This window comes from Clostridium ljungdahlii DSM 13528, from assembly GCF_000143685.1.
Lineage (GTDB): Bacteria > Bacillota > Clostridia > Clostridiales > Clostridiaceae > Clostridium_B > Clostridium_B ljungdahlii.
Genome location: NC_014328.1, coordinates 3,287,278 through 3,402,620, shown reverse-complemented (window position 1 = coordinate 3,402,620; position 115,343 = coordinate 3,287,278). Strand labels below are relative to the sequence as shown.

The 115,343-nt window shown below is 31.4% G+C and carries 93 protein-coding genes and 3 pseudogenes (2 of these 96 only partly in view); 64 read left to right on the top strand and 32 right to left on the bottom strand.

The window, feature by feature from the left end:
* Positions 1-980: the 3' portion of an iron-containing alcohol dehydrogenase gene (locus CLJU_RS15160; RefSeq protein ID WP_013239711.1), read on the top strand. It extends 190 nt beyond the left edge of the window; the window shows 980 of its 1,170 coding nt (coding positions 191-1,170); the start codon falls outside the window, past its left edge; it ends in the stop codon at positions 978-980.
* Between the two features lie 208 nt (positions 981-1,188).
* Here CLJU_RS15160 and CLJU_RS15155 read toward each other — a convergent pair whose 3' ends face one another.
* Positions 1,189-1,776, bottom strand: a complete 588-nt coding sequence (locus CLJU_RS15155; protein WP_013239710.1) for a hypothetical protein — start codon at positions 1,774-1,776, stop codon at positions 1,189-1,191.
* 117 nt (positions 1,777-1,893) lie between these two features.
* Between CLJU_RS15155 and CLJU_RS15150 the strand changes: the two genes are divergently transcribed.
* Entirely contained in the window at positions 1,894-2,556 is a 663-nt protein-coding gene (locus tag CLJU_RS15150; RefSeq protein ID WP_013239709.1) for a hypothetical protein, read from the top strand.
* 91 nt (positions 2,557-2,647) lie between these two features.
* On the opposite strand, the gene CLJU_RS15145 is transcribed toward CLJU_RS15150, so the two are convergent.
* On the bottom strand, positions 2,648-2,839 hold the full coding sequence (locus CLJU_RS15145; protein ID WP_041705164.1) for a hypothetical protein: 192 nt from the start codon (positions 2,837-2,839) through the stop codon (positions 2,648-2,650).
* A 344-nt stretch (positions 2,840-3,183) separates the two neighbouring features.
* Positions 3,184-3,846: a Type 1 glutamine amidotransferase-like domain-containing protein gene (locus CLJU_RS15140; RefSeq protein WP_013239707.1), complete on the bottom strand. Its 663-nt coding sequence runs from the start codon at positions 3,844-3,846 to the stop codon at positions 3,184-3,186.
* 291 nt (positions 3,847-4,137) lie between these two features.
* Between CLJU_RS15140 and polC the strand changes: the two genes are divergently transcribed.
* Positions 4,138-8,487 carry a DNA polymerase III subunit alpha gene (polC, locus tag CLJU_RS15135; protein ID WP_013239706.1) on the top strand — a complete coding sequence of 1,450 codons (4,350 nt, stop codon included), beginning with the start codon at positions 4,138-4,140 and terminating at the stop codon, positions 8,485-8,487.
* Positions 8,488-8,616: 129 nt separating this feature from the next.
* On the opposite strand, the gene CLJU_RS15130 is transcribed toward polC, so the two are convergent.
* The 7 genes and pseudogenes from CLJU_RS15130 to CLJU_RS15100 form a co-directional block, all read right to left on the bottom strand.
* Positions 8,617-9,525, bottom strand: coding sequence for a GGDEF domain-containing protein (locus CLJU_RS15130; protein WP_013239705.1), 909 nt, complete (start codon positions 9,523-9,525; stop codon positions 8,617-8,619).
* Positions 9,526-9,752: 227 nt separating this feature from the next.
* Entirely contained in the window at positions 9,753-10,037 is a 285-nt protein-coding gene (locus CLJU_RS15125; protein ID WP_013239704.1) for a GlcG/HbpS family heme-binding protein, read from the bottom strand.
* Between the two features lie 316 nt (positions 10,038-10,353).
* Positions 10,354-12,063, bottom strand: a complete 1,710-nt coding sequence (locus CLJU_RS23305; RefSeq protein WP_338032506.1) for a putative bifunctional diguanylate cyclase/phosphodiesterase — start codon at positions 12,061-12,063, stop codon at positions 10,354-10,356.
* A gap of 12 nt (positions 12,064-12,075) precedes the next feature.
* Positions 12,076-13,098: pseudogene (locus CLJU_RS23300) on the bottom strand (histidine kinase N-terminal 7TM domain-containing protein); the annotation flags it as partial.
* A 138-nt stretch (positions 13,099-13,236) separates the two neighbouring features.
* Positions 13,237-14,466 carry a sensor histidine kinase gene (locus tag CLJU_RS15110; RefSeq protein WP_013239701.1) on the bottom strand — a complete coding sequence of 410 codons (1,230 nt, stop codon included), beginning with the start codon at positions 14,464-14,466 and terminating at the stop codon, positions 13,237-13,239.
* Positions 14,463-15,137, bottom strand: coding sequence for a response regulator transcription factor (locus CLJU_RS15105; RefSeq protein ID WP_013239700.1), 675 nt, complete (start codon positions 15,135-15,137; stop codon positions 14,463-14,465). Before CLJU_RS15105 ends, CLJU_RS15110 begins: the two co-directional genes overlap by 4 nt.
* A 17-nt stretch (positions 15,138-15,154) precedes the next feature.
* Positions 15,155-15,805 (bottom strand): GTP pyrophosphokinase, encoded by a 651-nt coding sequence (locus tag CLJU_RS15100; protein WP_013239699.1) that lies wholly within the window; start codon positions 15,803-15,805, stop codon positions 15,155-15,157.
* Positions 15,806-16,317: 512 nt separating this feature from the next.
* On the opposite strand from CLJU_RS15100, the gene CLJU_RS15095 reads away from it, so the two are divergent.
* Positions 16,318-17,484: a phosphoglycerate dehydrogenase gene (locus CLJU_RS15095; RefSeq protein WP_013239698.1), complete on the top strand. Its 1,167-nt coding sequence runs from the start codon at positions 16,318-16,320 to the stop codon at positions 17,482-17,484.
* 265 nt (positions 17,485-17,749) lie between these two features.
* On the opposite strand, the gene CLJU_RS15090 is transcribed toward CLJU_RS15095, so the two are convergent.
* A complete protein-coding gene (locus CLJU_RS15090; RefSeq protein WP_013239697.1) occupies positions 17,750-18,583 on the bottom strand; it encodes a methyl-accepting chemotaxis protein in 834 nt (277 codons plus the stop codon).
* Between the two features lie 236 nt (positions 18,584-18,819).
* Between CLJU_RS15090 and CLJU_RS15085 the strand changes: the two genes are divergently transcribed.
* Positions 18,820-19,575 carry a YoaP domain-containing protein gene (locus CLJU_RS15085; RefSeq protein ID WP_013239696.1) on the top strand — a complete coding sequence of 252 codons (756 nt, stop codon included), beginning with the start codon at positions 18,820-18,822 and terminating at the stop codon, positions 19,573-19,575.
* Between the two features lie 159 nt (positions 19,576-19,734).
* Here the strand turns inward: CLJU_RS15085 and CLJU_RS23040 are convergent.
* A pseudogene (locus CLJU_RS23040) lies at positions 19,735-20,217 on the bottom strand (sulfide-dependent adenosine diphosphate thiazole synthase); the annotation flags it as partial.
* A 346-nt stretch (positions 20,218-20,563) separates the two neighbouring features.
* Here CLJU_RS23040 and CLJU_RS15075 point away from each other — a divergent pair.
* From CLJU_RS15075 to CLJU_RS15065, 3 genes are all read left to right on the top strand, one after another.
* Positions 20,564-22,279, top strand: a complete 1,716-nt coding sequence (locus tag CLJU_RS15075) for a methyl-accepting chemotaxis protein (protein ID WP_013239693.1) — start codon at positions 20,564-20,566, stop codon at positions 22,277-22,279.
* Between the two features lie 47 nt (positions 22,280-22,326).
* Positions 22,327-22,911 (top strand): GNAT family N-acetyltransferase, encoded by a 585-nt coding sequence (locus CLJU_RS15070; RefSeq protein WP_013239692.1) that lies wholly within the window; start codon positions 22,327-22,329, stop codon positions 22,909-22,911.
* A 134-nt stretch (positions 22,912-23,045) separates the two neighbouring features.
* Positions 23,046-24,053 (top strand): aldo/keto reductase, encoded by a 1,008-nt coding sequence (locus CLJU_RS15065; RefSeq protein WP_013239691.1) that lies wholly within the window; start codon positions 23,046-23,048, stop codon positions 24,051-24,053.
* A 197-nt stretch (positions 24,054-24,250) separates the two neighbouring features.
* Here the strand turns inward: CLJU_RS15065 and CLJU_RS15060 are convergent, their stop codons facing one another.
* The gene (locus CLJU_RS15060) at positions 24,251-25,621 is read right to left on the bottom strand and encodes an 8-oxoguanine deaminase (RefSeq protein ID WP_013239690.1); all 1,371 of its coding nucleotides are present in this window, start codon (positions 25,619-25,621) and stop codon (positions 24,251-24,253) included.
* A 145-nt stretch (positions 25,622-25,766) separates the two neighbouring features.
* Positions 25,767-26,579, bottom strand: coding sequence for an MFS transporter (locus CLJU_RS15055; RefSeq protein ID WP_278244776.1), 813 nt, complete (start codon positions 26,577-26,579; stop codon positions 25,767-25,769).
* A 462-nt stretch (positions 26,580-27,041) separates the two neighbouring features.
* On the opposite strand from CLJU_RS15055, the gene CLJU_RS15050 reads away from it, so the two are divergent.
* From CLJU_RS15050 to CLJU_RS15010, 9 genes are all read left to right on the top strand, one after another.
* Positions 27,042-27,716, top strand: coding sequence for a GntR family transcriptional regulator (locus tag CLJU_RS15050; RefSeq protein WP_013239688.1), 675 nt, complete (start codon positions 27,042-27,044; stop codon positions 27,714-27,716).
* 877 nt (positions 27,717-28,593) lie between these two features.
* Positions 28,594-29,757, top strand: coding sequence for an NAD(P)-dependent malic enzyme (locus CLJU_RS15045; protein WP_013239687.1), 1,164 nt, complete (start codon positions 28,594-28,596; stop codon positions 29,755-29,757).
* A 161-nt stretch (positions 29,758-29,918) separates the two neighbouring features.
* Positions 29,919-30,215 (top strand): citrate lyase acyl carrier protein, encoded by a 297-nt coding sequence (gene citD / locus CLJU_RS15040; RefSeq protein ID WP_013239182.1) that lies wholly within the window; start codon positions 29,919-29,921, stop codon positions 30,213-30,215.
* Positions 30,215-31,117 (top strand): citrate (pro-3S)-lyase subunit beta, encoded by a 903-nt coding sequence (gene citE, locus CLJU_RS15035; protein ID WP_013239686.1) that lies wholly within the window; start codon positions 30,215-30,217, stop codon positions 31,115-31,117. Before citD ends, citE begins: the two co-directional genes overlap by 1 nt.
* Positions 31,110-32,651 carry a citrate lyase subunit alpha gene (gene citF, locus CLJU_RS15030; protein ID WP_013239685.1) on the top strand — a complete coding sequence of 514 codons (1,542 nt, stop codon included), beginning with the start codon at positions 31,110-31,112 and terminating at the stop codon, positions 32,649-32,651. The genes citE and citF overlap by 8 nt, the downstream gene beginning before the upstream one ends.
* Before the next feature lie 89 nt (positions 32,652-32,740).
* Positions 32,741-34,678 (top strand): aconitate hydratase, encoded by a 1,938-nt coding sequence (locus CLJU_RS15025; RefSeq protein WP_013239684.1) that lies wholly within the window; start codon positions 32,741-32,743, stop codon positions 34,676-34,678.
* 84 nt (positions 34,679-34,762) lie between these two features.
* Complete coding sequence (locus CLJU_RS15020; protein WP_013239683.1) at positions 34,763-35,875, top strand: 2-methylaconitate cis-trans isomerase PrpF family protein; 1,113 nt, start codon at positions 34,763-34,765, stop codon at positions 35,873-35,875.
* Positions 35,876-35,978: 103 nt separating this feature from the next.
* The gene (locus CLJU_RS15015) at positions 35,979-37,349 is read left to right on the top strand and encodes an aspartate-alanine antiporter-like transporter (RefSeq protein WP_013239682.1); all 1,371 of its coding nucleotides are present in this window, start codon (positions 35,979-35,981) and stop codon (positions 37,347-37,349) included.
* A 652-nt stretch (positions 37,350-38,001) separates the two neighbouring features.
* On the top strand, positions 38,002-39,996 hold the full coding sequence (locus CLJU_RS15010; RefSeq protein ID WP_013239681.1) for a methyl-accepting chemotaxis protein: 1,995 nt from the start codon (positions 38,002-38,004) through the stop codon (positions 39,994-39,996).
* A 186-nt stretch (positions 39,997-40,182) separates the two neighbouring features.
* Here the strand turns inward: CLJU_RS15010 and CLJU_RS15005 are convergent, their stop codons facing one another.
* Positions 40,183-40,365, bottom strand: coding sequence for an amidohydrolase family protein (locus CLJU_RS15005; protein WP_029170214.1), 183 nt, complete (start codon positions 40,363-40,365; stop codon positions 40,183-40,185).
* Between the two features lie 229 nt (positions 40,366-40,594).
* Between CLJU_RS15005 and CLJU_RS15000 the strand changes: the two genes are divergently transcribed.
* From CLJU_RS15000 to CLJU_RS14995, 3 genes and pseudogenes are all read left to right on the top strand, one after another.
* Positions 40,595-41,290 carry a LysR family transcriptional regulator gene (locus CLJU_RS15000; RefSeq protein ID WP_013239680.1) on the top strand — a complete coding sequence of 232 codons (696 nt, stop codon included), beginning with the start codon at positions 40,595-40,597 and terminating at the stop codon, positions 41,288-41,290.
* 7 nt (positions 41,291-41,297) lie between these two features.
* A pseudogene (locus CLJU_RS23035) lies at positions 41,298-41,420 on the top strand (methylcobamide--CoM methyltransferase); the annotation flags it as partial.
* 177 nt (positions 41,421-41,597) lie between these two features.
* Positions 41,598-42,809 (top strand): methyl-accepting chemotaxis protein, encoded by a 1,212-nt coding sequence (locus CLJU_RS14995; RefSeq protein WP_013239678.1) that lies wholly within the window; start codon positions 41,598-41,600, stop codon positions 42,807-42,809.
* A gap of 119 nt (positions 42,810-42,928) precedes the next feature.
* Here the strand turns inward: CLJU_RS14995 and CLJU_RS14990 are convergent, their stop codons facing one another.
* The 3 genes from CLJU_RS14990 to CLJU_RS23390 all read right to left on the bottom strand — a co-directional run bounded on the left by CLJU_RS14990 (position 42,929) and on the right by CLJU_RS23390 (position 44,279).
* On the bottom strand, positions 42,929-43,663 hold the full coding sequence (locus tag CLJU_RS14990; protein ID WP_013239677.1) for a TIGR03915 family putative DNA repair protein: 735 nt from the start codon (positions 43,661-43,663) through the stop codon (positions 42,929-42,931).
* Between the two features lie 11 nt (positions 43,664-43,674).
* Positions 43,675-43,947 carry a hypothetical protein gene (locus tag CLJU_RS23395; RefSeq protein ID WP_013239676.1) on the bottom strand — a complete coding sequence of 91 codons (273 nt, stop codon included), beginning with the start codon at positions 43,945-43,947 and terminating at the stop codon, positions 43,675-43,677.
* A 62-nt stretch (positions 43,948-44,009) separates the two neighbouring features.
* A complete protein-coding gene (locus tag CLJU_RS23390) occupies positions 44,010-44,279 on the bottom strand; it encodes a hypothetical protein (protein WP_013239675.1) in 270 nt (89 codons plus the stop codon).
* A 575-nt stretch (positions 44,280-44,854) separates the two neighbouring features.
* Here CLJU_RS23390 and CLJU_RS14975 point away from each other — a divergent pair.
* The 6 genes from CLJU_RS14975 (at position 44,855) to CLJU_RS14950 (ending at position 52,794) form a co-directional block, all read left to right on the top strand.
* A complete protein-coding gene (locus CLJU_RS14975) occupies positions 44,855-45,868 on the top strand; it encodes an SAM-dependent methyltransferase (RefSeq protein ID WP_013239674.1) in 1,014 nt (337 codons plus the stop codon).
* 77 nt (positions 45,869-45,945) lie between these two features.
* Positions 45,946-46,443 carry a GNAT family N-acetyltransferase gene (locus CLJU_RS14970; protein ID WP_013239673.1) on the top strand — a complete coding sequence of 166 codons (498 nt, stop codon included), beginning with the start codon at positions 45,946-45,948 and terminating at the stop codon, positions 46,441-46,443.
* 80 nt (positions 46,444-46,523) lie between these two features.
* A complete protein-coding gene (locus tag CLJU_RS14965) occupies positions 46,524-47,195 on the top strand; it encodes a phage tail protein (RefSeq protein WP_013239672.1) in 672 nt (223 codons plus the stop codon).
* A gap of 29 nt (positions 47,196-47,224) precedes the next feature.
* Positions 47,225-47,524 (top strand): DUF6916 family protein, encoded by a 300-nt coding sequence (locus CLJU_RS14960; RefSeq protein WP_013239671.1) that lies wholly within the window; start codon positions 47,225-47,227, stop codon positions 47,522-47,524.
* A gap of 143 nt (positions 47,525-47,667) precedes the next feature.
* The gene (locus CLJU_RS14955) at positions 47,668-51,042 is read left to right on the top strand and encodes a lamin tail domain-containing protein (RefSeq protein WP_013239670.1); all 3,375 of its coding nucleotides are present in this window, start codon (positions 47,668-47,670) and stop codon (positions 51,040-51,042) included.
* A gap of 276 nt (positions 51,043-51,318) precedes the next feature.
* Entirely contained in the window at positions 51,319-52,794 is a 1,476-nt protein-coding gene (locus tag CLJU_RS14950) for a cell wall-binding repeat-containing protein (protein ID WP_013239669.1), read from the top strand.
* A gap of 39 nt (positions 52,795-52,833) precedes the next feature.
* Here CLJU_RS14950 and CLJU_RS23385 read toward each other — a convergent pair whose 3' ends face one another.
* Positions 52,834-53,088 carry a DUF4130 domain-containing protein gene (locus CLJU_RS23385; RefSeq protein ID WP_242825682.1) on the bottom strand — a complete coding sequence of 85 codons (255 nt, stop codon included), beginning with the start codon at positions 53,086-53,088 and terminating at the stop codon, positions 52,834-52,836.
* Positions 53,089-53,108: 20 nt separating this feature from the next.
* On the opposite strand from CLJU_RS23385, the gene CLJU_RS14945 reads away from it, so the two are divergent.
* Together CLJU_RS14945 and CLJU_RS14940 are read left to right on the top strand one after the other, a co-directional pair.
* Complete coding sequence (locus CLJU_RS14945) at positions 53,109-54,161, top strand: methylcobamide--CoM methyltransferase (RefSeq protein ID WP_041705162.1); 1,053 nt, start codon at positions 53,109-53,111, stop codon at positions 54,159-54,161.
* 95 nt (positions 54,162-54,256) lie between these two features.
* Positions 54,257-54,472, top strand: coding sequence for a hypothetical protein (locus tag CLJU_RS14940; RefSeq protein ID WP_035787820.1), 216 nt, complete (start codon positions 54,257-54,259; stop codon positions 54,470-54,472).
* Between the two features lie 36 nt (positions 54,473-54,508).
* Here the strand turns inward: CLJU_RS14940 and CLJU_RS14935 are convergent, their stop codons facing one another.
* Positions 54,509-55,243 (bottom strand): TIGR03915 family putative DNA repair protein, encoded by a 735-nt coding sequence (locus CLJU_RS14935; protein ID WP_013239666.1) that lies wholly within the window; start codon positions 55,241-55,243, stop codon positions 54,509-54,511.
* Positions 55,244-55,254: 11 nt separating this feature from the next.
* Complete coding sequence (locus CLJU_RS14930) at positions 55,255-56,592, bottom strand: putative DNA modification/repair radical SAM protein (RefSeq protein ID WP_013239665.1); 1,338 nt, start codon at positions 56,590-56,592, stop codon at positions 55,255-55,257.
* 292 nt (positions 56,593-56,884) lie between these two features.
* Between CLJU_RS14930 and CLJU_RS14925 the strand changes: the two genes are divergently transcribed.
* From CLJU_RS14925 to CLJU_RS14905, 5 genes are read left to right on the top strand one after another with little or no spacing between them, the layout of a single operon-like run.
* Positions 56,885-59,017, top strand: a complete 2,133-nt coding sequence (locus CLJU_RS14925) for an FAD-dependent oxidoreductase (RefSeq protein WP_013239664.1) — start codon at positions 56,885-56,887, stop codon at positions 59,015-59,017.
* Positions 59,007-61,787: an FAD-binding protein gene (locus CLJU_RS23295; RefSeq protein WP_013239663.1), complete on the top strand. Its 2,781-nt coding sequence runs from the start codon at positions 59,007-59,009 to the stop codon at positions 61,785-61,787. The genes CLJU_RS14925 and CLJU_RS23295 overlap by 11 nt, the downstream gene beginning before the upstream one ends.
* A gap of 17 nt (positions 61,788-61,804) precedes the next feature.
* Positions 61,805-62,593: a DAPG hydrolase family protein gene (locus CLJU_RS22065; RefSeq protein ID WP_013239662.1), complete on the top strand. Its 789-nt coding sequence runs from the start codon at positions 61,805-61,807 to the stop codon at positions 62,591-62,593.
* 3 nt (positions 62,594-62,596) lie between these two features.
* Positions 62,597-63,115 (top strand): DUF1097 domain-containing protein, encoded by a 519-nt coding sequence (locus CLJU_RS22060; RefSeq protein ID WP_013239661.1) that lies wholly within the window; start codon positions 62,597-62,599, stop codon positions 63,113-63,115.
* The gene (locus CLJU_RS14905) at positions 63,108-64,052 is read left to right on the top strand and encodes a flavodoxin family protein (RefSeq protein ID WP_013239660.1); all 945 of its coding nucleotides are present in this window, start codon (positions 63,108-63,110) and stop codon (positions 64,050-64,052) included. The genes CLJU_RS22060 and CLJU_RS14905 overlap by 8 nt, the downstream gene beginning before the upstream one ends.
* 136 nt (positions 64,053-64,188) lie before the next feature.
* Here CLJU_RS14905 and CLJU_RS14900 read toward each other — a convergent pair whose 3' ends face one another.
* Entirely contained in the window at positions 64,189-65,466 is a 1,278-nt protein-coding gene (locus CLJU_RS14900) for a PucR family transcriptional regulator (protein ID WP_029169995.1), read from the bottom strand.
* A gap of 262 nt (positions 65,467-65,728) precedes the next feature.
* Positions 65,729-66,451 (bottom strand): alpha/beta hydrolase, encoded by a 723-nt coding sequence (locus CLJU_RS14895; RefSeq protein WP_013239658.1) that lies wholly within the window; start codon positions 66,449-66,451, stop codon positions 65,729-65,731.
* A gap of 632 nt (positions 66,452-67,083) precedes the next feature.
* On the opposite strand from CLJU_RS14895, the gene CLJU_RS14890 reads away from it, so the two are divergent.
* The 9 genes from CLJU_RS14890 (at position 67,084) to CLJU_RS14850 (ending at position 80,718) form a co-directional block, all read left to right on the top strand.
* A complete protein-coding gene (locus tag CLJU_RS14890) occupies positions 67,084-68,181 on the top strand; it encodes a hypothetical protein (protein ID WP_013239657.1) in 1,098 nt (365 codons plus the stop codon).
* Positions 68,182-68,649: 468 nt separating this feature from the next.
* A complete protein-coding gene (locus tag CLJU_RS14885; protein WP_013239656.1) occupies positions 68,650-70,716 on the top strand; it encodes an ATP-dependent nuclease in 2,067 nt (688 codons plus the stop codon).
* A 21-nt stretch (positions 70,717-70,737) separates the two neighbouring features.
* Positions 70,738-72,609, top strand: coding sequence for a UvrD-helicase domain-containing protein (locus CLJU_RS14880; protein ID WP_013239655.1), 1,872 nt, complete (start codon positions 70,738-70,740; stop codon positions 72,607-72,609).
* Positions 72,610-73,330: 721 nt separating this feature from the next.
* On the top strand, positions 73,331-74,098 hold the full coding sequence (locus CLJU_RS14875; RefSeq protein WP_013239654.1) for an ABC transporter ATP-binding protein: 768 nt from the start codon (positions 73,331-73,333) through the stop codon (positions 74,096-74,098).
* Positions 74,085-76,067 (top strand): FtsX-like permease family protein, encoded by a 1,983-nt coding sequence (locus CLJU_RS14870; protein ID WP_013239653.1) that lies wholly within the window; start codon positions 74,085-74,087, stop codon positions 76,065-76,067. The genes CLJU_RS14875 and CLJU_RS14870 overlap by 14 nt, the downstream gene beginning before the upstream one ends.
* A gap of 36 nt (positions 76,068-76,103) precedes the next feature.
* Positions 76,104-76,832 carry a response regulator transcription factor gene (locus CLJU_RS14865; RefSeq protein WP_013239652.1) on the top strand — a complete coding sequence of 243 codons (729 nt, stop codon included), beginning with the start codon at positions 76,104-76,106 and terminating at the stop codon, positions 76,830-76,832.
* Position 76,833: 1 nt separating this feature from the next.
* Complete coding sequence (locus CLJU_RS14860; protein WP_013239651.1) at positions 76,834-78,234, top strand: sensor histidine kinase; 1,401 nt, start codon at positions 76,834-76,836, stop codon at positions 78,232-78,234.
* A gap of 387 nt (positions 78,235-78,621) precedes the next feature.
* Complete coding sequence (locus CLJU_RS14855) at positions 78,622-79,590, top strand: D-2-hydroxyacid dehydrogenase (protein ID WP_013239650.1); 969 nt, start codon at positions 78,622-78,624, stop codon at positions 79,588-79,590.
* Positions 79,591-80,043: 453 nt separating this feature from the next.
* The gene (locus CLJU_RS14850; protein WP_013239649.1) at positions 80,044-80,718 is read left to right on the top strand and encodes a hypothetical protein; all 675 of its coding nucleotides are present in this window, start codon (positions 80,044-80,046) and stop codon (positions 80,716-80,718) included.
* Positions 80,719-80,898: 180 nt separating this feature from the next.
* Here the strand turns inward: CLJU_RS14850 and CLJU_RS14845 are convergent, their stop codons facing one another.
* The 3 genes from CLJU_RS14845 to CLJU_RS14835 all read right to left on the bottom strand — a co-directional run bounded on the left by CLJU_RS14845 (position 80,899) and on the right by CLJU_RS14835 (position 83,590).
* A complete protein-coding gene (locus tag CLJU_RS14845; protein WP_013239648.1) occupies positions 80,899-81,459 on the bottom strand; it encodes a hypothetical protein in 561 nt (186 codons plus the stop codon).
* Between the two features lie 39 nt (positions 81,460-81,498).
* Positions 81,499-82,221 carry an ATP-binding protein gene (locus CLJU_RS23015; protein ID WP_242825681.1) on the bottom strand — a complete coding sequence of 241 codons (723 nt, stop codon included), beginning with the start codon at positions 82,219-82,221 and terminating at the stop codon, positions 81,499-81,501.
* A gap of 661 nt (positions 82,222-82,882) precedes the next feature.
* Positions 82,883-83,590, bottom strand: coding sequence for a LytR/AlgR family response regulator transcription factor (locus tag CLJU_RS14835; protein ID WP_013239646.1), 708 nt, complete (start codon positions 83,588-83,590; stop codon positions 82,883-82,885).
* Between the two features lie 641 nt (positions 83,591-84,231).
* Between CLJU_RS14835 and CLJU_RS14830 the strand changes: the two genes are divergently transcribed.
* The 3 genes from CLJU_RS14830 to CLJU_RS14820 are packed head-to-tail and all read left to right on the top strand — an operon-like array spanning position 84,232 to position 88,572.
* Entirely contained in the window at positions 84,232-85,308 is a 1,077-nt protein-coding gene (locus CLJU_RS14830; RefSeq protein ID WP_013239644.1) for an HD-GYP domain-containing protein, read from the top strand.
* Positions 85,309-85,318: 10 nt separating this feature from the next.
* On the top strand, positions 85,319-88,168 hold the full coding sequence (locus CLJU_RS14825; RefSeq protein ID WP_013239643.1) for a response regulator: 2,850 nt from the start codon (positions 85,319-85,321) through the stop codon (positions 88,166-88,168).
* A gap of 41 nt (positions 88,169-88,209) precedes the next feature.
* Positions 88,210-88,572: a response regulator gene (locus CLJU_RS14820; RefSeq protein ID WP_013239642.1), complete on the top strand. Its 363-nt coding sequence runs from the start codon at positions 88,210-88,212 to the stop codon at positions 88,570-88,572.
* Between the two features lie 156 nt (positions 88,573-88,728).
* On the opposite strand, the gene CLJU_RS14815 is transcribed toward CLJU_RS14820, so the two are convergent.
* On the bottom strand, positions 88,729-89,898 hold the full coding sequence (locus tag CLJU_RS14815) for an amidohydrolase (protein ID WP_013239641.1): 1,170 nt from the start codon (positions 89,896-89,898) through the stop codon (positions 88,729-88,731).
* A 331-nt stretch (positions 89,899-90,229) separates the two neighbouring features.
* Here CLJU_RS14815 and CLJU_RS14810 point away from each other — a divergent pair, with 331 nt between their 5' ends.
* Positions 90,230-91,150 (top strand): GH25 family lysozyme, encoded by a 921-nt coding sequence (locus CLJU_RS14810; RefSeq protein WP_013239640.1) that lies wholly within the window; start codon positions 90,230-90,232, stop codon positions 91,148-91,150.
* A 70-nt stretch (positions 91,151-91,220) separates the two neighbouring features.
* Here the strand turns inward: CLJU_RS14810 and CLJU_RS14805 are convergent, their stop codons facing one another.
* Positions 91,221-91,880: a helix-turn-helix transcriptional regulator gene (locus CLJU_RS14805; protein WP_406540854.1), complete on the bottom strand. Its 660-nt coding sequence runs from the start codon at positions 91,878-91,880 to the stop codon at positions 91,221-91,223.
* Positions 91,881-92,475: 595 nt separating this feature from the next.
* Here CLJU_RS14805 and CLJU_RS14800 point away from each other — a divergent pair.
* The 11 genes from CLJU_RS14800 (at position 92,476) to ade (ending at position 105,729) form a co-directional block, all read left to right on the top strand.
* On the top strand, positions 92,476-93,603 hold the full coding sequence (locus tag CLJU_RS14800; RefSeq protein WP_013239638.1) for a BMP family ABC transporter substrate-binding protein: 1,128 nt from the start codon (positions 92,476-92,478) through the stop codon (positions 93,601-93,603).
* 17 nt (positions 93,604-93,620) lie between these two features.
* Complete coding sequence (locus tag CLJU_RS14795; protein ID WP_013239637.1) at positions 93,621-95,159, top strand: ABC transporter ATP-binding protein; 1,539 nt, start codon at positions 93,621-93,623, stop codon at positions 95,157-95,159.
* Positions 95,140-96,234, top strand: a complete 1,095-nt coding sequence (locus CLJU_RS14790) for an ABC transporter permease (protein WP_029169990.1) — start codon at positions 95,140-95,142, stop codon at positions 96,232-96,234. The genes CLJU_RS14795 and CLJU_RS14790 overlap by 20 nt, the downstream gene beginning before the upstream one ends.
* Positions 96,235-96,237: 3 nt before the next feature.
* Positions 96,238-97,167, top strand: coding sequence for an ABC transporter permease (locus CLJU_RS14785; protein WP_013239635.1), 930 nt, complete (start codon positions 96,238-96,240; stop codon positions 97,165-97,167).
* 42 nt (positions 97,168-97,209) lie between these two features.
* Complete coding sequence (locus CLJU_RS14780; protein ID WP_013239634.1) at positions 97,210-98,799, top strand: N-acyl-D-amino-acid deacylase family protein; 1,590 nt, start codon at positions 97,210-97,212, stop codon at positions 98,797-98,799.
* A gap of 18 nt (positions 98,800-98,817) precedes the next feature.
* Positions 98,818-100,002 (top strand): YgeY family selenium metabolism-linked hydrolase, encoded by a 1,185-nt coding sequence (locus CLJU_RS14775; protein ID WP_013239633.1) that lies wholly within the window; start codon positions 98,818-98,820, stop codon positions 100,000-100,002.
* Between the two features lie 75 nt (positions 100,003-100,077).
* Entirely contained in the window at positions 100,078-102,180 is a 2,103-nt protein-coding gene (locus tag CLJU_RS14770) for a xanthine dehydrogenase family protein molybdopterin-binding subunit (RefSeq protein WP_013239632.1), read from the top strand.
* On the top strand, positions 102,164-102,649 hold the full coding sequence (locus CLJU_RS14765) for a (2Fe-2S)-binding protein (protein WP_013239631.1): 486 nt from the start codon (positions 102,164-102,166) through the stop codon (positions 102,647-102,649). The genes CLJU_RS14770 and CLJU_RS14765 overlap by 17 nt, the downstream gene beginning before the upstream one ends.
* Positions 102,628-103,461 (top strand): FAD binding domain-containing protein, encoded by an 834-nt coding sequence (locus CLJU_RS14760; protein ID WP_013239630.1) that lies wholly within the window; start codon positions 102,628-102,630, stop codon positions 103,459-103,461. Before CLJU_RS14765 ends, CLJU_RS14760 begins: the two co-directional genes overlap by 22 nt.
* Positions 103,454-103,945 carry a nucleoside deaminase gene (locus tag CLJU_RS14755; RefSeq protein WP_013239629.1) on the top strand — a complete coding sequence of 164 codons (492 nt, stop codon included), beginning with the start codon at positions 103,454-103,456 and terminating at the stop codon, positions 103,943-103,945. Before CLJU_RS14760 ends, CLJU_RS14755 begins: the two co-directional genes overlap by 8 nt.
* Positions 103,942-105,729 carry an adenine deaminase gene (ade, locus tag CLJU_RS14750; protein WP_013239628.1) on the top strand — a complete coding sequence of 596 codons (1,788 nt, stop codon included), beginning with the start codon at positions 103,942-103,944 and terminating at the stop codon, positions 105,727-105,729. The genes CLJU_RS14755 and ade overlap by 4 nt, the downstream gene beginning before the upstream one ends.
* A 100-nt stretch (positions 105,730-105,829) precedes the next feature.
* Here ade and CLJU_RS14745 read toward each other — a convergent pair whose 3' ends face one another.
* Positions 105,830-106,864: a cell wall-binding repeat-containing protein gene (locus CLJU_RS14745; protein WP_013239627.1), complete on the bottom strand. Its 1,035-nt coding sequence runs from the start codon at positions 106,862-106,864 to the stop codon at positions 105,830-105,832.
* Between the two features lie 269 nt (positions 106,865-107,133).
* On the opposite strand from CLJU_RS14745, the gene CLJU_RS14740 reads away from it, so the two are divergent.
* The 3 genes from CLJU_RS14740 (at position 107,134) to CLJU_RS14730 (ending at position 109,729) form a co-directional block, all read left to right on the top strand.
* On the top strand, positions 107,134-107,649 hold the full coding sequence (locus CLJU_RS14740; RefSeq protein ID WP_013239626.1) for a sigma-70 family RNA polymerase sigma factor: 516 nt from the start codon (positions 107,134-107,136) through the stop codon (positions 107,647-107,649).
* The gene (locus tag CLJU_RS14735) at positions 107,639-108,535 is read left to right on the top strand and encodes a DUF4367 domain-containing protein (protein ID WP_013239625.1); all 897 of its coding nucleotides are present in this window, start codon (positions 107,639-107,641) and stop codon (positions 108,533-108,535) included. The genes CLJU_RS14740 and CLJU_RS14735 overlap by 11 nt, the downstream gene beginning before the upstream one ends.
* Before the next feature lie 72 nt (positions 108,536-108,607).
* Positions 108,608-109,729 carry a protease complex subunit PrcB family protein gene (locus tag CLJU_RS14730; RefSeq protein ID WP_013239624.1) on the top strand — a complete coding sequence of 374 codons (1,122 nt, stop codon included), beginning with the start codon at positions 108,608-108,610 and terminating at the stop codon, positions 109,727-109,729.
* Between the two features lie 163 nt (positions 109,730-109,892).
* Here CLJU_RS14730 and CLJU_RS14725 read toward each other — a convergent pair whose 3' ends face one another.
* Positions 109,893-110,444 carry a PadR family transcriptional regulator gene (locus CLJU_RS14725; protein ID WP_013239623.1) on the bottom strand — a complete coding sequence of 184 codons (552 nt, stop codon included), beginning with the start codon at positions 110,442-110,444 and terminating at the stop codon, positions 109,893-109,895.
* A gap of 212 nt (positions 110,445-110,656) precedes the next feature.
* On the opposite strand from CLJU_RS14725, the gene CLJU_RS14720 reads away from it, so the two are divergent.
* Positions 110,657-112,651: an FAD-dependent oxidoreductase gene (locus CLJU_RS14720; RefSeq protein ID WP_013239622.1), complete on the top strand. Its 1,995-nt coding sequence runs from the start codon at positions 110,657-110,659 to the stop codon at positions 112,649-112,651.
* 83 nt (positions 112,652-112,734) lie between these two features.
* Here CLJU_RS14720 and CLJU_RS14715 read toward each other — a convergent pair whose 3' ends face one another.
* Positions 112,735-113,634 (bottom strand): SDR family oxidoreductase, encoded by a 900-nt coding sequence (locus CLJU_RS14715; RefSeq protein ID WP_013239621.1) that lies wholly within the window; start codon positions 113,632-113,634, stop codon positions 112,735-112,737.
* 150 nt (positions 113,635-113,784) lie between these two features.
* Here CLJU_RS14715 and CLJU_RS14710 point away from each other — a divergent pair, with 150 nt between their 5' ends.
* Together CLJU_RS14710 and CLJU_RS14705 are read left to right on the top strand one after the other, a co-directional pair.
* Positions 113,785-114,009, top strand: coding sequence for a PF20097 family protein (locus CLJU_RS14710; RefSeq protein WP_013239620.1), 225 nt, complete (start codon positions 113,785-113,787; stop codon positions 114,007-114,009).
* A 340-nt stretch (positions 114,010-114,349) separates the two neighbouring features.
* Positions 114,350-114,526, top strand: a complete 177-nt coding sequence (locus tag CLJU_RS14705; protein WP_013239619.1) for an H-type small acid-soluble spore protein — start codon at positions 114,350-114,352, stop codon at positions 114,524-114,526.
* A gap of 77 nt (positions 114,527-114,603) precedes the next feature.
* On the opposite strand, the gene CLJU_RS21765 is transcribed toward CLJU_RS14705, so the two are convergent.
* A complete protein-coding gene (locus CLJU_RS21765; RefSeq protein ID WP_013239618.1) occupies positions 114,604-115,014 on the bottom strand; it encodes a hypothetical protein in 411 nt (136 codons plus the stop codon).
* A gap of 278 nt (positions 115,015-115,292) precedes the next feature.
* Between CLJU_RS21765 and CLJU_RS14695 the strand changes: the two genes are divergently transcribed.
* Positions 115,293-115,343: the 5' portion of a spore coat protein gene (locus tag CLJU_RS14695; protein WP_013239617.1), read on the top strand. The gene runs 513 nt beyond the window's last position; the window shows 51 of its 564 coding nt (coding positions 1-51); the start codon lies at positions 115,293-115,295; its stop codon lies off the right edge, out of view.

The following is a 115,343-nucleotide window of genomic DNA, read 5'->3' as shown; positions in this document are numbered from 1 at the left end:
TTATATGGGACGGTGTAGAAACGGATTGCCCTGATTATACAGTAACAGCGGCAGCAGCTATAGGTAGAGAAAAAGCAGTTGATGGTATTGTAGGACTTGGAGGCGGTAGCACGCTTGACAGCGCAAAAGCCATTGCAGCAGTAATTCCAAATGGTGATGAAGTATTACAGGAAATTGTACTTTATTTAACTGGTCAAAAGAATTATGCGGTAAAACCAATTACAATGCTATTAATTCCTACAACATCAGGAACAGGTTCAGAGAGCACTTTTGTATCAGTTATTTCTTCGGAAATAATGCAATGCAAAATTGGACTGCCATGTCCCCCTGATTATGCAATTGTAGATCCAGAACTTACAGTTGGATGTCCGGCATTTATTACAGCATTTACAGGAATGGACGCATTTTCACATGCCAACGAAGCATTAACGGAAGGAAAAAATACACCACATTCTGATTTGCTAGCTTATGAAGCTATTCGATTAATAACAAAATGGTTGCCGATTGCAGTAAAAGATATAAACAATGCAGAAGCAAGAGAAAATTTAGCCCTAGCAAGTAATTTTGCAGGTATTGCATTTAATGAGTCAGGAGTGCATATGGGACATTCAACAGCACATGCTTTAGGACATATGTACCATATTTCTCATGGTATATGCTGTGCGTTAGTAACTCCAGCTATTATAGAATTTGCTGCTAAAACATATCCTGAGAAAATGAAAAAAATTGGAGAAATAATGGGAGTTACTTTTTCATCAGAAGAACCAGAAGCAATTGGAAAAGCAGTAGGTAATGCAGTTAGAAAGTTGTGCAAAGAAATACAAATTCCTTCTTTTAGAGAGCAAGGATTTACAAAGGAACAGATATTAGCGGCAAAACCAATGATTTATAAAGAACCACTATGTATGTCATTTGGAGGAACAATTACGGAACAAGATGTAGTTACAACATTAGAAACTTTATATGACGGTTATCAATAAAAAACATTGCTTCCTTTAGATTTTACAAATATAGTAAAGAAATATATATTAAAGCCTATTGATGAAAGTAATATTATATTGAAAAACACTAAAAAATGGGGCTGTCGCACTAAAAATAAATTCTACAACATATTGTGTTAGCAAGTGACTTTCAAAACAATGTGTTGTATGTAAATTCCTTAGTGTGACAGTCCCATTTGCTATTATATTATAATTTATTTAAATATGAAGTATTTGGAACATAACTGTAATCAATATCGCTGTTTTTCTTATATAGATCTGAATTTAGAAGTAATTCAGGATTTTTTGCTAGTATAGGATTTTGTAATATTGATTTGGCTTGCTTTTGTAACTTATTGATATAAGAAGATTTTTTTGCAGATATAAAAGCTTCTTTTATGGAATTTTCTTGATCTTTAGTGATAGTACCATTTGATACTAGAGCATCTAAAGGAAATAGAGAATTATTTTTTGAAGTACCCGAGTATGATAAAGAAGAATTTTTTGCGGATATAAAAGCACTTTTAATAGAATTTTCCTGATCCGATGTAATGGTACCGTTTGATACTAAGGCATCTAATGCAGAGCTAAATGTATTGTTGCTAGAATTTTGTAAAGAGCTTAAAGCACTTAATGCTTTAGGACTAAGTTTAACTGAATCCGAACTTAAGTTAGAAATTAAATTATCTGAATTGTCAGAAGAATTATCTGAATCTAAAATTGGATTTTGTGAAACTTGATTACTTGTATTTATACTATTCAAGTAAGAAAGTAAAGAATTAATAGTATTAGACATAAATAGTACACTCCTTTATAAATTATTTCATTAATTTATCGAATTAATTTTATAAAATATAATATAATTTACAATATATTTTTCATTTGCTAATATTTTGGTAAGTAAGTATAATCTATGGAGTATAGAATTATCATTTTTTTATATAGTTACTGGTTAGTTCTAATAAAAGATGATAAACTTAGTATAGAATATATGAGTCAAGGAAGGATGAAAGGTAAAATAATGAAAATAGAAAATTTAAAAGTATATGATCTGGAAGAAAGCATAAAAGCAAGTAAATATCCTATGGCAGTAGATACAGATAAATGTAATTCTGATATTACAAATACAGTTAAAAGTCTAGCTAAATCACCTAAAGGAGAAGCTCATGATCAATTTTTGTCAGGAATACGTGTTGCCTTTGATTTAACATTTACTAATAAAGCATGGGTTGAATTAGAAAGATATAGATTTATTACTTTTGTAAGTAGTCAAAGTACAATGCATAGAATATCGAAATTTGATTTATCCAAGCAGTATAATGAATATGTAGATAAAAGAATTATTGATATTATCGAAGAATTAAAGGATACATACAATAAAACTCAGGATAAAGAAGATTACTTAAAGCTTTTATACTCTAATCCTGCAGGATTTGAACTTACTGCAAGGCTAACTACTAATTATAGATGCTTAAAGGGTGTATATAGCCAGAGAAGGAATCATAGATTACCAGAATGGCGAGAATTTTGTAAATGGATTGAAACTCTACCATACGCTAAAGAATTGATAATTTAAATTATATAAAAAGTGAGCACTGGCTGAAACCAGTGCCTATTTTTATATAAAAAATTTATAATGCAGATATTTAAATCGTAAATATTGGATGCTAATTAAAAAACGTAAATAATATAAGCAATATAGCCATAGGAATAACTGCAAACACAACTAATAATGCAGGTGGTATGTCATCTTCCTGTACAGGTTTATCATTAAGTTTATTTAATTCTTCAGTTGGTGGCTGCTGTACAGTACGATCTTTTTCTATTGATTTTTGTCCTAGAGAACCTAAGTTTGCCATCAATATACACCTCCTTATATTAATTTTATACTTAAACAAAAATTTTTTTTTCATTAATTCTTATTTAAGTATACGTTTACAGAATATCCACATTTTGGTTAAACAAGAAATAGTTTAATATATTTCTTACTTATATTATATACAATTGTTTCCGATTTGTGAACATTATTTAAATTATTTATAAAATTTAATTTCGCCAAATTTGGATTATATAAACAGAGTTCTAAGTTTTAGGTGGAGTTTTTTCTCCATCTGAAACTTAGAAATCGTTATCCAGGGACGTACCTGCTCTTTACTCCAACTTGGATAAGTGGGAGTATTAGAGCAGGTAGTCATCGGATAAATTATCTACTAAATGTCTGCGTGTCTCCCAATAATTTAATTGAATTATTATCAACAATTATTCCACCAGTATTTTTAATAGCATATACTGTATCTGTTTTTTCATTTAGCACTTTATTTATATAGTTTTTTTGTATTTCTGTTTCTTTATAATGAACTTCAATGTCAAAATTTTTAATGAAATTTAATCCTTCATTATATGAGAATGTGTCGTAATCTTCATCGGGAGTGATATGATACTCTTTTATCTGAATCATTGCTCCAGCACTACTGCCAATAATTGTTCCGGTAAAGTTTTCAACTTCATTTATTAAATCAAACTCCTTTAAACGGCACATCATTTTATCAGGCAGACCTCCAGTGAAAAATAGTATATCACTACTTGTTATTTTATTTTTTGCATTTTCCTTTGTATCTTCAAAATAATTTATGCAGTTTATATTTTTATTTTTGATTCCGTAGCTTAAAAAAGGTTTTATGATAGCTTTGTAATGATCCCCATTATCTTTGCCAAACTCATTCTGCCAATCCACATTGTTCTTTATGTTTTCACCAAAAGAAAATGGAATTATTAGAACCTTATTACTACAATTTATATATTTTGATACTGCATCTTTTGCCCAAGTATCATTAAAATTATATAAGCTAAATAACATATTTACCATTAGTATTTCTCCTCACTAATTTTTTTAATATAAACATAATTCTATTGTAGATATTATATCATATTGAAGATATTTTAAGCTTATCATAATTCTGAGGTAAGTTTATTTTGATGAAAGGAACAATAAAATTATGATAAATTCCTATTTAGATAGGATATAATATAATTGCAAGAAAGTAGTGAAAATGGATAAACGGTGTTATATACACTTTTTCTCTACATGACAATGCGTAATATTATCCTATATAATAGTAGCATACTAAAAATTTTGGGGAGAAGGTTAAAAAGTAGTATGAAGAGAATAAATGAAATTTTTAGTGATTATGAAACAGAAGGTAACATAAATGCTGCCATTGTAGAATCTGTAGCCTTAAGTAAAAAAACTAAAACTCTAGAAATGAAAATTAACTCAGATAAGTATATTGAAATAAAAGAAATCCAGCGTCTTAATAAATTTATAAGAGAAAGGTTTTCACTAAAGAATTCTAAAATTGATGTAAGGTATGCTGAAGATACAGATAAAAAACCCATAGAAGATGAATTGAAAAATATTATATTTTTGGTGGCAGATAAGCACCCTGCTTTAAGAGCAATACTCTTAAATAATAGTGAATATGAAGTAAATGGAAATACCATAAACTTCAATTTAAAAATTTCAGTATCAGAGTTTCTAAAATCTATGGATTATGATAAAAAAATTTCTAAGGCTATAAAAAGCATGTACGGTACAGAATATAAAATAAACTTTGTTGATAAATTAGGAAGTGAAGAATTAATAAAGTTTGAAGAGGATAAACGTGAAAGCGAAATGCTGTTTATTAAAAAGGAAATTAATAGTGCACGAAGCAATAATGTGTCTAAATTGCCAAATAAGCCTGTAGAAAAAAATCAGGAAACGAAAGTAGAAAATCATAGGAAAAAAACTAATAATCCATTCTTGATATTAGGTAGAAGTAATAGTATTAGAGAGCCTGTAGTAAAAATTACTGATATCACACCAGATGAAGGTAGGATAGCTATAGAAGGTGAAATATCCAACATGGAGACAAAGGAACTCCGAAGTGGAAAAATACTAATTTCCTTTGACTTGTATGATGGTTCAAGTTCCATGACCTGTAAGGTATTTTGCAAGCCCGGTGAAGACAGTGAGGTATTATCAAGACTTAAAAAGGCTAAGGGTATTAGGCTTTCTGGAAACTCAGGTTATAGCAAGTTTTCTCAGGAAATTGAGATTATTGCCAATACTATAATTGAAACAGAAGGCATGAAGAAAGTTCAAAGACAAGATAAATCTGAGGTGAAGAGGGTAGAACTTCACATGCATACGCAAATGAGCCAGATGGATGCTATGACTAGTGCTACTGATTTAATTAAAAGAGCTATGAGCTGGGGCATGAAATCAATTGCTATAACAGATCATGGAGTAGTTCAGGCTTTTCCTGAAGCACATAAACTTTTAGGAAGAGATAATCCAGATATGAAGATTATATATGGGGTCGAGGCTTATCTGGCACCAGATAAAAAGCCATCTGTAACAAATCCTAAAGGACAGAGTATTGATACCACTTATTGTGTATTGGATTTAGAAACCACAGGATTTTCGCCAGTAACAGAAAAAATTACTGAAATAGGAATCATGAAAATCAAGGATGGAAAGGTAATAGACACATTCAGCACTTTTGTAAACCCTGAAAAGCCAATTCCATTAAGAGTTGTAGAGGTTACAAATATAACTGATGATATGGTAAGAAATGCAGAAACCATAGAGCAGGTATTTCCTAAAATGCTAGATTTTATAAAGGATAGTGTTTTGGTTGCACATAATGCTGAATTTGATGTGGGATTTTTAAAGCATAATGCCAAAATTTTAGGGTGTGACTTTGATTTTACATATGTAGATACTTTGTCCTTAGCACAGGAGGTCTTCCCTGATTTTAAAACCTATAAATTAGGGAGAATTGCTAAAAACCTTGGTATAAAGGTGGAAGTTGCCCATAGAGCTTTGGATGATGTGGCAACTACTGTTAAGGTGTTTAATGTAATGCTTGAAAAGCTAAAAGAAAGGGGAGCAGAAAACCTTAAAGATATAGATATATATGGCCGTGATGAGGCAGCTAAAAAGGAAGAGTATAAAAAGCTTAAAACTTATCATGCAATAATACTAGCAAAGGATTATGTGGGATTAAAGAATTTATATAAGCTGGTATCTTATTCTCATTTGGATTATTTTTATAAAAAACCTCGTATATTAAAGAGTTTGTATAAAAAATATTCTGAGGGCTTAATTCTTGGTAGTGCCTGTAGTGAAGGTGAACTGTATCAAGCAATACTACTTGGAAAATCCGATGAGGAAATTGAAGAATTAGCAAAAGGATACGATTATTTGGAGATTCAGCCTCTAGGAAATAATGATTATTTAGTAAGGACAGAGCAGGTACCTGGTAAAGAATATCTAGAGGAAATTAATAAAAAAATTGTAGCCCTGGGAGAAAAGTTAAATAAACTTGTAGTTGCTACAGGAGATGTTCACTTCATGGACCCGGAGGATGAGATATACAGACGTATACTGGAAGCAGGACAGGGATTTAAGGATGCAGATAATCAGGCTCCATTGTATTTAAAAACTACAGAGGAGATGCTTGAGGAATTTTCTTATTTGGGAAAAGAAAAGGCCTATGAGGTGGTAGTTACAAATACCAATAAGATATCAGATATGTGTGAGCCAATTAGTCCTATTTCACCGGAGAAATGTCCACCACATATAGATGGCTGTGAACAGACTATTAAGGACATTGCTTATAAGAAGGCCCATGAACTGTATGGAGATCCACTGCCAGAAATTGTTCAGTCCAGATTGGATAGGGAGCTGGAATCTATTATAAAAAATGGATTTTCTGTAATGTATATTATTGCTCAAAAGCTAGTATGGAAATCAAATGAAGATGGCTATCTAGTAGGTTCTAGAGGATCTGTTGGTTCCTCTTTTGTAGCAAATATGACCGGTATAACGGAAGTAAATTCTCTGCCACCTCATTATAGGTGTCCTAAATGCAAGTATTCGGACTTTTCAGATTACGGTGTTAAAAATGGATTTGACTTACCGGATAAAGTGTGTCCTGTTTGTGGAGAAAAGCTAGCTAAGGATGGTATAGATATACCTTTTGAAACCTTTTTAGGCTTCAATGGAGATAAGGAGCCAGATATAGATTTAAACTTTTCAGGAGAATATCAGGCAAAGGCTCATAAATATACAGAGGTTATTTTTGGAAAAGGCACAACCTTTAAAGCTGGAACTATAGGTACTATAGCAGAAAAGACGGCTTTTGGATACGTAAAAAAGTACTTTGATGAAAAGAATATTCCAGTAAACAAGGCAGAAATAACAAGAATCTCAGCAGGTTGTACAGGTATAAAAAGAACCACTGGACAGCATCCGGGAGGAATTATAGTTGTGCCAAAGGGGCGTGAAATCTTTGAATTTTGCCCTGTACAGCATCCTGCAGACGATCCTAATTCAGATATTATAACCACACATTTTGATTATCACTCTATTGACCAGAACTTATTGAAGCTTGATATACTTGGACACGATGATCCAACAGTTATAAGAATGCTGCAGGATATAACTGGGGTGAATCCCCATGAGATACCGATGGATGATAAGGAGACTATGTCTATATTTTCATCTACAGAAGCTCTAGGAGTAACACCAGAACAGATAAATTCTAAGGTAGGAACCTTTGGTATTCCTGAATTTGGTACTAAGTTTGTAAGGGGAATGCTTGTAGATACAATGCCAAAAGCATTTTCTGATTTAATATGTATATCAGGACTTTCTCATGGTACCGATGTGTGGCTTGGAAATGCAAAGGACTTAATTGATGATGGAATAGTTACATTAAGTGAAGCAATATGTACCAGGGATGATATTATGATTTATCTTATCAAAAAAGGTCTGCCGCCAAATAGTGCATTTAAGATAATGGAGCTGGTACGTAAAGGAAAAGTATCGAAGCAGCCTGAAAAATGGGCAGAGTATGAAGCTTTAATGAGAGAACATAAAGTACCGGAATGGTACATAGATTCCTGTAAAAAGATAAAATATATGTTTCCTAAAGCTCATGCTGCAGCTTATGTAATGATGGCATTTAGAATAGCCTGGTTTAAGGTTCACATACCAAAGGCTTATTATGCAGCATACTTTACTATTAGAGCAAAGGCCTTTGACAGTGAATTTATGATATTTGGAAAAGAAAAGGTTATAGAAAAGATGAGAGAAATTCAAATCATGGGTAATCAAGCCACTCCTAAGGATAAGGATATGTATGATGACTTAGAGATAGTTCTGGAAATGTATGAGAGGGGATTTAAATTCTTACCAATTGATTTGTATAAATCTCATGCTACCAAATTTATAGTAGAGGAAGATGGTTTAAGACCACCTATAAATAGTATATCTGGCATGGGAAATATCGCAGCGGAAAGTATATTTAGTGCAGCACGAGAAGAGCAATTCAGCTCTATAGAGGATGTAAAGAAACGTGCTAAAATTGGAAATTCTGCTGTAGATTTACTTAAAAAGTTTGGCTGTTTAAAAGGTCTTCCAGAAAGTGATCAAATAAGCTTTTTTGATGTAATTTAAAAGATAATTAAAAAACCAGGGATTTAAAATATCCCTGGTAAAAAAATTAATCGAAGAAGGCTAATGTTGAATTCATACAATATTATGTGTAGAATAAAATTATTTATACATGACACACAAATTATCACATTATGCGATTACCTTGTTTCTTCCAGCATTTTTAGCTTCGTATAATTTTTTATCTACTTCTTTTATTAGATCTTCTTCATTAAGGTTCTCATTAAATAATGTTTTAACGCCAAAGCTTGCAGTGACTTTTATAGAGGCACCTTCATAATTAATTATAGTGTTTTCTATTGCTTTTCTCATTTTTTCAGCAACTTTTACGGCTGTATCTTCACTTGCATTTTTTAAACAAATTATAAATTCTTCTCCACCATAACGGGCTGTCCAATCTACATCTTTTCTAACAGAAGCACTAAGTATAGAAGCGATTACTTTAAGTACTTCATCTCCAGCTACATGTCCATAAATGTCATTTACTTTCTTAAAAAAATCTATATCTGCCATTATTAATGACAATGGTTTATTGTTTAATAAACTCTTTATTATGTCAGCTGGAAGTCTTTCGTATATAAATCGTTTATTAAAAACTTGTGTAAGAGGATCTAATACTATTAGTTCATTTATATGATTTACTGCATGGCGTATAGTGTCGCTATCTTTATTTTCTATATTTTCTATGACTCCACTTTTAGTTACATCCTTGAGAAGTTCAAGAACTACTGGTAAATCATCAACTTCAACTGGTATAGCAGTGATCATGTAGACTTTTGTGCCAGTGTACTCTATTTTTACAAAAGTTTCTTTTTCATTATAAGCTCTACCAGAAACGCAATTACTACATACTTTTCCCATCCTCCAAAGATTATAACAAGAAGATTCCAATTCATTAACCTTGTTTAACTTTAAATCTAATAATTGTTTTTTTACTGGGTTTACTACCCTAATTACGTCATATAACGTCTCAAATATTGACATGGTGTTAATTAATGTATTCATACTAATACTTTTATTACTTGTATTAACTTTTTCCATATTATTTCCTCCTAAAATAGAGTCCATTATTTTCAATCATATCATAAATATTATGTTTTCTGTAGTAAAAAAACTCCAGTAACTTTTTTAATTACAAAACTATCTATAATAGCAACTTACTTTATTACAATTATATACTTGCTAAACAAGAAGTTAATTGAAAGTGAAAAAGAAGATAGCTGGCTGCTACCTTCTTTTCTTGTATTTAAAAATTTTATTTTCTTTAACTATTTTTTCAATTCTGCATTGTATACATCCATAGCAGCTTGAGCTACTTGCATGTCTTGGTCAACAGAACCACCGCTTACACCAATAGAACCAATAACCTCACCATTTAGTAGTAGAGGGAAACCTCCACCCAAAATAATTATATTGCTATTATTTTGTATACCATATAGAGATGATCCTGGCTGAGCGAGAGATGTAAGTTTACTAGTTGGCATTTTTAGTGCAACGGCAATATATGCTTTACCCTGTGATATTTTTTCACTAGCTAAAATTGCGTCAGCCATTCTATTAATTCAAATTAAGTTTGCATCAGCATCGTCAATAGTAATATACATGGGAACCTTTATTTCATTTGCTTTTGCCTCGGCAGCAGTAGTAATTTGTATTGCATTGTAAAACTAGTATAATAAACTTTTAATTATTAAAAAATTAACAATACTTAAGCCTATTATTTATTAATATTGCAATAGACCTATATGTGGTGTATAATATTAATTGTCCTAAGTTAATATATAGATAGTTAACTGTAAAACTAAACTAGTTATGATATGGAATACAAGTTAAGTTATAGGGTTAACAATCTATATAACTTGGAGAAAATTAAATTTTATTATATTGCTTTATATATTTGATAAAATCACTGATAATAAGGGGCTTACTAAAATAATACCCTTGCAGTTCATCACAACCTTCATCTATCAATCTGTTAATTTGTTCTTGAGTTTCTACTCCTTCTGCAACGGTTTTTAAATTAAGAGTTTTTGCCATAGAAATAATACTTGGGGTAATGTTCTTGTGATTTATATTTGCAATATCGTCTATGAAGGATTTATCAATTTTTAAATAGTCGGCAGGCAAACGAGTTAAATAACTTAGAGAAGAAAACCCTGTGCCGAAATCATCTATTGAAATACCGATTCCTAATTCCTTTATTTTCTGCAAGTTTTGTATTGCTTTCTCAGTATTTTGCATCAAAAAACTCTCTGTTATTTCAATTACTAAATCAATATTTTGAGGACTATTCTCTTTGAAAATTTCTTTAATTTTTGAAACTAAATTGTTATTTTCAAATTGCTTTGAGGAAACATTAATGGATAATTTAATATTAATACCACTGCTTTTTAGTATTCTATCAATTTTAAAAATTTCTTCTAATATCCAATTACCAATAGGTATTATCATTCTATTGTTTTCAGATACAGGTATGAATTTATCAGGTGTAAATATTTTTCCATCTGCTGTTTCCCACCTAATAAGGGCTTCAGCGCCAACTATTTTAAATTCATTTCCATCAAATGCAGTTTGCGGCTGAAGATATAATATAAATTCCTTGTTATGAAGCGCTGCATTGAGCCTTATTTGCATTTCGAGAATTTCCTGGTTTCTCTTCTCAATTTCTTTTGAAGAAAAAGAATATTTTCCTTTTCCAGATTCCTTCGCATCGTACATTGCAGCATCTGCTTTTCTCATTAATCCTTCAACAGTAGATTCATCATAGGGTGCTAATGCTATTCCTATACTTACCCCTAAAGTTATTTCCCGATCAAGTATACTATAAGGAAGCAGTATTTTATCAATAATAACTTCTGATACAGCTTGTACATATTCATGGCTGTCTACATTTTCAAGTATTACAGTAAACTCATCCCCTCCTAACCTTGATACAGTGTCAGATTTACGGATACTAGATTTAATGCGAGCTGCAACTTCTTTGAGAAGCAAATCTCCAGCTGCATGACCTAAAGAATCATTTATAACTTTAAAACCATCTAAATCCATAAAAAGTAAAGCTACTGCTTTTTTGTTATCATTAGCCCTTATAAGTGATCTTTCAAGTCTTTCATAGAAGAGAGTTCTATTTGGTATTCCTGTTAATAAATCATAATAGGCAAGACTGTGAAGTTTATCTTCTGTCTTTTTTATTTTACTGATGTCTGTAGATATAGAAATATAATTTTCTACTGCTCCGTCTGATCCTTTTAAAGAGGTTATTGACATCCATTTAGGGTATATCTTGCCGTTTTTCTTTTTATTCCAGATTTCACCTTCCCAATAACCATTAGTACTTAAACTGTGCCACATATTTAAGTAGAAGGTTTTGTCATGACGCCCGGATTTTAGTATTCTAGGATTTTTTCCAATTAAATCATCTTTTTTATACCCAGATACTCTCTGAAAAGAATCATTTACTTTAATAATGTTTCCAGAAGCATCTGTCATCAATATACCTTCCATTGCAGTGCCGATTATTCTATATGAAATTAATAATTCATCATTTAGTTGTTTAAGGTTATTAGTGTATTCCTGCATTTTAGTTATATTGTGAAAGGTAAATAATCTGCCAATTTCAGATTTATCTGTATCAAAGATAGAAGATTTATATACTCTATAGTAAAAAGTTTTATTGTTGAAGTTAAAAGTAATTGTATATTCATTGCTTGTATCGCTTACTGTAGTAACATGTTTTATATCTGGTACAAATTTTAATAGATCATTAAATTTTATTCCTATGAAATTCATACCTTGTTTAATATTAAATTTTTTATTTTTGAAAGACATTATAAGCTTGATGCCTGCTGGATTGATATCTATTATTTTGTTAGAAGAATCTACTATAATAACAATGTCCTTAATATTTTCTATTAAAAGATCTCTGGCAATTGGCACTATTACTAACTTAGGCATATGAAACATTCCCAAGTATAACACAATCAATGTTAATAGCATGCAAATAGGAGTAACATCTATAAAGACTGACTTAAAATTAGCACTAATAAATAAAAAGTTAATTCCGATAGATACAATTGCACCTGTAAAAATAAATGTACTTTGCCTGCGGTATAATTTGGGAGACTTTATTGCTTTTATCATAAGAATGCAGCATCCTACTAAAATACTGCATTAGGTATAAATGAGATTAATGTAGAATCCAATATTTGGCGCGTACAACAATATGGGAATACCTTTAATATATGACATACTAACATGTGACATAAATTTGTAAGGTATGCTGTTGGAAGTTAAAGACAATAATGATAATGCTGGTATAATAAAAATTAATAAAATAAAGTAAAGATTTTTTCTATTTTTATTAGCATATTCATTTATTATTAGCAGGTAAAGTGGAGAAATAAATACTGTACTAATAAATTCTATTTTTTGGAATAAGATATCTGCTTTCTCTATTTCTGTATAATAGCTAAGTACCTCCATTAAAAGCCACAAAGAAACAAGTATAGTGTTTATGATTAATAATTTTCCCATGACAGTATTTCTTATTCTATACAGAAAAGCTAATAAAGTTATAGAAACTATAAAACTTATACCGAATAAAATTCCATACATTGATATGCTCCTCTAAAATGATTGATATATTATATACATAATTTTAAGGTATAATATACATAATTTCAAAGTTTTTTGTAGAAATTTTTATTTCTAAGCATTGACTTAAAGTTACAGAAGCAGTAATAGATACTTTAATTAGATTAGAACAGTAAAACAAATGGATTTTCCATCCTCACTTCTAACTGAAATCTTTCCATGATGAGCCTGTACAATGGATTTGGCAATGGAAAGCCCAATTCCATAACCTCCAGTTTCTCTGGATCTTGAGGAGTCCACTCGATAGAATCTGTCAAATAGCCTGTCTAAGTTATCTTTATCAATTTCGTCGGTTGTATTATATACTTCTAGTTTTGAGCATTTTTTTGCAGTAGACAAAGAAATTTTGATAGTTCCTTTCTCATTAGTATATTTTACAGCATTGTCCACAAGAGTAGAAACGAGTTGGTCGATACTATCTTCATCACCATGTAATTTTATTCCTGGCTTAATATCCATTAGAAACTTTTTATTCTGTGCCTCTGCAATAGTCCCAAATGGAGCTGTTGTTTCAAAAACTGAATCACTCAAATCAAAATCAGTAAACACCAATTTAACATTTCCTTCATCCATCTTTGAAAGTGTTAGTAAATTTTTTACAAGCTTGTCAAGACGGGAAATTTGATTTCGAGTGCTTGTAATCCATTCGCTTTTACCGTGAGTTAGCTCCAGCACATCTGCATTAGCTGAAATAATGGCAAGTGGCGTCTTGATCTCATGTCCTGCATCAGTAATAAATTGCTTTTGTTTCTCCATATTTTCAATAATAGGATTAATCGCTTTTTTAGAAAAAATAGACACAAGGATAAACACAAGCAAAAGGGTTATTAGTGCAACTCCACAAGAAGTTAGTAAAAATAAAGTAGCTATCTGGATCTGACTTCTACAATCCATGAATACAAGCATTAGACCATCCGGTTTATTTACTACTATATATTTATAGATATCACTATATCCACTAGTTTTACCACTGCCCAGTACCTTATTGGCATATCCTGCTGCATCGGCTGAAGAAACAGCAGCAATATGGTTTGTATCAATTTCCCGTATACTGCCGTCTTTATTGACATGTACTACAAAATATCGTGTTTCAAACTGGGTTTCTGCATTCATTTGAAAACCAAATCTTTGCTCATTAGGTGGCAGCTTCCCTTTTTTATATATTGGAAACTTTCCCTGATTTTCTGAAAGAATTTTAAGGGCACCATTCACTTTACGGTCTATCTGATAAAGATTAACTATATTAATGGAGCCAAGGAGAATGAATACAACCAAAGCCAGTGAACCCATTGTAATCATAATGAATTTTCTCTGTAATTTTTTAATCATTTAATCTCCTCCAATGTATAGCAGGCATCTCTCCTTGAATTAATTTTTACATTAGCACCTAAAGATGACAGCTTTTTACGCAGATAAGAAATGTATACCAATACCACATTGATTTCAGCTTCTTCATCATATCCCCAAATTCGTTCCATAAAATGTTCTGTGGAAATCAAACATTTTGGATTATTCATTAGCATCTCAAGCATCTGAAATTCCTTGTTGCCAAGTCTTAGAGAGGATTTTTTACTTGATAATTCATAGTTTTCTTTGTTGAGGCTAATATTTCCTACTTTAAGTAAACTTGGTGCAAATTCACTTTTCCGTCTGGTCATAGCATGAACTCTGGCCAGCAATTCCCCCATAGCAAAAGGTTTGCTCAAATAATCATCTGCTCCTGTATTTAGTCCAAGAATTCGGTCTTCAATCTCAGCCTTTGCAGTAAGCATCAAAATCGGTGTATGTATTCCTTCTTTCCTTAAATTTCCCAATGCTTCAAGTCCATTCATCTTTGGCATCATAATATCTAAGATAATCACATCATAACTTTTGTATAATCCACATTTTAAAGCGTCTGCTCCGTCATACACAGCATCCACTGAATAATTGTTATGTTTTAAAATGGCAGCCAATGCATTTGACAATTCTTTTTCATCTTCCGCAAGTAAAATTCTCATAATATATCTTCTCCATCTTAATATTGTATTTCATTTATCATATCTGAAATAGTCTGCAAATTTAAATCTGTTGAAGCAATTTCATCTGCACACCGTTTTAATTCATTAATAATCATCTTCTCATTAGAAATGTTTTTTTTGTATTTTAACTGGTGCTCTAAACTTGCCCAACAATCCATTGCAATAGTACGTATTTGAATCTCACAGTACACCATTTCAACCCGGTTTTCTAGATGTAATGGTACTTGTAAAATCATATGATAACTACGATAGCCATTGGGTTTCGGATTGCGAATATAATCTTTTTCCTTAATAATCTTAATATCCTGCTGGTTCTTTAGCATGTTTACAATCCAATAAATATCATCTAAGAATGGACAGATAACACGGATCCCAGCTGCATCATGGATTTCCTTTAAAGCACTTTCTACCGTAACAGGTAAATTTTTTCGCACCAACTTTTCTTTCATGCTTTCAGCTGACTTAATTCTCGCCTTACAGTGTTCAATAGGATCTTTACATTGCTTTGCTACTTTGTATTTTCGAATAATATCCAATCTGGAGATAACTTCAATAATTGTTCCTTCTAATAGTATATAAGATTCTTTATAGAATTCATGTTCAGGTGACAGCGTTTTACATTTAATGTCATATTTAGACTGCTGCATTATGTATTCCTCCTTGCTGAAATAGTTATTTTCAATTTCTAATATAAAAGATAACATTGTAACCTTAAATATAGGTTAAATTTATAGTAGTATAAATAAATAACTCAACTTTCGTACATATAAAATTTTGACTTAATATAAAAAAATTGCGAAGCAAAGCTTTTTAAAATAACAAAGTTCAAATAACAAAGAACAGATAAAGATGATTTCCCTCGTGTCTCAGGAAACCTATAATTTTAATATTTTCTGACGTTAGGAAGAAAATTATCTTTATTTGATATTTGAACTTTGAACTTTGTTCTTTAAGAAAATTGTTTCGCAATATTTTTAAACTGTGAAAGTTGAGTAAATAATTCATCATTTGTATTATAGTAGAGTTGCCCAAATGCTTGAATTTTGATAATATAATAATAAATCTGACAAATGGTCAAGCTATTTTCTATTAATGAATCTTACTTAGTGAGAGTGTTACAATAGGAAGCCATCAGATAAACGATATAGGGGGCAATTAAATGTTTAAAATTCAGAAGTACAATAACATTTCACAAGAAAAACTTAATACAATGCCAAATGATTTATATGAGATTGGGGAAAATTTCGATAATCCAGACGGAATTCTTCTTAGAAGTTTCAATTTACTTAATGCCGAACTTCCTCAAAGTCTTAAAGCAATTGCAAGGGCAGGAGCTGGAGTTAATAATATACCAATAGACAAATGTTCTGAAAATGGAATTGTTGTATTTAATACCCCAGGAGCTAATGCAAATGGTGTTAAAGAGTTAGTTTTAGCATCTCTCTTTCTTTCTTCAAGAAAGATATATAGAGGAATAAATTGGACTAAGTCTCTTAAAGGAAAAGGTGAAGATGTTGTAAAGTTAGTGGAGAAATCCAAAAGCCAGTTTCAAGGCCCGGAAATTAAAGGAAAAAAGCTGGGAATTATAGGGCTGGGTGCTATAGGTGCAGCAGTTGCCAATGATGCACTTGCACTTGGTATGGAGGTAATAGGGTATGATCCATACATATCTGTAGATTCAGCATGGAATCTTTCTCGAAAGGTAGAAAAAGAGACGAATTTTGATAACTTACTTGCTGAAGCAGATTATATTACTATTCATGTTCCATTAAATAATAATACAAAAGGTATGATTAATAAAGAAAAGTTTGCAATTATGAAAAAAGGTATGAAAATAATAAATATAGCAAGAGGTGGACTAGTTGTAAATAAAGATTTACTTGAAGCAATAGAAGATGGCACTGTAAGTTGCTATGTTACAGATTTTCCGGAGGATGAATTAATAGGAAATGATAATATTATTACAATTCCTCATTTAGGAGCTTCAACGCCCGAGTCAGAGGAAAATTGTGCAGCTATGGCGGTAGAGGAACTTAGAAATTTTCTTGAAAGAGGTACTATTAAAAATTCAGTAAATTTCCCAAATTGTGATCTAGAGTACAAAGGTCACATAAGACTTTTAGTTGGAAATATCAATGTTCCTAATATGGTTGGACAGGTAACAACTATATTAGCACAAAATGAAATAAATATTGCCAGTCTGTTAAATAGTCATAAGGGAAAAATTGCATATAATATAATAGATGTTGATGGTAATGTAACTTCCGAAGTATTGGAAAAAATTAAGGCAATCGATGGGGTTGTGATGGTAAGAATTATTAGATAGTTATGCTGTAGTCATCGGATAAACAGAGTTCTTGGCATCAGATGGAGTTTTGACTCCACCTGATGCTTAGAAATCGTTATCCAGGGACGCAGCTGCTCTTTACGACCGCTTGGAGAAGTGGGAGTATTAGAGCAGGTAGTCATCGGATAAAAGGACAGCATACTGTATTTTATATATAATGCATCGCCTTATACCATACAAAGGCGATGCATTATTAGTTAATCACAAAATTGAGAAAAAGTAAACTTAGGTTTTTCAACTCATATTAATTTAACTTCATATTATCAACCAATATCTGTGAATTTTCAGTGATTTGTGTTATTGTTGCAGATACTTCTTCTAATGAAGCGGCTTGAGTTGTGGCTATTTGGCCTAGTTCATTTATAGTATCTATTATTACTTTCATATTGTTGTTCATCTCAACAAGTGCTGAAGAGATCTTTTTGGAAGATTCACTACTATTTGATGCCAATTTTCTCATTTCTCCTGCTACTACGGAGAAACCCTTTCCGTATTCTCCAGCTCTTGAAGACTCTATTGCAGCATTAAGTCCAAGAAGATTAGATTGTTTTGATATGCTTTCAATTAAGTTAATAGCCTCATTGCTTTCGGTTATTAGTTTTTTTGTTACTTCAGTATTTTCTATAATATAATTTAATTTTTCAGACAATTTAACAGCATCGTTAGTAATTTCTGATATACTTGAGGTTGTTTCTTGAAGAGAACTCTTTAATTCTGATGTGGACTTTTTAATTTTTATGAGGTCTTCTATATCTGTTGATAAAATTAATACTCCGACAACTTGGCCATCTTTATTAATTGCGGGAATTATGGTAACTTTAGCATCTATACCATGTTCATTTTTATTAAATACAGCTCTAAATGTTTCTTTTTTATTAAAAATGGTATCATTGGCACCAGTATTTTTCATGAGATTCATATCGGATTTGTCACCGACTTTTACAGTAGATTTTTTATTTTTACTGTCTAGAGCATATATACATTTTTCTTTGTCCCAAATTGTGATAACTGTATTTCCCTCAAGTGCTTCACTTATGACTGGTGCAGTATTAATCAATGATTGAAAAATTTTTTCCATTTATAATTCCTTCTCTCATAATTTTGTGAAATATTTTATTAACAATATATCACAATTTAGGGCCATTTTCTACTTTTAATAAATAGTATATATTTCCATTTGCTATAGATCAAGTTATACTCTTGATTGTGCAGAAAATATGAACTTATAGAAATATAATTATCAAACATGACATGCAGTTGTCATGTTATTTTTGATATATTGTATGGTAAAATAAAACATAGGAAGGTGCTAAAATGGAATTAGTAAAGGTTACGGAAGAAAACATAGATGAAGAACATATTTGCTGTGCAATTTCAAGCAATAAAGATTGCCAGGTTGTTTCAAAAAAAGAATGGCTGAAGAAACGTTTTAAAGAAGGGTTGGTATTTTTAAAAGGAAATGTCAGGGGAAAGTGTTTTATAGAATATGTGCCATCAGAAAATGCATGGTGTCCTATTGAGGCAAAGGGTTATATGTTTATTGACTGCCTGTGGGTATCAGGGCGATTTAAAGGGAAAGGATATTCAAATGAACTTTTGAATGCCTGTATTTCTGATAGCAGGGAAAAAGGAAAATTAGGGTTAGTCATATTGTCTGCTAAAAAGAAAATTCCCTATATTTCAGATCCTAAGTATTTAAAATATAAGAAATTTCAATTGGCTGATACTTCAGAGCCTTTCTATGAATTATTTTATTTGCCATTTAGTCAAAATGCACCTAAACCATGTTTTATGAAGCATATAAAAGTACCTTCAATTAAAGAACAAGGTTTTGTTTTGTATTATTCAAATCAGTGTCCATTTACTGCAAAGTATGTGCCTATTATTGAAAAGGTTGCTTCGGAGAAAAAAATTGCCTTTAAATCAATCCGATTTGAATCAACTAAAGAAGCAAGAATGTCTCCAGCACCATTTACTATATATAGTTTGTTTTATAATGGCGAATTTGTTACAAATGAAATCTTATCTGATAAGACATTTGAGAAAATGATATCTAAGGTTATTGACTAAATATTAATGAATCTTACTTAGTGGGAGTGTTACAGTAGGTAGTCATCAGATAAGAGTACCCTGTAAGATTATACACGATATCATTTCTGTGTCTATCCTGCAGGATACATTTTTATTTTAAATATCAAATAAATTAATTAACCTATGCATGTCCATATGTTAACAATTTTTAATTTTCTTTATTAACTCCTGGGCAACTTTCTGTCCTGAAATTAACATACCACCAAAAATTGGTCCCATTCTTTGACCACCAAAAGTTGCATTAGCAGCCATACCGGATACATAAAGGCCAGGGTAAACTTCACGAGTATTTTCAACAACTTGTTCTTCTCCTCGATTTGCCCACATTGGCTTTTCACCTTCCAAAGTTCCATTAGGAGTGTTTAAAACATTTCCCATTCTGGTTACTAATTTATTCACAACTGATGCATCATGTCCGGTAGCATCAAGAACATACTTTTATTCTATCATTATAGGATCAATAGGCATTCTTGTTTTTTCAACAGAGGCCCAATTAATAACTAGACTTGAAATACGTTTATCTTTAACGATTACATCTTCTACTGTAATCAAATTTAATATTCTGGCTCCAGATTGTGCTGCATTGAAAGTAAGTCCAGAAACACATTCAATGGAATCAGCTGTATAGTAATTTTCTTAATGTAATTTTTGAAAATTTTTTACTTCTAAAAATAAATAGACTATGTTTAATCTATTATCAGCTAATTAAATCCCTTTTTTAAAATAACTATACATTATGAATATTTTGACTAATAAATTATAACATATTATAACATATTATTAAGTAAAATCCGTTGATTATAAAAAAAATATCAAAATATTACTATTATTTTAAATAAAATGGAATAATATATGTCATAATTTTCAGTTTATGGAATAATATCAAAATAAAAAAATAGCAAATAGGCATGAATATATTATTTTCTATACAAAATATTCATTTTGTTTAATATGAGGAGGGTCTCTAATGAACTTATTGAAAAATGTAAGAGTAAAAGTAAGATTACTTATTTCCTATTTAATTGTAGCTGCATTGATTTTAATTGTAGGAATAGTAGGAACAATATCTTTAAAGAAGGTTTCGAATAATTCCCAAAACATGTATAATCAAAATATGCAGATTGTTTATAAGTTGTCCGATATGAATAGGAATTTATCTGATATAAGGTCAGATACTTTAAAAATGGTTTATCAAAAGAGCGATACAAAAAGGCAAGATGCTGAAAAAGATATAAATGAAAAAGAAAGCAATAATGCGGAATATATTAAAACTTTTGATACATTTCAAATGGATACTTCACAAAAGAGTGCGTGGGAAACATTTAAAAGTCAATTGAAAAGTTATAATGATGAAGTTAAAAATATCAATAATTTTTCATCAAAAAAGGATTACGAATCTGCAGAAAGTGAATTGATAAATAAAGCTACACCTATGAGAGAAAATATGTCTAAAAGTTTAAATGATTTAATAAACTTAAATCTCAATTATGCAAAAAACGATAATCAAGACGATATAAAATTATATAATATGTCAAGTGTAATAATGACCATATTGGTAATTTTTGGATTTGGCCTTGCGATATTGATAGGATTGCTTACATCAAATGACATAAACAAGGTACTTCATGACATACTTAATTTTGCACATAAATTAGAGAAATATGATTTATCATATAAATCTTCAATGGCTAGAAAAGACGAATTTGGAGAAACTGTAGTTGCGCTTACAAATGCTAGAGACAATATAAAAAATCTTATTGAGAATATAATGGAAGATTCTCAGGATATGAGTGCAGCCAGCGAAGAATTATCTGCTACTGTTGAGGAGCTTTATTCTAAAACTGAAAACATGCAAAATGCTGTGGACGATATTGCATCTGGAGCACAAGAAACAAGTGCATCTACTGAAGAAATTACAGCATCTATTCAGGAGGTAAATTCGAGTATAAGTGAGCTTTCACAAAAATCTTTAGATGGAAGTAATAGTGCAAACCAGTCAAAAGAGCATGCTTTAACCGTACAGAAAAGTGGTAACAGGGCAATCGAACAAACAACAAAAGTCTATAATGAAAAAAGAGAAAAAACATTGAAGGCAATTGAAGATGGTAAAGTAGTAGAAAACATAAAAATTATGGCTGATACGATATCGAGTATAGCGGAGCAGACAAATTTACTTGCATTAAATGCAGCAATAGAAGCAGCAAGAGCTGGAGAAAAAGGGAAGGGATTTGCTGTAGTTGCAGATGAAGTAAGAAATCTTGCGGAGCAGTCTTCAGAAGCAACAACTGGTATTCAGGACACTATTTCAAAGGTACATGAAGCATTTAAAAACCTGTCATTGAACAGCAATGATATATTGGATTTTGTATATAAAGATGTAGGTAAAGAATTTAAAGCTTTTGGAAATATGGGCAATCAATATTATAGTGAGGCTGAATTTGTAAGTAAAACGTCGGAAGAAATTGCGGCTATGTCACAAGAACTTACTGCAACCATGAATCAGGTGAGTGAAGCAGCACAGAATATGGCAGAAGTAGCTCAGAAATCTTCAGAAGATGCATTTGTGATAAAAGAAAGTATAAATGAAACTACACAGGGAATTGAACAGGCGGCTAAAACATCACAAATTCAGGCATGCAGTGCTCAGAAACTTAATGAACTTGTACAAAGGTTTAAATTATAATTATGGGTGGAAGGTTTGGTATGATCGTTATTGCAAATTAATATTTTATGAGAGAAGGTAAAGCAGTGACAAATGTTACAATGCGTATGGCAACTAAAGCAGATGCAAAAGAAATTTTGGATATATATGAGCCTTATGTTAGGAATAGTGCAATCTCTTTTGAATATGATGTTCCATCTATTGAAGAATTTACTGAGAGAATTAATAACATATTAAAAAAATATCCATACATAGTAGCGGTAGATAACAATCAGATTATTGGTTATGCATATGTTTCATCATTTAAGGAACGAGTTGCATATGATTGGGCTGTTGAAACTACTATATATTTAAGTCAGGACTGTCGAGGTAAAGGTGTAGGAAAAAAATTGTATTTAGCTTTGGAAAAAATATTAAAGAGACAAAATATCATTAACTTGAATGCGTGTATAGCCTATACAACTACTGATAATGCATATCTTACAAATGCTAGCATGTATTTTCATGAGAATTTAGGATACAGGAAAGTTGCACATTTTACAAAGTGTGGATACAAGTTTGGAAACTGGTATGATATGATTTGGATGGAGAAAATTATTGGAGAGCATTCTGAAAATCCAAAACCAGTTATTCCAATATCAGACTTGCAGTGATTTTATTTTGGTTTTCAGCAAATACAATACTACATTTAAAGAACTTCTAAATGATGTATTGGAAAATCAATCATAATATTTTATTAGTAATAGTGTATAATATTATCTAGGGTTTTAAGGAGGGTGACGATAATATGCAAACTGTAACATTAGGAAAAACTGGACTAGTTGTAAGCAAAAATGGATTTGGGGCACTTCCAATACAGCGTATTTCAAAGAAAGATGCCGTATACTTATTGCAGAAGGCATTTTATAATGGTATCAATTATTTTGATACTGCAAGAGCGTATTCAGACAGTGAGGAAAAGCTTGGAGCTGCCTTTTCTTACATAAGAGATAGGATTACTATAAGCACAAAAACAGCAGCACAAAATGCGAATGATTTTTGGAAGGATTTAGAGCAGAGTCTTAAAAATCTTCAGACAAATTATATTGATATCTATCAGTTTCATAATCCTGCGTTTTGTCCAAAACCTGGCGATGAATCGGGACTTTATGATGCAATGATTGAGGCAAAGAAACAGGGAAAAATTCGTTTTATTGGAATTACAAATCACAGATTGGCAGTAGCAAAAGAGGCAATAGAATCAAATTTATATGATACGCTGCAATTCCCATTCTCTTATCTTGCAAGCAATGCAGATATAGAAATTGTGGAAGCATGCAAGAAAAATAATATGGGTTTTATTGCAATGAAAGCTTTATCAGGAGGACTTATTACAAACTCTGCTATGGCATATGCATATCTTGCACAGTTTCAACATGTTGCTCCAATTTGGGGTATACAGCGTGAGAGTGAACTAGATGAATTCTTGTCCTATAATGATAATCCACCAGTTTTGACAGAGAATATGAAAAAACAGATTGAACATGACAGAAAAGAATTATCAGGAGATTTCTGCCGTGGATGTGGGTACTGTATGCCCTGTTCTGCTGGGATTCAAATTAATGATTGTGCAAGGATGAGTCTTCTCCTCCGACGGGCACCGCAGAATGTTTACTTATCAGAAGAATGGCAGGAGAAGATGAAAAAAATAGAGGATTGTATTCACTGTAACAAGTGTATGAGCAAATGTCCATATGGCTTAAACACTCCGGAACTTTTAAAAAAGAATTACGATGACTACAAGACCTTTTTATAAGGCATTTGAAAGAAAATAGCAAGTCAAAGATGCGACGGATATTTTTTATCAGACAAGGAGGCAGGTTCCGCAGATAGGAATTCTATTTAAGGGTTCTACCTCCTTAAATCTTACAAATCCAATGAATTTGTGAGTTTCGTCAGTAACTTTTGTACTATACTTATAGCACAGTTTATTATTAATCGGTGTTACTTGCCTTACAGATTATTTTCTCTTTCATGTTTAACTATATCTTGAGCAATTTTATGGGCGTTTTTTGCTATTTCATCTGTATTCATGGTAATAAGTTTTCCATCTATTGAAACTATTTTTCCGTTAACAATGGTCATTTTTGTATAACTTGAGTTTCCAAGGCATACTAGCGAAACAAGTGGATCATGGCATCCTGCATATTCAACTCCACTAAGATCAAATAATATTATATCTGCAGCTTTTTCTCTATCTAGCCTTCCAGTATCAGTTCTTCCAAGCACATCTGCACCACCTCTTGTTGCAATCTTTAACATTTCATAAGCATTAAGTCCTTTTGTTCCATACTTTAAATGATTTAGAAGATAGGCACGTCTAATTTCCTCCCACATATTAGAACCATCATTACTAGCACTTCCATCGACCCCTATACTTATTTTTCCGCCTTTTTGAACAATTTCAGAAGTCCTGCAGATTCCACTGCTGAGTTTCATGTTGGATGAAGGACAGTGTGCAATACCTGTTCCACTTAATCTATCTATTTCTGCATCGCTAAGATATATACCATGTGCATACCAAACATCAGAGCCAATCCATTCAAGTTCCTCCATAAGTTCAAAAGGCCTTCTTCCGTATTTTTCAATACAAAATCTCTCTTCATCCAACGTTTCTGCAAGATGAGTATGCATCATAACTCCTCTTTTTCTAGCTAAATCCTTCGTTTTAAGCATTAACTCTTTCGTAACTGAAAATGGTGAGCAGGGTGCTAGTGCGATTCTTGTCATTGAAAAATCATTTACATCATGATACTTGCTTATAAGTCTATCACTATCCTCTAATATTTTATCTTCCTCTTGAACAACTGTCATTGGAGGAAGCCCTCCTTGGTCTCGTCCTAAAGACATGGAACCTCTTGTGGCAGTAAAACGAATTCCTATTTCTTTTGCTGCTCTGATTTCATCATCTATTAAAGTTTGAGGCTGATTGTTTGGAAACACGTAGTGATGATCTGAAGTTAAGGTGCATCCGGTTCTTAATAGTTCACTAAAACCAACTAAAGCACCATAATATACTGCATTGGGAGTTATGTTTTTCCAAAATTCGTACAATCCAATAAGCCATGGGAAAAGAGGTTTTTCTTGAACTTCTTTTATTCCTCTAAATAAGGTTTGATATAAATGGTGATGGGTATTTACAAATCCAGGCAAAGCTACAAGATTGGTACAATCTATTATGTCTGTCTTATCAGGTACACTAAGTTTCTTACCTATTGAAGTGATTTTTGGACCTTTTACTAATATGTCTACATTTTCAAGTATTTCATCTTTGTCATTAAATGTTACTACAGTTCCAATATTTTTTAAAAGTAATGCTTCCATAATAAAATCCCCCTTAGAAAACAAAAAAACCGCTTTGAATGAGTATATTCAAAGTGGTTAACTCGACACTGATTTAAATATAAAGTTGTTTTTCTTCTAATATTATATTACCAATTTTATGAATACTTGTATAGCTTTTTATTATTTAAATTCTATTCTTGGATTTGCTTTTCATGATTAATAAAGCAATTGTTAGTAGTAGTGTAAATAAACCGCATGCAAAATATCCAAAGCCTGCACCTGCCTGTTGCATAACAGCACCTGCAAATGAATTTCCAATAGGAGCAGAACCTGAAGTAATTAAAGAATATACGCTCATAACTCGTCCCCTATACTCATTTGTTATATTAAGCTGCAAGATAGAATTTGACATGTTTAAAAATGTCAAATAGAAAAATCCTATAAACACTATTAAAATAGCAACTATATAATATTGCCTAAAAAAGTATGTAAATATTTGAGTTATTGATATTAATATTGCATCTCCAATTTGTATGATTTTGCTAAGTCCAAGCTTACTTCTTAGTACCATAAAAATTGCACCGCTTAATGCTCCCACACCAAATGCTGATAAAAGAAAGCTGTATTCTTTTGCACCCATTTTTAGTATTTCACTTGTGAATACCGGTATTATAACCTCCGAATTTGCTGAAAATACACATACTATAATCATAAGTAGAACTGTAAATTTTAAAATATCATTGTCTGCTATGTATTTAATACCATCTTTAATTTCTTTTATTACATTCTGATTATTTCTCTTTAATTTATTCTCTTTAACTTTTATTCTACATATTCCATAAATAACAGGTATAAAACTTATTCCATTAATAAAGAAACAGGTAGTAGTACCGAGTTTGACCATCAAGATACCTGCAATAGAAGGTCCAACAATCTTTGCCAAATTAATAACTGTAGAATTTAAAGAGATTGCATTCATTAAATCCTCTTTTCCTATTATTAATCCTCTTAGTCTATTATAAATTCAATAATGTTATTTGAATAATACTATTAATGTTATATAATTGATAGGATAATACTATAATGACTTAATTTAATAAATTAAAATTCATATAAAGAGAGGATTTATCAATTTGCCTGCGCTATTTTAGATGTATGAATGCAGTGCTGGCACCTAATGTTGAAGCACTAATCAAAAGCATATATGCTTTCAGTTGACGCAAAATCATTAACTTAATGGCATTTGGAGAAGTGTGCCCTTTTTATCCGAGAGCAAAGATCATTGAGAGGAGGATTTTAACTGAATTTATAATGGGAAAATTTTAATAAAGAAATTGTCCACTAGAACTTGACACAAACTAATGACGTCAAATAATTGTAATTTAAAAATGTATATATTATAATAACTGTAAATGATCGTTGATAAGGTATTAAATATTAAATTGAGTAAGGAGATTATATGGGTTCACTATTTGAAAAAATTGAAGTTACAGATTTAAGACCCATCAGAGAAATAGTCTTTGAAAGATTAAGAAAGGCAATTATTGATGGTAATCTTGAACCAGGAGATAGACTTGTTGAAACTTTTATAGCGGAAAACATGGGAGTTAGTAGAACACCTGTTAGAGAAGCTTTTAGACAACTAGAAATAGAAGGTTTGGCTGAAAATATTCCTAGAAAAGGAACTATTGTTAAGGGAATATCAAAAGAAGATATTATAGAGATCTATCAAATTAGGGAAGTACTTGAGGGGTTAGCATTTAGGTTAACATGTTCTAGAATATCTGAAGAACAGATAGTCGAATTAAAAGAAAAAATTTGTAAAATGGATCAGTATATTGGTGATGAAAATATAGCACAATATTGGTCAGTACATGGAGAATTTCACAATATCATACTATATTTAACTGGTAATAAAAGACTTATAGATCAGATGAAGCAAATTTATCAATATTTATCAAAATTGAGAAAGGCTACTTTGGTTATGGATAAAAGAAGAGAGCAAGCTATGAAGGAACATAAAGAACTTATAGAAGCTTTTGAAAAAAAAGATGAAAAGTTAGCTGAAAAAATAGGCAGAAAGCATACTATAAATGCTAAGAAGTTTATTGAAAAAGAAGTTCATTTATTTTAAGTTTTATTTTGTAACTATTACTGCCAACGGTACAAATAGTAATGAAAATATGGCTGTGTTTTTTGTCATATTGTTATAGTTAAGTTAATAAAAAGATACATTATAGAGTACATTGAAGGTTACTTTGCTTAATTCAAAATAGCATTTTAACTAGTGTAAGAATCATTTTTAAACCATAAATAAGTGGTTTTTTTAATTGCACGATAATCGTTGTTCTAGATTTTCGTTAAATAGGGTTCCTAACTAAAAATAACTTATACATAAACAGATTTCTAAGCATCGGGTTGAGTTTTGACTCCACCTGATGCTTAGAAACAGAATTCTTAGTGCTTTAGCACTTAGAAGGCGTTATCCTTTAGGAAAAATTGTTATTCAGGGAGGTAGCTGCTCGTAACGTACATTTGGAGAAGTTGGAGTAGTAGAGTAGGTAATCATCGGATAAAATATACTAACAAAATTGTTTTAAAAATATTGAGGTTAAAACTTATTAAAAGTTTTAATGTGCTAAAAATTGTATGTATATGGCTAGTATAAGCTATTTTTAGACTTGAAATACTATATATATTTAAATTTCACAAAAAACGATTGCAAAATTCTTAAATATGTATTATTATAAAAACAGTAAAGCTTTTCCTAGTTATATTTTACATTGTATACAAGTATACGATGTAAAATATAAGAATAAAAGTGTAATATAAAATAATTTATGTTTATATTTTTTGCTTATAATTGTATACCTGTATACAATTATAAGCAAATGAAAAGGCATTATATATTAAAAAATTTATTTAATTCTAGAAGTAGCTATTAAAATAGAAATAGGAAAATAAGGAGGTGTAATCAGATTGTTGGAATTTTGCAATTTGATTAAAAAAGTATGGTTATGAATGTAAAAGAAGAATCCTTAAAATTACATAGAGAAAAGCACGGTACTATAGAAATCGTTGGAACAATGCCATTGAGAAACGGTGATGATTTGGCAGTAGCTTATACACCAGGTGTAGCAGGTCCATGTCTGGAAATTGCCAAGGATGAAGAAAAGGCATATGAGTATACAATAAAGGGAAAGACAGTAGCTGTAGTTACAAATGGAACTGCAGTATTAGGACTTGGAAATATAGGACCAGCAGCAGGTCTTCCTGTAGTTGAAGGAAAAGCATTGTTACTTAAAAGATTTGCAAATGTAAATGCAATACCAATATGTGTAGATTCTACAGATCCTGATGATATAGTAAATACTATTAAAAACATTGCACCGGGATTTGGGGGAATACATCTTGAAGATATAAAAGCACCTGAATGTTTCTATATTGAAGATAAGTTAAAAGAAGAATTAGATATACCAATATATCATGATGACCAGCATGGTACTGCTATTGCAGTGTTAGCAGGCCTGTACAATGCTTTGAAAATAGTAAATAAAGATATTAGTGATATAAAAGTTGTTATAAACGGTGCTGGTGCTTCAGGTATTGCAACAGCTAAGCTTTTGATTTCAGCAGGAGTAAGAAACATAGTACTTTGTGACATAAACGGTATAGTTTACGAAGGAGATAATTGCTTAAACGAACCTCAGAAACAAATAGCAAAGGTAACAAATAGAGGCTTAGCAAAGGGAACATTAAAAGATGCAATGAAGAATGCAGATGTTTTTATAGGTGTTTCTGCTGGAAATGTAGTAACTGGTGAAATGGTAGAAGGTATGAACAAAGATAGTATAATTTTTGCGTTAGCCAACCCAACACCTGAAATAATGCCTGAGGAAGCAAAAAAAGCAGGAGCTAAAGTTATAGCAACAGGAAGGTCAGATTTTCCAAATCAAATAAACAATGTTTTAGTTTTCCCGGGAATTTTCAAGGGAGCTTTAAGTGTAAGAGCCAGAGAAATATGTGACGAAATGAAAATTGCTGCAGCTAAAGGACTTGCAAATTTAGTAAAGAAAGATGAATTAAATGAAGAATATATAATACCAAGTGTATTTAATAGAAATGTTTGTGATGCAGTTTCCAAAGCAGTTATGGATGTAGCACAAAAGAAATAATAAATTTACAGCATAAGGTAAGAAATCTGATAAAGAGCAGAAACTTTCACAGGTAAAAAATTTAGTACCGAACACTACCTACAGATTTTTGTGTTCAAAAGAGGCAATACCGATAATTAATAAAATTCAAAATAAATAGATTTAATATAGGAGGTTCACTTATGGAAATAAAAAAAGCTGCTATAGCAGGAACATTTGAGTCCAGCGATATTACAATATCAGTACAGCCTAATCCGGAGAATGAGGTGGCTATAAAGTTAAAAAGTTCCGTGGAAAAACAATTTGGAGACAAGATAAAAAAAGTTATAATGGACACTTTAGAAGAACTAGATGTAAAAAGCGCCATTGTAGGTGCCAATGACAAAGGAGCCTTAGATTGTGTTATAAAAGCAAGGGTACAAGCTGCAGTTATGAGGGCAGCAGAAGAAACAAAATTCAACTGGGAGGTGGAAAAGTAATGTACAAGTTAAGAAGAACAATGATGTATGTACCGGGAAACAATCCAGGAATGGTTAAGGATGCACATATATATGGAGCAGATTCTCTAATGTTTGATTTAGAAGATTCAGTATCCCTAAATGAAAAGGATACAGCTAGATTCTTAGTATACAATGCACTAAAATCCATAGATTATGAAGGCACAGAAACAGTAGTAAGAATAAATGGACTTGATACACCTTTTGGAATGGAAGATTTAGAGGCAATAGTAAGGGCACAACCTGATGTTATAAGACTTCCAAAGACAGAATGTGCACAAGATGTTATAGATGTAGAAAAGGAAATAGAAAGAATTGAAAAACAATCAGGAATACCTGTTGGAAAGACAAAAATTATGGCAGCTGTTGAAAGTGCTATAGGAGTTATGAATGCCTATGAAATAGCTACAGCAAGCAAGAGACTTATGGGAATAGCAATAGGGGCAGAAGACTATGTTACTAATTTAAAGACAACCCGTTCTTTAGATGGAATAGAACTTCTTGCAGGAAGAAGCCATGTATTATTAGCTGCCAGAGCAGCAGGAATATATGCCTTTGACACAGTATTTTCTGATGTAAACAATGAAGAAGGATTTATAAATGAAGTAAAGCTTATAAAGCAGTTAGGATTTGACGGAAAGTCCGTAATAAACCCAAGACAAATTGCTCCTGTCCATAAGATATATACACCTTCACAAAAAGAAATAGATAAATCCGTTCGTGTTATAAGAGCTGCAAAAGATGCTGCAGAAAAAGGATCTGGAGTAGTTTCACTAAATGGAAAAATGGTAGATAAACCTATTATAGAACGTGCACAGAGAGCTTTGATGTTAGCAGAAGCTTCAGGTATATGCGTAAGTGAAGGAGGAGAAGACATTGACTAAGAATAAAATAGGAAGAGAAATACCAGATTACATAGAAGGAATTGGAAAGCTGATACCTTATGGTGGACCATTTGATTTTAAACCAACAAAGAAAAAATTTGCAAGAAAAATATCCAGTATAAAACCTGGAGAGAGTAAATTGCTTGAGAGCATAAAAGAAGCTGTAATAAAGACAGGATTAAAGGATGGTATGACAATATCATTTCACCACCACTTTAGAGCAGGAGATTACATATTAAACATGGTGCTGGATGTTATAGCTGAAATGGGAATAAAGAACTTAACTTTAGCACCAAGTTCTTTAAGCAGTGTCCATGAACCAGTAATTGAACACATAAAAAATGGTGTTGTTACTAAAATCATAACTAGTGGTGTTAGAGGACCACTTGCAGAAGCTATATCAAATGGAATTTTAGATACACCTATTATAATACGTTCCCATGGTGGAAGAGCGAGAGCTATAGAAGCAGGAGATTTAAAAATAGACGTGGCATTTTTAGGTGCACCTAGCTGTGACGACTATGGAAATGCCAATGGATATACAGGAAAATCCTTTTGTGGTTCACTAGGATACGCTAAAATAGACGCAGAATATGCAGATAAAGTAGTACTTATTACAGACAATTTGGTACCATATCCAAATGTACCTGCAAGTATAGAACAAAACAATGTAGATTATGTAGTTAAGGTAGATGCAATTGGAGATCCTAAGGGAATAGCATCCGGTGCAACAAGATATACAAAGAACCCAAGAGAACTTTTGATTGCACAGTATGCAGCAGAAGCAATTGAAGCTTCAGGATATTTTGTACCAGGATTTTCAATCCAGAGTGGTTCCGGTGGAGCATCCCTTGCAGTAGCAAGATTTTTAAGGGAAAAGATGATCGAAAAAGATATTAAAGCCAGCTTTGCATTAGGTGGAATTACAGGCCAGTTTGTAGAAATGCAAAAAGAGGGTCTTATTTCAAAAATCTGTGATGTACAGAGCTTTGACTTAATAGCAGCAAAATCCATAGGAGAAAATCCAGATCACTATGAAATAAGTTCATCCCTATATGCTAATCCACATAATAATGGATGTATTTCTAATAAATTGGATATAGTTATATTAAGTGCACTGGAAGTAGATACAGACTTTAACGTCAATGTAATTACAGGTTCAGATGGAGTAATTAGGGGAGCATCAGGTGGACACTGTGATACTGCAGCAGGAGCAAAACTTTCTATGATAGTTTGTCCGCTTATTAGAGGTAGAATACCTACTGTTGTGAAGAAAGTAAATACTGTAATAACTCCAGGAGAAACAGTAGATGTAGTAGTTACAGACAGGGGAATAGCAGTAAATCCTCTTAGAAAAGATTTACTTGAAAAATTTAAGAAAGCAAAGCTTCCAGTATGTACTATAGAAGAGTTAAGAGAAAAGGCAGAAGAAATTACAGGAAAGCCTAAGGCAATTGAATATGGTGACAAGATTGTTGGTGTAGTTGAATATAGAGATGGTACTATTATCGATGTTATAAAGCAAGTAAAATAAAGTAGTATAAAATTGGCTTACTAATTGTATACAGGTATACAATTAGTGAAGCAAACATTTTAATTTTTAGGAAGGGTAGGTAAATAATAGTGGGAGAAAATATAACTAGAAAGATTTTAAAATCACATTTAGTAGAAGGAAAAATGATTGCTGGAGAAGAGATATCAATAAAAATTGATCAAACACTAACACAAGATGCTACAGGTACAATGGCATATTTATCCTTTGAAGCATTAGGAATACCAAGAGTAAGAACTGAAGTTTCAGTAAGTTATATTGATCATAATACATTACAAGCAGGATTTGAAAATGCAGATGATCATGCATTTTTACAGACTATTGCTGCAAAATATGGGATATACTGCTCAAAGCCAGGAAACGGAATATGTCATCAAGTACATTCAGAAAGATTTGCAAGACCAGGAAAAACTTTACTAGGTTCAGATAGTCATACTCCTACTTCTAGTGCTTTAGGTATGATAGCAATAGGTGCTGGTGGAATGAGTGTAGCTATGGCTATGGCTGGACAGCCATTTCCTCTAGTTATGCCTAGAGTTATAAATGTTAAGTTAACTGGAAAATTAAGAACAGGAGTTGCAGCAAAGGATATAATATTAGAGCTCTTAAGAAGAATGACTGTTAAAAATGGAGTAGGAAAAGTAATAGAATATAGTGGTTCAGGAGTAGAAACTTTAAGCGTACCAGAAAGATGTACTATAACTAATATGGGAGCAGAGTTAGGAGTTACTACATCTGTATTCCCAAGTGATAGAGTTACTTATGAATTTATGAAGGATCAAAAAAGAGAAGCTGATTGGATAGAACTTAAAGCTGATTCAGATGCTGAATATGATGAACTAATAGAAATAAATCTTGATGAAATAGAACCTTTGGTTGCTAAACCACATATGCCAGATAAGGTAGTTAAGGTAAGAGATGTTAGTGATGTTAAGGTAAGTCAAGTATTTATAGGAAGTTGTACTAATTCATCTTATTCTGATTTAGCTAAAGCAGCAACTATTTTAGATGGAAAATGCGTAAATCCTAATGTAAGTCTTTGCATAGCACCAGGATCAAAACAAGTTTTTGAAATGATAGCTAGAGATGGAATACTTCAAAAGTTAATTTCTGCTGGAGCTAGAATTCTGGAAAGTGCTTGTGGGCCTTGTGTTGGCGTGGGACAAGCACCTCAATCAGGAGGGGTTTCCTTAAGAACAAATAATAGAAACTTCATTGGAAGAAGTGGTACAAAGGATGCAAAAGTTTATTTAGCAAGTCCAGAAGTTGCAGCTGTTAGTGCTATAACTGGTGTAATTACTGATCCAAGAGATTATGATGGCATAGATTTGGAAACTATAAGTAAAATAAAAGACACAAAAGAAAGAATTATTGATGATAGAATGATAATTGCACCAAAAGATAAAACAGATGATGTTGTTGTTAGAAGGGGTCCAAATATTAAACCACTTCCATTAAGAGGAGATTTAGAAGAAGAAATAAATACAGCGGTACTTTTAAAAGTAGGAGATGATATTACAACTGATGACATAATGCCAGCAGGTGCTAAAATTCTTCCATTAAGATCGAATGTTCCGGCTATATCACAATATGTATTTAATGGAATAGATCCTACATTTTCTAAAAGAGCAAAAGAAAATAATGGTGGAATTATTGTAGCGGCAGAAAATTATGGACAAGGATCAAGTAGAGAACATGCTGCACTTGCACCTATGTATTTAGGCGTTAAAGCAATTTTAGCAAAATCTTTTGCAAGAATACATCATGATAATTTAATTAATTATGGAATTTTGCCATTGAGATTTAAAGATAAGGCTGATTATGACAAAATAAATCAAGGTGATGTATTGGTTGTTAAAAATGTTAGAGAGCAAGTTAGTAAGGGTGAGTTTATTGTAATAGATAAAACTCAAGGATTTGAACTCAAGGCTTTTGTTATTTTCTCAGATAGACAAAAAGAAGTAATGATAAGCGGCGGTCAATTAAATTATGTTAAAAAGATGATATAGTTAGCAAAGACATTGTATACAGGTATACTGTATACAATGTTAAACAAAAAATGTTGACAATTTAATGCTTAAGGAGGAGTTATAATGAATAAAACTCAATGTACTCTTATGAGAGGTGGAACAAGTAAAGGTGCATTCTTTAAATATGAGGATATGCCAAAAGATAAAAATAAATGGAGTGATTTCCTTTTAGAAGTTATGGGAAGTCCAGATGCTAAGCAAATTGATGGATTAGGTGGAGCAAATTCGTTGACTAGTAAAGTAGCAATTATAAAAAAATCAGATAAAGAAGATTACGATGTAGAATATACATTTGCACAGGTTAGCTTAACTGACAGAATGGTTGACTTTAAAGGAAATTGTGGGAATATTTCTTCAGCTGTTGCACCATTTGCAATTAATGAAGGTATTATAAAGGCAGATGGTAATAAAGCAAAAGTTAAAATATTAAATACAAACACAAATAAATTGATAGTATCAGAAGTAGAAATTGAAAATAAACAAGCAAAAGAAAAAGGTAATACATATATACCTGGAGTACCTAATCCAGGATCACCAGTTTATCTTTCATTTTATAATTCAGAGGGTGCAGTTACAGGAAAATTATTACCTACAGGAAATGTACTAGATTCCATAGAAACTTCTGTAGGAAAAATAAGTATTTCTATTGTTGATGCTGCAAATCCATTAGTATTTATAAATGCTGATGATATTGGTTTAAAAGGTACTGAGTTACCAGATGAGTTTACAGAAAATAATTTAAAATTAATAGAAGAAATACGTTCTATAGCAGCAGAACTATGTGGATTTGCAAGCAAAGATGAGGCAACAAAGAAATCTCCAGCAGTACCAAAAGCTACAATAATATCAATGCCTAATAAATATGTAGATTTAAGTGGGAAAGAAATAAGTAAAGATAATATGGATTTAGTTGTCAGAATGATGTCAATGCAAAAACCTCATAAGGCGCTAGCGATAACAGGTGCAGTATGTATAACAACAGCAGCAAGCATTGAAGGAACTTTAGTTAATAAGATAACAAGAATCAATAATGGAAAGGTAAGAATAGGACATCCAGGTGGTGTCATGGAGACAGCAGCTAAAATGAATGGAAAAAAAATTGAATGTGTAAAAGTTGTTAGAACAGCACGTAGAATAATGGAAGGTTATGTTTATACAAGGGACAATATTAAGTAGTAATAAATATTACTACTTAATATATTAATGTAATCGTTTGTCATTTAAATAGAATGGTGTAAGTTAATAAAAAGCTATATCATATACGAAGGAGTGTTAAAAAATGTTTAATTTAAGTAATTTTATACTCAACCCATTTGTATTACTATTTGCTGCAGTATTTTTAGGAATTTTATTTGGAAAAATAAGAATTGGCCAATTTCGTTTTGGACTTTCTGGAGCATTGTTTTCGGGTATTGCTTTAAGTTGGTTAGTATTAACATATGCAAGGAATATTAAGAGTAGTTCTCCAGTGTACAAGGCAGCACAACAAGCAATAAATAAGGGACTTATATCTCAAGACCTTTTTAATTTATTTCTTATTTTATTTATTGGTGCGGTTGGCCTTTTAGCTGGAAAGGATATAAAAGGTGTATTAAAAAAATATGGAGCTAAACTGATTATAGTAGGTTTAGTAATTACATTTACAGGAGCTGCACTAACTTGTGTATTCTTAAAAACTAATAAAAGTTTTAATTCTCATGAGGTATCTGGCATATATTCTGGTGCTCTTACAAGTTCACCAGGTTTAGCGGCTTCACTTGATGCTGCTAAAGGACATGGAAATGAAATAGCATCAACATATACTTCTTTATCTACTGAACAGAAAAAAGAAGTATTAAAAATGATTGACAAATCGGGAAAATTAACACCAGAAAATACTACTAAGTTAACAGATGAACAAAAATCATCAATTATTAAAGCTGTCCAATCAGATGTAAGCTCAGGATTTACAGCAGCATTTCCTTTTGGTGTAGTAACAATTATATTGTCTATGGCTATTCTTCCTAAACTTTTTAGAATAGATATAGAAAAAGAAAAAGAAATGTTTTCATCAGCTATGAGCGAAGTTGCTGCTGATAGTGAAAAGGGAAATATTAAAGAAATTGGTTTTGATCTTGCTGCATTCGCCTTAGTGTGTTTTGTAGGATACTTTATAGGATCAATAAATATTGGTTTAGGAAAACTAGGAAAGTTTTCATTAGGTACGCCGGGAGGGGTATTAATAAGTGCTCTTGTATTCAGTAACGTAGGTAAAATAGGTATGATTAGCTTCAGAATGAATGGAAAAATATTAGGAGCAATAAGACAGTTTGGATTAGTATGTTTCTTAGCAACAGTTGGTTTAAGTTATGGATATAATGTTATTACCATATTTGCAGGAGCAGGAGCAATGTTAGCTCTTATGGGATTGATAGTAGTCTGTGTAGCTATCTTAATGGGATTCTTAGTTGGAAGATACATATTTAAATTAAATTGGGTTATATTAGCAGGATCTATATGTGGAGGAATGACTTCAACACCTGGATTGGGAGCTGCTGTTGATGCAATAGGTAGTGATGAGGCGGCTACTGGATATGGTGCAACTTATCCATTTGCATTATTATTTAAGGTACTATTTATAACTATACTATATAAAACGTTTTTAATGTAATATTGTAAATTAATTGATTAAATTAGTTTAATTAATTATTAAAAGATTGCACTTTAGTATATATTAATTTTATTTATACATATAAAGTGGTGCTACTGCCTAGAATGGAGTGTTTCTGGTACAGTTTAGAATTGTATGCAGTAGTGAAATCGTTCTATAGAATATTAGAGAGCTTACTCAAGATGTACGTTATGAATCATCTGAACAAGTTCAAAAACAAATCTTTAAATAAAAGGAAGCACTTTATCTACAGGAAGCCTTCCTTTTATTTTTATCTGGAAATTTAACTATTATAAGGATGATGAGGACTAAAAGGTGCTGCAGTTTTATGTAATTACCTAAATTTCGTACAAACTAAGATTAATTAATGTGAATAAGTTTCCACAGTAGTACAGCAAAAAAATAATTGAAGCATATTTCTTAAAGAAGAAAAATCAATGTGGATATCAAATGTCAGCAGCATTTATGCGTAAACATTTTGAAACTATTGCCATGTACCTTGCCGTAAAGCTTGAGCGTTGTTGTCTTAAAAAATCCTTTTTTACTTCAAAATAGAGGCTATAACGAAATATGCGATGTAACTGAACTGTCACTAAGCAATAGAAGATGATTAATTATTTTTAAGTATTAATTTTTACTAAGGAGAGGTATTATGGAAAGTATAAAAACAAAATTAATGACAAGTTTTACATTATTAATAGGAGTTATATGTATAGGGCTAGGCATAATTTCATTTACGACTTCATCAAATGCATTAAAGTCTAATTTAGAAAAGACTTTACCTAAAATTGCAGAGCAAGCTGCAAGCAATATTCAAGGAAGGATAGATGGTGAATTAAGTACTTTAGGGACAATTGCTGCGAGAGATGATATAAAAGATCCTAACATTCCTTGGCAAAAAAAACTACCAATTCTTTTACAGGAATCCAAAAGAATTGGTAGTATTAGGATGGCAATTGTAGATACGGATGGAAATTCACATAATACCCAAGGGGGAAGTGCTATTTCTAAAAATAAAGATTATTTTAAAAAAGCACTATTGGGTAAAAGTAATGTAACAGATCCAACAGTGAGCATAATTGATAAAACGATTGTTGTTTTATATGCAGTTCCTATTAAATGCAATAATGAAATTGTGGGAGTATTGATTGAAGCACGAGATGGTAATAAATTAAGTGGTTTAACTGATCAAGTTAAATTTGGACAAACAGGAACTGGATTTATGATAAATAAAGTGGGAACTACTATTGCCAATAAGGATAGAAATTTAGTACTAAAAATGGAAAACATGATTAAAGAGTCAAAAAAAGATTCAAGCTTGCAATATTTAGCAGATATTGAAAATAAAATGATTGCTAGGCATATAGGAATGGGTGAATATAAATATGGTGGAACAGAGAAATACATTGGTTATGCTCCGGTAAATGGAACAGACTGGTCTGTAGGGGTTGAAGTAGAACAAAATGAGATACTATCAGAACTAGGCAGTTTAAAAGTTTTTGTTATGGCATCATCCATAATATTTATACTAATAGGACTTGGTGTAATTTTTGTAATTGCTAATAATATATCTAAAGGAATAAGATCAACTTCTAACCATTTGAAATTATTGGCAGAAGGCAATTTATGTGGAGAAATTTCTACTAAGTATTTGAAATCAAGAGATGAAGTTGGAGATATGACGAATTCAATGAAAGTAATGCAGGAGTCATTAAAAAACATGATTAAAAAAATAAAAGAAAATTCTTCAAATATTAATATGCAGTCAGAAAACTTATCGGATATTTCAGAAGAAATAGCAAATGTATCACAGAATGTTACAGAAGCAATATCTCAAGTTGCGGAAGGAACAAGTAATCAATCACAAAATCTAATACATATAACCGATATTCTTAATGAATTTAGTGAAAAATTATCTGGAATAGTTAAGGAAATACAGGTTGTAGATTCAAATTCTAGAGCGATAGGTTTAATGGCAAATGATAGTAGTAGGGAAATGAATGAATTAAATCAGTCGGTAATAAATGTGAGCAGTTCATTTAAAGAATTCTATAGTAAAATTATGACACTTGGAAAAGATATAAATGAAATAAATGAAATCACAAGTTTAATAAATAGTATTGCAGAACAAACAAATTTATTGGCATTAAATGCTAATATTGAAGCAGCTAGAGCAGGAGAAGCGGGAAAAGGATTTTCAGTAGTTGCAGAGGAAATAGGAGAACTTGCAGAACAATCAAAAGATTCATCAGAAAACATTAGCAAATTAATTAATGTAATATCCAAGAATGCTGACACTATAGTTCGAGAATCTGGTATGATGAGTGATGAAATGATGAATCAAGCTAAAATTGTAGGTAATTCAATAGTATCCTTCAAGAAAATAGTACAAGCAGTGGACGAAGTAATTCCTAAGATTGAAACAGTTAAAAGTTCCGCTGAGAATATAGAAAATGATAAGAAAACTATTTTGACTAGAATAGATGAATTATCTTCAATTTCAATGGAATCTTCATCATCATCAGAAGAAATTTCAGCATCATCAGAGGAGATGAACGCTTCAACAGAAGAAGTGGCTTCTTCAGCACAAGTGCTCAATAATATGACTAACCAAATGATAGAAGAAATGAATAAGTTTAAAATTTGAAAAAAGAAAATATAGTTGAGTAGAACCCTTGAGTATAGGTGATGTACTTGAGGGTTTTTAGTATGTCTATAACCAAATAAAAAATTAATTACATAAATTAAAAAAAGGTCGATTAAAACAATGATTTAATGTAAGAAAACTTGAATAAATAAAGAATTATAGGACTTTTAAAGTATTGATAATATGTTAAAAATGGTGATGGATATTTACAAATCCAGGTAAAGCTACAAGATTGGTACAATCTATTAGCTCTGTTTTATCAGGTACACTAAGTTCCTTACCTATTGAAGTGATTTTTGGACCTTCTACTAATATGTCTACATTTTCAAGTATTTCATCTTTGGTATTAAATGTTACTACAAGTTTCAATATTCTTTAAATGAAATGGCACTGCCCTGTCCAAAAATATCTAAAGTTTTTATGCTTAAGAGCAGAAAATGTAATGTTTAATTTTGATATTAGTTTCATGTTATATTACCTCTTATATTGTATCAAATAATACTCAAGTCTATTATAAATTCAATAATATTATTTGAATAATACTATAATGACTTAACTTAATAAATTAAAATTCGTACAAAGAGAGAATCTTATTACTATGAATTTTCATCAATTAGAATATGTAATAGCTATAGCAGAAGAAAATAGTTTTTCTAAAGCAGCAAAAAAACTTTATATATCACAACCATCCTTAAGTGAGTATATTATGAGATTGGAAAAACAATTAGGAGTAAAACTATTTGACAGATCTACAAGCCCTCTTACTTTAACTTTTGCAGGAGAAATTGATATTGCCATTATGCATTTACCAATACAAGATAGTCGTATAGTATATGAACCTATATCAATTGAAAGGGTATTTTTAGTAGCTCCTCCTGGACAGCATACCCGCTCTCTTATAGAACTTGAAAAAAGGCAAAAGTTCGACTTCATCTGCTTAAAGAATGAAAAATTCATCCTAATAAAACCAGGGCATAGAATAAGATTTATTGCAGATGAATTGTTTAAACGTGCACAATTTGAACCTAATATTCTTATTGAAACTAGAAATATTGATACTGAATATAATCTTGCAAATGCAGGTATGGGCTTTACCTTAGTCCCAGAAAGTGTAATAAGGTTTTTTAACACAAACAATTACAAGAACTATTTTTTAATAGATGACATAAATTTCATACTTGCTGTAGCTTATAGAAAAGGAGATTATATAACAAAGGCATGTCATGAGTTCATTAAAATTACAAAAGAAGCTTTAGTTTCAAAACAAGGATCGGTATTTGCACCCCTGGGGTAGTAGTTATATAGCAGAATGTAATAATAGATATATAGATGAAGTGTCTAAGTTAGGTGTATCTATTGGATTTGCAGATCCAGTTTCATCCACTAGTCTTATAAGTCCAAAACAATTTAGAGAGTTTTCATTATTTGAATTTTACAAATGTTATTTTGGAATCAGCTAAGTAATATACATATAAGAGTATAATTCTGTCGAAAATTATAGAATTAAATAGTTTTTACTCAAAATAAATGGTTTAATCTGTGATATAATTTATTAAACATATTTATTAAAAGTTATGTATAGAAATGGAGGTATGTTATTTATGATTTTCTCATCAACAAAAGGTATTTATCGAAATTATTTGATGGTACTTCCTAACTTAAAAGAAATAATACAGGAAGATGTCATGGTTTGTTTGATGGATGGCCAAAAATTTCTTGGCTATTTTCCTGGAGATAAGATGGTTGCAGACATTAAGACTGGAGAGGATGTGCCAAAAGATGATCCACTACATAAGACAGTAAGTGAAAATAGAATAGTCTGCCAAATAGTACCAGAACATGTTTATGGTTTTCCTTTCAAGGCTGTAACCTTTCCTGTAAGAGATGAAGATGGAAAATGTATCGGTGCAGTGGGTTTTGCAAAATCTCTTGAGAAGGAATATGACCTTAGTAATTTGCTTAAGAATCTTACACATGCATTTGAAGAAGCTAAAGTTAGCATGGAAAGTGCATCTTCTCAACTTAGTGGTATTTCAGCTAATGCTCAGGAGAATTCATCAACATTAGAAGAAGTTTTAGGAGATGTTGATGAATTGATGAAATCCGCAAAAATCATAAATGATGTTGTTTGTGAGACAAAGTCATTGAGTCTAAAAATGAAAGAAGAGACAAAGAGTGGAGAGAAACTAGTTAATAATATTACTGATATAGTAAAAGACATTTCAGATTCATCAGGAAATGTTTTTAGTCTGATGACAAGACTGAATGATTCAACAAAAAGGATTGTAGATATAGTCAATCTTATAAATCAGGTGTCGGAACAAACAAACCTTTTAGCGTTGAATGCAGCAATCGAAGCGGCAAGAGCAGGTGAACAGGGTAAAGGCTTTGCAGTAGTAGCGGATCAGGTAAAGAAACTTTCAGAGCAGTCAAAGACTGCAACAATGGATATTAATACTCTTGTACAACAAATAGGCCAGGAAACAGGTAATATATTAAAAGCAATTACGGTGTCCGAAGAAAGAATTAAAGACGGTGTAGACGCCTCCGAAAGGACACTCGAAAGAATAATGGGAATAACTGAGGAAATTGAAAAAGTAGATAAAAGAATTGAGTACATAGCTGAAAAATCAAGTATACAGTCGGAGCAATCGGAGAAAATATCTACTTGCATGAAAAATGTAGCTGAATCAGTGAACAATACAGCTTCGTATTCTGTTTCAGCCTCTGAACAAATAATTGAAGAAAAGAAGAGACTTTCTTCTGTGGATGAAGCTATAAGCAGTATTGCTAGTGAATTAGTAACAGTATAAAATCAATGGATTAAACTTTGCAAGTGGATTTACAAAGTCAGCACTTGTAACTACCTGCTTTGCAGGTAGTGTTCTTTATATGAATATAGACTTTGAATGTGTTGTGAAAATATACTTTATTATTTAAATTCTGTAAGATGAGACCAATATCTTTTAGGCATGCAGCGGCTGCGCAGCCTTAAATTTTTACGTTCTTCTATGTTGACGGATTTATAAAAGGTTTTCCAAAGAGTTTCAAATTTGCCATCTGCTGAGTTTAAAATTTTAGCGTCTTCCTTTTTAAATTCAGTTATGATAGCGGTCTTTTTGTTGTATATGATTGCCAGTTCTCTTTTTAAATCATGAATTATAAAATTCTGATCGGAAAATCTTTTTGTAAAATGATTGAGTATTAATGGTAAAATATTGTGATCAGGTTCTATAGGAGCATAAAAACTTAATGGTGCTATTTCTTTAAATCTTACAAATCCGTTGAAGTTATGAGCTTCAGAAGTAACTTTTCTAGTATACTTGTCAACTAAAATTATAATATCATTATTTTTAGCTAAATTAATATTTGTACCATATTTATAGCAAAGTTTAAGATACTTTAAAGAAATAGAACTGGAATCTGAAATTCCACAAAGATATAAGTAATAAATATTTGTTAAAACTTTTCTATTAAGTTTTTTAATGATGCTCTTATAAACTCTATCAAATTTATCGTACTCAATTGAAATATTTAAAATTTCATTGAAAAATGAAGGTATATAGTCTTTTGACTTTGTTATGATACAAGATTCTCTGCAGCTGTAGGCATAGAAAATAGCTGTAAGTAAACCTTCAAAAGTATCATCATATATATATTCTTTCAAGACACAACCTCCTATAATTCACCAGTAATTGAGGTGAACTTATCATTTAACAAAAGCAATTTATTATTCGATGAAATTTTAGGGATAGTTAAATTGTTCATATTATCAAAGAAACTTAATTGTTCTCCCTTATCTATTGAATTTAAATCAACTTTAGGAGAAAGAGCCTTCTTGATGCGAATATCATCAAATTTCACAGCTCCATAATATCTGCCTTTGCAAGTAATAAAATATTGAGCCCTTTTTATGACTATGCCAAGTTTTTTTAGATCAAAAAAGTCCAATAAACCAATTCTGCGAGCACTTATTATCTTATGTGTACCTCGTATACCAATCCCAGGAACCCTTATAAGAATGTTATATAAGGAGCCTTATTTATTTCAACAGGAAATAGATGAATATTGTTTAAGGCATAATCATATATGCAGCAATTTGTTAGAAGTATCTTAAGCAGGGATACACACCGTCCATTTGGAGTAAAACTGTGGCATATACCACTTACATCAGCTGAACCAAGATTACCTTTTTTTGAATGTCTATTTGAGCCGGAAGATGAACAAGATACATCATATTTGGCTGCAGAAGATAAAATTCTTAACTTTTCACCTATTTCCATACTTCATCACCAATCTTTGCATTTCTATGAATTAATTATAACTCATTTTTTACTACAGAACAAGTGTTCTGATAGAACCTACGATATTAAACGGTAGATATGGTTTCTTTTGAAGTATATATAGAAGAATTATTTAGATAGTAAATGGAAAGTGATAAAAATTATATGCGAGATAATATAAAAAATATATTATTATATTAAAAAAATAATTAATAATTTATTAAATAAGAAAATTGTGCTAATTTTTTTTAAGAAATACCCAATATTATAAATATAATTGCCAAGAAATTAATGGTAAAACCGTTTTATAGTATCTAGAGAATATCATTACAGTAGATATGACGTTAAATAAAAATACGCTTAGCAGAATATATATATAGTATTAAGCATAAAAGAGTATATTTCATAATTATGAGTATGATTAAAATAATCTTGATTATAGTTACTTTATTAAAATTTATATAAAAAATACTCCAAAAGGAGTATATGTATATTAATTTTTGTATGCCATAATTATAAATTGTATACGAGGTTGTATTTTGATAATTTTTTAAAGAAATATTAAGAGGTAGTTTATGAAAGATTATAAAGAAGAACTAAAAAGAATTACAGGATTGCTGCTTAAAAAAGAAGACAATTATGGAGAAATAAAAAAAGCTGCAGATGATTTATACCATCTTTTTGTAACTGTATCTGGTTTAGAGGAAGATGATAAAGCTTGTAGGGAGGATTACTATTTACCAAAAGGAAAGGCAATAGGAACAGTTTGGGCAGGAATGTGTATAAAAGAATTTATGAGAACAAAGAAATTTGTCCGTGGAGTATTTTTAGGAATGAAATGTGCAAAAGAAAAATTCCCTAATAGGAAGATTAATATATTATATGCAGGTACAGGACCATTTGCCACTTTAATGCTGCCATTGACCACAATTTTTTCTAGCAGTGAGGTTGGATTTACTTTACTTGAAATAAATTTACGTAGTGTAGAAAATCTTAAAAAGGTGATTAAAACTTTTAAAGTTGAGGAATATGTTGAGAAGATAGTTCAATGTGATGCAGCTGAATATAAGGTAGATAGAGACAAACCTATTCATATGATTGTTACAGAAACTATGCAGAGAGCACTTCAGAAAGAACCTCAAGTTGCTATAACTTTAAATTTAGTCCCTCAAATGGAGCCAGATGGAATTCTAATACCAGAAAATGTAGTTATTCAAGCAGGATTATTAGACACTAAAAGAGATATGGATAGAATGATGGGAGTAGAAGGAGCAGATAAGGATTATTGCTACCATTTAAATGAAATATTTCAACTAAATAAGAGTACTGCAAGGATGGAAATGCAAGGAAAATACTTTTTTGAGGAGGTTGAAGTTGAAATTCCATCTGATGCTGATAAAAGATATAAAAATTTAAATTTGTTTACCAATATACAAGTTTTTGAAGAAGAAAGGTTATCATATCTACAGTGTTCATTAACATTACCTTTAAAAATTATGAATATAGGTAATGGTGATAATGTAAAGAAAGTAAATTTTCAATATGTTATTAATGAAATTCCAGGATTCAGGCATAAATTAATTAATTAGATATGGAAGGAAAAATAAGTTTGAAAGAAATTTTCCATGATGTTTTGTAACTTAAACGAAAGGATGGTTATATAAAAATGAAAGAAACTACGAATGAAAATGAAAGTAATAGTATTTCATTATGTCCTGCTGAACCAAAAGATTATGAATTTTTATTAAAAGTTTTTAAAGAAGGTCGACCAGAATTAAATTTTATAAGCAATTTAAGTGAAGAAAAAAAGGAAGATATTATAGTAGAACAGTTTAAAATACAGCAGCAGCAGTTAGCGAGAATGTATCCTAAGGCTGAATTTTATATAGTAAAATTGAATGATGAATCGGTAGGAAGGTTATATTTACATCGTGGAGAGGCTAACTATCGTATTTTGGAAATAGGACTTTTAGAGCAATATAGAAATCAAGGTATTGGAAGGAGAACTATGAAATTAATAATTGAGAACGCTATAAAAGAAAGAAAAAATTTAAGTCTTCAAGTAATTTGGTTTAATAATAAAGCTTTTTTATTTTATGAGAAACTTGGTTTTAAAATTACTGAAAATAATAATATTTTTTATGAAATGCAATATATAATTTAATTTACTAATGTTGGTAATCAGGTGTATTTAATTATGCCTTTGATTATAGATAATAAATAAAATGGAAGGAGATTAACAAAATGGATGAAGCTTATATAGGATCAATTGTATTATTTGCAGGCACTTTTGCACCACAAGGGTGGGCTTTTTGTTGGGGGCAGATGCTCCAAATCAGTCAGTATACGGCACTATATTCGATACTAGGTACTAATTATGGAGGAAATGGGTCAAGTACCTTTGCACTGCCGGATCTTCGTGGTGCTGTACCTATTGGTTGTGGTACTCCAACAATTTATGGAAGGATAACTTCTACATTGGGACAATATGGAGGGTTGTCTGCAGTCAAATTAACAACTGATAATTTGCCGCCTCATAACCATACTTTTACTGCACAGACACAAGGAATGAACTTGAGTACAGCGGCTGGAACTGGGACTTACACTATTCCGGCAAGTCCTAATACAGCAACTGTTACTACACCAACTGATAAAACCTATCTTGCGTTGACACAAGATCCAACTAGTGGTAATAGTACACCTATATATAAGGAGCCTGCTTCTGGCGATAGAGATAATGTGCAAATGCCAGGAGGTACAATAAATATACCATCCGCTGCAGTAACAGGTACATTAGGTACTATCGGTGGGACTACTGCTGCAACAGGTGCTGGACAGTCTATTAACACGATGTCTCCATATGTTGCTATGAATTACATTATTGCCCTTCAGGGCTTGTATCCTTCAAGAGATTAATAATGTTGATAGCGAGGAGAGAGATTATAATGTTGGGCGCCTTTACAAATAAGACTTTTAGTGTAGGTGATATTTTCAAGGTTTCTGATGACGAAGAAAATTTTTTTGAAATTGTTCTAGTGAAGGTTTCAGAGGGAAAATATAAGATGTCTAATGCTAAAAGAGATCCATTTACCCTTATTTTTAAAAGAAAGAAAGATATATTTATAAATCAAGGCACATATAAGATAGAGCAAGAGAAAGTTGGTATTTTTCATATATTTATGACTCCAATGCTTCCACTTGATGGGGATCAAGAAGCGTACTATTATCAGGCTTGCTTTTCTTGATGCGAAATCTAATTGAGCTAAGTGCAAGTGTCTTATAACAGATAGGATATACAGACGGATTTTGTACGTCCTGAGGTTTCGACGATTAAGGGTAATTTCAATATGGAAACTATAAGTAGATTTAGTAAAGGAGAGTAGAAATTTTGAATGTATTTAAGAAAAGATTAATTTCATTAATACAGGTCATATGTATGTTAGTAGGAATCATGTGGGGCGTGCCTTTTAGTAGAGGAAATAAAGTGTATGCAGCTTTGGCAAATCATGTTGTGATTAGCCAAATTTATGCTGGAGGAGGTTTGGATGTAGGTAATCCAACCTATAATCGTAAATTTGTAGAATTATATAATCCTACAAATTCCAGTGTAGATTTATCTACCTGGTCCCTCCAATGTCAGGAGAATAAATCTATTAATAGTGTTAAAATAAACCTTACTGGTACTATTCAAGCACATGGATATTATTTAATTGTGTCAGCGATTGCTGGGAGTGTTGGTCAAGATATACCTGTAGGAGAAGATGTGTTATATAATTTTAAAATAAATACATCTCAGCAAAAAGTTATTCTTGCTAATACACAAGATGCTTTAACATTTACTGATATAACTGGAAGTCCAAGAAGTGCGAATATTATTGATGCAGTAGGGTATGGGATTGGTAAGTACTCTTATTCAGAAGGAAATAGTGCTCCGACGCAATCTGTTACTCAGAGTCTTTTACGTAAGGCAAATGATGGCAGTACGCCATATATCGGTAGTGGCAATGGAAATGGGTGGGATACAGATGATAATGCAAGTGATTTTGTTGTATGTAACACCCCATTTCCAAGGAATTCATCGGTTGTAGAACCAGTTCCACCAGCAGCATTTACAGTAAACCAGCCAACAAGTGCAGATAATGGAGTAAATGATGATGGAAAGAGCAGTGTAACAGTAAACTGGACAGATTCAGCAACAACCACAGTAGACCACTATGAAATAGTAGCAAAGGAAGGATTAGCACCAGAAGTTAGTGATATAGTGCCAGGAGAGACAAGCATAGCAAATAGAATACAGACAGCTACCTTTGACTGGACAGCAGGAGAAAACTTATATGTAGGAGTGGTGGCAGTAGATATAAATGGGTTAAGGACATTGTGCACTGGTACACCAGCAAATGTGACAGTAGCAGCAGATGGACATACAGCATCAAATGTAGCAACAGTAACATCAGGAAGCTATACAGTAAGTGCAGGAGGCACAGCAAATGAAACAATAACAAATGTACCATATGGGACGACAAAATCAGATTTTGTAGCAGCACTGACTAAGGGAGAATCCCATGAGAGCTTTGATGAAACAGGATTGCATGATCCAGTAGTAAGCGGAGACAAGATAGTAGTGACGGCAGAAGATGGAACAACAAAGGTGACGTATACAATTACAGTAAAACCAGCACCAAAGAGTACGATAGCAACGGTAACATCAGGAAGCTATACGGTAAGTGCAGGAGGCACATCAAATGAAACAATAACAAATGTACCATATGGGACGACAAAATCAGATTTTGTAGCAGCACTGACTAAGGGAGAATCCCATGAGAGCTTTGATGAAACAGGATTGCATGATCCAGTAGTAAGCGGAGACAAGATAGTGGTAACAGCAGAAGATGGAACAACAAAGGTGACGTATACAATTACAGTGAATGCTGCACCAAAGAGCACGGTAGCAACGGTAACATCAGGGAGCTATACGGTAAGTGCAGGAGGCACAGCAAATGAAACAATAACAAATGTACCATATGGTACATCAAAAATAGCATTTCAATCGGCATTGACAAAAGGAAATGCAAGCCAGACTTGGGATGTATCAGAGTTATCAGATCCAGTAGTAAGTGGAGACAAGATAGTAGTGACGGCAGAAGATGGAACAACAAAGGTGACGTATACAATTACAGTAAAACCAGCACCAAAGAGTACGATAGCAACGGTAACATCAGGAAGCTATACGGTAAGTGCAGGAGGCACATCAAATGAAACAATAACAAATGTACCATATGGGACGACAAAATCAGATTTTGTAGCAGCACTGACTAAGGGAGAATCCCATGAGAGCTTTGATGAAACAGGATTGCATGATCCAGTAGTAAGCGGAGACAAGATAGTGGTAACAGCAGAAGATGGAACAACAAAGGTGACGTATACAATTACAGTAAAACCAGCACCAAAGAGCACGGTAGCAACGGTAACATCAGGAAGCTATACGGTAAGTGCAGGAGGCACATCAAATGAAACAATAACAAATGTACCATATGGTACATCAAAAATAGCATTTCAATCGGAATTGACAAAAGGAAATGCAAGCCAGACTTGGGATGTATCAGAGCTATCAGATCCAGTAGCAAGTGGAGATAAGATAGTGGTAACAGCAGAGGATGGAACAACGAAGGTGACGTATACAATTACAGTGAATGCTGCACCAAAGAGTACGATAGCAACGGTAACATCAGGGAGCTATACAGTGAGTGCAGGAGGCACATCAAATGAAACAATAACAAATGTACCATATGGGACGACAAAATCAGATTTTGTAGCAGCACTGACTAAGGGAGAATCCCATGAGAGCTTTGATGAAACAGGATTGCATGATCCAGTAGTAAGCGGAGACAAGATAGTAGTGACGGCAGAGGATGGAACAACAAAGGTGACGTATACAATTACAGTAAAACCAGCACCAAAGAGTACGATAGCAACGGTAACATCAGGAAGCTATACGGTAAGTGCAGGAGGCACATCAAATGAAACAATAACAAATGTACCATATGGGACGACAAAATCAGATTTTGTAGCAGCACTGACTAAGGGAGAATCCCATGAGAGCTTTGATGAAACAGGATTGCATGATCCAGTAGTAAGCGGAGACAAGATAGTAGTGACGGCAGAGGATGGAACAACAAAGGTGACGTATACAGTAACAGTAAATTCACCAATAGTACCAGCAGCATTTACAGTAAACCAGCCAACAAGTGCAGATAATGGAGTAAATGATGATGGAAAGAGCAGTGTAACAGTAAGCTGGACAGATTCAGGGACAGTCACAGTAGATCACTATGAAATAGTAGCAAAGGCAGGATCAGCACCAGGAATTAGTGATACAGTGGCAGGAAAAACAAGTATAGCAAAAGGAATACAGACAGCTACCTTTGACTGGACAGCAGGAGAAAACTTATATGTAGGTGTGGTAGCAGTAGATGTAAATGGGTTAAAGACACTTTGCAGTGGAACGACAGCAAATGTAACAGTAACAGCAGACGGACACACACCGACGCCACCTGAAATAATCTCAAAAGGTACTGTTATAGATCCAGAAACAGGTAAGGAAGTCGAAAGTATAGAAACAAAGGTAACAAAAGAAGTTGATGGAACTGAAACTGTGTCAGTGAAATCACAGGAAGCTATAGTGTTAAGAACTCCAGATGGTAAAGTAAATCCAGTAATAAATATCTCGAAACTAGGATTTTCATCAGAAGGAACTTCAATTTAATCAGATGGAACCATTAAAATTGAAAATTTAGCAAAGGGTACGGAATCAAAAATTAATGTAACTTTTGATTTAGGTTTTGGTCAGAAAATTATTATCGGAACTATTGATGTTAAGGTTTCTGAAAATGGGGATGTAAGCTTAAACAGTACATTAATTGATCCTTATGGTATAATAACAGATGCATCAAATGGAAAGGCAATTAATGGAGCTAATGTAATACTTTATTATGCAAACACTCCAAGAAATATAGCTTCAGGTAGGAAACCAGATACTGTAGTGCAACTTCCAGCTATAAATGGTTTTAAACCTAACAATAATGAAAACCCACAAGTAAGTGATGCTGCTGGAGCTTATGGATTTATGGTATTCCCTAATACGGATTATTATATAGTAGCATCCAAAGATGGCTATGATAAATACACAAGCCCTACTATTTCTGTGGAAAAGGAAATTGTAAAGCATGATTTTAAAATGAATAAATCAGTGCCACCAGTACAAAATTCAACAATAAATCCAATTACAGCAGAGTTTGATAAAAATACTTCCAAACAAGCAGATGTAAGCACAACAATGACTTTAAATGGCAACACTTTAGTAAGTGTTGTAAACCTAAGCAAAACTTTAGTAAATGGAACAGACTATGAAGTAAAAGATAATGCAGTAACAATTAAGAAAAATTACTTGTCACAACAAAGTATAGGAACAACTACATTAACTTTTAATTTTAGTGCAGGAAATGCTCAGACTTTGGTAATTACAGTAAAGGACACAACATCATCCTCCAGTGGAGGATCAAGTGGTGGCAGTGGAACAGCACCATCACCTGCAAAAGCGATATTAGAAAGAATATATGGACAAGATAAAGTAAGTACAGCTATTGCTATTGCAAAAGCGACATATAAGGATAAGGTTTCAAAGGTCATTTTTGCATCTTCAGACAATTATCCAGATGCACTAGCGGGAAGTGTATTAGCCTACAAGGAAAAAGCACCAATACTGTTAGTAGGAAAAAATGTTGAAGATCAAGAAAAAGTAATAGCTTATATGAAGGAAAATATGAATCCCACAGGAAATGTATATGTTCTTGGAGGAATAGGTTCAGTAAGCAAGGATATGGAAGCTAAAATAAATGCAGCTGGTTTTAGTAATATCACCAGAATAGGTGGAGCAGACAGATATGAAACGGCAGCAAAAATTGCTGATACAGTAGGAGTTAAAGAAGGAACACCAGTAATTATTGTATCAGGAGACAATTATCCAGATGCAATATCAGTAAGTAGTACTGCAGCAGTAAATCAATACCCAATATTTATGGTAAGTAAAGATAAAAATCCAGATGTAGTTAAGAAGGAAATTTCAACTATAAAGCCAAGTAAAGTCTATGTAATAGGCTTACAAGGAGCCGTAAGTGTAGGAGTTGAAGATCAGTTTAAAGCTTCAGTAGGCAAAACAAATGTAGTAAGAATAGGTGGACAGGATAGATATGAAACTTCTCTTAATGTAGCAAAATACTTTAATACATCAGTGGAAAAGGTATCTGTAGCGTCAGGAGAAAACTTCCCAGATGCGTTAGCAGGCAGCAGTTATGCAGCAAATAATAAATCACCTGTAATACTTGTGGCAAGTAGTCTTACAGAAGAACAAAAAGAATATTTAGAAGATGCTAAATTAAAAAATGTTACGATTTTTGGTGGAACAAGAGCTGTAACTACTGAAGTTGAAAATGAAATTAAGGAGTTAATAAAAAAGTAATTTTATGATTAAGAGGAAGGTTTTAATATCTTCCTCTTATTATATTAAAAATTGATGAAAGTTAGAGATATAAACATATGAAGCATATTTAAATCTTACAAATCCATTGAAGTTATGAGTTTCAGAAGTAACTTTTCTAGTATACTTATCAACTAAAATTATAATATCATTATTTTTAGCTAAATTAATATTTGTACCATATATTAAAGTCTTATAGAAAGAGTTTGACCTATTGGTATTTAATATGGTTATAGAAAAATTATTATTGTAATGATAGAATTCAACTAAAGACATAAAGTAGGGAGTTGATCTTGTTGATTAAAGAAGAAATGACACCAAAAGAAAGAGTACAAGCTTTTTCTAAAGGAGAAGAAATTGATAGAATAGTATGTGTACCTGATATGGGGGTTACCATGACACCTTTTATTGGAGTTAAAGCTAGTGAATATTATCATTCACCACAACTTATGGCGGATCTAGAAATAGCTTTATTTAAAAGACTTCGTCACGATGGGGCAAGTATATCAACTAGTCTTAGAGGAGTTGCTGAAGCCATGGGAGCCAAAATAGGGTATCCTGATCATGGCATATCTTATCTAATAGAGCCAGCAATTAAATCTGTAGAGGAAATAGAATCTCTCAAAATTATTGATCCTTTAAAAGATGGTAATTTGCCAGTTTTAATTGAAGCTATAAAGCTCACTAAAAATGCACTTATGGATGAAGTAGATGTTGGGGCTGCTATGTCAGGGCCTTTTAGTGTTGCAGCTTCAGTAGTTGGAACAGAAAATTTGTTAAAATGGATAATTAAGTGTCCTGAAAAGGTTCATACTTTAATGGATATAATAGCAGAATGTAATAATAGATATATAGATGAAGTGTCTAAGTTAGGTGTATCTATTGGATTTGCAGATCCAGTTTCATCCACTAGTCTTATAAGTCCAAAACAATTTAGAGAGTTTTCATTACCTGCCCTTAAGAAAAATATTGATAGAATAAAAGAAAAGACAGGAAGTTCTCCTGCAATACATATTTGTGGCAAAAGCAAGGATATCTGGAAAGATGTTGTAAATGCAGGTGTTTCTAATTTTAGTATCGACGATTATGAAGATTTAGAAGAAGCTAAAGAAATAATGGGGGACAGAGTGGTTATTACAGGAAATGTTCCACCAGTGGATGTTATGTATGAAGGAACAAAAGAAGATATTTTCAACTCAGTTAAAGAATGTATTAGAAAAGGACATGATTCTAAAAAAGGATATGTTTTAAGCACAGGCTGCCAAATTCCAATGAACACTCCAATAGAAAAGGTTGAAATGTTTATGGAAGCTGGAAGAACCTATGGAAAATATCCTTTAAAATTGTAAATTAAGATAAGTAATTTAAGAGAAGAAAAGTCAGAAATCAGTAAACAGCATCAAGTAAATCAACATTAGAAGAAGTTTTAGGAGATGTTGATGACTTGATGAAATCCACAAAAATCATAAATGATGTTGTTTATGAGACAAAGTCATTGAGCTTAAAAATGAAAGAGGAGATAAAGAATGGAGGAAAACTAGTTAATAATATTACTGGTATAGTAAAAGACATTTCAGATTCATCAGGAAATGTTTTTAGTCTGATGACAAGACTGAATGATTCAACAAAAAGGATTGTAGATATAGTCTTCTTTATATGAATATAGACTTTGAATGTGTTGTGAAAATATACTTTATTATTTAAATTCCGTAAGATGATTCCAATATCTTCTTGGCATGCAGCGGCTGCGCAGCCTTAAATTTTTGCGTTCTTCTATGTTGACGGATTTATAAAAAGTTTTCCAAAGAGCTTCAAATTTGCCATCTGCTGAGTTTAAAATTTTAGCATCTTCCTTTTTAAATTCAGTTATGATAGCTGCCTTTTTGTTGTATATGATTGCCAGTTCTCTTTTTAAATCATGAATTATAAAATTCTGATCGGAAAATCTTTTTGTAAAATGATTGAGTATCAATGGTAAAATATTGTGATCAGGTTCTATAGGAGCATAAAAACTTAATGGTGCTATTTCTTTAAACCTTACAAATCCATTGAAGTTATGAGCTTCAGAAGTAACTTTTCTAGTATACTTGTCAACTAAAATTATAATATCATTATTTTTAGCCAAATTAATATTTGTACCATATTTATAGCAAAGTTTAAGATACTTTAAAGCAATAGAACTGGAATCTGAAATTTCACAAAGATATAAGTAATAAATATTTGTTAAAACTTTTTTGTTAAGTTTTTTTATGATGCTCTTATAAACTCTATCAAATTTATCGTACTCAGTTGGAATATTTAAAATTTCATTGAGAAATGAAGGTATATAGTCTCTTGACTTTGTTATGATACAATTTTCTCTGCAGCTGTAGGCATAGAAAATAGCTGTAAGTAAACCTTCAAAAGTATCATCATATATATATTCTTTCAAGACAGAACCTCCTATAATTCACCAGTAATTGAGGTGGATTTATCATTTAACAAAAGCAGTTTATTATTCGATGAAATTTTAGGGATAGTTAAATTGTTCATATTATCAAAGAAACTTAGTTGTTTTCCCTTATCTATTGAATTTAAATCAACTTTAGGAGAAAGAGCTTTCTTAATGCGCATATCATCAAATTTCACAGCTCCATAATATCTGCCTTTGCAAGTAATAAAATATTGTGCCCTTTTTATTACTATGCCCAGTTTTTTTAGATCAAAAAAGTCTAGTGAACCAATTCTGCGGGCACTTATTATCTTATGTGCACCGCGTATACCAATTCCAGGAACCCTTATAAGAATGTTATAAGGAGCCTTATTTATTTCAACAGGAAATAGATGAATATTGTTTAAGGCATAGGTTGTTTTAGGATCAAAGTTGATATCAAAGTTAGGATTTTTTTCATTTAATAATTCTTCTGCTTTAAATCCATAAACCCTCAGCAGCCAATCACCTTGATACAATCTGTGTTCTCTTAAAGTAGGTGGAGTTTTAATATCTGGAAGATTGGGATTGCTATTAACAGGAACATATGCGGAATAGTAAATTCTTTTTAGATCAAATTTGTTATATAAATTTTCTGTTAAATTCAGTATATTTAAATCATTTTCTTTTGTAGCTCCCACAATAAGCTGGGTGCTTTGTCCTCCAGGCACGAATATAGATGAATTTTTATATTTTCTACGGTCATACTTATTTGCAATAATATTATTTTTAATATCTCCCATAGGTTTAAAAATATCGTGCTTATTTTTTTCAGGTGCCAATAATTTAAGCGATTTTGCTGATGGCAGTTCTATATTTACACTCATTCTGTCTACAAGGGAACCGGCCTTTTTTATAAGGTCTTTGTCAGCTCCGGGAATTGCTTTCATATGAATGTAACCCCTGAAGTTATATTCATTTCTTAGTTTATAAGCAACAGTTGTAAGCAGTTCCATGGTAAAGTCGGCATTTTTCACAATTGATGAACTTAAAAACAAGCCTTCTATATAATTGCGTCTGTAAAAGTTCATTGTCAAATCTACAATTTCATCGCAAGTAAAAAAAGCTCTTTCAATATCATTGGATTTTCTATTAATACAATAAGAACAATCATATATGCAGCAATTTGTTAGAAGTATCTTAAGCAGGGATACACATCGTCCATCTGGAGTAAAACTGTGGCATATACCGCTTACATCTGCTGAACCGAGACTGCCTTTTTTTGAATGTCTATTTGAGCCCGAAGATGAACAAGATACATCATATTTGGCTGCAGAAGATAAAATTCTTAACTTTTCACCTATTTCCATACTTCATCACCAATCTTTGCACTTTTATGAATTAATTATAACTCATTTTTCCTAAAAGAACAAGTGTTCGCAAAATGAAGCTAGATAATGTGTAAAGTAATCAAAAATTTATTTGTTTTACTGTTCTAATTTAAATTTAAGACAAATGTCTGAAATTTACCTATTTTTAAATCTAATTTTTCAATATTCAAAGGAAGTATTTATCAAAAAAACAATATATAATAATTGTTAAAGAAATAACAATTATTATATATTGTTTATAACTAATTAAAGATAAGGAAGGGGTAGAGAAGTGGTTAATATTATAATTGACGGAAAAGAAATTACAGTTCCTCAAGGTGTAAGCGTTTTAGAAGCAGCACTTCAAAATGGAATTTATATTCCACATTTGTGTCATCATCCGGATTTACCAGAACTTGAATCCTGCCGCTTATGCATAGTTGAAGTTCAAGGAAGGGAAGGAGTTTTTACTTCCTGTACACTTAAAGTAGAAGATGGACTAAATATTTGTACAAAAAGTGAAAAGATTGATCATTTAAGAAAGTTAGCAATGGAATTATTGCTTGCAGCTCATCCTGAAGATTGTTCAACTTGCCCCAAATATGGAAGATGTGAATTTCAGACATTGATACAATATATGGAAGTATCGGCAACAAGAATGAGGACAAGAGTAAAAGGATTTCAAAGCAATGAAAAAAATCCTCTCTTAATTCATGATATGAATCGATGTGTACTGTGTGGAAGATGTGTGCGTGCTTGTAATGATTTGAGGGGAGTAAAGGTTCTTCAATACAATAAGAAGGACATGGAAACATATGTAGGAACTCTTCAGGATAAACTATTAAAAGATTCTGATTGCTGTTTTTGTGGAGCATGCGCAGAGGTTTGTCCAACAGGAACTATTCGTGACATGTTAAATTATTCTCCAATTGAAAAACGTGATACTTTAATTCCATGTGAAGCTACTTGTCCTGTACGTACGAATATACCTAAGTATTTACGTTTTGCAAAAGAAGGTAAATTTGCCGAGGCTACAGCAGTAATACATGAAAAACTTCCTTTCCCAGAATGTTTAGGTCGTGTATGTGCACATTCATGTGAAAGCAAATGCAGGCGTGGTGAAGTTAATGAAGCTGTGTCTATTCGTGATATTAAAAGATTTGCTGCAGAACATGACAATAATAAATTATGGAAGAAAAACAGTAAGCATCTTCCATCAACAGGAAAAACAGTTTGCGTAGTTGGAGGTGGTCCAGCTGGACTCGCAGCAGCATTTTATTTGGCTAAGCAGGGACATGAAGTTGTTTTGAAAGAAGCATATCCAAGGCTTGGTGGGCAAATGCAGTATGGAATTCCATCTTATCGGTTGCCTCGTGAGATTGTAGACAAAGAAGCCAACTATGTAAAAGAAGTTGGGGTTAAAGTTGAATTAAATACTAGAGTAGAGAAACCTAAAGAATTATTGGAGAAATTTGATGTAGTACTTATGGCTATAGGAACCCATAATGGAGTACGTCTTCCTATGGAAGGGAATGAGCTCAATGGTATTACAGTTAATACAGAATTTTTGCGAAAGGCTTCAATGGGGGAAGATACTGGAATTGGAAAGCATGTTATTGTTCTTGGAGGTGGAAATGTTGCTTTTGATTGTGCAAGAACTGCTAAAAGGCTTGGGGCAGAAGAAGTTCATTTAGCATGTCTAGAAAAACGTGAAGTGATGTTAGCTGATGATGAGGAAATTTTACAGGCTGGTGAAGAAGGTATTTTTGTACATCCTGGACAAACTTTTGAGAGAATTGTTGGTGATGATAAAGTTACCGGTGCTGCTTTCTGCAATGTTAAGAACTTTTATTTTGATGAAAATCGTAAAGCCATCATTGAAAAGGAACCAAATTCAGAGCACATTATTAATGCAGATACTGTTATATTTGCAGTTGGACAGAGAACTGCAATTAATGAAGATGCAGGGTTAAAACTTGGGCGTGGAAATTCCATTGCAGTTGAAATTGGGAAAAGTGCTAAGACGAGTGTAGAAGGAATTTTTGCCTGTGGAGATGCAGTGTATGGAACTAAAACTGTAATTGAGGCAGTTGCATCAGGAAGAGCTGCTGCCAGTGAAATTGATCGTTTCCTTGGAGGAGATGGAGACATTTCAGAAGTGTTAGCACCTGAGGAACAAAAGCTTTCAAACATTGGAAGAATAGAAGGATTTGGGTATTTAAGGCGTGCAAAAGAAGACATTGTACAAGCAGATAAGCGAAAGAATAACTTTAATGATGTAAATAAAGGACTTTGTAATGATGATATTTGCAGTGAGGCAGGAAGATGCTTGCAGTGTGACCTTAGATTTGATATTACAAAGCATCGTGTTTGGAGCGATTATTCTATAAGCAATGAAGTGGAGGTGAACAAAAATGCTAACTAATAATACTGAGGCACTTATATTGGCAGAAAAGATTGGAAAAGAAGCTGCACTATCATGTTTACAGGGAATGTATGATTATGGCACAAGTCCTATGAAAGTTTTAGATATGATAAAGGAAAAACCTAATTGTAAAGTTATAGTTGGAGCACTAAACAATTCGGATACAGATGGAATGCTTAATATTTTGGCAAAAACAAATCCAGCTGGACTTGCAGCAGGTCTTTCAGTATTAGCAAAGGCATCAGGAGCAGAAGAGGCCCTATTAGAACTTCGTAATACGGATAATGAAGCTGAATTATTAGCCAGTGCAAAAACAGCAGGAGTAAAACTTAGAGTAGAAGTAGGTGAACTAGTTGATGTAAGGGCACATAAAGAGCATATTATTTTTAATTTAGAAACTTTAGCCGGAATTGCCGATAAAATTACGGGCACAGCACCAGGAATTATTATAGCAGTAGATGAAGATGTACCTAAGGAAGTTAAATTCGGTACAAAACTTGTGGATTTTTTAGACACAGCTAAGGTTAAATCGGTTATGATTAACCACCATTTTTATAGATTAGATGTATTAAATAATGGCATTATAAAGGAAAACTCCTATGGAAGTGGTGTTATTCATATAATTTACGAAAATGATTGCATAGTAGAAAAAACAAAAAAAGAACTAGAAAATCTTAGAAAGCAAAGCTGTGGAAAATGTACTTTTTGCCGTGAAGGATTATATCAGCTTGATGTTATATTTGATGACATGATAAAAGGCAGATCAGAGAAAGAGGATCTTGCTATGGTAGAAGAGTTAACAAGTGCAATGAAATTTTCATGTAATTGCTCATTAGGAAAATGCTCAGGAGAACCAGCAGCAAGTGCAATAACAGAATTTAAATTAGAAGTAGAGCAGCATATAAAGAAGAGGGGATGTCCTGCTGGCCAGTGTTTAGCCTTTACAAATATATACGTAGATCCTAGAAAATGCAAAGGTTGTGGAAAATGCTTGGAAGTTTGTCCAGAGGATTGTATTGAAGCAAAAAAGGGCTATATTTCCATGATTGACGAATTTGATTGCACTAAATGCGGCATATGTATAGATGAATGTCCCAATAATGCAATTGTTAAGGTAAATGGCAAAACCCCTAAACTTCCTACAAAACTAACAAGAGTAAAAGGAAGTAAAAATATAACAGAAGAGGACACAGAGAAGAAAAAACGGCACAATTTAAAAAGACACAGAACTAAGCTTGTTATTCCACTTAAAAAAGATAATAATAAAGCATCTGAGAAAATATCAGAGATTAAAAAGTCAAAGGAGGGTACTATTATGAAAAAGATGGAAACAGATATTATAATCGCAGCAGGAGGCCCAGCAGGACTGGCAGCAGCTATTACAGCTGGAGAGAACAATTTAAAATCTATTCTTTTTGAAAAATCTAGTACAACAGGTGGAGCAGCAAACATGGGTATGGGACCACTTGGAATAGATACTAAAATTCAGAAAGATAACTTTAACAATATAAGTGTAGCAGAAGCCCTTGACATGCATATGAAATATACTCATTATCGTGTAGATGAGGATTTAGTTCAGACATACTTTAATAAGAGTGCAGAAACAATTGAATGGTTACAGGATATGGGAGTAGAATTTGCAGGAGCATTTCGCTATTTTAAAGAATCAGCGGCAACTTGGCATATAGTTAAGCCGGAAAATGGAGTTATTGGACCACGTGCAGCTAGTGGAATGGCAAAAATAATGACAGAACGTGCAAAAGAACTTGGAACAAAAATCCTATTGGAAACACCAGTGGTTTCTTTAATAAAGGAAAATGGAAGAATATGTGGTGTTAAAGCACAAGATAGTGAAGGTAATATTATTGAAGTCAGGGCAAAAGCTGTTATTGTTGCAACTGGTGGTTTTGGCAATAACAAGAATATGATAAAATCTGAATTTGGTTTGACAATTGGAGAAGATTATTTCCCATTTATGGTTCCTGGAATAACAGGTGATGGCTTGAAAATGATGTGGGAAGCAGGTGCAATGAAATATGGAGAAAATATTGAGGCAATTTATCAGCTTCCTGATAATTTAAACTGGTTTTTACTAGATGCAGTGCTGCGTCAGCCAAATCTTTTAATTAATCAACTTGGTGATCGTTTTATGAATGAAGGAGATATGGGAAATACTACATTTACTGGAAATGCCATTGCAATGCAGCCGGGCAATTATGCTTACTGCATTATGGATGAAGGAATTTTAAAACATTATAAAAAGAATGGTCCAGATATTTTTGATATTGTTCATCCAGCAGATGCTTTCCTTGCAGTTGATGGAGAGATTGCTAAGGCAGTAGAACAAGGTTATGAATCATATTTTGAAGCACGAACAGTAGAAGAGCTTGCTAAAAAACTTAATATTGATGCTGAAAAGTTACAAGATACTATTGATGAATATAATGAAGCCTGTGAAACGGGAGTAGACACTAAATTCCATAAAAAACAGGCATATCTCCATCCTATCACTGGAAAGGGAAAATATTTAGTTGGAAAATTCTACCTTGGAGCTTATGGAACAATTGGTGGTGTTCGTATCAATAAATATTGTGAAGTTTTAGATGAAAGCTTTAATCCAATTGAGGGACTTTATAGCGCTGGTACTGATGCTAATACAATTTATGGAGACAGCTATAATTTTACTCTTCCTGGTAACAGCATGGGATTTGCAATTAATTCAGGACGTATGGCTGGAGAAAGTGCCGCAGAGTATATTGAAGAAGTATAAAGAAAGGGGAAAGATAGATGTCAAGTGTAATTACAGAGGAAGAGAAAAAATTACCTTATGCAAAATATTATTATATGCCGCTTGCTGAGATTCCACAGGAAAAGTTAGATATATGGAATGGTCCCGCAGCAGATAATAGAGGAGCTTTAGCTATAGAAAACCGTAACTTGTTTTTAGAGGAAGAGGTGCCTGGCTTTCAGGTTGGATACTGTGTAGCCCAAAATGGCACAGGTTATGTAGCTAATTCAACTTATATGGAAGGTGTTACACCTGAGATGTTTAGTTGGTGGTTTGGATGGCATTCAATAGGAAGTGATCTGCGTTATAAAATTTGGGATAAAGAGGATCATTATTATGCAAGAGCGGATAAACCTGAGTATGTAAAAGATCCTAAAGTACCTTGCAGCGAGAAAACTTGGGGAGTAAATCATAGTATTTTAGAGGACATTGGTACGGGACCAGATCCGCTGACACTTTGCTTTAAAAAACCAGGTGATTTAGGTTATGATATGAATAAAATTGGCACAAAAGGATGTGCTGCTATGGTATGTGCAGTAGGAGAGGGCAAGGCACCAGCTTTTATGACACATAAGTGTAGAAAAGTAGATGGTGGTATTATTCTTGAGTCAAGATTTTGGATGGGATATGGTCTTAATAAAGAAGGAAAAGTTGTTAAGTTAATTCCTGATGGAGCGGCTGTGCCGGATATAATGCCTAAAATGCTATTTGGACATAACATTAAAGAATTTTCTAATCTTACAGCAATTCTTCCCAAAGTATACTCAGAAGAAAAGGATAACTGGTAAGAGATGAAAAAATTAAAACGAGGGGTATTTATATTAGCTTTTTGTATTGCGCTATTTCCGCCAATTTGGGCAGTGCTTGCACCATATGTAGGTGTTACAACTGGTGCAGTTGCACTTATTTGTGCAGGTTTGTATGTAACAAATGGAAATAAAGCTTCAGATGCTGTTAAAATTTCTTTTGGCTTTTTAATGGGAGATTTTTGGGCAGCATTTGCACTCTTTATTATGAATTATTTGCCTTTTAATAAAGATATAAATTTATTTATAACGCTTTTTATTTTAGGTGGACTTGGAGTGATAATTTCAGCATTGTTAGAAAGGTGGGTTTTTTGTCCAGCACTGCTTTGTGGATGGGCAATTGGTCTTACTATACTTGCACCAGTAGGATATGGAAAGTTAGGAACACTGCCAGTTCAGATAGGTGCAGCTATGCTTGTTGGAGTATGGTATGTTGGTGTTATTGTAAACAAAATGCAGATAAAAATAGAAAATTTATTTAGGAGGAAAAGTAAGGATGAGTAAAAAAATATTAGGCATTACAGCAGGGCGTAAAAATAGCAACAGTGAAATTTTATTAAAGGAAGCATTATTAAGTTGTGAAAATCAAGGCGCAGATGTAACTATGATAAACCTTAGAGATTATAATATTATGGATTGTACAGGATGTACTTCATGTACCAAAGCTATGTCTGAAGGTAAATATATTGGATGTGTTTTAGATAAGAAGGATGACAAGAAAAAAATCAATGAGGTAATGTTAAATGCTGATGCAGTTATTTTTTCTTCTCCAACTTATGATCTTATAACATGTGCTACTTATTTAAGATTTATGACAAGAAATTTAAGTTGTGAGACATCGTTCTTAGAAACAATAGGGGCTATTGAACACAAAGCTAGAGTTAGTGCACTAATTGCAGTTGGCGGTTCCACACGTTCATGGCAATCTATGGCACTTGAAAGTATGCAAGCAACTATGTTTACCTGTGATTTCAAAGTCGTTGATATGCTTCTTGCAACAAGGGTTCCAGCACCTGCACAGTGTTTGCTTGATGATAAACTTATTGCGCGTGCAGCTAAAATTGGAGATAATATTATGAAAGCTGTAAATACTCCAGAAGAAAAAAGAACATGGCTTGGTGATGAAGATATGGGGTGGTGTCCAAATTGTCATTCAAATGCATTGGTTCTTGGAGAAAAGCAGTGGGATGGAACTCATTACCCAGTTGAATGTCAGGTATGTGGAGCCGGTGGAAATTTAGAAAAAACTGAAGATGGAAAGTGGAAATTTGTAATTGAGAGGGATGGTTTGTTAAAGGACAGAACAACTGTAGCTGGCCGTGCAAAACACTTAGAAGAAATCAAGGAAACACAAGGTGGATTTTTCAGTGATTCAGAAAAAAGAGCAGTTGTAAATAAAAAACTAGAGAAATATGAAAAAATACAATTTAAAACTATATAATTTTATATTGAATCAAAATTCCCAAGGTGCAGAGAAAATTTTATCTTGATCTATTCTTAGAGCGAAGTAACAGTGATAAAGGAACAATTTAGATTTATTATCTTTGTTTAATGTTCCAAGGTACTCTTACTTCGCATTATTTATTTGTATCTGTTAAATTTAAGTAATCAAGAATATGAAGAGAAAGTTCATAATTATATAATCTTTCATAATTATTTAGTGACAAATGAAGCAATTCTGTGATTTTATTTAGACGATAAAAAAATGTACTTTTATGAATATGAAGTGCTTTTGAAGTTTTCACTGAATTGCGATTTTGCTCCAAATATGTACGCAAAGTTAAAAACAGTTCACTGTTGAATTTTTTATCATGTTCAAGTAAAAAAAGAATATCTGGATGAATTGCAGCAAATAAAAAGTGTCTATCAATACAATGCAGCAGAAGGGAGTCTGTTACTTCATTTTCATAATATATAATAGATTGATTGGACTTAGAAGCTTTTTCTACTACAGATGGAGTATTTAAAAGATTATATGCTTGATGATAGTATTGGCGAAGATTTAAAAGGTTAGTACAGCAATAACTTAAGGAGCCAATAAAATAATTGAAATGAAGAAAACTGTTGAGCTTAAATTTTTCTAATTGACTAAAGGGTTCATTTGAATTTTTGCTAATAAGTACAGTTAAATGCCTATTATAGTAGGCTACTAAATCTGCTGGAAAAATAACATGCAATTGATTTTGCAGATAGCTTGCTTTAGAAGAATTGTAATCCTTTTTATCAGTACTTGAAATTATTAAGAACCAGAAGTTAGATAAAAGAGGATGTCCTAATTGATTAAAGCGCTCCTTGAAGTATTCAGGGTTATCAATTGTCTTCTCTATTAAATCACTTAAGAGATATTCAGATTGAGCTTCATAGGTTCCATAATAAAAATCACATTTCTGCATCTCTAGGGATAAAATACCTGATAAAATATCTACGATTGCAATATCCAAATCAGTAAAATTTCTATTTGTGTCACGTACACAGATATAGCCAACCACTGATTTACGAATACGTATTGGACAGAAAATCATGTGGTAATTATAATATTTAGATTCAAAGAAAAATGCACTTTTTGCTTCAAAAATTTTCTCCATAAGTTTTTCTTTTTGCATGGTTTTTAAATTAGTTAATGGCAAGTAGAGGGTCCCATTTTTATCATCAAGCAATTCTATATATTCACTTTTAGGATAGTTTTCTATTATGGAATAAGTGGAATTACAAATGGTAATAGCATTTTTTAAATAATTATGAGCTAATTTCAATATTTCTTTTATACCATAATTGTTTAGAAGCGAATTATAAAGCACTTCTTTTACCTCATTAAGTTTAATATCATAATGAGATATATTTGATGTTTTATTCATCATTAATGCCTCCAATTTTATTTGTATTTGCATATTTTTATATATGAATATCATATTACAATCATATAATAAAAACTCTGCGAAGCAAAGCTTTTGAAAATAACAAGGTTCAAAGAACAAATAAAGATGATTTCTTTCGTACCTCAGGAAATCTATAATTTTAATATTCAAGACTTTTCGTTTAAATAAGGTTAGCCTATGATAGAATATAGATATAGGATGGTGAGAAAGCTATGGTGGAAGCCTATTCCATTCATTATACTTATATACGCATAAGCCATAACAGTGCTTTACTAAATCTTTTAGAAATTTCAGTAAAATGGCCACCATTATTCCATTCCATTATTATGTTTTCTGTAGATATAAGCTGTTTTGACAATATAGAAAATGTCTTTTGAGTACAATCTCCAACTCTAGCCATACGTTGATTTCTACTGCGTTCTTCACTTTTGCCAAGAGAAAGGTATACTTTTGCAGCAGTATTTATAGGAGAATTGGAACTCATGAATTCAATCCACCCATCATACCATAATGAACCAGACAAGCTTCCTACTTTTCCAAAGATTCCAAATAGGTAAAGGCTGTATAAAGTCGCAAGTCCACCTAGGGAATATCCAATTAGTACAGTGTTTTCAGGTTCAGTTTTTGTCCTGTAATGTGTATCTATAAAAGGCTTGATAACCTTAGTAAGGTTATTTAGATATTCATATGCACCTCCACTAAAGGCTTCTCTGTTTTTTGCTAAAGTAGGTGCAGGCCATGGAGAAAAATCATGATTCCAGTTTTTTGATTCAATACTTATAAGTATAAAACCACTGCAGTCTACATCAAAATGAGATTCTATAGAATTTATTATTTCTTCCGTATTATTATCTCCATTCATGTATACAACAGGATAATTAACATCAAGTATATTATAGTTAGGTGGAAGGTATAGTGAACAATGATGCTCGTTGATATTTAAATTTTGTATAGTTCCTTTCATATCCTCACCCCTTAGAATATTTAAATTGATAATTATTAATTTACAGCAAATTATGGAGAAGTACAAATTTTTTTGGCTTTATGAAGCAGCAAGGCAAGTATTTAAAGTGTGATTTGTATTGTTAAACAACGGTTTTAACTTAGAAATAAAATTAAAACAACAATGTCAAAAATACTCATGTGAATGGGAGTAAACCTCTATCTATACGAGAATATTGTTTCAAAAGATTAGGTATCAAACAATAGTTATATAATAAATGAGTTTTAAAATCACAAAGATGTTATATAGATTAAAGCTTTAGGCAGGAAAACTATTATTTAATGTTTACGTGGTTATTATACTAGGAGGTGTTACAAAAACCGAAAGTTTCTGATTCCTTAGAGGTTTAATTTTGGTGCTTATAGGTATATGTAAATTAGATTTGTTATTTTGTACATTATAACCATAATTTAGAGGAAATCTAGTTTTTTTGTAGAAATATATATAATAATTAAATTGTGGATATATTTGGAGTAGTGGATATGATGTAGATATGTGAGTGATAGGAAGTTGATATAGATATTAAATACTAGACTGTATTAAATTGTTGGATGTTTACGATTGTATGAAGTTGAATTAAATGAGGTGATACAATGTCAGATATGAAAGAAATTGTTAAAGGAGGTTTTTATTTAAATGAACAAAGTAAAAGACTTAATGGCCTAGCAGCATTATCATTAAAGATAGCATTGAAGTCATATTTTTCAACTTATCAAAGTATGAAATATTTTTTACATATGTTTAATTTAGATAAGATAAAAAAATATAATATAAGTGAAGATGTAATAAATGAATCTCATTCCGAAGAATACTGTGAGAAGAGTAGTGAATCTATAATTCATTTTCATCATTTCTTTGAGTTAGTTTGCAAAGATATTCTTAGAAGGGAACATCCATTGCTTGCTGTTGATGCTTCAAATAAGCATGAAATATTCTATAAACTGTTAAAAGGTGAAATGGTAACGGAACAAGATCAAGAAGGACTTAAATCTATAGAATTCAATGAAACACTAGAGCGCTTGTGTCAGCTAATAAAAAAAAGAAATATGGGTTCAGGATCACTTGATTTCTTCATCAGTTCAAAAAATTTTTTAAGAGAACTTAATGTTCTAAGAAATAGATTATTACATAGAGGAGTTTATATCTTAAGATATCCTGCATTTGACAATTTAGTAGGTAAGTTTGTACTTCCATTACTGAAAGATATATTAGCTCTTCCTCAATACAAAGGTTTAACAAACGTATGGAAATATAAAAGCCTAAATTGTGGTATAGATCCTATAAATGAGATAATAAGCGATTTTAAAAAAAGTAAATATGATATTACTAAAATTGCATTTTTGAAGGAACTTGGCAGGAGTGCTTATAATAATCAAATAATGCAAGCAAGAAATAATTTTTTAAATGATGAGAAAATTAAAGAGATTGAAAAAATGGCAAAAACGCAAATTGGTGAGCCTAATATTAGCTATATCACCCAATGTCCTGTATGTGGTTTAGATACATTAATTGTTTATGATGATATTGAAACAGATGATTATGATGAAAAAACAGGTACATATGCAAAAGCATGGCTATATACTTGGCAGGTAAGATGTATTAGTTGTACTTTTGAAATCGACCGCCATTTAAAGAACCCCAGTGAATATGGTTTCGACATTCCAGATTACTGGAATGGAAAAGAGTTATAGAAGTATACTCTTTCATAATGAAGTGTTATCGCATTATGAAAGAGTAATTTTATTTAAGATCAACCATTTCTGAAATTCTAATACTAAATATTTATAAAACCCCATAGCAAGAATTTATTAGAAGCATCTAAGACATGGAGCTATTGACATATCTTAGGTACAAGTTCTTGCACAAGTACTGTATATTAAGTATATTTACCAGTGAATTTCAAGAATTTAACCTATATATATTTAAGTTAATAATAAATGTAATTACTATAATTAAAAATGTCTTTATAAACTTGTATCTTTGCAGTTTACATAAATCTTTGATATAGGATTTCTTTTTAAGTTGTCCATGTTGAAATAAATATAAGATTATGTTGAATTAGTATTTGTTTGTAAGATAATGGATTTAATTAAAGACTTGTCAATCTAATATTTCTTAAATATGAAGTGATAAATTTGTTATTAATGGAGGGATGTTTTATGAATTTGAAAAAATTGAGATTGTGTAGATTTCGTTGTTTTGGTGATGATGAACAGGAAATTTACTTTAATAACTTAACTACGTTAATTGGCAATAATAGCTGCGGAAAAACAACAGTATTACAGGCTTTATTAAAATTATTTTCATATAATTCTAATGAACGAAATTTAATAAGAAGTGATTTTTTCTTACCAAAAGGTGTAAAGCCTGATGAAATGCAAAAACAAGATTTATATATCGAAGCAGTATTTGATTTTCCTGAATTAGATGATAAAAATATAGAAAATAAGGATTCTATTCCAATATTTTTTAGACATTTTATAGTTGAAGAGCCTAGTGGAAAGCCTTATTTACGAATAAGATTAGAAGCTTCGTGGGAAAAAGGAAACAATGTAGACGGCTCTATTGAAAGCAGGATAAGTTATATTGTATGTCCTGAAGAGGATCAAATTAAGGAAGAAGATAGAAAAATTGCAAATCGCCATGAACTGGATAAAATAAGGATGATTTATGTTCCAGCAGTTAGAGATCCATCGAAACAGCTTAGAAATGTGTCTGGTACTATGATGTATCAAATTATGAAGAGCATTAATTGGAAAGATGATACCAAAGAATCTGTTGATAAAAAAATAGAAGAATTGAATGAAGAATTTGAGAAAGAAACAGGAATTTCCATTTTAAAAGATTCAATTCGTACTCAATGGAAGAATTACGATTCGGATTATAGGTATTCAAATGCTGATATGAGATTTAATAATGTTGATATGGATTCCATGCTTAAAGGATCAGAAGTTGTTTTTTCACCTACAGTTACAGGAAGAAAATATTGTATTGATGAAATGGGTGATGGATTACGTTCTTTGTTTTATATATCATTGGTCAATAGTATGTTAGAAGTAGAAAGTGTAATTCGTAAGGAAATGAATTTGAAGAGCGAAAAACGTTCTTTTAATATTACACCTCCTGTACTCACGTTAGTTGCTGTGGAGGAACCAGAAAATCATATTGCACCGCATTTAATAGGAAAATTAAAAAATAAACTTAATGATATTGCAGAAAAAGAAGATGCCCAAACAATTATAACGTCACATTCTCCAGCAATTGTAAAGAGGATAGATCCTGAGGATATTAGATATCTTAGAATGTATCCTGATGATTTATCAACTAAGGTGAAAATAATACATTTTCCCTTAGAAGAAAAATATGAGGACAGATATAAATACATAAAAGAAGCAGTACAAGCTTATCCTGAAATTTATTTCGCAAGATTAGTTGTATTAGGAGAAGGAGATAGTGAAGAGATAGTGATACCAAAACTATTGGAATTAAGTAATGGAAATGTTGACAGTAGTGGAATATCAATTGTTCCATTAGGGGGACGTTTTGTTAATCATTTTTGGAGACTACTCAAAGATTTGGATATACCGTTTGTTACTTTACTTGATTTAGATCAAGAAAGATATGGTGGTGCCTGGGGAAGAATTAAGTATGTACTTCAGCAATTAATTGAAGTTGGCGAAAATAGAAAGAAATTATTAAAATGTAAAGATGGTATTTTATCAAAAGATGATTTTGAAGGTATGATTAATTGGACAGTTGAAAAAGATGATAAGTGTATGTTAAGTTGGATTGAACTTTTGGAGAATTATGATGTATTTTTCTCAGCTCCATTAGATATAGACTTTATGATGCTTGAATGTTTTGGTGATACTTATAAATCTATATTAGAAAATAATGAGGGACCTTATATAAAGGGTAAAGAGGATGGAAAAGGGAAAATTAGTTATATTGAAGAAAATGAAATTGATAGTGCTGAGTATAAAGAAAGAGTAGAACATGATGTACATTGTACCCTAAAGGAAAATGGTGGTGATGGACAATCTTATTCTAAAAAACAAAAAATGCTTATGGTATGGTACAATTATTTTTTCTTGAATAGAGGGAAACCAAGTACACATTATTTAGCCTTATCAAAAATAGATGATAAAGAACTAATGGATAATGCTCCAGATGTCTTAAAACGCATGATAAAAAGAATAGAAGAAAAATTAAATCCTACCATATAGGAAAGAAGGTTAATTCTAGTTATGGAGAAAATAATTTCTGAGGATAAGTGGTTTCCAGCTGATGGTATAGTATTAGAAGAAAATGCCTTAAGTGCAATAAAAGAAAAAAATAATGTATTAGTTGTGGCAGGCCCAGGTGCTGGAAAAACAGAATTACTAGCCCAGAAGGCTTGCTATCTTCTTCAAACAAATAAATGCAATAATCCAAGGAGAATTCTTGCAATAAGCTTTAAAAAAGATGCAGCAGAAAATTTAAAAGAGAGAGTAGAAAAACGTTGTGGAAAAGAGCAGGCGGAAAGATTTGATTCTATGACGTATGATGCTTTTGCAAAACAATTACTTGATCATTTCTATAGAGGATTACCGAAAGAATATAGACCATGTAAAAATTATGCTGTGAATGATGATAAAAGTATTGAGTTTTCATTTAAAAAATCTGGTTTTGTAAATAATAGTGGCAAGAATATTTCTAAATTCAAGAAATATTTTTATGATCAGCTTTCGAGTGTGACATTGCCATTAGAAAAAAGTAAGTCTACAAATATAACGGAAAGAGCATGGAAATTATTATTAAATGGTAATGGAGTAGATGTTAAATCCTGTCTTACATTTCAAATGATTTCTAGGTTAGCAGAATATATGATAAGAACAAATAAGTATATAAAAAATGCTTTAAGGTGTACTTATTCTTATGTGTTTTTAGATGAGTTTCAAGATACTACTGAGATACAATATTGTTTGGTGAAAACTTGTTTTATGAATTCAAACTGCAATATGACTGCTGTTGGTGACAATAAACAGAGAATAATGTTATGGGCTGGAGCTTTAAAAAATATATTTAATGATTTTTGTTCTGATTTTTCTGCAGTAGAAAAATTATTGTTAATGAACCATAGATCAGCACCTAAACTTGTTCAATTGCAAAAAATGATGTATGAATCATTAAGGGATGATACTAAAGAAATAATTTGCTCTGAAAAATGGAATAAGAATGATGGTGAAATATATCTTTATGAGTTTAATGATTATCACGATGAAGCAAAAGTAGTAGCAATGAGTATTGAAAAAAAATATAAGTCGGGTTTCATGTTAAATGATACTTGTATTTTAACAAAACAAAAACCAGAAAAATATACTAAAGATTTGATAGAAGAATTAAAAAAAAGAGGAATTAGAGCAAGGATAGAAAATGATTATCAAGATTTAATTAAAGAGCCTGTAACAAAACTTATTATTAATGTACTAAGTTTAATTTTTGATAATAAAAGACCAGATAGTTGGAAATATCTTGTAGATTACTTAAGTATTGCTTATAAAGAGCAAATAGATAGTGACTATGATTTCTTAATTGAGAAAGAGAGTAAATTGAGCCATATTTTGAAAGGTTATCGGGAAGATTTAAGTAGTTGTGATGATATAAAGTTATTTGAAGATGTTGTAAATGGCATTTTAAACTTTTGTGATATAGGTACATTAAAATCAATTTATCCTCAATATATGCAAGAAGACTGCTTTAAATATACAGTTGAGAAACTAATAACGTTATTGTGGAATGAATATGAAGAAGTAGGTAAAAATTGGAGTAAAACTTTGGAGAGCTTTAAAGGATTGCATTCTGTACCGATAATGACTATTCATAAGAGTAAAGGTTTAGAATATGATTCGGTATATTTTATAGGATTAGAAGATAGTGCATTTTGGAATTTCAAAAAGCAGCCAATGGAGGATAGGTGTGCATTTTTTGTGGCTTTATCAAGAGCTAAAAGTTATATTTGCTTTACTTTTAGCAAAAATAGAAATGTTGGTTTTAATAATGTACAAAGGCATAGAAATATTAATGAATTTTATGATTTGTTAGAAAACTCAAAAATCGCAAAAGTAGTAAGGAAGTAAATTAATTATTCAAATGATAAAATAACTATTTACAGTATTTTTATAAATTGTTATTTTAATTGAAGGGTATTGTTAGTATGTCATTAGTAAATATTTAAAAGGTTATGGATATAATGTTGAAGATTATAATATTAGCAATAGTAGATTTGATAGTATTGCAGAAAATGATAGTATTAATGTAGAAAATGTTGTTTTTAAAATAAAATATAAAAATACTTATTTAAATAATGATAAAAATATGATGTATAGATGATACATCAACTAATAGATTATAATTTTAAAGCTCAGAAGATGAATAAACTAGTGCTATTTTGGTTTTCAAGAGAAAGTAGGAAGTCTTTTGAAAAGTTTAAGCCAGAATTTAATGAAGTAATTATAAGTGGCAACAAATGATAATAGATAAAAAACATAAAACTTTAATTGTAACTGATATGCAAATTGTTATAATCAGGTTTAGTTTATAATTATTTATACAATATGAAGCATTTCCACATGCATCACATATGAAGATCTATTTATTACTAAAAAGGTAAAAATATAAGCCGTATAACTAAAAAGATAGCAAAAACCTAGTGCCAAGGTTTTGCTATCTTTTTCTTATGGCAATAATTGAAACTGGGTAAGTCAAAACAAACTTAAGATGAAATTAAGATCATATTAAATCCACCTTAAACTCATACATATACAATCTAACTGAAGTTAAATACAGGAGGAAATCTTAATGAATATAATGGAAGTTAGAGATGTAAAAAAGGTGTATGGTTCAAAACATGGTGGAAGTAAATCAAATGCACTAAATGGAGTGAGCTTTTCTGTTCAAAAGGGTGAATTTCTTGGAATTATGGGACCTTCAGGAGCAGGTAAATCCACATTATTAAATGTAATATCAACCATTGATACTCCAACATCAGGCACAATTGAACTTAATGGCAAAAGTTTTTTAAATCTTAATGAAGATGAATTATCAATGTTTAGAAGAAAACAGCTTGGATTTATTTTTCAAGACTACAATCTTCTTGATACTTTAACCTTAAAAGAAAATATTATTTTACCACTTTCCTTATCTAAGGTAGATGTGGCATCCATGGAAGAAAAATTAAAAAAAATTAGCGGCATCTTGAATATTGAAGACATATTAGGAAAATATCCTTATGAAGTTTCAGGAGGTCAAAAGCAAAGGGCGGCAGCTGCAAGAGCTATAATAACTGATCCAGAAATAGTATTTGCAGATGAGCCTACAGGAGCACTGGATTCAAAATCTTCAACAGAACTTTTAAACAATCTTTCTTTATTAAATAAGGAAAATGGAGCCACAATTGTTATGGTAACTCATGATGCATTTGCAGCAAGCTACTGTGAAAGAATTATATTTATAAAGGATGGAGTACTTGATACTGAGATTGAGAAAACAGGCAGTAGAAAAGATTTCTATAATAAAATACTAAGCACTCTTGCTAAAGTAGGGGGTGCTGAAAGTGACACTATTTAATCTTGGAATAAACAATGTAAAACACAACTTTAAAAATTATGTTTCTTATTTTATAAGTACGGTAACTTCAGTTTTTATCCTCATGATATTTTATTCCATATACTATAATCACGAAATACAATTATTTAGCTCAAGCAAGGTTAAGGTTGGTGCTATTTTTAAAGCTGCAGCTTTTGTAGTTATAATATTTTCAGCCATTTTCATAGGCTATGCTAACAGCTTTTTTATAAAAAATAAAAAGAAAGAAGTTGCTATATATTCACTACTTGGTATGAAGAAGAAAGAAATAGGCACACTGATGTTCTTTGAAAATATCTTTCTAGGAATATTAGCCTTAATTGTTGGTGTACCCTTAGGAGCATTTACCTCCAGGTTCTTCTTAAAAATACTTAATGTATGTATGAAATCAAACAAGCCAATACAATATACCTTTGATATTAGAGCTATAGTAATGACGATTTTTGTTTTTATGATTATATTTTTGTTAAACTCCATAAAAGCTTACGGAATAATATATAAGTTTAGGCTTATAGAGCTTATACATGCGGCTAAGGAAGGAGAGAAGAAACCTAAATTTTCTAGAGTTTTAGCATTATTATCATTAATAATGGTTATTGGCGGATATATTGGTGTATTAAAAATGAATTTGGAGTCTGGTGGAGCCCAGATGTTATACAAAGGTCTCCTTATAATGATGCTTGTTGTTGCAGGAACTTATATATTGTTCAACAATTTCATAATTTATATCTTTAAGCTATTTGAGAAAAATAAAAAAGCTTATTATAAAGGAGAAAATTTAATAGGAGTATCTCAAATAATCTACAGAATTAAAGGAAATTCTAATCTTCTGGCAACCATAGCTGTTGTATCTGCTGTTGCCATCACAGCATTATGTTTTACTTTCAGTCTTAATTTGACACTTAATAAAGTTGCACCAAGTGGATGTCCGTTTTCAATAATGTACCAAAGCGGCAGCCAGGAATTAAATAAAAAAGTTGAAGCTGTTATTAATAATCATAAAGAAATTAAAACAACTTATAAGACAGATATTGTAATGATAAATGGAAGTGGGCTTACACAAAAATATAAGGGCCCTTTTGAGAAAGATTTAAAGGCTCCTTTTGATATGTTTGTAATGTCTGCATCTGAATACAAGGATATTGTAAATAATTCAGGTTTTAATGATGGTACAGATATTGTGGATAGAGCTAAGAATATTAAAATTAATAAAGAAAATCAATGTTTTTTCATTGAAGTAAGTAATTCAGCTGAAGCAAGAGGGAGACTAGCAGGTGATGAGCTTAATGCAACTATTGGGAGGAAAGCTTATAAACTTGATATCTCCGACTCAAGTAAGAAATGTGTTTTAGGAGTTAAATTTGAAAAAACAACTATAGTAGTACCAGATACATTTTTTAATAAGCTTTTAAATGATAATAGAAATAATACAACTGTTATAAGAGCATATAATTTTGATAATGCATTAAAAAGTGGAAGTGTTGTTACAGAGACTTCTCAAATGATGCCAAAGGACAAAACTTTTTCTTCTTACTATGATATGTATACCGAGGTTCATACTTTGTATGGAAGCTATGTGTTTATAGGTGCATTCCTAGGTATTCTCTTTGTTGTTTCCACTGGAAGTATAATGTATTATAAACAGTTAACAGAAGCTTATGAAGATAAGAATAGGTATTCTGTACTTTCAAAAATAGGTTTAACCAAAAAAGAAACTTTAAGAATTATATCAAAACAACTGGGATTTATTTTTTTAATGCCGCTTTTATTTGGTATTCTTCATAGTATATTTCCACTTGTGGCCTATATGAAATATCTCTGCGGCTTTTCAATAACACAGATGGAATGGATGGGTATGACAATGGGAGTATATGTAGTAATTTATTTATGTTTTTATCTTCTTTCTGTTAAATCCTATATGAAAATCATAACAAAAAATACTGTATACTAATATTATTGAGTTCAATAATAAAAGGGGTGTTTTGGGGTGGATTTAGTAAGTAATACAGATAAAAAAATATTACTTATAGATGATGAAGAAGATATAACGGATTTAATAGAGGATATTTTATTAAAGGAAGGATTTAAGAATATCAAAAAAGCTCATTGTGGTTTGGATGGTGTGAAAATATGCCAGAGTGAAAGGACTGATATAGTAGTACTTGATATAATGCTTCCAGATATTGATGGAATAGAGGTATGTAAAAGGATAAGACAATTTTCTTACTGTCCAATTTTATTTTTATCTGCAAAAAATAGTGATGTTGATAAAATTGTTGGACTGAGTATGGGAGGGGATGACTACATTACCAAACCCTTTAGTCCAAGAGAAATTGCCTTTCGCATTAAGGCACAGCTTAGAAGACAGCAGTATGACGGTATAAAGGAAGTTAAAAGTAGTGAAAATGAGAATATAATCATTGGCAGCATTACTATTGATAAGTTGCACAGTCAGGTATATAAGGATGGTTCAGAAGTAAAACTTACAGCAAAGGAATATAAGCTTCTTTTATATCTGGCAGAAAACTCAAATAAAATAGTCAATAAGGAAAGATTATGTGAGGTAGTATGGGGAGATGATTATTTTGGATATGATAATACAATCTCCGTTCATATAAGACATTTAAGAGAAAAGCTTGAGAAAAATCCTTCTAAACCGGAAATTATAGTTACTGTAATAGGACTTGGATACAAACTTGTAAAGAGGAATGAATAGGATGAAAAAGTCAGGATACAAGGTAATATTTAATTTATATTTTAAATTTTTTATTGCCTTTCTAATTTTAATTTCAATTTTTTTAGGAATAGGGCTTTATCTATTAAATGTTAATATAAGCAGTGAGAATAGTTATGCTAACTGGAGCAGCTGGCCTGCATATTTTACATCTAATTTTTATAAAAAAATTAGTTTTGATAAAGGTAAACCAAAGCTCACAGATTCAGTAGTAGGTGAATTAAAAAAGTACAAGCTTTCTTTTCAAATTGCTGATAAAAATGGAGATGTAACTTTAGAATATAATGAGCCTAAAAGTGCCCCAAAACATTATTCTCCAATAGATATTGTTCAGTTATATAAAAATGGAGATAGTGCAGGAAAACATACTATATTTGTCGGAAGTGTCAATAACTGTGGACAAAAGTGGACGTATATCATGGGGTTTCCTGTGAAAATATCAAAAATAACCTTATATATGAATTATAACAAAGTTTTAAAGATAAAGTTTGTTATATTGGCATTATTTATATTACTTATACTTATTGCTGCAGTTTATGGTATATGGATGAATCGTACATTATTAAATATAACATCAGGCATAAGAAGACTTGCTTCAAATGATTATATTCCTATGAAGGAAAAAGGAACGTATAAGGATATAAAATGCAGCCTTAATATTTTAGATAGTAAACTTAAAGCCAGCGAAGATGAAAGAAAAAAGAATCAAACTTTAAGGGAGGAATGGATAGCCAATATTTCACATGATTTAAAAACTCCACTATCGCCAATAAAAGGTTATGCGGAAATATTGAGTGATCCTAAGTATGATGTTACATCTCAGGATGCAAAAAAGTATGGAAAAACAATACTTAGAAATGCAGAAAATTTAGAGAGCATAGTTGAAAATTTGAATTTTACCTATCAATTGAAAAATGGAATGCTTCCTATAAATCGTGAAAATGAAAATTTAGTGCGTTTGCTCAAGGAAGTAATTATAAGTATATTGAATAATCCTAAATATGAAAAAAGAAACATTATTTTTAACTGTGTAAAAGATATTATAGATTTTAATTTTGACAATATACTTTTTAAGAGAGCTTTCACTAATTTGATTTATAATTCAGTAATTCACAATAGTCCCGATACTGAAATAAGAGTTTCTATAAAAAAGGAAGATAAAATATATATAAATATTGAGGATAATGGAAAGGGTATGTCAGAAGAGGAAGTGAAAAAGCTTTTTGAAAGATACTATAGGGGGACTAGTAGTTCAGTAAGTGTTAAAGGTTCAGGCCTTGGAATGGCAATTGCAAAGCAAATAATAGAAGCACATGGTGGAAAAATTAATGTAAAAAGTAAGTTGAATGTTGGTACAAGCATAGAAATTGAGTTTGAGATATAATGTTAGTGACTCAACTTTTGCAGTTTAGAAAAATTGCGAAGCAATTTTTTTAAATAACAAAGAACAAAGTTCAAATATCAAATAAGGATAATTTTCTTTCTAACGTCAGAAAATATTTAAATTATAGATTTCCTGAGGTACGATGGAAATCATCTTTATTTGTTCTTTGTTATTTGAACTTTGTTATTTTCAACAGCTTTGCTTCGCATTATTTTAATATTAGACCAAAATTTCGTATGGGAGAGTAGGGGAAAATTTATATAAATTCAGCAGAACAAGATGAATAGATACCATATATAGTAAAATATTTCATATTTCACTAGGGAAAGATTTATTAAATTGCTAATTGCATTGTAGTATAATGGATGTTATAAGGAAGTGGTAGATATGAGGATTTTAGTTGTGATTCCGCTAAATGAAGATGAAAAAGAAAGACTTCAAGCAAAAATGCCAGAAGCGGAGTATATTTTTATATCAAATAAAGAAATTAGCGATGAAATTGTAAAAAGTGCTGATATAATTATTGGAAATGTTCCTCCAGAATACATAAATGGAAGTAAAAAGCTTAAATGGCTTCAGTTAAACAGTGCAGGTACTGATGGATATTGCGAAGCTGGTGTAATTCCTGAAGGAGCATATCTTACAAATGCATCAGGTGCCTATGGTCTTGCAATATCTGAACATATGCTGGGTATGCTGCTTGAAATTAAAAAGAAGCTGAACTTATATTATATAAATCAGAAAAAGCATCTGTGGAAAGATGAAGGAAATGTTACTTCAATAGAAGGAAGTACTACATTAGTTGTAGGACTTGGTAATATTGGAGGAGATTTTGCAAGGAAGATGAAAGCACTTGGAAGTTATACTATAGGTATAAAAAGGACCAAAGGACAAAAACCGGAATATATTGATGAATTATATACAATGGAGGCTCTGGATGAACTTTTGCCTAAAGCTGATATAGTGGCTTTGAGTCTTCCAGGAACAAAGGATACTTATCATTTGTTTAATAAGGATAAGTTTAATTTAATGAGGAAAGATGCAATCATTCTTAATGTAGGAAGAGGAAACTGTGTATGTACTGAAGATTTATGCGATGCCCTTGAAAATGGAGTTATTGGTGGAGCAGGTCTTGATGTAACGCAGCCAGAACCGCTGCCATCTGAACATAGATTATGGGATGCCCCAGGGGTTGTTATTACTCCTCACATATCAGGATTTTTTCATCTTCCAGAAACTTTAAGAAGAATTGTTAACATAAGTATTGAAAATCTTGAATATTTTAAAAATCAGCAGCCATTAAAGAATATAGTGGATTTTAAAACTGGTTACAGAGTTAATAAGAAGAAAGTTTAATAGAAGTATATTAAATTATTTATAAAGTCATAAGTAAAAGATATTAATAAATATAATGTTGCATAGAGTGATAATGGTAGTTATAATTGTTTATCAATTTTTTATTATAGCAAAATTGACTCAAAATAGTATTTGAAATTTTTAGTTTTATAATATACTTCTTAAATACCCATAAGAGAACTTACACCTGAAATTTTCATAATTTTACCTCCGAAATTCTATTTATTTTCTATATTAATTGAAAATTTTGCATGTGCAAAAGTTGAGTTGTGATATAATATAAAGAATTATATAAAAATACATTATTGGAAATAGAAGGTTATGTAATAAATACAAAATAATATACAATAAGATTAAGAGGTTATGATTTATGAAGTTTTCAACATATGATTTTATTTCCATGTCAGAGGATAGGGTTAATGAGGATATTACCTATGCAGAGGACAATTATGGTTGGTTATAGATGGTGCAACAGGACTTAACAAAACTAATCTGACAGGTTCTAAAGGTGATGTGTATTGGTTTGTTAATGAATGGAATAATTACCTTAAAGATAATATTTTAGATAAATCAAAAGATATTAAAGAAATTGTTTCTAAAGGAATGGATTTTATAGGTAATAAATTTAATAAAATTTCTTCACTAAAATATCCTGATAAAGTTGATTTGCCAGCTGCTTCTATAACTATAATTAGAATTAACAATAATAAAGTAGAATATTTTTTACTTGGAGATTGTACACTTATAGTTGAGAATAATAATGGAAAGTCAAGTATTATTAAACAGACTTTGCTTGATAAACTGGATAATATAGCTAAAGCTGAAATGAACAAGTTAATGTTAAATGAAGGAATAAGTTTTGTTGAAGCTAGACAGAGGATAAATCCACTGCTTATTAAACATAGATTGCTTAAAAATACTCCAGAAGGTTACTGGACATTAGAATTTGATAAAAGTGCAGTAGAAAATTCTCTTTATGGGTATTTGGATTTGGAAGAATGTAAAAAGGCTTTATTAATGTCAGATGGGTTTTCAGCAATTTTTGATAATTACAAATATATGGAGACTGATAACCTTATTTCAATTATTGAAAAACAAGGATTGCATCAAGTGTATAAGACTTATTGAAAATGAGGATGCAGATGTAGTGAAATTTCCTAGATTTAAAAAAAGTGATGACTCATCTGCAGTGATATTTTTACAATAAATTTAAGTGGTATTGTGCTAAAAAATAAGGGACTGTTACATTAAGAATAAATATTACAACATATTATATATAAATTTTTTAATGTTACAATCCCTTTATTTTTAAGCTAGAATATTTGTCTCGTAAGTTGGTAAATCTTCATTTTCTGATGATTTATATACAGCAAGTGCGGTTTTTATATGAGTATTATTTTTTTTATTGTTTATAGATTCAGATACATTAGAAATTTTAGAAGAATTTTTTAATGTATTCTTTATTTTTAATTTATTTGTAATACCAGTTTGCGTAGTGATATTATCTAATTGTTCTGGAATAGATTTATTTTTATTAGAAATATGCTTATTATTTTTAGCTTTTTTTCCAGAATTAGTTTTTTTAGTTTTTCCTTTCATTTTTGCAGATTGTTTTTCCTGTATTTTAGCTTCAATTGATTGGAGTTCACTTTTTAAAGGACTAATCAATTCATCTTTAGCTTTTGATGATGTAAAATCACCTTTTATACTACTAATTTTACTGTTTAAACTTGATTTTTTTTGTTCAAGACTTTGTATTTCATTATCAATTTGATTTTCATTTCCATCAATATCCTTTGGAGAATCATCATTGGAGCTGTTAAAAGTATTGTTTAACATTGGATTATAAGTAGTTGAATTAATTTGCATACAAAACATTCCTTTCTTAAAGCAGTCCTCAATTAATCACTAATTATTTTTTACTTTAAGCATAATATTTAAAATAAATTTATTTTTTTCTGATATGATATCTAAAATTCCATTATATTTTTTTACTATAGTTTCTATATTAGATATTCCTATGCCGTGACTATTTTTATTCTTTTTTGTACTTATAATTTTATTATTCTTATATTGAAGTTTATTTGCGGAGGTATTTGAAACTTCTATTAGCAAATATAAATCGTGGATATAAGAATTAATGGTGATTTTCTTGTTAATAGTTTCGTCTTCAATTTTCATACAAGCTTCAATTGCATTATCTAAACAATTGCTTAATATTACGCATAAGTCTACAGAATCAAGTGTAATTTTGTCAGGTACGATAAAGTTACAAATAAATTCAATATTATTCATTTTAGCAATATTGTATTTTTCATTTATAATGGCATCAGAAATTACATTTCCTGTTTTGATTTTATAGTTCAATTTTTTTATAGTTTGTCCAAGTGTGTATAAATATTTGTTTATTTCTTTTGTGTTTCCATTTTCGGCTAAAATCTTTAAACAAAGTAAATGATTATTTATGTCATGCTTAACACTACGTATACTACTATAGAGAGCTTCAAGATTTTTACTATGGTTAATTTGAAGTTTAAACTGTTGTTCCATTAATAAGTTTGTTTGTTCAATTTCCTGTATTTCAATTACTTTTTTAAAGATGTATGCATTAATAAGTATAGAGATTAACAATATAATACATACAAATGGCACGACAAAGTAAATCTTGGGAAAAATTGAAAAAAGATAATAGCTTTTATTATCAACATGAATATATTGAGTAAAATAAAAAATTAATATCAAGCTATAAGTTGCAAAACAAGGAACAAACAAATATAAGCTTTGGTAAGCATCTACAATTTTTTCTTTAAAGTTCAAAAGTTTATTTATTTTTTTCAATAAGATAAACAATATAATTAAGTTTAAAGATTCTCTAGTAATGTTTATCAGAAAAAGAACAGAAATATTCAGTATTGAACTCATATTTAAATTATAAATACAAGATGAAACATAATAATCAAAGTTTAAAAAAATAGTGTAAGTAAGTAATAAAATTGTAGTTGGAACAATTGAAGCATAAAGTTTTAACACAAAATTACCAGGATATAAATAGTATAAAAATATAAAACAAAGCAAATCATTTATAATAAATGTTAATGGAGAAGGAAATTGTATTTTGTAAGTTAAAATATTAAGAAATAATAGAGAAATTACAAAAAAGATACATTTCCATATTTTATTTTCAAAACCTAGGAAGTTATTAAAAAAACGTATTTGTATTATATAATGAAAAGGAAGGACAATTAAAGTGGATAAAAGTCCTAATGTGTTAATAATTTGAAGATTATTCATATTATTGTTCTAAACTTTTTAGATAATACATAAATGCTTTTGAAAAATCAGAAAGCTTGTATTTGGAAATATATATTTTTTCATCATTTTTCAAAGTTATAAATACATTATCATAACTTCTTACATATTTTAAATTTACAATATAACTCCTATGACATTTAAAAAAATTAAAATTCTTTAGTTCATCTTCTATATCAGATAATTTGTGATAATACTCAATAACATCATAAGTAGTGTGAATTTTTATTTTTCTAAGCTGGGATTCTATGTATAATATATCCTTAACAAAAATTTTAGTACACTGACTAATTGTTTTAGCAAGAATAAAGTTATCAGTTTCATCAATTTGTGCTAAAGCAGAATAAAGTACATTTCTCAATTTTTCTTCTGATATAGGTTTTAGAATGTAATGAAAAGCTCTTACATCAAAAGCTTCAAATACATATTCTTTAAGTGCAGTTATAAATATAATAATTGCTTCTTTATTTAAAGCTCTAATTTTTTTAGCTGTTTCTATTCCGCTTAGCTTATCCATACCTATATCTAGAAAATATAAATTCATTTCCAATTTTGACTGTAGTAGATCTTCACCATTTTGATACTGAAATATTGAATACATGGTATGTTTAAGTTCTAACGCTTTTTTTAACATACCTGAAATTTGAATTCTGTGACATTCTTCATCATCACAAAGTCCTATCTTTAGCATAAGCTCACCTCAGCTGTAATTATATCATACACAGTTAATTTTCTAATAAAAATAATCCTCTAAAATTAGTGAAAAAATAAAGACTGCATTTTTTATACAAGTCTTATTTCGTGAATTATTTTTTTTAGTTCACTAGAATGTAATGAGTAGGGGGGAAGAATGTAATGATTGGAGTTTAATGAAAAACATATCATGATGATTTACTAAAAAAAACATACAAATTTTAGGAGAAGCTAGTAACTTCCCTTGCTTTGCTTTTTAGTAAATTTATGAATTGCTTTTATTTAACATGTTGTTTGACAGTACTGTGTGCAGAACTACTTCCAGATGTTGTCTGTGTAGTAGTTTGATTACAGTGATATGCAGATAAATAAGCATTAGTTATTGCAGTAGCCTGTGATTGAGTGATTGTCCCATTGAATACTAAACTATTCAATGGATTTGTTTGAGAAATTAAATATAAAACCATTTACTCTACAGGTTTTTCATGTAGTAAAAAGTTTAAGAATATGCTAATATATTTAAATAATAATGATTGCTAATGATATTTTTCTTTTATGTTTAGTTGGCAAAGAGATACTATATTTTTTATAAGAAATTTTGATTATTAAAAAAATTAATTATTTCATTTGGAGGTGTATATGAGAGTTATTAGTGTCTCCAGCCTGAAGGGGGATGAAATCCTTGGAAGGCAAATTTATGATGAATTCGGTAGAGTTTTACTTAATATAGGAGTAAAATTAAAACCTTATTATATTAAGAGAATTAAAGAAATTGGAATTAACTGTGTATATATTGATGATGATATATCGAAAAATGTGATTATTGAGGAAAGCGTTTCTCAAAAGACAAGGCAAATGAGTAAACATGCTGTTAGGGAAATGATTGGAACATATTGTCGAGAAGGAAAAACTGATAATAGTAGTATTATGAATTCAGTAGATTCAGTAATTGAGGATGTGGTATCGAATAAAGAGGTTTTGATAAATGTTGCAGAAATAAGTGCAAGTGATAACAATATATATTCCCATTCAGTAAATGTTTGTGTATTAGCTACAATAATAGGAACTCATATGGGGTACAGTGTAATGAAGCTTAAAGACATAGCTACAGGTGCTCTGCTTCATGATATAGGTAAGATAAAAATTATGAATGATAGGAAACTTTTAGATAATTTTAAGACTAAGGAAGAATTAGACAAATACATTACATTAATGCATCCAAAGGTCGGCTATGATTTTTTAGGATCACAGTATATTTGGAATGCATCCGTCAAGGTAGTTGCATTAATGCATCATGAAAGAAGTGATGGCAGCGGGTACCCTTTAAAATTACAAGGTGATGAAATAAACAAAATTGCAAAGATGATATCCATATGTGACGTATTTGATAATATGATATCAGGTAGAAATGGTTTGAAAAGTAAAAGTGTCAATGAGGTTATTGAATATCTTGTTGGTATGAGTAATACTTATTTTGATGCAGAAATGGTAAGAAAGTTCACTATGAATATAGCCGCTTTCCCAACAGGAAGTGGAGTTATTTTAAGTTCAAATGAAAAGGGCTTAGTAGTAAAGCAAAACAATTCAATGCCAATGAGACCTGTGGTAAAAGTTATATATGATAAGGCTGGAAATTTACTTTTAGAACCTTATGAAATTGATTTATTGAAAGAATTAACTCTTTTTATTACGAAAACCTGTGAGATTCAAATTTAGGGGGGATTTTATGAATGGTGAAGGCAATTACCCAAATGTTAACTATTCCAGTGGTTTCCTGAAATTAATTCATAATATTTTTCAGAAATTTTTAGATGTAAATAGTAATAATTATCAGATTGAGTTAAAAAAATCGCTGGAGGAAATAGGCTTATTTTTTGATTTGGATAGAATTTTTATCTATTACTTTTCTAAAGATCCTACTTTTATGCAAATAGAAAGTCAATGGAATAAGAAAGGTATAAAACCAAAAAGAGAGATTGAGGAGGAAGAGGTAGTTTATGCTTTTCCGTGGCTGATTCGCCAGATTAAGAATAAGGATTTTGTTGTGGTGAATAGTGTGGAGGAATTTTCTGACGAAGCAGTATTTGAAAAAGAGGCTTTTTTAAAAGAGGGAATCAAAACTTCTCTTATAATTTCATTAAAAAGCGAAAACAAGTTAATTGGATTCATAGGTTATGAAAGTTTATCAAAGCCTACAGTATGGAAAGAGGAGCAAATTGAAATATTAATAGACATTTCAAAGGCTTTTTCGCATACAAGAACAAGAATTGTAAAGGAGAAAACATATAAAAAAGCTCTTAGTGGACAGGCAATTTTACTTAATAATTCTGAATCACAAATTTGGGCGTTAAGTAATGTTACTTCTTACGCAGCTGTTAATGAAGCCCATGCAAGTTTTTTTGGAAAGAAGAAAAGTGATTTAGAATATCAGGATTTATACGATATATTTGATATAGATACTGCAAATAAACTTTCTGCAAGCAATTGGGAGCTATTTCAAAAGAATGAGTCGGCAAAAAAAGAAATTGAGGTTAGAAACTTCAAGGGTGAAAATAGACTGCTTCAAATTAAAAGTAAGCCTCAGAAGGATAAGACAGGTAATATCAAGTATCTTATTTGCACTGCTGAGGATATCACAGAGCAGAGATTAGCAGAAAGAGAGTTATACAAGGCAAAAGAACAAGCAGAAGCAGCAAATATTGCAAAGAGTCAATTTCTTGCAAATATGTCTCATGAAATAAGAACTCCAATGAATGGAATATTTGGATTCCTCGATTTACTTCAATCAACTAATTTGTCTTTAGAACAAAAAGACTTTATACGTGAAGCAAAATCTGCTTCGAAGGTATTATTGTATATTATTAATGATATATTGGATTTTTCAAAGATTGAAGCTAAAAAGCTAACCATGGAAAAGATTAGATTTAATTTAAGAAATACTATTGAAGATGCGGTTTCACTACTTGTCCCTAAGGCAGTAGAAAAAGGACTTGAACTTTATACCATGATTAGTGAAGGTGTTCCTGAAGAGGTTGTTGGTGATCCATCAAGGCTTAGACAGATATTAAATAATCTTATAAGTAATGCAGTAAAATTTACTAATAAGGGTGAAATTTCTGTTACAGTTGATTGTTTAAAGGAAGAAAATGAAACAGCTGTACTTAACTTTGAAGTAAAGGATACTGGAATCGGAATTCGTAAGGATCATATTGATAATATATTTAAATCTTTTAGTCAAGCAGATACGTCTACAACTAGAAAGTATGGAGGAACGGGGCTGGGGCTTGCCATATCTAGTGAATTGGTAAAAATGATGGGCGGTGAAATTCACGTTGAAAGTATATTTGGAAAAGGGTCTATATTTAAGTTCGATGTGAGATTGAAGATTGTAAAAAGAGCCTCAGGGCAGAAATTTGCGTTTGAAAAGCTTGATGGTATGAATATTTTAATTGTTAATGATGATGTAAATAACAGGAAAATTATTAATTCATATCTTCAAGAAACTGGTCTTAAAGTATCTGAAGCTGAAAACGGCAGTAGTGCCATTACCACAATTCTTTCAAATGCAAGTACAAAAAACAAAATAAACATTGCCATCATGGATTATCAAATGAATGATATGAGTGGTTATGAACTGGCCAATACATTAAAAACAATACCTTTTGCAAAGAATATAAAATTAATACTTCTAACTAGTATAACTCAAAAGGGAAATGCTGAGACTGTGAAAGAATATGGCTTTTCATCATATTTGAGCAAACCTGTTAGAAGAGATGACTTACTTGCCTGTATTGCTATGGTATTGGGCCTTAAAAAGGAAAATGGAGAAGGACATCAAGTTATAACGAAACATATAGTTAAAGAAGTTAAAAATGCATTAGAACCAAGAATTTTATTGGTTGAAGATAATAAAATGAATCGTAAAATTGTTATAACTATGCTTAAATCACATGATATGACTTGTGATGTGGCGGTGGATGGTAGTGAAGCATTAAAAGCAGTGTTACAGAAAGATTATGATGTTGTTTTTATGGACTGTCAGATGCCGGTAATGGATGGGTATGAGTGTACATCTAAGATAAGGATGTTAGAAGGAGACAAAAAGCATACTACAATTATAGCAATGACTGCTAATGCTATGGATGGTGACTCAGAAAAGTGTATTAAAACTGGAATGGACGATTATATTAGTAAGCCTATTAATTTTAATAAGATGTTTAAGATGATAGAAGCCAATACTAAAACGAGAGAGTGTGTAGATGATTATAGTAAAATAATAGACGATAATATTGACTGCTTTGTTAAAACTACAGGACTTGGAAAAGATGATGCAAAAGAAATACTTGAAGAATATATAAGATGTTTACCTGATTTATTATCAGATATTAGCAAGGCTATTGCTGGTAATGATTTTGATAAATTGGCCTGGACAACTCACGAGTTAAAGGGTTCTTCTGGAACTCTAGGAATACTTTCTATTCATGAATTAGCAATAAAATTAGAGCAGGCAGCTTTAAAACATGAAATAGATGAATGTGCTAGATTTTTTGCTAAAATAAAAGATTTGCTTCACTAAAGAGGGTCTTTAAAAATTAGGGATATAAAGGAGTTTTTAATATGAAAAAGGTACTAATAGTTGATAATTCATCGTATATGAGGATGTTCGTAAAAAAGATTATTGAAAAGGGAGGGTTCCAAAGTATATTTGGGGCATCAAATAAACAGGAAGCAGTAGAGCTGTTCAAGCTTGAAAAACCAGACATTGTGCTTTTAGATTTGAATATGTCTGAGGTTAGGCTGGATGGTGTTGAAGTCCTAACTGATATAATGAAAATTGACCCTAACGCAGTTGTACTTATTATGTCAGCAGTAGGACATGAAGAAGTGAAAGATGAATGTATAAAACTAGGAGCTAGTGGCTATATTAGGAAGCCTTTTCATACTGAAACTTTATTGAAAACATTAGAAGAATATAAATAAATTTAATGAATACATAGTAACCGTATTAGAGAAATCATATGTTTCCCTTATAGTAGATAGTTAAATAACTAAATAGTCTACTATAGGGGAAATTCATTTTTCTATAGTATTATACCTATGCTAAAGCAAATATAAATAGGTCTATGCGGTACATTGTTAATTAGAAATTGTTCTTTCAAAAACAATTTCTCCATTTATGATTGTCTTTACTACTTTTGTATTTACCATATCTAGAGGATCACCGTTTAGTATAATAATATCTGCATCATAACCAGTCTTTATCTTTCCTATTCTATTATCACATCCTAATATTTCAGCAGCATTAGTTGTTATTGATTTTAAAGCATCTAAAGGCTTTAATCCTTCTGAAACTGCAAGTAAAGCTACTGGTCTTAGTTGATCTATAGAATTATAAGGATGATCCGTCATTAATGCTACTTTTATACCTGCTTCTACTAAATGCAGTGCAGAACTATAATTACGTTTTCTAAGTTCCATTTTTATTCTTGGAGTCAGCATAGGACCAAAGGCTACGGGTATATTTTTTTCTTTTAAATAATCGCTTACAAGATGGGCTTCAGTGCCGTGTTCAATAACGAGTTTTTTTATATTAAATTCTTCTGCTATTCTTATAGCAGTGATTATATCATCAGCTCGATGGGCATGAGCTCTTAAAAACATATCTCCCTTTAATAGTGGAATTACTGCCTCTAGTCTAATATTTCTTTCCTTAATTTTGCCTTGTTCCTTTTGTTCCATATAGTCCTGTGCTCTCATAAATAATTCACGTATTAGAGCAGCTACTGCCATTCTAGTTACGGGACAATTTCCTTTATTACCATAGCAGCACATAGGATCTTCTCCAAATGCTATTTTAAGACCATAAGGATCTTTAACTATCATATTATCAATTATATTACCATGAGTCTTTAATACGGTATTGAGCCCGCCTACTGGATTATTACTTCCTGGGCCACTCATAACACAGGTGACACCAGCTTTTACTGCATCCTTAAATGCTATGTCTAGGGGGTTTATTGCATCTATAGCTCTTAAATGAGGTGTTACTGGATTTGAGGTTTCGTTATTATCTAAACCTAGTTTGCCAGTAGCCTCCTCTATAATGCCTATATGTGTATGACAATCTACAAATCCTGGTAATACATACTGTTCTTTAACATCTATTGTCTTTAAATTCTCACATTGGAAGTCTATAGTGTCAGCAATCTGTTGTATCTTTCCATGTGTTATTAGAATGTCCTTGGTAAATTTGCTATAATCGTGATAGTTTGTTAGTAAACAATTTTTTAACAGTATTGGATTCATTCTCTCGCCTCAATTCAAACTAATTAAAAAGTTTTTTGAAAACAATATGTTTATTTGTACAAATATATTGTTTTCAAAAATAAAAAAAATACACAAGTAATATATTGTTTCAGATTTAAAAATTAATTTTATATAATATGGTAATATTAAATTACAGTTGTAAATGTTTATGAATGAAGAGGTTATTATTTATGGAAGTATTCAAACCAATATTTTATTTTGAACAAATTAAAAGTTTCATGAATACACTAAAATGGGGGCATTGGCATAACAGTTACTAGACTCCTTTTGTCCTAAGTATTTAATAAGAATACAATAGGAGGAATGATTTATGAAGATAATGAATGGAATAGACGTATATGAAGGAGATAATATTTCAGATTGGAATGTTATTAAAAATACAGATGGTATTTCTGTAGTAATTCAAAAAGCAACACAAGGTCTATCTCGTGTAGATAGTTTATTAAATTATAGATATCAAAGAATTAAACAGGCAGGACTTAAATTGGGATTTTATCATTACGCAAATGGTAATGATCCAATAGCGGAAGCAAAGCACTTTCTAAAAACTATCTCAGGATTGGAAAGTGACACTGTTCTGTGGCTGGATATAGAGGGAGAGGAAAATTGGAGTAGGAGCAATGCTATTAATTTTGCAAATGCATTTATCAAATATGTACAGTCACAAGGCCGTAAGATAGGAGTATATTCTGGATATGCATTTTATAAAGATTACCTGGCAGGTAATATTTTAGATGTTCCACTTTGGATTGCAAGTTATGGCAGGCAGCCTTCCCTATATCCAGATGATGCTTCATGGCAGTATTCAGAAACCGGGAAATTAAACGGAGCTGTGGGATATGTAGACTTAAATTATTTTATAGAAGATATATTTACTGGAAATGTATCACCTGTTAAGCCAAATACTCTTGTACAGCAGATAAAAGCACTTCAGTATAACCTGAATTTAGATTATAGTGCAAAACTAGCTGTAGATGGGATTGCAGGGAATGAGACTATGGCAGCATTAAAAGGAATCCAGAACATTATTGCTAAGGGTCATAAATCTCATGTAGTGCTGTGGATACAACAGAAACTTGAACAATATGGCTATTTAAAGAAAAATTCCTATACTCCTATGGTTTACGATGAAGCCACTTTTCAAGCTGTAACTAATCTCCAGAAGAATTGGAGAAAAGCTACAGATGGTATTTTAGGTCCAGACACATGGAGTATATTTTTGAATAACTAAATTAAGGAAACTGTGAAAAGAGGTGCACCTCAAATGTTTTATACGTATCTAACATTTGGGGTGCACTTTATTACATGTATTTGTTTAAATACCTGTATATAGTAGGCTCGGAAACCAGGAGAGCTTTGGCTACTTTAACTACAGCCCCTTTCAAATTGAAAGCTCCTTTATCGTATAAATATTTTACTACACAAATCTTTTCATTAGCAGACATGCGTTCTGGAAGAATATTTATTTCAGATATAGCCTCATTGATCATGGTACACAAGAGATCATCCACATTATCATAAAATTGTTCTTGTGTTTTTATGTTTTCATTTTTGCTCACATCGGTATTTGATACAAAACTTAATTTGTCCATTAAATCCTTAACTTTATTATAAGGTTCAACATCTATATTTACACAAAGTAATCCTATTATCTTGTTATCATCATTTTTAATAAAATAGCTTGAAGATTTGAAAGTTTTAAAATTACCTACTGCTTTGTAGTTAGCTGCGTAATTTTTATTTGTATAAATTTTATTCTGAATTATATTGAAAACTAAGTTAGTAAGGGGACTACCTATATTTCTTCCTGTTAAATGACCATTTTTTATAAAAATTATAGAATTGTTAGGAGTAGTTATATCTTGTATTACTACCTCGCAGTTATCTCCTAGAATTTCAGAAATAAATTTAGCTACAGGTATGTATTTTTTTAATAATTCTCTGTTATTCAAATTTTTCACCCCAATTATTATTTAACTTATAACAATAAAGATAATAAATAAAAATAACAATATACCACTTAATGATAAAATTATTAAAATATATAAAAATACTTATTTAGATTATAACATTAAATTCACATATTGAAATATATATTTATAAAATTTTTTATAATATAGCACCTATAATGAAATATACAAACATACATAAATGCTTTTTTTAGAAAATAATAAATTTAATTAAATTAAATACATACAAAAGACTGTAAAAAAATTACCAAAATCATAAAAATGTATACAATACAGCACTATTTTTGACGTAAAAACGAAAAAATATTAATAAATTTATAATTTTACTATTGTATTATTTAAAGTATGCAACTATAATACTTAATATAATAATATATTATTACTATTATAAAATATTATCACAATAAAAATGATAAATAAGCAAAAACACTTTGTATAAAATACCAAAATTATAAAAATACTTTCTCAACCACTAATTACTATATTTTATTTCTAGATATATTTAAAAAGTAAATGAATGATGAACTATATAATTATTCATTTGACTTTTAATAATATTATTCTAAATAATAAGGGGGAACTGATAATGAAGAAGAAAAAAATACTTATCTTTTTACTTGCACTTGTTGTTATTACAGGACTATTTGCAGGATGTTCATCATCTGACACAAGCTCTACGGGAGTAAGTACTACTTCTGAAGGAAAGAAAATAGATAAAGACAAGATAAAAGTTGGCTTTATTTATGATGGTAGTTTAGGTGATGGTGGTTGGGTTGATGCTCACAACGATGGAAGATTAGCACTTAATAAGATGGGAATCAAGACTATATATAAAGAAAATGTTCCAGAATCTCAGAAAGTTGAACCTGTTATAGAAGATATGATTAGCCAGGGATGTAATGTAATTGTAGCAGCTAGCTTCGGATACATGGACTATGTTTATACGGAAGCACAAAAACATAAGGATGTTATATTCCTACATAATGCAGGATATAAAACAGCAGATAATATGGGCGCATATTTTGCTAAATACTATCAATCAACATATTTAACTGGTATATTGGCTGGTATGAAAACCAAGACAAACAAAATAGGTGTGGTAGCATCTATGCCGATACCAGAATTATATAGACAAATTGATGCTTTTGCATTAGGAGTACAGTCTGTTAATAAAAATGCTGTAGTAAATGTAAAGTGGACTCATACTTGGTATGATCCTGCAAAAGAAAAAGAAGCAGGTAAGGCACTTGTTGATCAGGGAAATGATGTTATAAGTGAAGAACAAAATACTACATCTGCATTAGATCCTGCTGAAGAGAAGGGACTTGCAGGTATAGGATTTGATAGAGACAAGAAGAATGAAGATCCTAAAATGTACATGACAGCACCTGTCTATCATTGGGATGTATATTATAAACAGCAAATTAATGATTTAATAGCTGGAAAGTGGAAATCTGAGAAATGGTTAAAAGGTCTTGAGTCAGGAGTTAATGATCTTGCACCAATTAGAGAAGAAAGTGCACCTGCAGGTGGAAAAGAAGCTGTAGAAAAAGCTAAAGCTGATATAATTTCAGGTAAATTGAAGATATTTGCTGGACCAATTAAAGATCAAAAAGGTGAATTAAAAGTAAAAGAAGGTCAGATTTTAGATGACAATTATCTTGAAAAAATAGATTGGTTTGTACAAGGTATAAATGGTGCAAATGAAAAATAGGAAGGAAGTGTATCCTTTTGAATGAAGAATACTATTTAACTATGAAAAATATAACTAAAAAATTTGGTGACGTAGTTGCTAATAACAATGTTAATTTTAATGTTAAAGGCGGAGAAATTCATGCACTGTTAGGTGAAAATGGTGCAGGCAAAAGTACACTTATGAACATGCTGTCAGGAATATATATTCCTGATGGCGGTTCAATTTTTATACATGGCAAGGAAATTAGGTTTAAATCACCTACTGATGCTATAAAATCTGGTATAGGTATGATATATCAACATTTCAAACTTATAGAATCGATGACTGCAATACAAAATATTATTTTGGGAAAGAAAAAAAAGTTATTTCTAAATTATGATAAAGAGGTAAAAAAAGTTCAACAAATAAAAGACAAATATGGCTTTGATGTAGATTTAAAAAAATACGTTTATGATATGTCCGTAGGAGAAAGAGAAAATCTTGAAATCTTGAAAGTAATGTATAGAGGAGCTGATATTCTTATTTTAGATGAACCCACAGCAGTATTTACCCCTCAAGAAACCAAGAAATTATTTAACTTAATGAAAAGGATGAAAAAAGAAGGATGTTCTATTATATTTATAACTCATAAATTAGATGAGGTTATGGAAGTAGCGGACACAATTACTATACTTAGAAAAGGTGAATCTGTAGAAACTGTTACAAAAGATAGTACTACACCTAAGGAATTAGTAGATAAAATGATAGGTTATCATGTAGATTTAGCTATAGAAAGATCAAATACGACTATTGGCAAATCCATATTAAAAGTTTCAGATTTAAACTTAATAAATGATTTGAACATTCCTATACTTAAAAATATAAATTTTGAGATACATGAAGGAGAAGTAGTTGGAGTCGCAGGAATTTCCGGATGTGGTCAGAAGGAACTTTGTGAAGCCATAGCTGGAATTACTAAAATATCTAGTGGAAAAATAGAATTTCAGGGAAAAGACATAACTGATAAAGATGCTTCAAAACTTTCAAAAGAAAATTTAGGAATAAGTTTTATACCGGAGGACAGGCTTGGTATGGGACTTGTAGGATCTATGGATATGGTCGATAATGTGTTTTTAAAATATTATAAAAAACAAAAAGGACTGTTACTCAAAAAAGATGATGTTGAAAAGAAAGCTGAAAAAATTAAAGAGGATTTAGAAGTAAAGACCCCAAGTATACATTATCCAATTAAAAATCTTTCTGGAGGAAATATACAAAAAATACTTTTGGGAAGAGAATTAGGATTAAATCCTAAGTTGATTTTAATGGGTTATCCAGTAAGGGGACTTGATATAAATACTTGTTATACCATTTACAATTTAGTAAATGAAGAAAAGAAAAAAGGTACAGGCATATTATTTGTTGGAGAAGATCTGGATATACTTTTAAGTATTTGTGACAGAATTATAGTTATGTATTCAGGGGAGATAACGGGAAGCTTTGAAAGCAAAAATGTTACAAAGGAAACAATAGGATATAAAATGCTTGGCAATAAGCGTAAGGGTGATGAGATTTATGAAAATGAAGTTTGTTAAAAGAGAAAATATAAGTAAAAATAAAGAAGTGTCTATTAGAATAATTGCCATATTATTAGCTTTTGTTGTAATGGGAATTCTTTTTGCAGCACTTAAGTGTAATCCTATATCAGTTTATATTTCAATGTTTAAAGGTGCCTTTGGAGGTCCCAATCCAATTAAACAGACTATAAATTCGGCTATACCACTTGCAATTACTGCCCTTGGAATTGCAATAGGCCTTAAATTAAAATATTATAACATAGGCGGTGAAGGTCAGATAATAATGGGAGCTTTTGGAGCTGCACTTGTTGCATTTCATTTTCCTAATATGCCAGCTCCTATCCTCATCATTTTAATGTTTGCAAGTGGAATATTATTTAGTGGAATATGGGGATTTATACCGGGGTTCTTTAAAGTGAAATGGAGGGCCAATGAAACTATAACTACCCTTATGATGAATTATATTGCATTAAAATTTGTAACTTATCTTCAATATGGTCCATGGAAAGATCCTAGTTCTTTGGGATTCCCTAAAATGCCTAATTTCTCTTCTAACGCAATACTTCCAAGTGTCTTTGGAGTTCATATTGGATGGATAATAGCTATATTACTTGCTATTTTTGTATATATTTTTTTAAATCACACTAAAACTGGTTATGAGATTTCTGTAATTGGTGAAAGCGAAAATACTGCTAAATATGCAGGAATAGGTATAAAGAAAACTACTTTGATTGCTATAGTACTTAGTGCTGTATTTTGTGGAATAACAGGAGTAATACAGTCTTCTGCCATAGAACAAACACTTTCTACTGAAATAACAGGTGGAGTTGGATATACTGGAATAATAATAGCTTGGATATCAAATTTAAACCCTGTTGTAAGTATTTTGGTATCAATTTTATTTGCAGGTCTTTTGCAAGGAGGATCATTTATCCAGACAGCATTTGGCATACCAAATTCAGTAGCATCAATACTTCAGTCAGTAATTTTATTTTTTGTACTTGGAAGCGAATTTTTTATTAGGTTTAGACTGTCAAAGGGCGATGTAAATGAAAATGATAACGAAAATAAAAAAGTTGTAAATGAGGTGTAAATAATGAATGGAGTAATTAGCTTTTTAGCAGCAGCAGTAGTTGCAGGAACTCCCCTTCTTTTTGCAACACTAGGAGAAATTTTAACTGAAAAAGCTGGAAATTTAAATCTTGGCGTTGAAGGATTAATGCTTATGGGTGCGGTTATGGGATTTAGTATAGGATATAATACTGGAAATCCAATAATGGCTATTTTGGCAGCTATGGCAGCAGGAGCCTTTGGCGTTCTCATATATACGATTTTAACGGTTAACTTAAAAGCTAATCAAACAGTTTCAGGACTAGCTATATCTATATTTGGAACTGGATTTTCTAATTTTGTAGGTAAAAGTATAGTTGGCAAGAATATACCAGTAGGTGTTAAAAGTTTTTTTGAACCTGTAAGTATACCAATACTTTCCCACATACCTTTTATTGGACCAGTTTTTTTTCATCAGGATATTTTAGTTTATCTTGGATATGCAGCTGCAATTATTATGGGAATTTATTTTTACAGAACTTATAAGGGATTAAATCTTAAAGCAGTAGGAGAAAATCCGGCAGCAGCAGATGCCGCTAGTATAAATGTAAACCTCTATAAATATATTCATATACTTATTGGTGGTGCACTTTGCGGACTTGGTGGGGATTATTTATCACTAGCATATGTTCCCAGCTGGCAGGATAATGTTACAGCAGGTAGAGGTTGGATTGCAGTAGCACTGGTTGTATTTGCATCATGGAATCCTTACAAAGCTATTTTTGCATCTTATCTTTTTGGTGGACTTGATATCATTAGTTTTAGAATGAAAAATATGTTTATTTCTCAATATTTTATTGATATGCTCCCATATCTAGTAACTATTATAATACTGGTACTTGTATATATGAGAAAATCAAATAAAAATGCTCCGCCTAAAGCACTAGGAAATGCTTATTTTAGAGAGGAACGTTAGAAAAACATAAGAAGATAATTTAGGATGGGAGATGTCCAAGCTATGAATAATATACTTATAAAAAATGGAACCATCGTAGATGGAACAGGTTCTACACCTTACAATGCAGATATGGCAATTGAAAATGATAGTATAAGCTGCATAGGAACTACTTTAAAAGAAAGTAAATTTGATACTGTCATAAATGCAGAAGGCAAGGTTGTATGTCCTGGTTTTATAGATACCCACAGCCATTCAGATGTAGAAATACTTCTAGATCCATATATGGAGCCTAAAGTTAGACAGGGAATAACTACTGAGGTTTTAGGGCAGGATGGGGTGTCTACTGCTCCAGTACCTAAAAATTATATAAGTTCCTGGAGAAAAAACATAGCTGGACTTGACGGAGACAGTAAGAGGCTTAAATGGGATTGGAAAAATACAAAAGGGTATTTAGGACTTCTTGAAAAGAATAAAACAGCCACTAATGTATCTTATCTTGTACCTCACGGAAATATAAGAATGGAAGCTGTAGGACTTGAAAATAAAGTTTTGGATAAGAGAGACATAGAAAAGATGAAAGAGATAACAGAGAGGGAATTAAATGCAGGGGCTTTAGGACTTTCGTCAGGGCTTATATATATGCCTTGTGCCTATAGCGATGCAAATGAGTTAATAGAACTTTGCAAAGTAGTGGCAAAACATGACAAGATATTTGTAGTTCACCAAAGAAGTGAGGCTGGGGATATAGTAAATTCAATGAAAGAAATAATAAAGATTGGAAGAGAAAGTGGAGTTAAGATACATTTTTCTCATTTTAAAGTATGCGGCAGGAAAGACTGGGATAAAGTTGACAAAATGGGAGAGCTTTTAGACGAAGCTGAAAAAGAAGGATTAGAGATATCCTATGATCAGTATCCCTATTCTGCAGGAAGTACAATGCTTGGAGTTATACTTCCTCCCTGGGCTCATAATGGTGGAACTGACAAATTGCTTAAACGACTTGAGAATAATGAACTTAGAAAAAAGATGATTGAAGATATAGAAAATGGAATTCCGGGATGGGATAATTTTATAGATTTTGCTGGATTTGAAAATATATATGTTACCAGTGTAAATACTGATAAAAACAAAGATTGTATAGGAAAAAATCTTATGGAAATTGCAGACATGAGACATAAAGATCCATATAATGCAGCTTTTGATCTTTTATATGAAGAAGAAAATTCAGTAGGTATGTACGATTATTATGGAAAAGAAGAACAAGTAATAAAGTTTTTAAAGAGAAGAGAGCAGAATGTGTGTACAGATGGACTTTTAGCAGGAAAACCACATCCTAGAGTGTATGGTACATTTCCAAGAATACTTGGAAGATATGTGAGGGAACAAAAAGTTCTTACACTGGAGGATGCTGTATATAAGATGACCTATAAAGCTGCAAAAGCCTTTAATATAAAGAATAGAGGAGTATTACAGGTAGGTAAGAAGGCAGATGTTGTCATATTTTCACAAGATAAAATAATTGATAAAAGTACATTTATAGAACCGGAGCAGTATCCTGATGGAATAGATGCAGTAATTATAAATGGAAGTGTTGTGCTTAAAGGTGGAAATAGAAGCAAGAATTTAACTGGAAGAGTAATAAGAATTTAATATTTAGGGGGCATAAAGATGTTATCTGAGGAAAGAAAAAGTGAAGTAATTGAATTGTGCAAAAAGCTTATAAGAACTAGAAGTTATTCTGGACAAGAAGAAAATGTGGCAAATGTTATAAAAGTCGCATTTAATAATATGGGTTTTGACGACTTTTTTATAGATGATTATGGTAATATAATAGGCCATATAAAAGGTAAAGAAAAGGGAAAGTCCATATTGTTTGATGGACATATGGATACTGTACCTGTAGTGGATGAGAGTGAGTGGACATACCCTCCTTTTGCTGCCCAAATTCATGATGGCAAAATGTACGGAAGGGGAACATCAGATATGAAAGGCGCCCTGTGTGCCATGATATGTGGAGTTTCTTATTTTGCTAAGGATGTTAAGAAGAAGTTTAAAGGTGACATATATGTAGCAGGAGTTGTACATGAAGAGTGTTTTGAAGGAGTTGCCTCTAGAAAAATAAGCGCTAAAGTAAATCCTGATTATGTGGTAATTGGAGAAGCATCAAACTGCAATTTAAAGATAGGACAGAGGGGAAGAGCTGAAATTTTAGTTGAAACCTTTGGAAAGTCTGCTCACTCAGCTAATCCTGAAAAGGGAATAAATGCAGTATATAAGATGAACAAGCTTATAGAGGCTATAAGAAAGTTAAAACTCAGCAGCCATGATTTTCTCGGCGATGGAATACTTGAACTTACAGATATAAAATCTTCACCATATCCAGGGGCATCTGTAGTTCCTGATTACTGTAGAGCAACATTTGATAGAAGGCTTCTTGTAGGAGAAACTAGGAAAAGTGTACTTAAGCCTATACAGAATATTATTACAGAACTTGAAAAACAAGATGAAAATTTTAAAGCTAAAGTAAGTTTTTCAAGGGGGAAAGAGATGTGTTATACAGGTGTGGAAATAGAAGGGGAAAGATTCTTTCCTGCATGGCTTTATGATAGAAAAGATGAATTTGTTAAAAAGTCTTATGATGGTTTAGTAAAAGCTGGAATTAATCCTGAAATAACTCACTATTCTTTTTGTACAAATGGAAGCCATTATGCAGGGGAAGCAGGAATAAAGGCTATAGGTTTTGGACCTTCAAAGGAAAATTTAGCACATACAGTAAATGAATATATTGAAATATCACAATTTGAAAAAGCTGTAGAAGGGTATTATTCAATTCTTAAAGCAGTGCTTTCCTAAGTTGTAGATTTTAGATGAGGTCTTTGTGCTACAAAGTGTAAATTAGGGCAGATTTCTAGAAAGGGGATATTTATTATGGAAAACAATATAAGTGATTCTATAATTAGATTTGATGCAGAAGAAAAGATATCGGGAAAAGCTAAATATATCTCCGATATAGTATATAAAGATGTTTTATATGCAAAAACGCTTCGATCTACTAGAGCAAGAGCTAAAATATTATCTATAAAATTCCCGGAGATTCCTGAAGGATATTTTATTGTGGATAAAAACGATGTACCAGGTAAAATTGGAGATTGGCCAATTTTTGTTGAAGATGAGGTAAATTATATTGGAGAGGGAATACTTCTCGTTGTAGGACCTGAAAAGAAAAAAGTAGTAGATATTATTTTAAGAACAGAAGTAGAGTATGAGGATTTACCTTCAACTTTAACTATGGATGATGCTGAAGAAAAAAATGATACATTTGTAGAGTACAAGTATTCAAAGGGAGACATAGAAGCTGCAGTTAGAGATGCTAAATATGTTTTTGAAAATGAATATAGTACGGGATACCAGGAACATGCATATATGGAGCCACAGGGAATTGTAGGAACTTATCATGATGGAAAGATTACAGTAGAGGGATCTATGCAGTGTCCCTATTATATAAAAGATGCAATTGTACAGGCACTTGATTTTGACTACGATAAGGTTCAGGTAAAACAGGCAACTACAGGGGGAGGATTTGGGGGAAAAGAAGAGTTTCCATCTCTTTTAGGATGTCAAGTTGCAGTTGCATCCTATAAAATTAAAAAAACAGTGAAGCTTGTCTTTGAGAGGAATGAAGATATAAAATCAAGTACTAAAAGACATCCATCAAAAATTAAGCTAAAAGGTTATATAGATGAAAATTATAGAATAATAGGAATGGATGCATATGTTAGATTAGACGGTGGTGCCTACTCTGGACTCTCAAATGTAGTGCTTCAAAGGGCAATTTTTGGAATATGTGGAGTATATGATGTGGCAAATGTAAAAACGAAGGGATCTGTACTTAAGACAAATAAATTAGTTAGTGGAGCATTTAGAGGATTTGGAGCACCTCAATCTACATTTGCAGTGGAAATGTTTGTAGAGTATATGGCAAATAAGCTTAAAATAAATCCAGTTGAGTTTAGAAAAATTAATTACGTAAAAAAGGGAAGTAAGACTTCTACAGGAGGAACTTATAGGGAAGATGTAGTAGTTGATAAGCTTACGGATAAAGTAGAAGAAATGTCTGATTATAATAGAAAATATAAAGAATACATGTCAGAAAATAAATTGAAAGGAATCGGTATGTCTGTATTTTTCCACGGTGGTGGATTTACTGGAAAAGGAGAAAGAGACATTATAAAGACAAAGCTGAAAGTGAGAAAAAACAAGAATGACACTGTGGAAATATTAGTATCTAATGTAGAAATGGGACAGGGCTTAGGTACTACTTTAAGAAAAATAGCGGCAGAGACAATAGGAATACCGATAGATAGAATTATATATAATAAACCAGATACGGATAGGGTACCTAATTCCGGGCCTACTGTAGCTTCAAGAAGTATATTGATAGTTGGAAAACTTATTGAAGAAGCATGCCAGAAAATTAAAGATAAGTGGGATGAGAAGGATGAATTTGAAATTGCAGCTAATTACAAACATCCTGAGGAAATTCTGTGGGATGAAAATAAATTTGAAGGAGACGCATATAATACCAGTGCCTGGGGTGCAAATGTAGTAGAAGTGGAAATAGATCCACTAACTTATGAAGTTTTAGTTAAAGGTATATGGACTGCTTATGATGTAGGAAATGCCATTGATGATAATATTGTTAAAGGGCAAATAGATGGGGGTGTAACTCAGGGACTAGGATATGCTTCTATGGAGGTTCTAAAGCCTAAACAGGGAAAACTGGAACAATCAACTTTTACAGATTATATTATACCAACAGCTGTAGATTTCCCAAGAATACATAGAGAACTTGTAAATAGCCCCTATTATAACGGACCTTTTGGTGGAAAAAGTGTGGGAGAACTGACTATTGATGGAGCAGCTCCTGCTTATGCCATTGCAGTAGAGAATGCACTTAAAAGGCATCTAAATCAAATTCCTGTAACACCGGAATCTATAATGGAGGTAATGGACAATGAAGGTAAACTTTAATTTAAATAATGAAGATGTAGAAATTGAAGCTTCAGGTGTTAAGAGACTTTTAGATGTTTTAAGAGAAGACTTTAAGTTAACTGGAGTAAAAGAAGGCTGTGGACAGGGAGAATGTGGGGCCTGTGCTGTTATAATAGATGGAAAATTGGTTAATTCCTGCTGCTTTCCACTGGCAAATGTAATGGGAAGCAAGGTCTTAACTATTGAAGGGTTGAGAAATACAAAAGAATTTGAAGTACTTGATCAGTGTTTTAAGGAAGCAGGTGCAGTTCAATGTGGTTTTTGTATACCTGCTATGATAATGGCATCTTATGTTCTTCTTATTGGAAATCCAAAACCAAAAGAAGAGGATATAAGACGTGGAATTTCAGGAAACATATGCAGATGTACAGGGTATAATATGATAATTGATGCCATAAAATTAGCTAGTGAAAGAGGTGAGAAGTTGTGGAAAGCTTTAAACCAGTAAATATTAAGGACGCGTTAGATATACTAAATAAAGTAGATGCAATTGTAGTGGCTGGTGGTACTGATGCTATGATAAAGAAGAGAATGGAACCGGGCTTGCTGCCTGATTTTAAAAGTAATGTAGTTTTTATAAATGAAGTAAAAAAACTGAAGAATATTGAAAGAGATGAGGACTATATATATATTGGAGCAGCATGTACCTATAGTGAAGTTTGTGAAAGTGAACTGATACCAGATAGCTTTAGAACTGTAATAGATGGCATAGCCACACCTGCCATCAGAAATGTTGGAACACTGGGGGGAAACATATGTAATGCATCTCCTGCAGCGGATATGCTTCCACTACTTTATGCCCTAGAGGCACAACTTATAATAGAAAGTAAAACCGAAAAGAGAACTATGCCTATAGAGGATTTTATAGTTGGACCGGGGAAAACTTCTTTAAAAAAGGATGAACTTCTTACCTGTATTAAAATTCCAGCAAATGAGCATAATTTATTTTACTATAAAAAGGTAGGAACACGTAAAGCAGCAGCTATTTCTAAGCTCTCCTTTGCTGCATTCGCCAGTGTCTCTGCGGGGAAAGTTGATGATGTGTGCATTGCGTTTGGATCTGTAGGGCCTACAGTTGTTAGAGTAAAAAAAGGTGAAGAGAAAATTAAAAAATTGAATTTAGATAAGGCATTAGAACTTTATGAAAGTTCAATAACTCCAATAGATGATCAGAGATCCACAGCTGCTTATAGAAAAAAAGTTTCAATAAATTTGCTTAAAGATTTTATGAAGAAAGTAGAGGAAAAGTGTAATGAGTAAAAAGGATCACCTATATTATTTAAGAAGGGCAAATGAAATTGCTAAAAATTCAAGAGAACATGGAAATACTCCATTTGGAGCACTGCTTGTAGATAAGGATGGTAATATACTTTTAGAACAGGAAAATATAGAGATAAGCACAGGAGATTGTACGGGACATGCTGAGGCTTCCCTTATGAGGAGGGCATCTCAAAAATATTCTAAAGAATTTTTAGCAGAGTGTACACTATATACTACTTTTGAACCATGTGTCATGTGTTCTGGTGCCATTTACTGGGGCAATGTAAGGACAGTTGTATATGGACTTACTGAAAAAGAACTTCTAAATCAAACGGGAAATGACAAGCAAAATCCAACTTTTGACCTCTCTTGTAGGGAAGTGTTTAAGAAAGGACAGAAAGACATTACTGTAATAGGGCCTTTTAATGAATTAAAAGATGAAATATTAAAAACTCATGAGGGGTACTGGGGGAAAAGTGATTGAAAAGCTATTTGGAAATAAAAAAACTTATAGAATGTGGACTAGGTGAAGTATCCTGTGATTTAAAACTTTCAAATGTTAATCTCGTAAATGTCTATTCTGAAGAAATATATGGTACAAACATCTATATAAAAGATGGCAGGGTTGTGTGCATTGATCCTGATGTTAAGCTTGAAGCTGAAAAATCTATAGATTGCAGTGGAAAATATGCTATTCCAGGATTTATTGATTCTCATTTGCATATTGAAACTACATTGCTTTCTCCTGAAGCACTTTCAGATGTAATAGTACCTAAAGGTACTACAACTCTTTGTGCAGATCTTATGGAAATTGCAAATGTATGTGGAATAGATGGAATAAAAGCTCTGCTTGATTCTATAGAAAAACTACCTTATAGAACTTATATTGAAATCCCATCAAGAGTACCTACAGCTCCGGGCCTTGAAACTACAGGAGGGGTAGTGGAATTAGAAGAAGTTATAGAGGCACTTAGTTGGGACGAGACATTGAGCTTAGGGGAACTTGACCCTTCAAAAATACTGTTTAAAAAAGAAGAATATTTAAAGAAAATTGAGGCTTCGCTTAGTAGAAGAAAAATAATTAATGGGCATGCTATTGGAATAACAGGAAGAGATCTTAATGTTTATGCTGCTTCTGGTATGAGTGATGATCATGAATGTGTATCTTTTGAAGAGCTTCTTGAGAGAATAAGACTTGGTATGGATGTATTTATAAGAGAAGGAAGTTCTGAGAGAAATGTAGAAAAGCTCATAAAGGGAGTTGTAGATAAGAAACTTTCTTTTGAACATCTTATGTTTTGTACAGATGATAAACATGCCAGTGATATAAAAAATGAAGGACACATAAATTATAATGTGAACAAGGCCATTTCTCTTGGGGTTTCTCCTATAAATGCAATTCAGATGGCAACTATAAATGCAGCAAAGCATTTTAGAGTAGAAGATGAAATAGGAAGCATTACTCCAGGAAGAAAGGCGGACATTCTTATAGTAAAAAGTTTAGAAAATATACAGCCATCTATGGTGTTTTTTGAAGGCAAGCTTGTAGCTGAGCAGGAAAATTTAATTTCAAATAAAGTAAGTTCAGAATATCCCAGCTGGATAAAAAATACTGTAAAATTTAAAACTCCAATAACACCAGAATCTTTTAAGATAAACTCCAAATGTAATGATACAACCTTTGTAAATGTCATAGAACTTATTAAAGATCAGATAATAAACAAGTGGATAAAAGTAAAACTTCCGGTAAAGGGAGGACTAATTCAAAATGATGTAGAAGAGGACATTTTAAAACTTGCAGTAGTTGAAAGATACGGAAAAACAGGTGGAGTTGGAATTGGATTTGTAAAGGGATTTAATATTAAAGATGGCGCACTGGCTTCTTCTGTATCCCATGATCACCACAATATAGTTTGTGTTGGAACTGATGATTATAATATGTCTATAGCAGTTAATGAAATTAAGGATATACAGGGAGGTTTTGTATTAGTAAAGCAGGGCAAAGTCATTGGAAAGATGCTTTTACCTATTGGTGGGCTTATGAGTGACCATGATGCAGATTCTGTTATAGAGGAAATTACTAGTTTAAATAATCTTACACATGAGATAGGCTGCACTTTAGCTGCACCTTTTATGACATTGTCGTTTATTTCCTTGCCTACTGTGCCGGAGCTTGGACTTACGGACATTGGGCTCATTGACGTACTTAAACATGAAATAATTTCTACAGAAATTAGAGATAATGAGAAGAATAGGAGTAAATTATAAAATAGCTGACATACTAATCAATTAGTATGTCAGCTATTTTAATACGTATACATGTTTTTAAACAGCCGGTAATTGTTATTGCAACAACCCCTTTTGAAACCTATATGCTTAATGGAAAATATATATTATCAAATATAGAATCTGGAATAACAGAAAGTCCTCCAATTATTTGCACATGAGTATTTTGGGAAACTGTATCTTTAATATAGTACATAGCATTGTTTGTTGCATCTGTACCATCTTTGTCAACTAATACTAATGGTGCACTATATTTTCCAGCTAATGCGGAAGCAACTAATGCGTCTGCGTAAAGGTTATCCGGTATGGCTGCACTTGCATTTGCTACATACAAATTATCATTTTTTAAGTCACTCTTGAATGTTTTTAATACAGCTAAGTTAGTATCAAATCTATTCGCTCCACCATTTACTCTAGTAGCGTTTGCCCCAAAAGTGTTCTTTATTGAGTCACTTATAACATCTCTAGTTCCAACAATTACAGCCTTAGAGCAGTTGATTTTTGCAAAGTTAATTGATGATTGAATTGAATTTTTGTTATTGTTTGCTAGTAACAAAATCTGTCCTTTTGCTGCAGCTACTGATGATACAGAAAGAGCATCTGCAAATCCTTCTCCACTAGCTACTATAATGTTGCTTGCACTAACTCCTAATTTAACTAGATATTTGGCTACTGCTATATTAGTTTCATACCTGTTTGATCCTTCTAACTCTGTCAAGGTATATTTGGATTTAAGAGTATCTCTTATGTTCTGCGAAATAGAAGCATTTCCTCCAATAACATATATATTTTTTATTCTTAATAGGTTTAGTGCATATTCAGCTTCTGGGCTGAGTGCATTTGATGAAGTTAAAAGTATAGGTGCATCTAATTTCTTAGCTAATGATGAAGCACTTACTGCATCGGCATATCCTTCACCTGATACTAATACAACATTTTCTGAAGTTGTCCAATTTATTGTAGCAACTCTAGCAGCTGTTCCATATCTATTATTGCCGCTTATTCTTGATATTGGCGGTTCATAATATGCTTTAACAGAATTGTAGGCAAATGCTATATTTAAAATGAAAGATAGAAACATTACAATACCAAGCTTTTTTATACCTTTTTTGTACATATTCTAAGTCCCCTTATTTGCTATATTATGGTAATATAAGTATATAATAGCATATTCTAAATTTTGAAACAATAAAAATGACCATTAATACAGTAGAATATTACTGATATATGCTCATTCTTTAATTCTCAAATTTATGAAGCCAAATTAAAACTTTATACGTCATATAATATGAAAGGGATTTTGATGGTAAAATTAAGTATACTTAATTTTAATTTTTAAAAATTGTGTAGCAGGAGGAAATGTCTTGGAAGAGATGTTATTGATATATGGATGAGAAAATAGAAGAGTTAATGAACAGCTATGGAAATGACGTACTTAGAATGGCCTATCTGTATTTAAAGGACAAGTATTTGGCTGAAGATGTTTTTCAAGAGGTTTTTATAAAAGTGTATAAAAATTTTAGTAAGCTCAAAAAAAGCAGCAGCGAAAAAAACTGGATTATGACTATTACAATAAATACTTGCAGGGATGTACTAAGAATTTCATGGTTCAAGAAAGTTATTCTGTCAAAGGATGTGTATGATAATTCTTTTGTAGATATTTGTGAAAATGTAGATGATAAAGTTATAAATAAAATTCAACATGAAGAATTATTAAAACAGGTTATGGATATGCCGCGCAAATATAAGGAAATTATAATTCTTTACTATTATGAAGAGCTATCTACAAGGGACATAAGTAAGGTACTGAAAATACCAGAAGGTACTGTGCGCAGCCGGCTTTTTAGAGCAAGGACAGTATTGAAATCCAATATAGATGGGAAGATTGAATATGAGAGATAATATGAAAAATTTTAGGAATGAATCAAATGAAATTCTAAAAGATATTTGTGTTACAGATGAATTGAAAAGAAAGACCCTAGAAAGATGCAGTAATAGAAGGTCATTGCAATTAAAACCGGTTTTAATTGCATCAGCTGTTTTTGCCATTTTAATTTTTACATTTAAGTTATACAACTTTTCTCATAAAGCTGATATTGCACGCAGTTATGTAAAACCAGATCAAAAATATGTAGACAAATCAATAAATAATGATCATAAAGGAACTATAGATAATGAAACGTCAAAGGAAATATCAAAAGCTAATAAAATAGGAAATTCAATAGTACAGGATAAATCAAATGCAAAAAATTCAACTAAGAATGTAAGCTCAAATAAGGATACAACAATTCAAAATAAAAATATTTTGTCACAAAATACAAATAATTACAATGTTGAAACTCCTAGTACTAATCAGGAAAATGAAAAAGAAGATGATAAAAATCATGGGGGAGATTTAGGTGCAGTAAGACCTAGTGGAGTAGCTTCTCTAGGAGAATCCTTAAGCATGAAAGATGCTGAAAAATATTTTGAAAGTAAGGTGTTGCTGCCATCATATGTTCCTGAAGGATTTGAACTTTCAAATATATCTATTCCCTGTGAAGGCGTTAAAAGTATAAGCATAAAGTATAGTTTAAATTCTAAATATTTTATAATACAGGAAAGCAAGAGTTTATCGGGATTAAAAGGTGATAAAACTTTATATATTGGTGCTGGTAAGGCTTATATAAATTACTTTAAAGATGAACAAGCAACAAGTGTATCATGGATAATGAATAATGTGGAATATTCTTTATATGGAAACATACAAGAAAATTCCCTAATTGACATAGCAAATTCAATTAAATAAATTATGGAGCGAAGGCCAGAGTCCATACGTCTAATAATTGAAAAAGATATTTAAAGGAGGAGGAAATTATATATGTTTAAAAAGTTATTTATACCTATGTGTTTTGCATTAACTGTAGGAGCTGTATATATGCCGGCTTCAGTAAAAGCTCAAGGGACAGTCAAGATGCAATCTTCAGTATCTAACATCAGTAAGAATAAACTTATTATTAAGAATGGACCTAATATAATGTGCAATAAAATTGATTTTCAGACTATATCTTATGATAATGCGCCAAAAACTTTAACTAATGGCATAGATTCTTGTAAATCCAGTGAAGGATTTTTGTACTATTTGGATAGCAGCACGAATTATCTATATGTAGCTGTAATGAGAGGACAAAAGCCCACAGGAGGCTACGATATTAAAGTAGATGCTGTAGAAGATGTAGAAGGAAGGGGAAACATAATTGTAAAGGAAACAGACCCGGACAAAGGTGCCATAGTACCTCAAGTTGTAACTTATCCTTATACTATAATAAAAGTTAAATTACCTGATTTTAGTATAAGCGTAAAAAATTCTTCAGGTAAGGTATATGATTATTTAGGTGCAGGGGAAAGCAATATAATAGGTGCTTCCTGGGTAATTGGTAATTTAGAAAATATATATACTGATAAAGACTATATATTTATAAAGGTTAAATATGAAAATGGTGATACCGAGCTTTTTTATGTAAAAAATAATGATGAAGGAAAAAATCAAATAAAAAATTTAAAAGTAAATAGTACTGTAAGTGTAAGATATGCACTTGGAACTCCAGAAAAGTACAATGGGGAAGCTGCATTTCCTCTAATAGATGTAAAAATGCCTGTAGATAAGAGTATGTTTACAGACAAAGGATGGGAGGATTTAAATTCAAAGGACTGTTTGAATATTTTACGGGATAAACAATGGACGATAAAGTTTAAAGATCAGCTTAATGATGAGAACGTAAATAGCTCAAATATATATGTAGTAGATAGTTCTGGAAATGTAATTCCAACAGCATTATCTCTACAAGATGATAAGAAATCTGTAAAAGTTACTCCCTATAAACCTTATAAACTGGGACAAAAATATTACCTATTTATAGTAAGCAAATTAAATAATAATACATCTTCTTTAAAAGGATATAGGATGGGTTTTCAAATATCAGATAGTATACACATGAATTAAAATGACAAAGTTCAAATAACAAAGAACAGATAAAGATGATTTCCATCGTACCTCAGGAAATCTATAATTTTAATATTTTCTGACGTTGGGAAGAAAATTGTCTCTATTTGATATTTGAACTTTGTTCTTTAAAAAAATGAAGGTTGATTTTTGTTTAGAACCCCTACAATCCTTCTGTAATTTTTTTTATACAGTCAAAAAGCCAATCTACATAAGCATTTTCTCTCATGATGGCTCCTCGTAAGACAATATAGTCACCAAAACCAGAAGAAGGCACTTTAGATATATCCTTTTCCTTTAAAAGTTCTTCCATAGAATTTTTAAGATAATTTAATCTTTCAGTATGTTTATCTAATTGACTTTTAAATTGTTTTAATAAGGTGTCAGTGTCCATTTCATCACAAAAATAAGCTTTAAGTCTGAAAATATCTTTAGGCGTTGGTTCTAAAGGTTCATCTTCAGCAAGCCACTTTTGTAAATCCTTTTTTCCACTTTCAGTTATTGTGTATAACTTTTTTTCTAATTTTTCTCCTTGTATTACCGTTTCATATGAAATAAGACCTTCATCTGTCAATTTCTTTAATTCAGGGTATATTTGACTATGTTTAGCATACCAGAATTCTACTAATGCATCATTAAATTCTTTAGTTATATCATATCCAGTTGACGGTTTTCTATTAATAAGCCCTAAGATTGCGTATTTTAAAGTCCTCATATATATTAGCACCTCGTTCTTTCCATATAATCATTTTATCATGCATGAATATAAAGTAAAGTAAAACATGAAAAATTAAACATGTAAACATTGACATGATTTATAGTAATATATATAATATAGGTAAAGATAAATATGTAATCGTATTTATTAATAAGTACAACAGGACCAACATTTTAATACTTATATTATTTAAATTTAGGAGTGGTTTTATGAATAAGTATAAAAAATTATTTGAACCAGTTAAAATTGGAAAGTGTGAAATAAAAAATCGTTTTGCACTAGCACCTATGGGGCCACTAGGACTAGCTGACAGTGAAGGAGGATTCAACCAAAGGGGAATTGATTACTACACTGAAAGAGCAAAAGGTGGCACTGGCTTAATTATTACAGGAGTTACTTTTGTAGATAATGAAGTTGAAGAACATGGTATGCCAAATTGTCCTTGCCCTACACATAATCCTGTTCAATTTGTAAGAACTGCAAGGGAAATGACAGAGAGAATACATGCATACAATGCAAAAGTATTTTTACAAATGTCAGCTGGATTTGGTAGAGTAACTATACCTACTAATCTTGGTGAATTCCCACCTGTTGCACCATCACCAATTCAACATAGATGGCTTGATAAAATTTGCCGTGAGCTTACAATAGATGAAATTAAATCCATAGTGAAGAAATTTGGGGATGGAGCTTACAATGCAAAGAGAGCTGGTTTTGATGGAATTGAAATTCACGCTGTTCATGAAGGATATCTTATAGATCAATTTGCTATTTCATTATTTAATCACAGAACAGACGAATATGGGGGAAGTTTGGAAAACAGACTTCGTTTTGCACGTGAAATAGTTGAAGAAATTAAAAATAGATGTGGAGAAGATTTTCCAGTAGTGCTTAGGTATTCACCAAAGAGCTTTATCAAAGATTTAAGAGATGGAGCACTTCCAGGAGAAGAATTTGTTGAAAAGGGAAGAGATTTAGACGAGGGAATTGAAGCCGCTAAATTACTTGTATCTTATGGATATGATTCATTGGATACTGATGTTGGATCATATGATTCATGGTGGTGGAGTCATCCGCCAATGTACCAAAAGAAGGGACTATATAGACCATATGCTAAATTAATGAAAGAAACTGTAGATGTTCCTATTATATGTGCAGGAAGAATGGATGATCCAGATATGGCACTTGAAGCCATTGAAAATGGAACTTGTGATATGATAAGTCTTGGAAGACCATTACTTGCAGATCCTGATTATGTAAATAAGTTGAGGGCAAATAGATGTCAATCAATTAGGCCTTGTATATCATGTCAAGAAGGTTGTATGGGACGAATTCAACATTATTCAATGATAAATTGTGCAGTAAATCCACAAGCATGTAAGGAAAAGGACAATGCACTTCTTCCTATATTAAAGAAGAAAAAAGTTTTAATAGTTGGTGGTGGAGTAGCAGGATGTGAAGCTGCAAGAGTTTTAGCACTTAGAGGCCATGAACCAGTAATTTATGAAAAGAATTCTAGACTAGGTGGTAACCTTATTCCAGGTGGAGCACCAGATTTTAAAGAAGATGATATTGCCTTAGCTGATTGGTATGCACATACATTAAACGAATTAAATGTACAAGTAAATTTAAATAGTGAAATTACTAAAGAACAAGTTTTAAAAGCCAATTTTGATAGTGTAATAATTGCTACAGGGTCTACACCAAAAGTATTCTCACTTGGAGACGATGATAAAGTATTTACAGCAGCAGATGTACTTACAAAAAAGAAAGATTGTGGAGGCACTACAGTTGTAGTTGGTGGTGGACTAGTTGGATGTGAAACTGCACTTCATCTTGCTAAAAAAGGTAAAAAAGTAACTATAGTAGAAGCATTAAATAAAATACTTGCATTAAATGGGCCGCTGTGTTCTGCAAATAGTGAAATGCTTGAAAGACTTATTCCTTTTAATGGTATTGATGTAAAAACAAGTTCAAAAGTTAAAGCATATAAGGATGGAAATCTTGAAGTAGAGACGGAAAAGGGAACAGAAAAAATAAAATGCGATTCGGTAATACTTTCTGTTGGATATAAAGAAAAAAATTCACTATATAAAGAATTAGAATTTGAAATCCCAGAAATTTATCTTTTAGGAGATGCACGTAAGGTTTCTAATATTATGTATGCTATTTGGAATGCATATGAAGTTGCCAATCACATATAGGGTTTGTAAGTAAATTATTTAGATCAGTACCACTCTTTTATAGATGGTACTGATCTCATATTATATATAAAGGAGATAAAAAGTTATGATCCTATAAAGCCTCCACCATTTACATGTAGAATTTGACCAGTAACAAAAGTAGAATCGTCAGATGCTAAGTAAACATAAGCAGGTGCCAATTCCACAGGTTGACCAGCTCTTTTCATAGGAGTATCTAAGCCAAAAGTTTCCACATACTTTGCTGAATAACTTGATGGTATAAGAGGTGTCCAAACAGGTCCAGGAGCAATTCCATTGACTCTTATCCCTTTTGATACAAGAGAAAGAGCTAATGAACGGGTAAAGCTCACAATGGCTCCTTTTGTAGAAGAATAATCAATAAGTAGCTTATTACCCATGTAAGCTGTAATTGAAGCGGTATTAATAATGCTGCTTTCTTTTTTTAAGTGAGGTAGGGCAGCTTTAGTAACGTGGAATAAGGGAAAAATATTTGTCCTAAAAGTATCTTCCAATTGTTCTGTAGAGATATTTTCAAGACTGTTTTGAGGAAATTGAACACCTGCATTATTAACTAGTATATCTAGGTGACCAAAGGCATCAAGTGTATCTTTGACTATTTTTTTACAAAAGGACTCTTCTCTTAAATCTCCAGAAATTAAGAGGCACTTTCTTCCTTGAGATTCTACTAAAGCCTTTGTTTTAGCTGCATCCACATGTTCATTGAAGTACACAATACTAATGTCTGCACCTTCTTTGGCAAAAGCTAGAGATACAGCTCTGCCAATACCACTATCTCCTCCAGTAATTAGGGCGACCTTATTTTTTAATTTATCACTCCCAGCATAGTCTGGATTATCAAATATAGGCTTGGGGTTCATAAGTGTCTCTAATCCGGGCTGTACAGCTTGGTGTTGAGGTGGAAAAGCTACTGGAACCCTTTTACACTTTACTTTGTAACCAAAGTAAGGATAGTAAAAAATCAAATCTATTCCTCCTAGCATATATTACACAAGTTAGTATATGCAATATGTTTTAAGAATGTTAAAATGAAGTTATAATAATGTGTTTTACTAATGATATAGATTTTACATAATTAATTTAAAGATATTATAGCTTGTTTGGAGGAGTTTTATATGGAATGTCCTTATTGTAATGGAGAAATGGTTAAAGGTCATATATATGGGGATAACTATAAAATGAAATGGCTACCTGAAGATAAAAAATTGTTTCTTGGAATATGGGCCAAAGGTGGTGTTGAATTAGGAGAATCCGGTTGGATAGGAAGACCGAAAATTAAGGCATATATGTGTAAGACATGCAACAAAATTATTATTGATGTAGAACAAAATAAGGGATAATGAAAACCAGGGATTTCATTATCCCTGGCATAAGATGTTTAGGAAATTTGAGTTATACAAAGTAAGCTGTATTGTGTAATATAGGGGTTAAAAATAAAGAATTAAATGCTGGAGATTCGTCATCTCCAGCATAAAGTAATACCAATATGTTAGAGAAAGAATATTATAGTTTACACGAAACTTAGATATTTAATAACTTTAACACATTAATATCCTTATGCTAATAGAATGTGCAGAACCTAAAATATTATGCTGGTAATTTGAGGAGAAACATCTTTTTGTTCTAGAAGGTATAAAAAGTTTACTATATAAGAACCTATGTATATAGGAGGTGGTAAGCTTGGATAAGAAAAGAGTAAAAGAAATAATTGAATCTAAAGGAGTTATACAGGTAAAATATAAAGATAATCCCGTATGGCTTGAAAGTATAAATACAGATGAAGATGGTAAAATACAAGTAAAAAACTTAAATACAAATAAACATTTTAATGTAGATATTGTAGATTTGAATGAATGAGTTTATTCTAAAATGTACTAGGTAAAGCATAATAAAAAATGAAGGAGAAATCTTAAGATTTCTCCTTCACTTTTTAGTTACTTACTCTTTTTCTGCCTAGATTGTTGATTTAATTTCTTAGCTTCATCTAAATCACTGTTATTTGAAACATTTGAAAAAGAAGATGAACTTTTGCCTGAAACCTGTGAGTTTAATTGTCTAGCTTCTTGAAGATCTGGGCTATTATAACCGGTAGTGCTAGCAGCACTTGACATATTTCCCTGTTTAGATTGTTGATTCAATTTTTTTGCTTCATCTAAATCACTGTTATTTGAAACATTTGAAAAAGAAGATGAACTTTTGCCTGAAACCTGTGAGTTTAATTGTCTAGCTTCTTGAAGATCTGGGCTATTATAACTGGTAGTGCTAGCAGCACTTGACATATTTCCCTGTTTGGATTGTTTATTCAATTTTTTTGCTTCTTGAAGATTTTTATCATTTTTATTCATAATAGTATCCTCCTTTAGTCTAATGGGATTATATAAACATTTTAGGTTTAATTCATATTGAATTATGCTACTTTAATATTTTGTCCTTGCGGCAGTAATATATACTATAGAATATTAATGACTATTTCCCAGAAGAGGAAAATACAAATTTATATATAGATTGAAAGCTTAGTATAGAAAACTAAAAATGCTATAGTATAAAATAGATATTCTAGTGGAAAATTATTTACTGTAGTAATGATTTTAAAATAAGTAAAATTTCAATAGGAGGTAATATTATGCAATTGGCTGCTCATGAAATACATGATCTACATGAATTAACTATAAGT

Bases quoted from the DNA above. Each gene is read 5' to 3' on its own strand.
- CLJU_RS14900 (WP_029169995.1), bottom strand. From the start codon at position 65,466: ATGAATAAAACATCAAATATATCTCATTATGATATTAAACTTAATGAG.
- CLJU_RS14730 (WP_013239624.1), top strand. From the start codon at position 108,608: ATGTTTAAAAAGTTATTTATACCTATGTGTTTTGCATTAACTGTAGGA.
- CLJU_RS14960 (WP_013239671.1), top strand. From the start codon at position 47,225: ATGTTGGGCGCCTTTACAAATAAGACTTTTAGTGTAGGTGATATTTTC.
- CLJU_RS15065 (WP_013239691.1), top strand. From the start codon at position 23,046: ATGCAAACTGTAACATTAGGAAAAACTGGACTAGTTGTAAGCAAAAAT.
- CLJU_RS22060 (WP_013239661.1), top strand. From the start codon at position 62,597: ATGAAAAAATTAAAACGAGGGGTATTTATATTAGCTTTTTGTATTGCG.
- CLJU_RS22065 (WP_013239662.1), top strand. From the start codon at position 61,805: ATGTCAAGTGTAATTACAGAGGAAGAGAAAAAATTACCTTATGCAAAA.
- CLJU_RS14710 (WP_013239620.1), top strand. From the start codon at position 113,785: ATGGAATGTCCTTATTGTAATGGAGAAATGGTTAAAGGTCATATATAT.
- CLJU_RS14885 (WP_013239656.1), top strand. From the start codon at position 68,650: ATGAATTTGAAAAAATTGAGATTGTGTAGATTTCGTTGTTTTGGTGAT.
- CLJU_RS23305 (WP_338032506.1), bottom strand. From the start codon at position 12,063: ATGCAGGAATACACTAATAACCTTAAACAACTAAATGATGAATTATTA.
- CLJU_RS14745 (WP_013239627.1), bottom strand. From the start codon at position 106,864: ATGTACAAAAAAGGTATAAAAAAGCTTGGTATTGTAATGTTTCTATCT.
- CLJU_RS14855 (WP_013239650.1), top strand. From the start codon at position 78,622: ATGAGGATTTTAGTTGTGATTCCGCTAAATGAAGATGAAAAAGAAAGA.
- CLJU_RS15050 (WP_013239688.1), top strand. From the start codon at position 27,042: ATGGGTTCACTATTTGAAAAAATTGAAGTTACAGATTTAAGACCCATC.
- CLJU_RS14895 (WP_013239658.1), bottom strand. From the start codon at position 66,451: ATGAAAGGAACTATACAAAATTTAAATATCAACGAGCATCATTGTTCA.
- CLJU_RS15145 (WP_041705164.1), bottom strand. From the start codon at position 2,839: ATGGCAAACTTAGGTTCTCTAGGACAAAAATCAATAGAAAAAGATCGT.
- CLJU_RS15075 (WP_013239693.1), top strand. From the start codon at position 20,564: ATGAACTTATTGAAAAATGTAAGAGTAAAAGTAAGATTACTTATTTCC.
- CLJU_RS14905 (WP_013239660.1), top strand. From the start codon at position 63,108: ATGAGTAAAAAAATATTAGGCATTACAGCAGGGCGTAAAAATAGCAAC.
- CLJU_RS14765 (WP_013239631.1), top strand. From the start codon at position 102,164: ATGAAGGTAAACTTTAATTTAAATAATGAAGATGTAGAAATTGAAGCT.
- polC (WP_013239706.1), top strand. From the start codon at position 4,138: ATGAAGAGAATAAATGAAATTTTTAGTGATTATGAAACAGAAGGTAAC.
- CLJU_RS14785 (WP_013239635.1), top strand. From the start codon at position 96,238: ATGAATGGAGTAATTAGCTTTTTAGCAGCAGCAGTAGTTGCAGGAACT.
- CLJU_RS14815 (WP_013239641.1), bottom strand. From the start codon at position 89,898: ATGAATCCAATACTGTTAAAAAATTGTTTACTAACAAACTATCACGAT.
- CLJU_RS14845 (WP_013239648.1), bottom strand. From the start codon at position 81,459: ATGCAAATTAATTCAACTACTTATAATCCAATGTTAAACAATACTTTT.
- CLJU_RS14880 (WP_013239655.1), top strand. From the start codon at position 70,738: ATGGAGAAAATAATTTCTGAGGATAAGTGGTTTCCAGCTGATGGTATA.
- CLJU_RS15060 (WP_013239690.1), bottom strand. From the start codon at position 25,621: ATGGAAGCATTACTTTTAAAAAATATTGGAACTGTAGTAACATTTAAT.
- CLJU_RS15150 (WP_013239709.1), top strand. From the start codon at position 1,894: ATGGAGTATAGAATTATCATTTTTTTATATAGTTACTGGTTAGTTCTA.
- CLJU_RS23390 (WP_013239675.1), bottom strand. From the start codon at position 44,279: ATGGAAATAGGTGAAAAGTTAAGAATTTTATCTTCTGCAGCCAAATAT.
- CLJU_RS15020 (WP_013239683.1), top strand. From the start codon at position 34,763: ATGAATAAAACTCAATGTACTCTTATGAGAGGTGGAACAAGTAAAGGT.
- CLJU_RS15110 (WP_013239701.1), bottom strand. From the start codon at position 14,466: ATGATTAAAAAATTACAGAGAAAATTCATTATGATTACAATGGGTTCA.
- CLJU_RS14780 (WP_013239634.1), top strand. From the start codon at position 97,210: ATGAATAATATACTTATAAAAAATGGAACCATCGTAGATGGAACAGGT.
- CLJU_RS15130 (WP_013239705.1), bottom strand. From the start codon at position 9,525: ATGGAAAAAGTTAATACAAGTAATAAAAGTATTAGTATGAATACATTA.
- CLJU_RS14830 (WP_013239644.1), top strand. From the start codon at position 84,232: ATGAGAGTTATTAGTGTCTCCAGCCTGAAGGGGGATGAAATCCTTGGA.
- CLJU_RS14965 (WP_013239672.1), top strand. From the start codon at position 46,524: ATGGATGAAGCTTATATAGGATCAATTGTATTATTTGCAGGCACTTTT.
- CLJU_RS15000 (WP_013239680.1), top strand. From the start codon at position 40,595: ATGAATTTTCATCAATTAGAATATGTAATAGCTATAGCAGAAGAAAAT.
- CLJU_RS15010 (WP_013239681.1), top strand. From the start codon at position 38,002: ATGGAAAGTATAAAAACAAAATTAATGACAAGTTTTACATTATTAATA.
- CLJU_RS15155 (WP_013239710.1), bottom strand. From the start codon at position 1,776: ATGTCTAATACTATTAATTCTTTACTTTCTTACTTGAATAGTATAAAT.
- CLJU_RS21765 (WP_013239618.1), bottom strand. From the start codon at position 115,014: ATGAATAAAAATGATAAAAATCTTCAAGAAGCAAAAAAATTGAATAAA.
- CLJU_RS14770 (WP_013239632.1), top strand. From the start codon at position 100,078: ATGGAAAACAATATAAGTGATTCTATAATTAGATTTGATGCAGAAGAA.
- CLJU_RS15140 (WP_013239707.1), bottom strand. From the start codon at position 3,846: ATGGTAAATATGTTATTTAGCTTATATAATTTTAATGATACTTGGGCA.
- CLJU_RS15090 (WP_013239697.1), bottom strand. From the start codon at position 18,583: ATGGAAAAAATTTTTCAATCATTGATTAATACTGCACCAGTCATAAGT.
- CLJU_RS14800 (WP_013239638.1), top strand. From the start codon at position 92,476: ATGAAGAAGAAAAAAATACTTATCTTTTTACTTGCACTTGTTGTTATT.
- CLJU_RS15095 (WP_013239698.1), top strand. From the start codon at position 16,318: ATGTTTAAAATTCAGAAGTACAATAACATTTCACAAGAAAAACTTAAT.
- CLJU_RS14930 (WP_013239665.1), bottom strand. From the start codon at position 56,592: ATGGAAATAGGTGAAAAGTTAAGAATTTTATCTTCTGCAGCCAAATAT.
- CLJU_RS15125 (WP_013239704.1), bottom strand. From the start codon at position 10,037: ATGGCTGACGCAATTTTAGCTAGTGAAAAAATATCACAGGGTAAAGCA.
- CLJU_RS14725 (WP_013239623.1), bottom strand. From the start codon at position 110,444: ATGAGGACTTTAAAATACGCAATCTTAGGGCTTATTAATAGAAAACCG.
- CLJU_RS15070 (WP_013239692.1), top strand. From the start codon at position 22,327: ATGAGAGAAGGTAAAGCAGTGACAAATGTTACAATGCGTATGGCAACT.
- CLJU_RS14970 (WP_013239673.1), top strand. From the start codon at position 45,946: ATGAAAGAAACTACGAATGAAAATGAAAGTAATAGTATTTCATTATGT.
- CLJU_RS23385 (WP_242825682.1), bottom strand. From the start codon at position 53,088: ATGTCTTTAGTTGAATTCTATCATTACAATAATAATTTTTCTATAACC.
- citE (WP_013239686.1), top strand. From the start codon at position 30,215: ATGTACAAGTTAAGAAGAACAATGATGTATGTACCGGGAAACAATCCA.
- CLJU_RS14825 (WP_013239643.1), top strand. From the start codon at position 85,319: ATGAATGGTGAAGGCAATTACCCAAATGTTAACTATTCCAGTGGTTTC.
- CLJU_RS14820 (WP_013239642.1), top strand. From the start codon at position 88,210: ATGAAAAAGGTACTAATAGTTGATAATTCATCGTATATGAGGATGTTC.
- CLJU_RS15015 (WP_013239682.1), top strand. From the start codon at position 35,979: ATGTTTAATTTAAGTAATTTTATACTCAACCCATTTGTATTACTATTT.
- CLJU_RS14810 (WP_013239640.1), top strand. From the start codon at position 90,230: ATGAAGATAATGAATGGAATAGACGTATATGAAGGAGATAATATTTCA.
- CLJU_RS14835 (WP_013239646.1), bottom strand. From the start codon at position 83,590: ATGCTAAAGATAGGACTTTGTGATGATGAAGAATGTCACAGAATTCAA.
- CLJU_RS14975 (WP_013239674.1), top strand. From the start codon at position 44,855: ATGAAAGATTATAAAGAAGAACTAAAAAGAATTACAGGATTGCTGCTT.
- CLJU_RS15045 (WP_013239687.1), top strand. From the start codon at position 28,594: ATGGTTATGAATGTAAAAGAAGAATCCTTAAAATTACATAGAGAAAAG.
- CLJU_RS15105 (WP_013239700.1), bottom strand. From the start codon at position 15,137: ATGAGAATTTTACTTGCGGAAGATGAAAAAGAATTGTCAAATGCATTG.
- CLJU_RS14860 (WP_013239651.1), top strand. From the start codon at position 76,834: ATGAAAAAGTCAGGATACAAGGTAATATTTAATTTATATTTTAAATTT.
- CLJU_RS14755 (WP_013239629.1), top strand. From the start codon at position 103,454: ATGAGTAAAAAGGATCACCTATATTATTTAAGAAGGGCAAATGAAATT.
- CLJU_RS14720 (WP_013239622.1), top strand. From the start codon at position 110,657: ATGAATAAGTATAAAAAATTATTTGAACCAGTTAAAATTGGAAAGTGT.
- CLJU_RS23295 (WP_013239663.1), top strand. From the start codon at position 59,007: ATGCTAACTAATAATACTGAGGCACTTATATTGGCAGAAAAGATTGGA.
- CLJU_RS15085 (WP_013239696.1), top strand. From the start codon at position 18,820: ATGGAATTAGTAAAGGTTACGGAAGAAAACATAGATGAAGAACATATT.
- CLJU_RS14735 (WP_013239625.1), top strand. From the start codon at position 107,639: ATGAGAGATAATATGAAAAATTTTAGGAATGAATCAAATGAAATTCTA.
- CLJU_RS15100 (WP_013239699.1), bottom strand. From the start codon at position 15,805: ATGCAGCAGTCTAAATATGACATTAAATGTAAAACGCTGTCACCTGAA.
- CLJU_RS14740 (WP_013239626.1), top strand. From the start codon at position 107,134: ATGGATGAGAAAATAGAAGAGTTAATGAACAGCTATGGAAATGACGTA.
- citD (WP_013239182.1), top strand. From the start codon at position 29,919: ATGGAAATAAAAAAAGCTGCTATAGCAGGAACATTTGAGTCCAGCGAT.
- CLJU_RS14775 (WP_013239633.1), top strand. From the start codon at position 98,818: ATGTTATCTGAGGAAAGAAAAAGTGAAGTAATTGAATTGTGCAAAAAG.
- CLJU_RS14875 (WP_013239654.1), top strand. From the start codon at position 73,331: ATGAATATAATGGAAGTTAGAGATGTAAAAAAGGTGTATGGTTCAAAA.
- CLJU_RS14890 (WP_013239657.1), top strand. From the start codon at position 67,084: ATGTCAGATATGAAAGAAATTGTTAAAGGAGGTTTTTATTTAAATGAA.
- CLJU_RS14790 (WP_029169990.1), top strand. From the start codon at position 95,140: ATGAAAATGAAGTTTGTTAAAAGAGAAAATATAAGTAAAAATAAAGAA.
- CLJU_RS14995 (WP_013239678.1), top strand. From the start codon at position 41,598: ATGATTTTCTCATCAACAAAAGGTATTTATCGAAATTATTTGATGGTA.